Origin of the sequence: Pedobacter miscanthi (genome assembly GCF_003315595.1) — a bacterium.
Taxonomy (GTDB): domain Bacteria; phylum Bacteroidota; class Bacteroidia; order Sphingobacteriales; family Sphingobacteriaceae; genus Pedobacter; species Pedobacter miscanthi.
This window is the reverse complement of record NZ_QNQU01000006.1, coordinates 57,303-172,645: the sequence shown is the minus strand read 5'-3', so window position 1 is coordinate 172,645 and position 115,343 is coordinate 57,303. Positions and strand designations below refer to the sequence as shown.

116 protein-coding genes (2 of these 116 cut by a window edge) are annotated in these 115,343 nt (G+C 38.7%); 55 read left to right on the top strand and 61 right to left on the bottom strand.

The window, feature by feature from the left end; genetic code table 11:
* The 3 genes from DRW42_RS08960 to DRW42_RS08950 form a co-directional block, all read right to left on the bottom strand.
* A protein-coding gene (locus tag DRW42_RS08960; RefSeq protein WP_113948560.1) for an IS1096 element passenger TnpR family protein crosses the window boundary here: on the bottom strand, positions 1 to 424 show its 5' portion. Its footprint begins 224 nt before the window's first position; 424 of the gene's 648 nt are visible here — the first part of the coding sequence; its start codon is at positions 422 to 424; its stop codon lies off the left edge, out of view.
* A gap of 99 nt (positions 425 to 523) precedes the next feature.
* Positions 524 to 1,930 (bottom strand): CCA tRNA nucleotidyltransferase, encoded by a 1,407-nt coding sequence (locus tag DRW42_RS08955; RefSeq protein WP_113948494.1) that lies wholly within the window; start codon positions 1,928 to 1,930, stop codon positions 524 to 526.
* Between the two features lie 89 nt (positions 1,931 to 2,019).
* Complete coding sequence (locus DRW42_RS08950; protein WP_113948493.1) at positions 2,020 to 2,586, bottom strand: L-threonylcarbamoyladenylate synthase; 567 nt, start codon at positions 2,584 to 2,586, stop codon at positions 2,020 to 2,022.
* 95 nt (positions 2,587 to 2,681) lie between these two features.
* On the opposite strand from DRW42_RS08950, the gene DRW42_RS08945 reads away from it, so the two are divergent.
* The 3 genes from DRW42_RS08945 (at position 2,682) to DRW42_RS08935 (ending at position 4,822) form a co-directional block, all read left to right on the top strand.
* Positions 2,682 to 3,443 carry a GLPGLI family protein gene (locus DRW42_RS08945; protein WP_113948492.1) on the top strand — a complete coding sequence of 254 codons (762 nt, stop codon included), beginning with the start codon at positions 2,682 to 2,684 and terminating at the stop codon, positions 3,441 to 3,443.
* Between the two features lie 103 nt (positions 3,444 to 3,546).
* Positions 3,547 to 4,110: a DUF4136 domain-containing protein gene (locus DRW42_RS08940; RefSeq protein ID WP_113948491.1), complete on the top strand. Its 564-nt coding sequence runs from the start codon at positions 3,547 to 3,549 to the stop codon at positions 4,108 to 4,110.
* Positions 4,111 to 4,273: 163 nt separating this feature from the next.
* On the top strand, positions 4,274 to 4,822 hold the full coding sequence (locus tag DRW42_RS08935; RefSeq protein WP_113948490.1) for a DUF4136 domain-containing protein: 549 nt from the start codon (positions 4,274 to 4,276) through the stop codon (positions 4,820 to 4,822).
* A 280-nt stretch (positions 4,823 to 5,102) separates the two neighbouring features.
* Here DRW42_RS08935 and DRW42_RS08930 read toward each other — a convergent pair whose 3' ends face one another.
* Together DRW42_RS08930 and DRW42_RS08925 are read right to left on the bottom strand one after the other, a co-directional pair.
* The gene (locus tag DRW42_RS08930) at positions 5,103 to 6,302 is read right to left on the bottom strand and encodes a glycosyltransferase family 4 protein (protein WP_113948489.1); all 1,200 of its coding nucleotides are present in this window, start codon (positions 6,300 to 6,302) and stop codon (positions 5,103 to 5,105) included.
* Positions 6,303 to 6,317: 15 nt separating this feature from the next.
* Positions 6,318 to 7,136: a 2,3,4,5-tetrahydropyridine-2,6-dicarboxylate N-succinyltransferase gene (locus DRW42_RS08925; RefSeq protein WP_207908365.1), complete on the bottom strand. Its 819-nt coding sequence runs from the start codon at positions 7,134 to 7,136 to the stop codon at positions 6,318 to 6,320.
* 204 nt (positions 7,137 to 7,340) lie between these two features.
* On the opposite strand from DRW42_RS08925, the gene DRW42_RS08920 reads away from it, so the two are divergent.
* Positions 7,341 to 7,742 carry an RNA-binding S4 domain-containing protein gene (locus DRW42_RS08920; RefSeq protein WP_113948487.1) on the top strand — a complete coding sequence of 134 codons (402 nt, stop codon included), beginning with the start codon at positions 7,341 to 7,343 and terminating at the stop codon, positions 7,740 to 7,742.
* On the opposite strand, the gene DRW42_RS08915 is transcribed toward DRW42_RS08920, so the two are convergent.
* The gene (locus tag DRW42_RS08915) at positions 7,739 to 8,512 is read right to left on the bottom strand and encodes an EcsC family protein (protein WP_113948486.1); all 774 of its coding nucleotides are present in this window, start codon (positions 8,510 to 8,512) and stop codon (positions 7,739 to 7,741) included. The genes DRW42_RS08920 and DRW42_RS08915 overlap by 4 nt on opposite strands.
* A 110-nt stretch (positions 8,513 to 8,622) precedes the next feature.
* On the opposite strand from DRW42_RS08915, the gene DRW42_RS08910 reads away from it, so the two are divergent.
* On the top strand, positions 8,623 to 10,545 hold the full coding sequence (locus DRW42_RS08910) for a TlpA family protein disulfide reductase (RefSeq protein WP_113948485.1): 1,923 nt from the start codon (positions 8,623 to 8,625) through the stop codon (positions 10,543 to 10,545).
* A gap of 126 nt (positions 10,546 to 10,671) precedes the next feature.
* Here the strand turns inward: DRW42_RS08910 and DRW42_RS08905 are convergent, their stop codons facing one another.
* Positions 10,672 to 11,154, bottom strand: coding sequence for a nucleoside deaminase (locus tag DRW42_RS08905; protein ID WP_113948484.1), 483 nt, complete (start codon positions 11,152 to 11,154; stop codon positions 10,672 to 10,674).
* A gap of 101 nt (positions 11,155 to 11,255) precedes the next feature.
* Positions 11,256 to 11,855, bottom strand: coding sequence for an OmpH/Skp family outer membrane protein (locus tag DRW42_RS08900; RefSeq protein ID WP_113948483.1), 600 nt, complete (start codon positions 11,853 to 11,855; stop codon positions 11,256 to 11,258).
* 1,163 nt (positions 11,856 to 13,018) lie between these two features.
* Here DRW42_RS08900 and gyrB point away from each other — a divergent pair.
* The 4 genes from gyrB (at position 13,019) to DRW42_RS08880 (ending at position 16,929) form a co-directional block, all read left to right on the top strand.
* The gene (gene gyrB, locus DRW42_RS08895) at positions 13,019 to 14,977 is read left to right on the top strand and encodes a DNA topoisomerase (ATP-hydrolyzing) subunit B (RefSeq protein WP_113948482.1); all 1,959 of its coding nucleotides are present in this window, start codon (positions 13,019 to 13,021) and stop codon (positions 14,975 to 14,977) included.
* Between the two features lie 267 nt (positions 14,978 to 15,244).
* Entirely contained in the window at positions 15,245 to 15,583 is a 339-nt protein-coding gene (locus tag DRW42_RS08890; protein WP_113948481.1) for a PadR family transcriptional regulator, read from the top strand.
* Positions 15,584 to 16,246, top strand: coding sequence for a hypothetical protein (locus DRW42_RS08885; protein WP_113948480.1), 663 nt, complete (start codon positions 15,584 to 15,586; stop codon positions 16,244 to 16,246).
* A gap of 2 nt (positions 16,247 to 16,248) precedes the next feature.
* Positions 16,249 to 16,929, top strand: coding sequence for a hypothetical protein (locus tag DRW42_RS08880; RefSeq protein ID WP_113948479.1), 681 nt, complete (start codon positions 16,249 to 16,251; stop codon positions 16,927 to 16,929).
* A gap of 166 nt (positions 16,930 to 17,095) precedes the next feature.
* On the opposite strand, the gene DRW42_RS08875 is transcribed toward DRW42_RS08880, so the two are convergent.
* From DRW42_RS08875 to mdh, 11 genes are all read right to left on the bottom strand, one after another.
* The gene (locus DRW42_RS08875) at positions 17,096 to 18,022 is read right to left on the bottom strand and encodes a bestrophin family protein (protein ID WP_113948478.1); all 927 of its coding nucleotides are present in this window, start codon (positions 18,020 to 18,022) and stop codon (positions 17,096 to 17,098) included.
* Between the two features lie 26 nt (positions 18,023 to 18,048).
* Positions 18,049 to 18,546 carry a hypothetical protein gene (locus DRW42_RS08870; protein ID WP_113948477.1) on the bottom strand — a complete coding sequence of 166 codons (498 nt, stop codon included), beginning with the start codon at positions 18,544 to 18,546 and terminating at the stop codon, positions 18,049 to 18,051.
* A 225-nt stretch (positions 18,547 to 18,771) separates the two neighbouring features.
* On the bottom strand, positions 18,772 to 20,124 hold the full coding sequence (locus tag DRW42_RS08865) for a sensor histidine kinase (protein ID WP_113948476.1): 1,353 nt from the start codon (positions 20,122 to 20,124) through the stop codon (positions 18,772 to 18,774).
* Positions 20,125 to 20,802, bottom strand: a complete 678-nt coding sequence (locus DRW42_RS08860; protein WP_113948475.1) for a response regulator transcription factor — start codon at positions 20,800 to 20,802, stop codon at positions 20,125 to 20,127.
* 346 nt (positions 20,803 to 21,148) lie between these two features.
* The gene (locus DRW42_RS08855; protein WP_113948474.1) at positions 21,149 to 21,685 is read right to left on the bottom strand and encodes an SRPBCC family protein; all 537 of its coding nucleotides are present in this window, start codon (positions 21,683 to 21,685) and stop codon (positions 21,149 to 21,151) included.
* Positions 21,686 to 21,748: 63 nt separating this feature from the next.
* Complete coding sequence (locus DRW42_RS08850; protein ID WP_113948473.1) at positions 21,749 to 22,144, bottom strand: group III truncated hemoglobin; 396 nt, start codon at positions 22,142 to 22,144, stop codon at positions 21,749 to 21,751.
* The gene (locus DRW42_RS08845) at positions 22,134 to 22,568 is read right to left on the bottom strand and encodes a hypothetical protein (RefSeq protein ID WP_113948472.1); all 435 of its coding nucleotides are present in this window, start codon (positions 22,566 to 22,568) and stop codon (positions 22,134 to 22,136) included. Before DRW42_RS08845 ends, DRW42_RS08850 begins: the two co-directional genes overlap by 11 nt.
* 58 nt (positions 22,569 to 22,626) lie before the next feature.
* Positions 22,627 to 23,058 (bottom strand): aspartyl protease family protein, encoded by a 432-nt coding sequence (locus DRW42_RS08840; RefSeq protein ID WP_113948471.1) that lies wholly within the window; start codon positions 23,056 to 23,058, stop codon positions 22,627 to 22,629.
* Between the two features lie 58 nt (positions 23,059 to 23,116).
* Positions 23,117 to 24,922 (bottom strand): S41 family peptidase, encoded by a 1,806-nt coding sequence (locus DRW42_RS08835; protein ID WP_113948470.1) that lies wholly within the window; start codon positions 24,920 to 24,922, stop codon positions 23,117 to 23,119.
* Between the two features lie 71 nt (positions 24,923 to 24,993).
* On the bottom strand, positions 24,994 to 25,800 hold the full coding sequence (locus DRW42_RS08830) for an AraC family transcriptional regulator (protein ID WP_208643531.1): 807 nt from the start codon (positions 25,798 to 25,800) through the stop codon (positions 24,994 to 24,996).
* Positions 25,801 to 25,934: 134 nt separating this feature from the next.
* Complete coding sequence (gene mdh, locus DRW42_RS08825; protein ID WP_113948469.1) at positions 25,935 to 26,873, bottom strand: malate dehydrogenase; 939 nt, start codon at positions 26,871 to 26,873, stop codon at positions 25,935 to 25,937.
* A gap of 241 nt (positions 26,874 to 27,114) precedes the next feature.
* Here mdh and DRW42_RS08820 point away from each other — a divergent pair, with 241 nt between their 5' ends.
* Positions 27,115 to 27,372, top strand: coding sequence for an FEKKY domain-containing protein (locus tag DRW42_RS08820; RefSeq protein WP_482811914.1), 258 nt, complete (start codon positions 27,115 to 27,117; stop codon positions 27,370 to 27,372).
* A gap of 16 nt (positions 27,373 to 27,388) precedes the next feature.
* Here DRW42_RS08820 and DRW42_RS28580 read toward each other — a convergent pair whose 3' ends face one another.
* Complete coding sequence (locus DRW42_RS28580; RefSeq protein ID WP_147243698.1) at positions 27,389 to 28,222, bottom strand: ribosomal eL19 family protein; 834 nt, start codon at positions 28,220 to 28,222, stop codon at positions 27,389 to 27,391.
* Positions 28,223 to 28,437: 215 nt separating this feature from the next.
* Here DRW42_RS28580 and DRW42_RS08810 point away from each other — a divergent pair, with 215 nt between their 5' ends.
* The 4 genes from DRW42_RS08810 (at position 28,438) to DRW42_RS08795 (ending at position 36,415) form a co-directional block, all read left to right on the top strand.
* Complete coding sequence (locus tag DRW42_RS08810; RefSeq protein ID WP_113948466.1) at positions 28,438 to 28,890, top strand: lipocalin family protein; 453 nt, start codon at positions 28,438 to 28,440, stop codon at positions 28,888 to 28,890.
* A gap of 1,269 nt (positions 28,891 to 30,159) precedes the next feature.
* Positions 30,160 to 34,593, top strand: coding sequence for a DNA polymerase III subunit alpha (gene dnaE / locus DRW42_RS08805; RefSeq protein WP_113948465.1), 4,434 nt, complete (start codon positions 30,160 to 30,162; stop codon positions 34,591 to 34,593).
* A 156-nt stretch (positions 34,594 to 34,749) separates the two neighbouring features.
* A complete protein-coding gene (gene trxA, locus DRW42_RS08800; protein WP_113948464.1) occupies positions 34,750 to 35,070 on the top strand; it encodes a thioredoxin in 321 nt (106 codons plus the stop codon).
* Between the two features lie 127 nt (positions 35,071 to 35,197).
* Entirely contained in the window at positions 35,198 to 36,415 is a 1,218-nt protein-coding gene (locus tag DRW42_RS08795) for a PQQ-dependent sugar dehydrogenase (protein ID WP_167437799.1), read from the top strand.
* 264 nt (positions 36,416 to 36,679) lie between these two features.
* On the opposite strand, the gene DRW42_RS08790 is transcribed toward DRW42_RS08795, so the two are convergent.
* Positions 36,680 to 39,187, bottom strand: a complete 2,508-nt coding sequence (locus DRW42_RS08790) for a S9 family peptidase (protein ID WP_113948463.1) — start codon at positions 39,185 to 39,187, stop codon at positions 36,680 to 36,682.
* Between the two features lie 174 nt (positions 39,188 to 39,361).
* Here DRW42_RS08790 and DRW42_RS08785 point away from each other — a divergent pair, with 174 nt between their 5' ends.
* The 3 genes from DRW42_RS08785 to DRW42_RS08775 all read left to right on the top strand — a co-directional run bounded on the left by DRW42_RS08785 (position 39,362) and on the right by DRW42_RS08775 (position 42,564).
* A complete protein-coding gene (locus tag DRW42_RS08785; RefSeq protein WP_113948462.1) occupies positions 39,362 to 40,240 on the top strand; it encodes a polysaccharide deacetylase family protein in 879 nt (292 codons plus the stop codon).
* 106 nt (positions 40,241 to 40,346) lie between these two features.
* Positions 40,347 to 41,234 carry a polysaccharide deacetylase family protein gene (locus tag DRW42_RS08780; protein ID WP_113948461.1) on the top strand — a complete coding sequence of 296 codons (888 nt, stop codon included), beginning with the start codon at positions 40,347 to 40,349 and terminating at the stop codon, positions 41,232 to 41,234.
* Positions 41,235 to 41,397: 163 nt separating this feature from the next.
* Positions 41,398 to 42,564 carry a DUF3298 and DUF4163 domain-containing protein gene (locus DRW42_RS08775; protein ID WP_113948460.1) on the top strand — a complete coding sequence of 389 codons (1,167 nt, stop codon included), beginning with the start codon at positions 41,398 to 41,400 and terminating at the stop codon, positions 42,562 to 42,564.
* A gap of 171 nt (positions 42,565 to 42,735) precedes the next feature.
* Here DRW42_RS08775 and DRW42_RS08770 read toward each other — a convergent pair whose 3' ends face one another.
* From DRW42_RS08770 to DRW42_RS08760, 3 genes are all read right to left on the bottom strand, one after another.
* Positions 42,736 to 43,188, bottom strand: a complete 453-nt coding sequence (locus tag DRW42_RS08770; RefSeq protein WP_113948459.1) for a 3-oxoacyl-ACP synthase — start codon at positions 43,186 to 43,188, stop codon at positions 42,736 to 42,738.
* A 220-nt stretch (positions 43,189 to 43,408) separates the two neighbouring features.
* Positions 43,409 to 43,984, bottom strand: coding sequence for a nitroreductase family protein (locus tag DRW42_RS08765; RefSeq protein ID WP_113948458.1), 576 nt, complete (start codon positions 43,982 to 43,984; stop codon positions 43,409 to 43,411).
* A 168-nt stretch (positions 43,985 to 44,152) separates the two neighbouring features.
* Positions 44,153 to 44,713: a hypothetical protein gene (locus DRW42_RS08760; RefSeq protein ID WP_113948457.1), complete on the bottom strand. Its 561-nt coding sequence runs from the start codon at positions 44,711 to 44,713 to the stop codon at positions 44,153 to 44,155.
* 284 nt (positions 44,714 to 44,997) lie between these two features.
* On the opposite strand from DRW42_RS08760, the gene DRW42_RS08755 reads away from it, so the two are divergent.
* The 3 genes from DRW42_RS08755 to DRW42_RS08745 all read left to right on the top strand — a co-directional run bounded on the left by DRW42_RS08755 (position 44,998) and on the right by DRW42_RS08745 (position 46,973).
* A complete protein-coding gene (locus tag DRW42_RS08755; RefSeq protein WP_113948456.1) occupies positions 44,998 to 45,915 on the top strand; it encodes a DUF58 domain-containing protein in 918 nt (305 codons plus the stop codon).
* A 76-nt stretch (positions 45,916 to 45,991) separates the two neighbouring features.
* Positions 45,992 to 46,453, top strand: coding sequence for a redoxin domain-containing protein (locus tag DRW42_RS08750; protein ID WP_113948455.1), 462 nt, complete (start codon positions 45,992 to 45,994; stop codon positions 46,451 to 46,453).
* Position 46,454: 1 nt separating this feature from the next.
* Entirely contained in the window at positions 46,455 to 46,973 is a 519-nt protein-coding gene (locus tag DRW42_RS08745; RefSeq protein WP_113948454.1) for a DsbA family protein, read from the top strand.
* A 55-nt stretch (positions 46,974 to 47,028) separates the two neighbouring features.
* On the opposite strand, the gene DRW42_RS08740 is transcribed toward DRW42_RS08745, so the two are convergent.
* The gene (locus DRW42_RS08740; protein WP_113948453.1) at positions 47,029 to 47,979 is read right to left on the bottom strand and encodes a chitinase; all 951 of its coding nucleotides are present in this window, start codon (positions 47,977 to 47,979) and stop codon (positions 47,029 to 47,031) included.
* A gap of 350 nt (positions 47,980 to 48,329) precedes the next feature.
* Between DRW42_RS08740 and DRW42_RS08735 the strand changes: the two genes are divergently transcribed.
* Positions 48,330 to 50,066, top strand: a complete 1,737-nt coding sequence (locus DRW42_RS08735) for a thiamine pyrophosphate-dependent enzyme (RefSeq protein ID WP_113948452.1) — start codon at positions 48,330 to 48,332, stop codon at positions 50,064 to 50,066.
* 102 nt (positions 50,067 to 50,168) lie between these two features.
* Here the strand turns inward: DRW42_RS08735 and hppD are convergent, their stop codons facing one another.
* Together hppD and DRW42_RS08725 are read right to left on the bottom strand one after the other, a co-directional pair.
* Positions 50,169 to 51,299, bottom strand: coding sequence for a 4-hydroxyphenylpyruvate dioxygenase (gene hppD / locus DRW42_RS08730; RefSeq protein ID WP_113948451.1), 1,131 nt, complete (start codon positions 51,297 to 51,299; stop codon positions 50,169 to 50,171).
* 197 nt (positions 51,300 to 51,496) lie between these two features.
* Positions 51,497 to 52,657 (bottom strand): homogentisate 1,2-dioxygenase, encoded by a 1,161-nt coding sequence (locus DRW42_RS08725; protein WP_113948450.1) that lies wholly within the window; start codon positions 52,655 to 52,657, stop codon positions 51,497 to 51,499.
* A 281-nt stretch (positions 52,658 to 52,938) separates the two neighbouring features.
* Here DRW42_RS08725 and DRW42_RS08720 point away from each other — a divergent pair, with 281 nt between their 5' ends.
* The 4 genes from DRW42_RS08720 to DRW42_RS08705 all read left to right on the top strand — a co-directional run bounded on the left by DRW42_RS08720 (position 52,939) and on the right by DRW42_RS08705 (position 56,177).
* Complete coding sequence (locus DRW42_RS08720; protein WP_113948449.1) at positions 52,939 to 53,394, top strand: hypothetical protein; 456 nt, start codon at positions 52,939 to 52,941, stop codon at positions 53,392 to 53,394.
* A gap of 66 nt (positions 53,395 to 53,460) precedes the next feature.
* Positions 53,461 to 54,456, top strand: coding sequence for a fumarylacetoacetate hydrolase family protein (locus DRW42_RS08715; protein WP_113948448.1), 996 nt, complete (start codon positions 53,461 to 53,463; stop codon positions 54,454 to 54,456).
* 203 nt (positions 54,457 to 54,659) lie between these two features.
* Positions 54,660 to 55,547: a flavin reductase family protein gene (locus tag DRW42_RS08710; protein WP_113948447.1), complete on the top strand. Its 888-nt coding sequence runs from the start codon at positions 54,660 to 54,662 to the stop codon at positions 55,545 to 55,547.
* A gap of 24 nt (positions 55,548 to 55,571) precedes the next feature.
* Entirely contained in the window at positions 55,572 to 56,177 is a 606-nt protein-coding gene (locus DRW42_RS08705; RefSeq protein ID WP_113948446.1) for a YdeI/OmpD-associated family protein, read from the top strand.
* Here the strand turns inward: DRW42_RS08705 and DRW42_RS08700 are convergent, their stop codons facing one another.
* The 15 genes from DRW42_RS08700 to DRW42_RS08630 form a co-directional block, all read right to left on the bottom strand.
* Positions 56,178 to 56,723 carry a C40 family peptidase gene (locus DRW42_RS08700; RefSeq protein ID WP_244215228.1) on the bottom strand — a complete coding sequence of 182 codons (546 nt, stop codon included), beginning with the start codon at positions 56,721 to 56,723 and terminating at the stop codon, positions 56,178 to 56,180.
* A gap of 114 nt (positions 56,724 to 56,837) precedes the next feature.
* Complete coding sequence (locus tag DRW42_RS08695) at positions 56,838 to 57,230, bottom strand: DUF4870 domain-containing protein (RefSeq protein WP_113948444.1); 393 nt, start codon at positions 57,228 to 57,230, stop codon at positions 56,838 to 56,840.
* 53 nt (positions 57,231 to 57,283) lie between these two features.
* Positions 57,284 to 57,985, bottom strand: a complete 702-nt coding sequence (locus DRW42_RS08690) for an SDR family NAD(P)-dependent oxidoreductase (RefSeq protein WP_113948443.1) — start codon at positions 57,983 to 57,985, stop codon at positions 57,284 to 57,286.
* Between the two features lie 56 nt (positions 57,986 to 58,041).
* Positions 58,042 to 58,404: a type II toxin-antitoxin system VapC family toxin gene (locus DRW42_RS08685; RefSeq protein WP_113948442.1), complete on the bottom strand. Its 363-nt coding sequence runs from the start codon at positions 58,402 to 58,404 to the stop codon at positions 58,042 to 58,044.
* 165 nt (positions 58,405 to 58,569) lie between these two features.
* Positions 58,570 to 58,821, bottom strand: coding sequence for a hypothetical protein (locus DRW42_RS08675; protein WP_113948440.1), 252 nt, complete (start codon positions 58,819 to 58,821; stop codon positions 58,570 to 58,572).
* A 29-nt stretch (positions 58,822 to 58,850) separates the two neighbouring features.
* Entirely contained in the window at positions 58,851 to 60,632 is a 1,782-nt protein-coding gene (locus DRW42_RS08670) for an aromatic amino acid hydroxylase (RefSeq protein WP_113948439.1), read from the bottom strand.
* 77 nt (positions 60,633 to 60,709) lie between these two features.
* Positions 60,710 to 60,913 carry a hypothetical protein gene (locus tag DRW42_RS08665; protein WP_113948438.1) on the bottom strand — a complete coding sequence of 68 codons (204 nt, stop codon included), beginning with the start codon at positions 60,911 to 60,913 and terminating at the stop codon, positions 60,710 to 60,712.
* A 38-nt stretch (positions 60,914 to 60,951) separates the two neighbouring features.
* Entirely contained in the window at positions 60,952 to 61,107 is a 156-nt protein-coding gene (locus tag DRW42_RS28725; RefSeq protein ID WP_158544303.1) for a hypothetical protein, read from the bottom strand.
* 110 nt (positions 61,108 to 61,217) lie between these two features.
* Entirely contained in the window at positions 61,218 to 61,715 is a 498-nt protein-coding gene (locus tag DRW42_RS08660) for a GtrA family protein (RefSeq protein WP_113948437.1), read from the bottom strand.
* A gap of 80 nt (positions 61,716 to 61,795) precedes the next feature.
* Complete coding sequence (locus DRW42_RS08655; RefSeq protein ID WP_113948436.1) at positions 61,796 to 62,485, bottom strand: CAP domain-containing protein; 690 nt, start codon at positions 62,483 to 62,485, stop codon at positions 61,796 to 61,798.
* 413 nt (positions 62,486 to 62,898) lie between these two features.
* Positions 62,899 to 63,663, bottom strand: a complete 765-nt coding sequence (locus DRW42_RS08650; protein ID WP_113948435.1) for an SDR family NAD(P)-dependent oxidoreductase — start codon at positions 63,661 to 63,663, stop codon at positions 62,899 to 62,901.
* Between the two features lie 86 nt (positions 63,664 to 63,749).
* Positions 63,750 to 64,157: a helix-turn-helix domain-containing protein gene (locus DRW42_RS08645; protein WP_113948434.1), complete on the bottom strand. Its 408-nt coding sequence runs from the start codon at positions 64,155 to 64,157 to the stop codon at positions 63,750 to 63,752.
* 158 nt (positions 64,158 to 64,315) lie between these two features.
* On the bottom strand, positions 64,316 to 64,795 hold the full coding sequence (locus tag DRW42_RS08640; protein WP_113948433.1) for a hypothetical protein: 480 nt from the start codon (positions 64,793 to 64,795) through the stop codon (positions 64,316 to 64,318).
* Between the two features lie 18 nt (positions 64,796 to 64,813).
* Entirely contained in the window at positions 64,814 to 65,506 is a 693-nt protein-coding gene (locus DRW42_RS08635; RefSeq protein ID WP_113948432.1) for a 2'-5' RNA ligase family protein, read from the bottom strand.
* Between the two features lie 153 nt (positions 65,507 to 65,659).
* Positions 65,660 to 67,303 carry a glycine--tRNA ligase gene (locus tag DRW42_RS08630; protein ID WP_113948431.1) on the bottom strand — a complete coding sequence of 548 codons (1,644 nt, stop codon included), beginning with the start codon at positions 67,301 to 67,303 and terminating at the stop codon, positions 65,660 to 65,662.
* A 172-nt stretch (positions 67,304 to 67,475) separates the two neighbouring features.
* On the opposite strand from DRW42_RS08630, the gene DRW42_RS08625 reads away from it, so the two are divergent.
* The 13 genes from DRW42_RS08625 (at position 67,476) to DRW42_RS08565 (ending at position 78,928) form a co-directional block, all read left to right on the top strand.
* Positions 67,476 to 68,396: a glycerophosphodiester phosphodiesterase family protein gene (locus tag DRW42_RS08625; RefSeq protein WP_113948430.1), complete on the top strand. Its 921-nt coding sequence runs from the start codon at positions 67,476 to 67,478 to the stop codon at positions 68,394 to 68,396.
* Positions 68,397 to 68,458: 62 nt separating this feature from the next.
* Entirely contained in the window at positions 68,459 to 69,166 is a 708-nt protein-coding gene (locus DRW42_RS08620) for an ATP-binding cassette domain-containing protein (RefSeq protein WP_113948429.1), read from the top strand.
* Positions 69,167 to 69,168: 2 nt separating this feature from the next.
* Positions 69,169 to 69,711 carry a hypothetical protein gene (locus DRW42_RS08615; RefSeq protein ID WP_113948428.1) on the top strand — a complete coding sequence of 181 codons (543 nt, stop codon included), beginning with the start codon at positions 69,169 to 69,171 and terminating at the stop codon, positions 69,709 to 69,711.
* A 225-nt stretch (positions 69,712 to 69,936) separates the two neighbouring features.
* Positions 69,937 to 70,458 (top strand): acyloxyacyl hydrolase, encoded by a 522-nt coding sequence (locus DRW42_RS08610; protein WP_113948427.1) that lies wholly within the window; start codon positions 69,937 to 69,939, stop codon positions 70,456 to 70,458.
* A 205-nt stretch (positions 70,459 to 70,663) separates the two neighbouring features.
* On the top strand, positions 70,664 to 71,350 hold the full coding sequence (locus DRW42_RS08605; RefSeq protein WP_113948426.1) for a porin family protein: 687 nt from the start codon (positions 70,664 to 70,666) through the stop codon (positions 71,348 to 71,350).
* 189 nt (positions 71,351 to 71,539) lie between these two features.
* The gene (locus tag DRW42_RS08600; RefSeq protein WP_113948425.1) at positions 71,540 to 72,196 is read left to right on the top strand and encodes a porin family protein; all 657 of its coding nucleotides are present in this window, start codon (positions 71,540 to 71,542) and stop codon (positions 72,194 to 72,196) included.
* Between the two features lie 77 nt (positions 72,197 to 72,273).
* Positions 72,274 to 72,936 carry a porin family protein gene (locus DRW42_RS08595; protein WP_113948424.1) on the top strand — a complete coding sequence of 221 codons (663 nt, stop codon included), beginning with the start codon at positions 72,274 to 72,276 and terminating at the stop codon, positions 72,934 to 72,936.
* A 115-nt stretch (positions 72,937 to 73,051) separates the two neighbouring features.
* A complete protein-coding gene (gldF, locus tag DRW42_RS08590) occupies positions 73,052 to 73,777 on the top strand; it encodes a gliding motility-associated ABC transporter permease subunit GldF (RefSeq protein WP_113948423.1) in 726 nt (241 codons plus the stop codon).
* Positions 73,777 to 75,462: a gliding motility-associated ABC transporter substrate-binding protein GldG gene (gene gldG, locus DRW42_RS08585; RefSeq protein WP_113948422.1), complete on the top strand. Its 1,686-nt coding sequence runs from the start codon at positions 73,777 to 73,779 to the stop codon at positions 75,460 to 75,462. The genes gldF and gldG overlap by 1 nt, the downstream gene beginning before the upstream one ends.
* Before the next feature lie 33 nt (positions 75,463 to 75,495).
* Entirely contained in the window at positions 75,496 to 76,620 is a 1,125-nt protein-coding gene (gene dnaN / locus DRW42_RS08580; protein ID WP_113948421.1) for a DNA polymerase III subunit beta, read from the top strand.
* A gap of 81 nt (positions 76,621 to 76,701) precedes the next feature.
* On the top strand, positions 76,702 to 77,385 hold the full coding sequence (locus DRW42_RS08575; protein WP_147243697.1) for a DUF4397 domain-containing protein: 684 nt from the start codon (positions 76,702 to 76,704) through the stop codon (positions 77,383 to 77,385).
* A gap of 59 nt (positions 77,386 to 77,444) precedes the next feature.
* A complete protein-coding gene (locus DRW42_RS08570; protein ID WP_113948419.1) occupies positions 77,445 to 78,176 on the top strand; it encodes a DUF4397 domain-containing protein in 732 nt (243 codons plus the stop codon).
* A gap of 65 nt (positions 78,177 to 78,241) precedes the next feature.
* Entirely contained in the window at positions 78,242 to 78,928 is a 687-nt protein-coding gene (locus tag DRW42_RS08565; protein ID WP_113948418.1) for a DedA family protein, read from the top strand.
* Here DRW42_RS08565 and DRW42_RS08560 read toward each other — a convergent pair whose 3' ends face one another.
* From DRW42_RS08560 to DRW42_RS08540, 5 genes are all read right to left on the bottom strand, one after another.
* Complete coding sequence (locus DRW42_RS08560; protein WP_113948417.1) at positions 78,929 to 79,885, bottom strand: zinc dependent phospholipase C family protein; 957 nt, start codon at positions 79,883 to 79,885, stop codon at positions 78,929 to 78,931.
* Positions 79,886 to 79,939: 54 nt separating this feature from the next.
* Entirely contained in the window at positions 79,940 to 80,365 is a 426-nt protein-coding gene (locus DRW42_RS08555) for a VOC family protein (RefSeq protein ID WP_113948416.1), read from the bottom strand.
* Positions 80,366 to 80,716: 351 nt separating this feature from the next.
* Positions 80,717 to 81,946 (bottom strand): DUF3999 family protein, encoded by a 1,230-nt coding sequence (locus tag DRW42_RS08550; protein ID WP_158544302.1) that lies wholly within the window; start codon positions 81,944 to 81,946, stop codon positions 80,717 to 80,719.
* Positions 81,927 to 84,305 (bottom strand): DUF2339 domain-containing protein, encoded by a 2,379-nt coding sequence (locus DRW42_RS08545; protein ID WP_113948414.1) that lies wholly within the window; start codon positions 84,303 to 84,305, stop codon positions 81,927 to 81,929. Before DRW42_RS08545 ends, DRW42_RS08550 begins: the two co-directional genes overlap by 20 nt.
* 259 nt (positions 84,306 to 84,564) lie before the next feature.
* Positions 84,565 to 84,843 carry an endonuclease domain-containing protein gene (locus tag DRW42_RS08540; protein ID WP_208643530.1) on the bottom strand — a complete coding sequence of 93 codons (279 nt, stop codon included), beginning with the start codon at positions 84,841 to 84,843 and terminating at the stop codon, positions 84,565 to 84,567.
* A gap of 185 nt (positions 84,844 to 85,028) precedes the next feature.
* Here DRW42_RS08540 and DRW42_RS08535 point away from each other — a divergent pair, with 185 nt between their 5' ends.
* Entirely contained in the window at positions 85,029 to 85,472 is a 444-nt protein-coding gene (locus DRW42_RS08535) for a DUF4395 domain-containing protein (RefSeq protein ID WP_113948413.1), read from the top strand.
* 1 nt (position 85,473) lies between these two features.
* Here the strand turns inward: DRW42_RS08535 and DRW42_RS08530 are convergent, their stop codons facing one another.
* The 4 genes from DRW42_RS08530 to DRW42_RS08515 form a co-directional block, all read right to left on the bottom strand.
* Complete coding sequence (locus DRW42_RS08530; protein WP_113948412.1) at positions 85,474 to 86,505, bottom strand: LLM class flavin-dependent oxidoreductase; 1,032 nt, start codon at positions 86,503 to 86,505, stop codon at positions 85,474 to 85,476.
* Between the two features lie 255 nt (positions 86,506 to 86,760).
* Positions 86,761 to 87,681 (bottom strand): M28 family peptidase, encoded by a 921-nt coding sequence (locus tag DRW42_RS08525; RefSeq protein WP_113948411.1) that lies wholly within the window; start codon positions 87,679 to 87,681, stop codon positions 86,761 to 86,763.
* A gap of 910 nt (positions 87,682 to 88,591) precedes the next feature.
* Complete coding sequence (gene dnaK, locus DRW42_RS08520; RefSeq protein ID WP_113948410.1) at positions 88,592 to 90,448, bottom strand: molecular chaperone DnaK; 1,857 nt, start codon at positions 90,446 to 90,448, stop codon at positions 88,592 to 88,594.
* 676 nt (positions 90,449 to 91,124) lie between these two features.
* Positions 91,125 to 92,369, bottom strand: a complete 1,245-nt coding sequence (locus tag DRW42_RS08515; protein ID WP_113948409.1) for a glycosyltransferase — start codon at positions 92,367 to 92,369, stop codon at positions 91,125 to 91,127.
* A 95-nt stretch (positions 92,370 to 92,464) separates the two neighbouring features.
* Between DRW42_RS08515 and DRW42_RS08510 the strand changes: the two genes are divergently transcribed.
* Positions 92,465 to 93,046 carry a MiaE family protein gene (locus DRW42_RS08510; RefSeq protein WP_113948408.1) on the top strand — a complete coding sequence of 194 codons (582 nt, stop codon included), beginning with the start codon at positions 92,465 to 92,467 and terminating at the stop codon, positions 93,044 to 93,046.
* Between the two features lie 41 nt (positions 93,047 to 93,087).
* On the opposite strand, the gene DRW42_RS08505 is transcribed toward DRW42_RS08510, so the two are convergent.
* From DRW42_RS08505 to DRW42_RS08490, 4 genes are read right to left on the bottom strand one after another with little or no spacing between them, the layout of a single operon-like run.
* Entirely contained in the window at positions 93,088 to 94,179 is a 1,092-nt protein-coding gene (locus DRW42_RS08505; protein ID WP_113948407.1) for a DUF3810 domain-containing protein, read from the bottom strand.
* A 6-nt stretch (positions 94,180 to 94,185) separates the two neighbouring features.
* Entirely contained in the window at positions 94,186 to 94,443 is a 258-nt protein-coding gene (locus DRW42_RS08500) for a Txe/YoeB family addiction module toxin (RefSeq protein WP_113948557.1), read from the bottom strand.
* A 55-nt stretch (positions 94,444 to 94,498) separates the two neighbouring features.
* Positions 94,499 to 94,699: a DUF2683 family protein gene (locus DRW42_RS08495; protein WP_113948406.1), complete on the bottom strand. Its 201-nt coding sequence runs from the start codon at positions 94,697 to 94,699 to the stop codon at positions 94,499 to 94,501.
* A gap of 33 nt (positions 94,700 to 94,732) precedes the next feature.
* The gene (locus tag DRW42_RS08490) at positions 94,733 to 96,067 is read right to left on the bottom strand and encodes a dihydroorotase (protein ID WP_113948405.1); all 1,335 of its coding nucleotides are present in this window, start codon (positions 96,065 to 96,067) and stop codon (positions 94,733 to 94,735) included.
* A gap of 208 nt (positions 96,068 to 96,275) precedes the next feature.
* Here DRW42_RS08490 and DRW42_RS08485 point away from each other — a divergent pair, with 208 nt between their 5' ends.
* The 4 genes from DRW42_RS08485 to DRW42_RS08470 all read left to right on the top strand — a co-directional run bounded on the left by DRW42_RS08485 (position 96,276) and on the right by DRW42_RS08470 (position 98,872).
* Positions 96,276 to 97,622, top strand: a complete 1,347-nt coding sequence (locus tag DRW42_RS08485) for a DEAD/DEAH box helicase (protein ID WP_113948404.1) — start codon at positions 96,276 to 96,278, stop codon at positions 97,620 to 97,622.
* Entirely contained in the window at positions 97,622 to 97,894 is a 273-nt protein-coding gene (locus tag DRW42_RS08480) for a hypothetical protein (RefSeq protein ID WP_113948403.1), read from the top strand. The genes DRW42_RS08485 and DRW42_RS08480 overlap by 1 nt, the downstream gene beginning before the upstream one ends.
* A gap of 100 nt (positions 97,895 to 97,994) precedes the next feature.
* The gene (gene gldC, locus DRW42_RS08475) at positions 97,995 to 98,330 is read left to right on the top strand and encodes a gliding motility protein GldC (RefSeq protein WP_113948402.1); all 336 of its coding nucleotides are present in this window, start codon (positions 97,995 to 97,997) and stop codon (positions 98,328 to 98,330) included.
* Between the two features lie 143 nt (positions 98,331 to 98,473).
* On the top strand, positions 98,474 to 98,872 hold the full coding sequence (locus DRW42_RS08470) for a hypothetical protein (RefSeq protein ID WP_113948401.1): 399 nt from the start codon (positions 98,474 to 98,476) through the stop codon (positions 98,870 to 98,872).
* On the opposite strand, the gene DRW42_RS08465 is transcribed toward DRW42_RS08470, so the two are convergent.
* The 3 genes from DRW42_RS08465 to DRW42_RS08455 are packed head-to-tail and all read right to left on the bottom strand — an operon-like array spanning position 98,869 to position 100,323.
* The gene (locus DRW42_RS08465; RefSeq protein ID WP_113948400.1) at positions 98,869 to 99,378 is read right to left on the bottom strand and encodes a lipocalin family protein; all 510 of its coding nucleotides are present in this window, start codon (positions 99,376 to 99,378) and stop codon (positions 98,869 to 98,871) included. The two genes, DRW42_RS08470 and DRW42_RS08465, sit on opposite strands and share 4 nt — an antisense overlap.
* A gap of 57 nt (positions 99,379 to 99,435) precedes the next feature.
* Positions 99,436 to 99,822: a cupin domain-containing protein gene (locus tag DRW42_RS08460; protein ID WP_113948399.1), complete on the bottom strand. Its 387-nt coding sequence runs from the start codon at positions 99,820 to 99,822 to the stop codon at positions 99,436 to 99,438.
* Between the two features lie 21 nt (positions 99,823 to 99,843).
* Positions 99,844 to 100,323: a methylated-DNA--[protein]-cysteine S-methyltransferase gene (locus tag DRW42_RS08455; protein WP_113948398.1), complete on the bottom strand. Its 480-nt coding sequence runs from the start codon at positions 100,321 to 100,323 to the stop codon at positions 99,844 to 99,846.
* 362 nt (positions 100,324 to 100,685) lie between these two features.
* Here DRW42_RS08455 and DRW42_RS08450 point away from each other — a divergent pair, with 362 nt between their 5' ends.
* The 4 genes from DRW42_RS08450 to DRW42_RS08435 all read left to right on the top strand — a co-directional run bounded on the left by DRW42_RS08450 (position 100,686) and on the right by DRW42_RS08435 (position 104,397).
* Positions 100,686 to 101,351, top strand: a complete 666-nt coding sequence (locus DRW42_RS08450; RefSeq protein WP_113948397.1) for a heme exporter protein CcmB — start codon at positions 100,686 to 100,688, stop codon at positions 101,349 to 101,351.
* Positions 101,352 to 101,651: 300 nt separating this feature from the next.
* Complete coding sequence (ccsA, locus tag DRW42_RS08445) at positions 101,652 to 102,314, top strand: cytochrome c biogenesis protein CcsA (RefSeq protein WP_113948396.1); 663 nt, start codon at positions 101,652 to 101,654, stop codon at positions 102,312 to 102,314.
* Between the two features lies 1 nt (position 102,315).
* On the top strand, positions 102,316 to 102,534 hold the full coding sequence (locus DRW42_RS08440; RefSeq protein WP_113948395.1) for a CcmD family protein: 219 nt from the start codon (positions 102,316 to 102,318) through the stop codon (positions 102,532 to 102,534).
* A gap of 441 nt (positions 102,535 to 102,975) precedes the next feature.
* Entirely contained in the window at positions 102,976 to 104,397 is a 1,422-nt protein-coding gene (locus DRW42_RS08435) for a Glu/Leu/Phe/Val family dehydrogenase (RefSeq protein WP_113948394.1), read from the top strand.
* Positions 104,398 to 104,722: 325 nt separating this feature from the next.
* On the opposite strand, the gene DRW42_RS08430 is transcribed toward DRW42_RS08435, so the two are convergent.
* The 3 genes from DRW42_RS08430 to DRW42_RS08420 all read right to left on the bottom strand — a co-directional run bounded on the left by DRW42_RS08430 (position 104,723) and on the right by DRW42_RS08420 (position 108,994).
* Entirely contained in the window at positions 104,723 to 106,066 is a 1,344-nt protein-coding gene (locus tag DRW42_RS08430) for a hypothetical protein (protein ID WP_113948393.1), read from the bottom strand.
* A gap of 200 nt (positions 106,067 to 106,266) precedes the next feature.
* A complete protein-coding gene (locus tag DRW42_RS08425) occupies positions 106,267 to 108,285 on the bottom strand; it encodes a hypothetical protein (protein WP_113948392.1) in 2,019 nt (672 codons plus the stop codon).
* A 28-nt stretch (positions 108,286 to 108,313) separates the two neighbouring features.
* A complete protein-coding gene (locus DRW42_RS08420; protein WP_113948391.1) occupies positions 108,314 to 108,994 on the bottom strand; it encodes a hypothetical protein in 681 nt (226 codons plus the stop codon).
* Positions 108,995 to 109,249: 255 nt separating this feature from the next.
* Here DRW42_RS08420 and DRW42_RS08415 point away from each other — a divergent pair, with 255 nt between their 5' ends.
* The 7 genes from DRW42_RS08415 to DRW42_RS08385 form a co-directional block, all read left to right on the top strand.
* Positions 109,250 to 109,684 carry a cytochrome c maturation protein CcmE domain-containing protein gene (locus DRW42_RS08415; protein ID WP_113948390.1) on the top strand — a complete coding sequence of 145 codons (435 nt, stop codon included), beginning with the start codon at positions 109,250 to 109,252 and terminating at the stop codon, positions 109,682 to 109,684.
* An 8-nt stretch (positions 109,685 to 109,692) separates the two neighbouring features.
* Positions 109,693 to 112,161, top strand: coding sequence for a heme lyase CcmF/NrfE family subunit (locus DRW42_RS08410; protein ID WP_113948389.1), 2,469 nt, complete (start codon positions 109,693 to 109,695; stop codon positions 112,159 to 112,161).
* Positions 112,162 to 112,165: 4 nt separating this feature from the next.
* Positions 112,166 to 112,930 carry a Rossmann-like and DUF2520 domain-containing protein gene (locus DRW42_RS08405; RefSeq protein ID WP_113948388.1) on the top strand — a complete coding sequence of 255 codons (765 nt, stop codon included), beginning with the start codon at positions 112,166 to 112,168 and terminating at the stop codon, positions 112,928 to 112,930.
* Between the two features lie 40 nt (positions 112,931 to 112,970).
* Positions 112,971 to 113,303 carry a 2Fe-2S iron-sulfur cluster-binding protein gene (locus DRW42_RS08400; protein ID WP_025143142.1) on the top strand — a complete coding sequence of 111 codons (333 nt, stop codon included), beginning with the start codon at positions 112,971 to 112,973 and terminating at the stop codon, positions 113,301 to 113,303.
* 112 nt (positions 113,304 to 113,415) lie between these two features.
* Positions 113,416 to 113,658 (top strand): Fe-S cluster assembly protein IscX, encoded by a 243-nt coding sequence (iscX, locus tag DRW42_RS08395; protein WP_025143141.1) that lies wholly within the window; start codon positions 113,416 to 113,418, stop codon positions 113,656 to 113,658.
* Positions 113,659 to 113,725: 67 nt separating this feature from the next.
* Positions 113,726 to 114,253: a KdsC family phosphatase gene (locus DRW42_RS08390; protein WP_113948387.1), complete on the top strand. Its 528-nt coding sequence runs from the start codon at positions 113,726 to 113,728 to the stop codon at positions 114,251 to 114,253.
* A gap of 422 nt (positions 114,254 to 114,675) precedes the next feature.
* On the top strand, positions 114,676 to 115,343 hold the 5' portion of the coding sequence (locus DRW42_RS08385; RefSeq protein WP_113948386.1) for a universal stress protein. It continues 163 nt past the right edge of the window; the window shows 668 of its 831 coding nt (coding positions 1-668); its start codon is at positions 114,676 to 114,678; its stop codon lies off the right edge, out of view.

The following is a 115,343-nucleotide window of genomic DNA, read 5'->3' as shown; positions in this document are numbered from 1 at the left end:
GTGGACTGTTCTGCTCCATAATTTTTGGTGCTTCTCCACTGCTTTTAGCTAAAAATGGGTACTCTATATTAGGATCGGCATCTAAAATGATTTTTACCAGTTCTACATGAAAATCATACGGGCGGTCGAAATTATAGGTATAGTAAAATTTTTGATGCGGATCTTCGATAAAACCGCTCAATTTGGAGTTTTCCATTAAAACTACACGGTCTTTTTTACGTTCGCTGGGCAAATAAGCAATTTCATCACCTTTTAACCAATTATCGGTGCTTACGTAAAAAGACGAAGATTTTTCGGCATTATAACCTGTAGATCGGTGGATAGCCCTGTGCAGGTCTTCAAATGTTTGGTTTGATTTAATGTCGATCTCTCTCACAACATCATCAAAATCTTCGAAAGTAATTCTAAATTTATAAATAGCCATTATTGTATTTTGGAACCGTAAAAATAAAGTTAATTTATAATTACCACAAACATCAAATGCCATAAATGGTATCCTGATTTTGTGGCTGGGACAATTAAATTATTTATTAACAGGATTTAATCCCATTTGTTTTGCCTGATTGAGCATAAAATCGAATGCTTCCTGATAGTCGTTTTTGATATCACCTTCTAATATGGCTTCTCGGATGGCATTTTTAATAATGCCCACTTCTTTTCCTGCTTCAAGCCCGAAAGTTTCCATAATATTGTTACCAGTAATAGGAGGTTGCCAGTTTCTGATTTTATCGCGTTCTTCTACATCTTTGAGCTTTTGTTTTACCAGTTCAAAGTTGTTTCTGTATTTTGTTTTTTTGTACTCGTTTTTGGTGGTTACATCAGCATTACATAGTAACATCAGGCTTTCAATTTCTTCGCCGGCATCAAAAAGCAACCTTCTTACAGCCGAATCGGTTACGGTTTCCTGTGCTAAAACAATCGGACGCAGGTGAAGCTGTACCAGTTTTTGCACATACTTCATTTTTTCATTTAATGGAAGTTTTAACTGTGCAAAGATCTTCGGAACCATCCGTGCACCACGGTCTTCATGTCCGTGAAATGTCCAGCCGTGTCCTTCTTCAAAACGTTTGGTGGCCGGTTTGGCAATATCATGCAGAATGGCGGCCCAGCGCAACCATAAATCGTCGGTATCAGCACAGATATTGTCGAGCACTTCTAAAGTATGGTAAAAATTATCTTTATGACCTTTGCCTTTAATAATTTCCACACCATACAACTGAGCCATTTGAGGGAAAATGAGGTGCAATAAACCTGTATCAAAAAGATGTTTAAAACCTACTGATGGTTTTTTAGACAGGATGATTTTATTCATCTCATCGGTAATGCGTTCTTTCGAAACAATACTGATGCGCTGTTTCTGTGTTTTAATCGCATTAAGCGCTGCCGGATCGATATCAAAATTGAGCTGTGATGCAAAACGGATAGCCCGCATCATGCGCAAAGGATCATCGGAAAATGTAATTTCCGGATCGAGCGGTGTGCGGATCAGTTTATTTTCTAAATCTTTAATTCCGTCAAACGGATCTAAAAGCTCGCCAAAGTGTTCGGCATTTAAGTTAATGGCCAGTGCATTGATGGTAAAATCCCTGCGGAGCTGGTCGTCTTCCAAAGTGCCATCCTCAACAATGGGCTTGCGCGAATCAGAACGGTAAGATTCTTTTCTGGCCCCTACAAATTCGACTTCTAAATCCTGGTATTTGATATTGGCTGTCCCAAAATTCTTAAATACAGCTACTTTGGTATTTAATTTACGGGCAACAGCCTCAGCATATCCGATTCCGCTGCCTACCACAACTACATCGATATCTTTTGACGGGCGGCTTAAAAACAGATCGCGTACAAAGCCACCGATTACATAAGCTTCGGTATTACTCTTATCTGCTATTGATGATAAGGTTTTAAATATAGGGTGTTGTAGGTGTTGCTGCATGAATGGGTTACTTATGCCGTGCTATTTTAAGAAGATTAAAGAGATCCTGGTTATTTTCAGTCGACAATAATAATTACAAATTAATAAAATTATCTGCGGATAAATTCAAACTGCCCGCCGGGAGAAAGTTTCATGATTGTTGATGGTTTTCTGCTGGTCCGGTTTTCCTGCTCAAAGTCTACCACGTAGTCAACGGCATCGATAATTGCCGGATCAATATCGTCAAAGAATTTTGGAGAAGGTTGCCCGCTTAAATTAGCTGAGGTAGAAACAATCGGTTTTCTGAAACGCTGGATGAGAGGCGTGCAAAAGTCGTGTTTAACAATCCTGATCCCCACACTACCATCTGCATTAATTACGTTCGGCGCGAGATTTTTTGCATCAGAAAAAATGATTGTTAAAGGATTTTCTGCGTATTCAATCAGATCATAAGCTACATCCGGTATTTCGGTAACATAGCCCTGCAGTTTGCTGTCTACATCCAATAATACAATCAGGCTTTTTTCAGCCGGACGGTTTTTTATTTTAAGCACCTTTTCTACCGCTTCGGGATTAGTGGCATCGCAGCCTATACCCCAAATGGTGTCGGTAGGGTAGAGGATAACCCCGCCTGATTTTAATACTTCAAAAGCTTTGTTAATCTCATCTCTTAGCATCCTGCAAAGTTAATCTATTAAGAGGAAGTTAAATAATGTTAATCTCCGGTTTTTACCCTCCCAACTTCATATTTTTAAACAAACGCTAAATTAATATGAAAAAAATAATAGTTATCACGATTTTCTTTTGCCTGTCTAAAGTGGTTGTTGCCCAAAAAAAGATCATTTTTCATTATAGGAATATCGAAAACCTAAATGGAAGAACTAGTGATATAAAATTGGAGCAATACTTTTGCAATGGGAAGTCTTTAGAAATGCCAGTTGTAAATAAAAGCTTAAAGAATGATTCTTCCTATGCTGAAGATGAAACGAATACTAAAAGGGTAATAGTTGATGATCTAAAACGTATGCCATTTATCTTGAAATCAACCCATAGTACCGGTCTTATTTATGCTGAAAATATCTGGCTAAAGAATACGTTCTTGGCTTTCGATACGCTAAATAATTTTAACTGGAAAATATCAAATGAAAAGAAAAAGATCAATAATGAAATCTGTACAAAAGCTGAAACCGATTTTAGAGGGCGCAGATATATTGCTTGGTTTAAAAGAGACAATTTAACTAAAATTGGTCCATGGAAATTTGGTGGCTTGCCTGGAATTATATTTCAAGTATACGACAATGAAAATATTTACAGTTATACCTTAGAAAATATTGAATATGTTGATCAGTTTCCAGTAGAGTTAAAAATACCCGATGCTTATGCTAACGATGAAAAAATTAGCCATGGCACATTTATTTCTAAATGGAAAGCTAATAAAAGGGATTTGGAAAAAGATAATAATGTTGTCAATTATACATTAACAGGTTCAACAAATATTAAAAATATAGTTGCCCAGATAAAAGAACTATATTGATTTTACACACGTAATCTATTCTTTATCATTTATTTAATGCCAGATATGTGTTTTACTAAAATAAACTAGTATTTTAGTAATAGGTTATTAAATAAAACATAAAATGAAACACACACTGAAATGGGGTATGCTGTTTACTATTGTAATGGCATTTACCAGTTGTATTACTGTGCTTACTGCATCAGATTACGACAAAAAAATCGATTTTTCTAAGTTAAAATCCTTTGCTTATTTCGAAAAAGGAATTGACCGGTTGGAACTGAACAACCTCGATAAACCGCGAATGTTGGAAGCGGTTGAAAGCGCTGTGCTAAAAAAGGGCTTTACAAAATCGGATCGCCCCGATTTTTTAATCAATGTGGTAGTGCTGGTCAATACTAATACAAGGGCCGATTGGGGTTATAGTGGTGGCGGTTACCAATGGGATGCAACAGCTTCGTCTTATCAATGGAAAGAATCACAATTTGGACCTTTAGGTACCAATAACCAATACCAGAACGGCACCATTATTATCGATTTTTTAAATCCCGAAACAAAGGCAATTATGTGGCATGGAATAGGATCGGGATTTAATTTTGATGATTATGAAAACAGGGAACAAAGGATAAATCTGGCTGTTAAACAAATTTTACAGGAGTATCCGCCCTATGCCAGGCAGGAGATTTAATCCGATTGTAAAATATTTACGCTGAGTAACATAGCGTCAAAACATTATGAAATAGAAATCGTTGTACAGATAACAATCTGATTGTAAAAAATGTTAAATGATTTCCATTTGATTTTCGAAATCGTTATATTTATGTCAGGTTATTTATACAACAGCGCACAAAATGAGAACAGCACAAAAATTATTAATGCTTTTTACAGTGGTATTGGCATTAGCCGGATGTACAACACTCCGCACCGCATCAGATTATGATAAAAATGTTGATTTAAGCGGTTACAAAACTTACAACTTTTACGATAAAGGAATAGAGCGTGTTAAGTTAAACAACCTTGATAAGCGCAGGTTACTGGCTGCTGTTGAGGCAGAAATGAATGCCAAAGGATTTACTAAGTCGGCAAAGCCTGATTTACTGGTTAACCTGGTAGTTGTTGCAAGAGAAAAAACTGATGTTTATGGTCCTGCTTACTACGGTGGCTGGGGCTGGGGCTGGGGCGGCTGGCGAGGAGGCTGGGGCGGCGGTACCTATGTAAACCAATATATCGACGGTACAATCATTATCGACTTTCTGGATCCTGCTAAAAAGATTTTATTCTGGCACGGACAGGGATCAGGTTTTAACCTCGATAACTTTAATAAAAGAGAACAACGTTTATATACAGGCGTAAAAGAAATATTAGCACAATATCCACCAAATGTAACTGCTGCTAAATAAGTTTTAAGGTTAAGATAACAGAAAGGGCTGTTGAATTTTTAAATAAATTCCGGCCCTTTTTCTTTTTTAAAGAATCTAGGGGGTATAAATAGATGCTGAAGCTGAAAAATCTGGTTTTTAATATTTTGAAAAGCAGGGGCAGTGCTGCTGTTAATCGTTAGTCCTGCCAATGCTGCAAGTCCTCTCCCGATGAAAAATCGGGATGCGGGCTTTCCGCGAATGTCAGGTTTAAATTTGACTAGACTGTGGTAAAAACAAGAAGTTCAATAGAAGTTTTAATTTAAAGGGCTTGATAACAATCCATCAATTGCTGCGTTACAAGGGCGCTGTTAAATTTTTGAACAAATTCCAATCCTTTTTCTTTCATCTCTCTCTGGAGCTGCGGGTTTTCAATAATCTGGTTAATGGCTTTTGCCAGTCCAGTAGCGTCGGTTGGCGAAACATATAAACTATTCGGCCCGCCAGCTTCCTCCAGGCACGAACCTGTAGCTGCAACCACCGGAATGCCCGAATACAATGCTTCGATAATGGGAATGCCGAAACCTTCGTAAAATGAAGGATAAACAAAAATATTAGCCATTTGATATATACCCGGCAGATCGGCAAATGGAATGTTTTTCAAAAATATAACCCTGTTTTTAAGGCCAAGTTTTTCGATTTCTTTTTCGACGGTTTTAAAATAAGCTGTTTGTTTGCCTATCACCACTAATTTATATTCTTCATCTACCTCTTTTAAAGCCTGGACTGCCAATTTTAAATTCTTCCGCTCTTCAATAGTGCCCACATTAAGAATGTACTTATCTGGCAGTTTGTAAGTGGCCCTGATGCGACTTAAGGTTTCTGTAGCGAAAGGCGTTTTAAAACTGTCATCACAGCTCTGGTAAATCACTTCAATTTTTTCAGGACTAATTCCGTATAAATCAATAATATCTTCCTTTGTTTTTTCGCTGATGGCAATAATTTTATTGGCACGTTTACAGGCAGACTTGCTTTTCCACTCGTATAATTTCCGGTCGATAAATTTGTAGTATTGTGGGAAACGCAGGAAAATCAGGTCGTGAATGGTAACGATTGATTTAATTCTGGTGTGCTGTATGGCTAAAGGTATTTCATGGCTCAGGCCGTGATAAATCTGAACTTCATCACGAACAAGGTCTTTAAGGATATTCAGGCTTCGCCAGAGAAAACTTCCGTTTTGGGGTAACTTGAGTTCGATATTTTCTTTTTCAAAAAACGCATCGATCTGTTTGGCCGGCTTTACTTTCGGAGAATAAACCAGGTACTGATTTTGAGGAAACTGAACGGCCAGATGCTCAATTAACGACCGGCTGTAATTGCCCAGTCCGGTTAAGTTATTAGCGGCACGTTTGCCATCGTATCCTATTCTAAGCCTAAAGCTTAAAGCCGAAAGACCAAAGCTTGATCGCTCAAGTTCAGTACTTTCGGCTTTATGATTATGAGTTTCGCTTTCAGCTTTCACCTTTTTGCTTTCAGCTTAAACTGCTACATTATTTTCCCTCAACGCATCGTTAAGTGAAGTTTTTTTATCAGTACTTTCTTTACGTTTTCCGATAATTAAAGCACATGGTACCTGAAATTCGCCGGCAGGGAATTTTTTGGTATAGCTACCAGGAATTACTACCGAACGTGCAGGAACAACACCTTTGTATTCAACAGGAGTTGGGCCGGTAACATCGATAATTTTGGTCGATGCAGTTAATACCACATTAGCTCCAAGTACCGCTTCTCTTTCTACTTTTACACCTTCTACCACAATGGCTCTCGAACCTAAGAAAGCGTCATCTTCGATAATTACAGGAGCGGCCTGTACAGGTTCTAAAACACCACCAATACCCACACCACCACTTAGGTGAACGCGTTTACCAATTTGTGCACAAGAACCAACGGTAGCCCAGGTATCAACCATGGTACCTTCATCAACATAAGCGCCAATGTTTACGTACGATGGCATCATGATTACACCTTTTGCCAAAAACGAACCATAACGTGCGCTTGCCATAGGCACAACGCGAACGCCAGTTGCTTTGTAATCGGTTTTTAATTCCATTTTATCATGGTAAACAAATGGACCGCTTTTAATTTCTTTCATCTCGCGGATCGGGAAATATAAAATTACAGCCTTTTTTACCCATTCATTAATGCCCCAGGAGTTTAAAACTGGTTCGGCAACACGGATTTCGCCTTTATCCAAACCCTGAATTACGGTTTCGATGGCTTCGCAATAGTTGCTATATTGTAAAAGGGTTCTGTCTTCCCAGGCGGCTTCAATTAATTTCTTTAAATCTGAATACATGATGTTTTTAAATTTTACGCAAAATAAATCAATTTTTGTTTATTAAAAGGCTAATTGTTTAAATTGTTTTGTTCCGTGTAGTGTAAAAGATTGTTAGATTGTTGAAATTGCTGCCAGTGTAAAAACATTTTAGAGATTGTTGTAGGTAACGATTTAATAATAAAGCAATAAAACAATTTAACAATTCTTTATTTTTGCACCTTTATGACAGAGACAGAAAAACTTCGGATCGATAAATATTTATGGGCGATAAGGTTATTTAAAACCCGTAGCCTGGCTACTGATGCCTGTAAAGCCGGAAGGGTGAAACTGAAAGGGCAGAATATTAAACCTTCGGCCATTGTAAAAGTTGGTGATGTTTACCAGGTTTCGAAAGGGATTGAGAAGAAAATTATCGAGGTGGTAGAACTTTCGTATAACCGAACCGATTCGCCAACTGCCCTAACTAAATATAAGGATTTAACACCTGTTGAAGATACGCATGCCTTTAAATCGATGTTCCATGCACCGAGCTTAAAACGGGATAGGGGTACAGGCCGACCAACGAAGAAAGACCGCCGCGAAACCGATGACCTGATTGGCGGAATGTTTGAGGAAGAAGATTAGTTTCCGGTTTTCAGTTTCCGGTTTTCAGTTTCCTGCGAACTGGTAACTGCGTACTGCAAACTGAAGTGCCTCATTCTATAACTCATCATAGCGGTTTTGCCCAGTTTTTCGATCAGTTTATAATTAGCAACTGCACCAACTGCTGCGCCAACAAAAGGAAGCATCTGTGCCAGTTTTGCCAGGTCGATGTAATCACGGTACTGCTGCTGGAAGGTTAGCCAGTCGAATTCATCGATATTTGTGGGCAACTCATGTGCCTTATCATCCCAGTTTTGCATCTTGAAAAATACATTCTGGCTTTCTTCCTTGCTTGAAAAGGCCAATTGAAAAATATGTAAGATGTATAAACGCTCGCGGTAATCTTTAACATCGTATCCATAAACGGCGGCAATATCAAAAAGCATTTTCATTTTTATGCCCAATAACAATGGAAAGTCGGCAAGGCTCATTAAAAAGCCTCCTGCGCCTGTAATTCCGCCTTCGGCAGCGCCGGTTTTTTTATAATTATCAATTTTTTGTTTAACCAGGGCCTCGCGGTGCAGCAGTGTTAAGTTAATAACCGGTTTCGAAGTGGTAAAGGTTGAGCCAAAAAGTACGGCCTTTACCATTTGTTTAATGGCGGTTGTAATGGCATTATGAACCTTATCGGGGATATAGCTGTTAATTTTTTTCTGCACTTTATCCGTCACCTTACTTAAAAGAGAAGGTTTTTGTAAGGTTTTGAACTTCCAGAAATCCAGCTCACTATTTATTTTTTGCTCATAGGTCATGTTTATTCTCCTGCAATAATTATTCCTTAAAATTTAATGTAAATTTATTATGAAAATCCAATATTAAACTATATATTTAGTTCACCTAATTTAAACCTAATTCTTTCATTATGAAAACCTTGAAATTATTCTTTTTATCTGCGCTAGCTGTGGGAACGGCAAATGCACAGGGTGTGAAGTTTTCGGCCGATAAACCTGCGGCAGGAAGCAAAGTTACCTTTACTTACGACCCCAAAGGCACCAATCTCGAAAACTTAACGGACATAAAATGTACCGGCTTTACTTTTTTTTCAAGAACAAATCCTAAAAATGCCAAAATAGACCTGGTTAAAGAAGGTGCTATTTACAAGGGAGAAATTTCTACCGCTGATAGTGTAACACTTGTTGGACTAGCCTTTTCGGTTGACGATAAAAAGGATGAAGCGCCTGACGGTTATATTCTGGAATTTACAAAGGCTGGAAAAGTGCCTGCAGAGGCCTATCTGAACAAAGCTTTTTTATATGGATTGGCAGGGAATTATTATCTCGGATTAACCAGCGATCCTGAAAAAGCCATTGCCAATTACAAACAGGCATTTGCTTTAAAGCCAGAGTTGAAAAAGAAAAATTTAAACCAATATCTATCGCTTGAGTATAAAGCAGATAAAGAAAATGGCACAAAACTGATCAATGAAAATATTGCGAGGCTATCTAAAATAAAAGATCCTAAAGAAGATGATCTGAGCGGTATTGTAGGTTTATACTCGTTGTTGAAGAAAAAAGCTCAGTCTGATTCAGTAAAAACAATCCTGTTGAAAAAATATCCAACCGGTAATTATGCCTGGGGAGAAGATATGAATGCCCTTTACGGTACTAAGGATTTTGCAGCACAAGAGCAGAAAGCAACGGATATGATTCCCAAATTTAAATTCGATGCCGGAAAAAAAGCAGATGCCGATAAGTTAAATGCCATCTATGGCATATTGGCGAACGCTAGTATACAGGCAAAAAATACCGAAAAATTTGAGCTGTATGCAAATAAAGTGAGCAATAAACAAACGAGGGCAAATTTGTACAATTCTTTTGCCTGGCCATCAGCAGAGAAAAATGAAAATGTAGAGGTAGCTACAAAACTTTCAAAACAATCACTAAGCCTGATAGAAGAAGCAAAAAATGATGAGGTACCAGCCTATTTCTCTTCAAAAGAGGCTTTTATAAAATCATTGGATCAATCTTATGGCATGTATGCCGATACTTATGCTTTATTACTTTACCGTCAGGGTAATTCTAAAGATGCATTGGCAGTACAGGAAAGAGCACTAAAATCATACACTGCAATACCGCCGGATGTATCGAGCCGTTATATCACCTACCTGATTAAAGAAGGACAAAATGATAAAGCATATATCGAATCCGAAAAATTAATCAAAGATGGTAAGGCCACTGATTCGCTAAAAGCTGATTTTAAAAGGTTGTATACCACTTTAAAGAAAGAAGGAACTTACGAAAGCTATATTGCCAACTTAGAAAAAGCAGCGTTGGAAAAAGAAAGGGCAGAGTGGACAAAAAAAATGATCAATACTCCTGCACCGGCATTCTCTTTAGTTAATTTAAAGGGCGAAACGGTTAGTTTGGCCAGTTTAAAAGGAAAAATAGTGATTTTAGATTACTGGGCAACCTGGTGCGGTCCATGTGTAGCCTCTTTTCCGGGCATGCAAAAAGCGATGGCGAAATATGCTAACAATCCTAATGTGGTATTTATTTTCGTAAACACCTGGCAAACGGAAGATAACAGGGAAAAACTGGTAACTGATTTTATTGCCCAAAAGAAATATAATTTTAACGTGCTTTATGATACCAAAAATGCCAAAGATCCATCAAAATTTGATGTAGTAAGCGCTTATAAAGTTGATGGTATCCCAACAAAGTTTGTGATAGATGGTGATGGGAATATCAGGTTCAAAGCAGTAGGTTTTTCTGGCACTGATGATGGTGTGGTGAAAGAAATAGATGCCATGGTTGGCTTGTTGGCTGCTAAAGAATCAAGTAAATAAGTAATATTAACAAGAGTGATCGTCATTTCGAACGGAGTTTAACGCAGTCGAGAAATCTATAACAGATCTCTTCTTTTCACTAAGTTCCAGTTGAGATGACGGTCCTTTTATTATACTTTAAACTTCTTAATAATCAATCCGCATTGCCGAGGTTTCCCATAATTTAAAAGCCGCCAAAGCTTCATCGCGCATCAACTGAATCACCTTAAGACTTCTTTTTTCCATTGGTTTATCCAGTTCCTCGTAAATAAACTTATCGCTAAAACCAATATGTTCAGCATCAGCTTTGGTGTTCGCGTAATAAATGGTTTCAATCCTGGCCCAGTAAATGGCGCCTAAACACATGGGGCAGGGCTCGCAACTGGTATAGATTACGCAACCGCTTAAATCAAAAGTATTCAACTCGGTACATGCCAGCCTAATGGCCGAAACTTCTGCATGTGCCGTAGGATCGTTGGTTGAGGTTACTTTGTTTGCCGATTTTGCAATCAGTTTCCCGTCTTTTACCACTACTGCTCCAAATGGTCCGCCAATGCTTTCACTAACATTTTGTACCGATAAATCGATGGCCATCTGCATATATTCCTGGTGTTGTTTCTCTATGTTCATTTTGTTAAGTTTAATAGCCGGTTATTAATTTATCCAAAATTATAGCACAAAAAAAATGCCCCGATTTAGTGCGGGGCATCTTCATTTAAATATCTTTTAGCTTATTTTTTGCTGTATTCTGCGTTTAAGCCTTTAATTACTTCCGATGTTACATCTAAGCTTTCGTCGGCAAATAAAATAGCACTGTTACCTTTTGAGTAAGTTAAAACCATTTTATAACCTTTTTCCTTCGCATAACCTTTTAAATATTCGGCAACTTTATCATAAAGTTTTTCGTTTTCTGTTGCCTGCTCATTCTGCAAAGCACCACCCGCATTTTGTTGATAAGTTTGTAGTTCCTGTTGTTTACGTGCTAAACGCTCTTCAGTGCTTTTACGCTGATCGGCCGATAAAGTTGAAGCTGATTGTTGATACTGGGCAACTTCTCTTTGAAAAGCCTGACCTTTTGCCTGCATATCTGCCTGTGCATTTTTGGTCTTTCCTTCAAATTTCACTTTAAGGTCTTTGAAGTATTCATATTTTGTAAGCAACGAATCAGAGTTTACATATACAATTTTCTCGGTTGGAGAAACCGCTGCCGTAGTACTCTCTGTTTTTTTCGTTTCAGTAGTTTTAGTGTCTTTGTTCTGGCATGCCGACAAAGCAGTTATTAAAGTTGCTGTTGCAAGTAAACCAAAGGTTTTAAAGGTTCTTCTTTCCATTATTGTTTAATAAATTTTAGCAAACTTATATAAATTAGTTTTGATATGCAATTTAAAGAAAAGCGTATCGCAGTACAAAGGTGCTTTTACGTTTGGCGAATTGCGTTTGACGTTTAATTTACTCAATGCTAAGTGCCTAACACCGGAGCCCCAATCTGATACAGATGATTTGAAAAGCAAAGTTCCAATTTCAAACGGTTATTATTCCCGCTGTCCGCTTTATTTCATGCTCGCTTCCATCGGGTTTAGGTGGCACGGCCGGTGCTACTATTTGGGGTTGCGGGGTGGCAATAGCAGATTTCGAAACACCAAACGTTCCTACGGAACAAAAACGCCAATTTAACAATTGGCTACCCAGCAATCGTCCCTACGGGACCGAATCGAGAGAAAAATACCCACCTCTTGTCCTGATTTTTATGGAGATAAAAAGAGTATACACAGCTATAAAAATCCGTGTTTATTTTGTGTGCATCTGTGACCAAAAAAAACCTTAACGATTTTCACTGCAATGATAGGCAATTTGTTGATTTATAATAAAACGCTCCTACGGGACGGAATCGAGAGAGAATCACCATCGTTACACAGCTATAAAAATCCGTGTTTATCTGTGTGCATCTGTGGCCAAAAAATCCTTAACGATTTTCACTGCAATGACAGGCAATTTGTTGATTTGTAATAAAACGCCCCTTCGGGACGTAATCGAGAGAGAATTACCATCGTTTGTTCCGATCTTGAGTGGATAAGAAGGAAGCACACAGCGATAAAAATCCGTGTTTATCTGTGTGCATCTGTGGTCAAAAAAACTTAGCGATTTACTACCATGTGAGTCAAATTGTTTTATCAAACGTCCCGTTAGGGACGATTCCCCGGTAGAAAAAAAAATGCAACGTTTTTTTCGTTCCATACGAACGTTTGGTAAATAATCTATTCATATTTACCATTATTTTAGCCACCTAAACCCAAAATGAATCCCGACGTAAAGTCGGGAGTTATGTAAAGCGGCCGAAGGCTTGGATTGGAATAAAGGTTTTGCTTTTCAAACCCCTTTTAATTCAGCAGGAGTGGCTTTTGTGTCAATCTTTTAACAGGCCAAAACTTATCCACATATTAGTTTAAATGCCAAAATTTGCGTATTTTTGATACTTATTGTTTTTAATTAAAATATGAGCGAAGAACAGGATTTAAAGTCAAATTATTCGGCAGATAATATACAGGTTTTAGAAGGTTTAGAAGCGGTGCGTAAGCGCCCTTCAATGTATATAGGTGATACTGGTGTTAAAGGTTTACACCATTTGGTTTACGAGGTTGTAGATAACTCTATTGATGAGGCTTTGGCCGGTCATGCAGATACCATCGACGTTAGGATTTTAGAAGGTAACTCCATCAGGGTTGAAGATAACGGACGTGGTATTCCAACCGGGATCAATACAAAAGAAAATAAATCGGCATTGGAAATCGTTATGACGGTTTTACACGCCGGTGGTAAATTTGATAAAGATACTTACAAAGTTTCCGGCGGTTTGCACGGGGTGGGAGTAAGCTGTGTTAACGCCTTGTCTACACATTTAAAGGCAGAAGTTCACCGCGAAGGTAAGATCTGGATGCAGGAATATAAAATTGGTGTTCCGCAGTATGATGTAAAAGAAGTTGGAACTACTGATAAACGTGGTACAATTGTAACATTTACTCCGGATGAAACTATTTTCACCCAAACTACCGAATATAAATACGATACTCTGGCCGGTCGTTTACGCGAGCTGTCTTTCTTAAATAAAGGGATTAAATTAACGTTAACCGATGAACGTGAGAAACTGGAAGATGGTTCTTTCTTTTCGGAAACTTTCCACTCAGAAGGTGGTTTAAAAGAGTTTGTAGCCTTTTTGGATGATACCCGTACCTCTATTTTGGCGGAGCCGATTTATATCGAAGGCATTAAAAACGGTGTTCCGGTAGAGCTGGCATTCCAGTATAACGATAGTTATTCAGAAAATGTACACTCTTATGTAAACAACATCAATACCCACGAAGGTGGTACACATATTGCCGGTTTCCGCAGGGGTTTAACCCGTACTTTAAAAAACTATGCCGATAAGGAAGGTTTATTAAAGAACGTAAAAATGGAAATCACCGGTGACGACTTCAGGGAGGGTTTAACCGCTGTTGTTTCGGTAAAAGTACAAGAACCACAATTTGAAGGGCAAACCAAAACCAAACTGGGTAACAGTGAGGTAATGGGATCTGTTGATGTTGCCGTAGGAGAGGCTTTGGGTAACTATCTCGAAGAAAACCCTAAAGAGGCTAAAATGATTATCAATAAGGTAATCCTGGCAGCTACTGCACGTGCGGCAGCACGTAAAGCGCGCGAAATGGTCCAGCGTAAGAGCGTAATGGGCGGCTCGGGTTTACCTGGTAAACTTGCCGATTGTTCTGACAGTGATCCCGAAAGATGTGAAATTTACCTGGTAGAGGGTGACTCAGCGGGTGGTACCGCTAAACAAGGTCGCGATCGTAACATTCAGGCCATTTTACCTCTAAAAGGTAAAATTTTGAACGTGGAGAAAGCGATGGAGCACAAAATCTACGAAAACGACGAGATCAAAAACATGTTTACTGCTATTGGCGTAAGTATTGGTACACCTGAAGATAATAAAGCTTTAAATTTAACCAAACTGCGTTACCATAAAATTGTAATCATGACGGATGCGGATATCGACGGGTCGCACATTACCACGTTGATTTTAACCTTCTTCTACCGTTATATGAGAGCCTTAATCGAAGCCGGATATGTATATATTGCTTCTCCGCCACTTTATCAGGTTAAAAAAGGTAAAGAGTTCGAATATTGCTGGACGGATGTGCAGCGCGATGCAGCTGTTCAGCGTTTAAAAGGTGCAGGTAAGGAAGATAGCGTTCACATCCAGCGTTATAAAGGTTTGGGTGAGATGAACGCAGAACAATTGTGGGAAACCACTTTAAATCCGGCTACACGTACCTTATTACAGGCTACGATAGAAAGTGCTGCAGAATGTGATCATACTTTCTCCATGTTAATGGGTGATGAAGTTGCTCCACGTAGAGAATTTATTGAGCGTAATGCAAAATATGCGAAAATTGATGCTTAAATAAGCTGAAATTCCAGAGAATATGTTAAGCCTCTTCAAGTTAAATCTTGAAGGGGCTTTTTTGTATGCAGCCCGCGTCATAAATTTTGTTCCCCTAAAATTTTGTCACGTTGAGCTTGTCGAAATGCTTTAGAGCTGTTATTGCATGTCATTCGACAAACTCAAAGGTCACAACTCTAAGTTTATAATATTACCTCAAGGAAGATATTAATATAAATTTTACATACATAATTTTCCTATGTATGTAAAAATGCATATATTTGATTTATGGCAGTTAATAACGAACTATTTAAAGGTACTTTACAAACGATCATTTTAAATCTTTTATCAGAGAATGAGAAGATGTATGGTTATGAGATTACTCAAAAAGTAAAATCCATTACGCAGGGCGAGTTAATGTTAAAAGAGGGTGCATTATATCCCGCCTTGCATAAATTAGAGGCAGAAGGTTTATTGGAAACGACAACAGAGGTGGTTGATAACAGGGTGAGGAAATATTATTCCTTATCTAAAGATGGAGAAAAAGAAGTCGTAAATAAACTGCAGGAAGCTAAAGATTTTATTGCCCAGTTACAGTTATTGTTAAACTTAAAACCGGCAATTTAAATGATATTAACAAATCAGCAGCATAAGGAAATTAAGGATTATATTTTTGATGCACCAAAATATATTGAAACCTATAACGAGGTTTATGATCATATGGTAAATGCGCTCGAAGATAGAGATGAGGTTTACAGTACCGCACTGCTTGCCAAAATTATTAATGACGATTTTGGAAGTTTTAATCAAATTAAAGCGGAGGAAGAACTTTATCAAAAGCAGATCAACCAAAACCAGGCAAAACATTTTTTAAATGAACTCACCGATTCGTTCAAATGGCCGGGTTTATTGGCAAATATCGTTAATCTAATGCTTTGCGCCTGTATTTATTGGAGTAGTACAAGATCAGCTTTTAATACAAAACCAATGATGGCGGCGATTTTTTTATGTTTTATTCTCGTCAACCTTTATGTGTATACGAAAATATGGATCCGCAAAAGAAAGCATAAAAAATATTCGATCTTTGACAACGCTTTAGGCAGCTTATCTACATTCGGTTTGTTTATCAGTGTTTTTGTTTTCTATTGGTTTATTAGCAACGATAGTTTAATTAGCGTAAACCAGCATAGTAAAGTCATCATTCTCCTTACCTTATATTTCTTCTGCAGCCTTTATATAAGGTCGTTCAGGAAATTTTATAATCAAAAAATTAAAATACTTATTGCCTGAATATGAAATTGACTAAAGAACAACTTGCCCGCATCAGGTCTTTTATCCAGCAAAAAGGCTTTAATTATATTGATGTTCAGATGGAGATTTTAGATCATGTAGCATCATCGGTTGAAGAAAGGATGGAGGCTGATCAGCATCTTAAATTTGAAGATGCGATAAGCCAAACCCACGAAGCTTTTGGGCCAGATGGTTTTACTGTTATCCAAAAATCAGTGGTTAAGGGGTTAAAGAAAAAGTACAGTAAATTTTTCTGGCAGAATTTTCTGAGCTATTTTGGTTATAAATATATCCTGATGGTTTTATTCCTCGGCTTTGTTGTTTATAAACTGCAGATGATGGTAAGCAATGATAATTTTTATACGATATATATTATTGGGATGTTCGGTATTGTTGGAATTTTGCTTCTTTATAATCTAAAAGATTCTATTTATAAAAAATACATGTCATATAGGTCTGCTGTTTCTTTTTTAACTTTCCTGGGGTCTTTTCTGGTTGTTACAAATATGGCCATCAGTAAAAGTAATCAAACATCAATATTCTTTTCTTTAAACAGAAGTTTTCTTATTGTATCGGTACTCATTACTTTATTTGTTATTTACTTTATTACTGCTCTTAAAACGGCTAAAGCTGGGATGAGAGAAAGTAAACAATTGATGGATAAGTATAAACTCGTGGTTTAAAATACCCATGATAACATCTGATATAAAAAAACAAAGCCATTCGGGATTCAGAATGGCTTTTGTCTTATTATACACTTAAATCCATAGATTCTCTTTATCCAAAGAGAAAGCTGATGGCATTAACTAACCACCTCAAACTAATGAGATTTATCTTAACCATTGGCGATTACAAAATGTAATACGAACCAACAGGTGCCAGTTCTGTTTGTGGCTTATCTTCGTAAATTTTATTGTCATCGAGCATCTGGCAAAGGTCGCGCTCAATGGTTCTGCATATTGTTGTGGTTGGTGTATCCGTAGGTTTGTTTTCAAACGGATCCTGAAGATGTACAGCCATTTTTTCAACCAGTAAAAAGAATGCTGCAATGGCCACTACCAGAGGTACTTCCATATAGCCAAAGTATTCAATCAGGCCAAAAGGCAGCAAAACAATAAATAAATGGATAGACATATTAATATACTTGCTATAAGTAACCGGAAAAACGGTGTTTTTAATCCTTTCCGATCCACCCATGTGGTTACACAAAGCACTAATGGTTTTGTCGATCTCTATCTGTTGATATTTATTGATCCAGCCTTCCTGTAATGCTTTTTTCAAATCCATTCCATGTAATTCCAAAATGCTGGCCGTTACATTTTTACGTTTCTTGATAAAAGCAACTTCATCAGCTGAAAGGTATTCTTCCAGGCCTTTTCTGGCGTTGAAACCCCTTAAGGATTGACTTAGCGCATAACACCAGGCAATTTGCCTTTTGATAAAACGGGCTTTAAATTCCTCAATTTCATCTTGCCCATAAGGATTTTCTACGAACGACAATATCTGGCGGGAGAGGGACCTCGAATCGTTTACTATGGCGCCCCAGAGGATCCTTGCCTCCCACCATCTATCGTATGCCTGATTAGAGCGGAATGCCAGTAAAAGGGAAATGATAGTGCCCAGCAGTGCAGGTACTGCAACCGGGATAGATATACGTGTTACATGGAAATTTTCATATAACACCACTATTCCTACAGAGTAACCTATTACAAACAGGACTTCTTTTTTGATCTTTCCGAATATATAAGTGAGCGGAATATTATTTCGTAACAGCATGATATGAAATTTTTATAGGTTAATGATTAAGCATTTGCTTCAAGCAATTGTGCTTCCTGTATTTTAGTATCGATTAAATTTTCTTTGGTATGAACAGTTAATGCATTTAGCTGGATCACTTCGCAGCCTGCACGTTCAGTTAATATTTTAGGGTCGATACTGTATTTGTTGATCGGAGTAAAAGCGTAATTTTTTAAGTAGGCAATGCACGATACATCAAACGCTTCGATAAAGTTTTTGAACGCAGCTACTGTACTTCCGTAAAAATATTCGATACCGATGGTATTAATCTGATCTGCATATTTAGCTTTGGCATTATTGATTTCCTGATAAAATCCGTCGCTAACATTTTCGTAATCACGGCTGCGGCGGCTAAGCATCAACATGTCTGTAATTGAATCAGAAAGTTTAAAAGCATGCACAAATATGATATTTAACTTTTCGCTGTTTTGGTGCTGCACCAATGCATCGATGATTTTAATGCTTTCTAATTTAAAATCTGTTGGTATTAATACTGTTTTCATGGCGATATCTTGTTTAAATGATTTAAATATTAATTTATACAAGTTTAGCCCGATGTTATTACAGCGAAATAAGAGCGAGATTAGAATGAGATTAGAGTGTACTCTTTTTGGGAATTTTTTGGTTAACTGTTTAATTGGTTAATCGGTTAATTGTATAGTACGACATCTAAAGCAGTTAACCAATTTAAACAATTAACCGATTAACCTTTTGTACGAATGAACCAATCAACCCTTAGCAGGAAGTAAAACTTTAATCTCCGTTCCAACGCCTTCCTGCGATTTGATGGCGATGCTACCACGGTGCAGGCGGATGATATTTAACGATAGGGGTAAACCAACACCATAACCTTTAAAGTCGTTGGTATTTGATGCCCGGAAAAATGGTTCAAATATATGCTGGATATCGGTTTGCGGGATCCCGATTCCGCGATCGGTTACCGCGATAGAAAGCATGTTTGCGTTACTCTCAATGCTGATGCTCACCAGATTTTCGTTAGAGTACTTGCAGGCATTGCTTACAATATTGCTGATGGCGAGTTTGATCAGGTTTTTGTTTACCCTGATGGAGAGCAGTTCCTCATCGTCGGGAAGTTTACTGAAATCGATTTCTATTTTACTGTTTGGATGAACCTGATTTACAGATTCTTTAATTTCCCAGAGGAGCTCGTCCATGCGTACTTCTTCCCAGGGTTGGTTTTTACCGTTAAAGCCCGATTGGGCCAGGCCTAATAAACTGGTTAAAATATGTTCCAGTCTTTCAGCTTCATCTTTAATTTTCGACAAAGCTTTTTCCTGTTTCTGCTGGTCATCAACGGTTTTTAAAGCCAGTTCTACTTCGCCGCTGATAATGGTAAGAGGTGTTCTTAATTCGTGCGAAGCATTGCTGATAAAATTATTCTGTGTTTCGAAAGCAGTTTCCAAACGGTTAAGCATGTTGTTAAAGGTTTGTGCCAGTTGCGACATCTCATCGTTCCCTTTTTTTACATCCAGCCTCAGGTGCAGGTTTTCTGCCTTGATTTTTTTTACACTTTTAATGATGTTACGGAGTGGCATGAGCATGTAATTGGAAAATTTCCAGCCCACAATAAAAGATAAGATAACAGAAAGGAAAAAACCGATGATCAGGATGCGCTGCAGGTCTTTCAACTCCCGGAAACCAACAGGATCGTTAGCCGAAACCACAACAATGTATCCATTATCACCACTCTTAAAGAATTTTCCTGCATAAAAATGATTTTCAGTACGGTAACGGGCTACATAGCCTGCCTTTATGCGGTTATAAAAACTAATGGGCAACTCACGGTCTACCTTAGCAGGAGCCTCGTTGGCCAGCATGATATATTCCTGTTCTGATGGGAGGCGCTCCAGGTACCGGTTACGCATTTTAGCATAAGCTGTATTGTTGGCATCCTCATAAAGTTTAATCTGTGCCGCAATATTAACCCTTGCTTCTAAACGTTTGTAAAAGTCTTCGAAAGCAAAATCATTAGAAAAATACCATACAAAACCACTTAACAGTGAGATGATAATTGCCGATAAAATGGCAAAAAGTAAAGTAATTTTCTTGGCGATGTTCATCTATTTTTCCTTCAAGATATAACCTAGGCCTACAGCGGTATGAATGAGTTTCTGATCGGCGTTTTTATCTATTTTTTTGCGGAGGTAATTTACATAAACATCAACCACATTGGTGCCGAGGTTGAAATCGATATCCCAAACATTTTCCAGGATATCAATCCGCGATAAAATTTTCGACCGGTTTTTGGCCATATATTCCAACAGGCGGTATTCGGTTGCGGTAAGTACAATTTCCTGCTGGTTCCGTTTTACGGTTTTAGCACTTAAATTAATCTGAAGATCGGCAATGGAAATAATCTGATCCTGCGAAACTACACCATGATACCTCCTTAACAACATCCTGATGCGTGCAAAAAGCTCTGCGAATTTAAAAGGTTTAATAAGGTAATCATCTGCGCCGTTATCCAGCCCGTTAACTACATTTTCGGTAGTACCCAGCGCCGTAAGCATGATAATTGGCGTATTGGGTTTCCGCTCTTTGATGATTTTGCAGAGTTCCAAACCATTTATTCCGGGTAGCATGATGTCGAGTATAATCAGGTCGAACTGATTTTCTAAAGCCATCTGTTTTCCGATCAGGCCATCAGGGGCAATACTTACAGTAAAACCCTCATCGCTCAGGCCTCTCGAAATTACAGAAACCACATTTGGTTCATCTTCTACAAGTAATAAATTCATTTGTTGGCAAGTAATCTAAAAAATAGGGAATTACAAAATCTTAATGGATTAATAGTTGATTTTTAACGCAAAGCCGACAGAATTGTTTGGTTGTTTAGGAGCTGCCCATAAAAAAGCCTCTCAAAAAGGAGAGGCTTTTATGTTAGATTTCTCCGCTTCGGTCGAAATGACGGTTGCTGTGGCTGGAAGTACAGTAGTTCATTAGCCATTGGTTCGTTTGTAAGCATGATGCAGACCCTTCGACTCCGCTCAGGGTGACAAAATGCATAAATAGTCGAATGAACCTCTGACTTCTGACATTGGTCTTCGGACTAAATAATCCAGTTTATCCTGGAAAGAAAGTTAATTAAACCCCCTTCTCCGATTTTTCTTTCAGGAATTTTAATCCATCTTCAAAATCCTTTCCGATCATTTTATCCATGCTTACAAAAACGCACATCCATTTGCTGATCAGGTTATTTTCTCCGCTCATGGTCCAGGTTACTTTATTGCTGGCTCCATCCGGCTGGATGTCGAATTTGGTATCTGCCAGACTTTCGAAAGGTTCTATAAATTTTAATTCAATATCAACCTGTTTGTTCGGTTGTACACTTTTAATTTTCATATAACCACTTCCGGTTTCTTTACCTTTCCATTCGTATAAATGGCCAGGCGCTCCGGCAACTCCGCCAAAGGTGGTTTTTGCTGTAGGCTCCATTTTTGCCCAGGGATTCCATTTGTAAAATTCTTTAAAGTCGGCGATGTTTTTGTAAATTACTGTATCCGGTGCATTAATTACGGTTGATCTGCTCACAGTATAACTTTTTGGCAGAAAGAAACCGCCAACAATAATGATTATTGCCAGCACGACAATAATGCCTAATAAGATTTTTAGGAATTTCATAATTCAATTTAGTTTGGTTAACTAAATTTAAAAAGAAACCACTGTAAATCAAAGCAGATTTTTTTACACGATTTTTATTTTAGGTTGGGGCGAATTGATTTTAAAATGCATTAAATCAGCTATAGATTGTGCTTTTTGTTTAATCAGATTCGCATTTTCGCCTTCAAAAAGATCATCAACGGTGTTGAAGAAAATGCTTTTCCAGGTCTCAAATTCTGCTGATTGCAGCGGTGTTTTATCGTTCAATGCAAAATGAACCAACATTGGATTGCCTTTATATGTCGCTTTGCCAAAAAGGATACTTTCCCAAAAATCGTACATTTTAGGTAAGTGATGTGCCCAGTCTACCTTGGCCACACTGGTAAATATCGGTCCGATTTTGTCGTTCTGCTGTATATTTCCGTAAAAGGTATCTACCAAAAGGATAATATCGGTTCTGTTGAGGATATCATTTTTCATGGCGCAGAGATTTTAAATTTGAAAAACCGAGGATAATCAGGGCCAGAAATTTGATCACGTCGATCATGATATACAATACATGATGGTAGCTTTTTATACCGGCATGGCCAGATAAAACCTGTTTAGCCCTTTCATCAAGTATGGGTAACAGCCAGAAAGTATCTGCCATTAAAAGAATGGTAATGGTGAACAGTAAAATACTGCGGATGTGAGTTAAAGGTGCGGGCAGCGAACAGGCTAAAATGATGACGAGCAACACCATTTCTATTTTATTAAGCGCCTGGAAAACCAGCTGGCCAATGCCCAAACCTAGTGGAATGGTGATGCCGGGAGCCTGAAATTTTAATGGCGCTTCTAAAAAACTGATCCCTGCCAGCAGTCCGGCCCAGAAAATGATACAGAAAATTGCAGTCAATTTTTTCATTGGATACAAATATCAGTTAAAATAACATTTCAGAAAATGACTCAAGTCACGGCTGAAGTTATTTTTGTTTATAAAGCTTTAACCGGAGTTTTTTATAATCGATAACGGCCTTATACTGCATTAAAATATCGCCACCGATAATGCCCATAATGGGAGGGTGACCAAACTGTTGATAGGTATCGCTCACCGATTGAAGATCGAAAGCAACGGTTTCGTAATCTTTAATTTTTAAGGAACCGATTTTCACCTGTGGAATGGTAGCCTGTATGGTTGTAGTGGTAGTAAAAAGCGTCGCCGCATTAATTTCGTCTGATACCTGCAGCGTTTCTGAAAGATGTTTTTCAATTAACGATTTATCGAACACACTCCTTGATGCACCGGTATCCAGCACGGCCAGATGTTTCTCTTTAAACATAACAACTTCCATTAAAAGGTGGAAGCCGTCGTCCTGTAGGTTGATCAGCTTTAAAGGGATTGAAATGGCTTTCATAGTAAATATTTATCTGCCTAAAATAGGCTAATTACCCGAAAACCATGTCAGATGTTGGTTATTTGTTTCGGATGAGTTTTTTAACAAACTCCATTTCAGTGTCGTAGGCGCTTAAAAAATCCTCAACCTTAGGCTGAACCAAATCGTCAGGTATTAACCCATGCCCGAAAGGAATACTGTTTTCCTTTTTCTCCACGGCAAATTTAATAATCGGGATGCGGCCCGTGAGTTTTGAGTTTGGCAGGGTGTAATGGATAAAATAACCACTAGTGTTGCCGTAATATCCTCCTCCGGTTTCTTCGCCAATAAAACGTGCTTTGGTATAATTTTTTGCCAGTGCGGCAAATTCCGATCCGCCTGAAAAGGTTAAGCCACCAATTAGGATATAAACATTGCCTTTAAACCGGTTAACCTGTGGCGTATCTCCTTTATATTTTCCGGGTAGCTCCAGATAGCGGCCATCGTTGCTGCGGTAAAACTCACCCCTTAACTCTTTCTCGAAATCATCCCGCGATTGTTGGGCCTGATATTCGGTATAATCAAGAAACGAATAAGTAAAGGATGGAATTTCGGCATATTGGTATTTTGGATATTCTTTATCAATGAGGTACGATAGCAGGTGATCTTCCATGCCCTGTGCACCACCTTCATTTTTCCTGATATCGATCACAAGATGTTGTATGTTACGCCCGGCTATTTGCTCGAAACTTTTTGCCAGGAATCCCTTAAAACCATTTCTTCCATTGGTGTAATTATTTGTAGAAAATGTGTTTACTGTTAAAGTTGCGGTGCTGTTTAATGTATCGATTTTCAAAGAAGCAGGCTCTTTATAATTGTAGTTGGGGATTGCTTTTGTTTCTTTTGTTACGAATTTCCCATATTGTTTAAAATTCAACGAAGGAATTTGGCTATAGCTAATCTTTTCGCTGGTTTTGGGGTTGATCAGTTCGAGATTAAATGCGTTGGGTTGTTGTTCGAAAAAACGCAGGTAATATTTGGAAAAAGCTGTTTCTATCCAATGGTACTTACTTGTGGTATTGTAACCATCGGCAGGCTCTATGGTTAAAAACTGCGCCATAATGTTTTCAATGTTATGCCCGTTAATGGCCGATATTTGCATTCCCCTGGTTTTGAAATGATCCAGATCATTCAGGATATAAACCTTTTGATCAAAAATCTTTACTAAAAAAGGGAAATACCTGCCGTTTTGCCTGATGTAATTATTCGTTTCCTCAGAAGGCTGAATGGCGCTATGTCCTTCTTTGGTATAAGTAACCACCGGGGCAACAAGCTGGTAAAATTCCAAGGCAGTCATGTGATCTTTTATTTTGCTTTTTTGCACATTGCAAAGACTGTCGAATTGGGTATAAGTATTGTACCATAAACCAACATGTGTTTCGATAAAAGCATTTTTCAGGATATTAAAATCCTGTTCAAGGGCTTTGTAACTCAGTTGTTTTAACTTTTTGGGCGGACTTTGTACCAGAACGGAATACTTGCCTTCTTTTGCATTGGTGGTTTCGGCCAAGGGTTTAACCGTGAGGGTGAAATTAGCCGTGCTATCGGGCGAGAAAACGATTTTTTCGCTGCCGAACCTGCCATTTGGCGAATCTACCTCCTGTAAGGTTTTTCCGTGCTGATCTTTTAAAATTATGGTAACATCAATCCCTTTTTGTTCTACCGTTATCGAATAGTAAAGATCTTTCTTCAGCAGGAAGCTGAATGCGCTTTCTTCGCCCTGTTTTAAGGTTAAATCGGTAGTGATGTGATCAACTTTAAGCGGAATCAGGTTTTTACCTACCTGTGCATATACGGAAAGGCTGAAGAATAAAAAAATAAGGAGAGTGATGCTATCTTTTTTCATTTGTATTGAGTATGATAGCAAAAATAAAGCTTAAAAGCCTAAAGCTGTTGTACGATATTGCAATTGCTGGTTTAAGCCCTTTTATACTCAGAAGGTGTTACGCCGGTAAAGCGTTTAAAATGCCGCGAGAGGTGTGCAACATCGTAAAAGCCCGTTTCGATGGCAACATCCATCAAATCTGCATCTGTGGTGATAAGTTTTTTACATTTCTCTATCCTTTGTAAAAGAATGTAGTTGTTGGGTGTTAAACCAGTTTCGTGTTTAAATAAACGCAGGAATTTATATTTATCCAATCCAAAACGTTTTGCAGTATCGGTTAAAGAAAATTTTTCCATCAGGTTTTCGCTGATGAAACTTTGGAACAGCGCTGTTTTTTTATATTCAAAATGCAAGCTTATAGCATAACGCTCAACCAGTTTTTCTAAAACATTTAGCAGTTGCTTTTCCAGGTTAACCTCAGGATTATTAAAATGGATGGATAAATAATAGAAAGTGCTGAAAAGCTCCTTGTCGTAAATGATTTTATCTTCAAAAAAAACATCAAAGCCTTTATTTAAGCTTTTGAGTACATCGGGTTGGATGTAAAACGTAAAGAATGAGTTGCCCAGTTTACCATCGCAAGGGGTGGCATGTACTTCGTTTGGATTAGTAATTGATAAAGTACCAATGGGGGCCTGTAAAAATTTATCGCTGAGTTTTGTACAGAAGGTCTGATTTAAAATCAGTGTGATGTTAAAGTTGTTGTGTGTATGAAAAGGAAAATCAATAGTGTGTTTTTTAGCATTTAACAATTCCAGACCATCCAAAATGGGTATTTTATGGTAGGTGCTGATGTTGTGGATGTCAGCCGGGAGGTGATCTATACCTTTGATGTTCAATTACTGAATGGTTAAAGCTAATTATTAATAGAAAAACCGTCATCTCGACTGAAACGAAGTGGAATGGAGAGATCTATCTCGAGGTAGATTTCTCGACTTCGCTGCGCTTCGCTCGAAATGACGACCTTTTATAGTTATACCAGCTTCATCTCCGCCAGTACACTGTTCATATTTCTTACGGCATCGGCACTTTTGTTAAATGCTGCCTGCTCATCTTCTGTTAATTTGAAATCGATTATTTTTTCCCAGCCACTGCGGCCCACAATTACCGGAACACCTAAACAGATATCTTCCTGTCCGTATTCTCCTTCAAGTGAAACGCAGCAGGTAAATAGTTTTTTCTCATCGCGTAAAATGGCCTCAACCAAAGCTGCTCCGGCTGCGCCGGGTGCGTACCAGGCAGAAGTACCGATCAATCCGGTTAAAGTAGCGCCACCCACCATTGTATCGGCTGCAACTTTATCAAGTGTAGCTTTATCCAGTAAATTGCTTACCGGTAAACTTTGATAAGTAGCCAAACGGGTTAGGGGAATCATGGTGGTATCGCCATGGCCGCCAATTACAAAACCCTGCAAATCGTTAGGGTTGCAGTTTAATGCCTGCGACAGATAAAATTTGAAACGTGAGCTATCTAATGTGCCACCCATACCTATGATGCGGTTTTTAGGTAAACCCAGCGATTTTAAGGCGAGGTAGGTCATGGTATCCATCGGATTACTGATCACAATGAAGATGGCCTCCGGAGAGAATTTTAAAATATTTTCGGCAACGCCTTTTACAATACCGGCGTTAATGCCAATCAGTTCTTCACGCGTCATGCCCGGTTTACGCGGCAGGCCCGAAGTGATCACCACCACATCCGAACCGGCAGTTTTGCTGTAATCGCCTGTAACTCCAGTGATTTTGGTGTCGAAGCCCAAAAGGGTAGCGGTTTGCATCATGTCGATTGCTTTACCTTCGGCAAAACCTTCTTTAATATCCAATAAAATAAGCTCGTTCGCTAATTCTTTGCGGGCAATATTATCTGCACAAGTAGCGCCAACTGCGCCTGCACCAACAACCGTTACTTTCATATATTATATTTTTAGTGGTTTGCTCATCGTTAAATATCCATCGAAGGTAGAAATAAATATAAGGTTTAAAAATGCTTTTCAAAACTCAATTAATATTTATGGAAATAAAAACATGCCGCATCTTAATATAAAAGCCATCTATGAGAATACTTTTTCTAGTATTGTCGATTTTCAATATGTCTGATTGTAACCTAAAGAAAAAAGATATGACCGATCATCGTCACGAGCTTGTCATGCTCGTATATACGGGCTGCCTGATTTCGAAAAACAACAAGCCGAAATGGTTATCGCCAAGCAATATGGTTTTACATTTAAAACGGTGGCGGGATGCATGGTTTCTGATTGGCTTAGAGATAGTGTAGAGATTAATAACCGCATTACTGAAAATATTTTAGCAGAGCAATACGGTAATGAATGGAAATTCAGGTTTTATCATGACGTAGATAATCTTTATGCTAAACAACTGCGATTTGTTTCAAAATTCAGTCGATTTGATTGACTTATTGGCCTGTTCTTTACGTTTTAAATTCGCTATAAATCGATACTGGTGGGGTCGCAATTGATATTGGAAGGGAAGAAATTGATACTGTCGGGATCGCAATTGATATTGGAAGGGAAGAAATTGATACTGTCGGGGTCGCAATTGATATTGGAAGGGAAGAAATTGATACTGTCGGGATCGCAATTGATATTGGAAGGGAAGAAATTGATACTGTCGGGGTCGCAATTGATATTGGAAGGGAAGAAATTGATACTGTCGGGATCGCAATTGATATTGGAAGGGAAGAAATTGATACTGTCGGGGTCGCAATTGATATTGGAAGGGAAGAAATTGATACTGTCGGGATCGCAATTGATATTGGAAGGGAAGAAATTGATACTGTCGGGGTCGCAATTGATATTGGAAGGGAAGAAATTGATACTGTCGGGATCGCAATTGATATTGGAAGGGAAGAAATTGATACTGTCGGGGTCGCAATTGATATTGGAAGGGAAGAAATTGATACTGTCGGGATCGCAATTGATATTGGAAGGGAAGAAATTGATACTGTCGGGGTCGCAATTGATATTGGAAGGGAAGAAATTGATACTGTCGGGATCGCAATTGATATTGGAAGGGAAGAAATTGATACTGTCGGGGGCGCAATTGATATTGGAAGGGAAGAAATTGATGCTGTCGGGGGCGCAATTGATATTGGAAGGGAAGAAATCGATACCGGCGGGGTTGCAATTGATACTGTACGCTTAACAATTAATACTGGAATGGAAACAATTGATACTGTATGCTGACCAATTGACAGTAGAAGCAAAACAATTGATACTGTATGCTTAACAATCAATACTGGCATGGAAACATTTGATACTGTATGCTAAGCAATTGACAGTGGAAACGAAACAATTGATACTGTAAGGTTAACAATCGATATCATACGCTTAACATTTGATACAGACAGGGAAACATTGATGCTGTACACAAATCAATTGATCAGGGTAACTCAACATTTGCATGAATAGATAAAACTTTATTTCCGATCTGTTGGTTATTCAATTAAAGCCTCTTATCATGGAAAACAAACCCCTTTCAAATATTGATTATAAAGCCTTTGAAGGCAAATGGTATTCTTTATACTCTATCCCAACCCTTTTGGATAAACACTGGAAACAGACTACCGAAACTTACACCCTGGCCGATGATGATCATTTCGACGTATACACCACGTATCATAAAGATGGGAAACCGGAAGAAAAATCGATTACTTCAAAACTGTTTTTTGATGAAGAAAAAGCTGATGGCGATATGAAAGCCCAGTTTTTATGGCCTTTTAAAATCGGTTACTGGATTATCGAGCTGGCCGACGATTATAGTTATGTAGTGGTGGGGCACCCCGACGAAAAATACCTTTTTATTATGGCCCGCGAGCCTAAAATGGAAGCCGATTTACTGGTGCACATTATTGAAAGGTGCAGGCAGAAAGGTTACGAAGTGAGTGAGTTGGTGAGTCAGGAGCATTTTTAACCTTTTCTTGCAAGTTTCTTTAAACCTCGCAGGTTTTTAAAACCTGCGAGGTTTTTTCTGCCCCCATGGTTCGTGTCTTCACGAACCATTTCTAAATTGATGTACTGGCCTTGTTAAATAAACCCGATAGGAGCGGACATCCCGATTTTTTCTATCGGGATAAAGCGGATAGCGGGACTGAAGCTCGCCATGAAAAACCGAACCCTACATTTCCCAAAATCAATATCGACCACCTAAGCCATCTTAGAACATTTAAGGGTATTCGGCATGATAAACCTCGCAGGTTTTTAAAACCTGCGAGGTTTTTTCTGCACCCATGGTTCGTGTCCTCACGAACCATTTGCTTCTGTGGTATTGGCCCTGTTCAATAAACCCGATAGGAGCGGACATCCCGATTTTTCTATCGGGATAAAGCGGATAGCGGGACTGAAGCTCGCCATGAAAAACCGAACCCTACATTTCCAAAAATCAATATCGACCACCTAAGCCATCTTAGAACATTTAAGGGTATTCGGCATGATAAACCTCGCAGGTTTTTAAAACCTGCGAGGTTTTTTCTGCACCCATGGTTCGTGTCCTCACGAACCATTTGCTTCTGTGGTATTGGCCCTGTTCAATAAACCCGATAGGAGCGGACATCCCGATTTTTCTATCGGGATAAAGCGGATAGCGGGACTGAAGCTCGCCATGAAAAACCGAACCCTACATTTCCAAAAATCAATATCGACCACCTAAGCCATCTTAGAACATTTAAGGGTATTCGGCATGATAAACCTCGCAGGTTTTTAAAACCTGCGAGGTTTTTTCTGCACCCCATGGTTCGTGTCTTCACGAACCATTTCTAAATCGAAGCACTTTCCCTGTTCAATAAACCCGATAGGAGCGGACATCCCGATTTTTTCTATCGGGATAAAGCGGATAGCGGGGCTGAAGCTCGCCATGAAAAACCGAACCCGATATTTCCAAAAATCAATATCGACCACCTAAGCCATCTTAGAACATTTACGGGTATTCGGCATGATAAACCTCGCAGGTTTTTTCTGCACCCCATGGTTCGTGTCTTAATTTTAGAAACGATAAAATCGTTTAGCTATTTATGCACTCGTTAATAAACAAGCGCAAACCCGTTTTAAACCTATCAGGTTTCAAAAAGCTGATAGGTTTGTATACCATATTTTGTTGATAAAATCCTGACAACTTCAACCCTCAAATTCCTTATTTTTGAAGAACCGTTACTATTCTACAACGGCTGATTCTTTACCGCACAATATGTACTTAATTTTTGATACTGAAACCACGGGTTTGCCCCGCAATTACAACGCACCAATTACCGATACGGATAACTGGCCGCGTTGTATACAAATTGCCTGGCAATTGCACGATGAGATGGGACGATTGGTTGAACATCAGGATTATCTGGTTAAACCAGAGGGTTTTAATATCCCTTACGATGCCGAAAGAATTCACGGTATTTCTACCGAACTTGCCATGGAGCAGGGGATTGGTTTTGATGAAATGCTGGCCAGGTTTAACGAAGTTTTAAACAAGGCCAAATTTATTGTGGGACAAAATGTTGGCTTTGATGTTAACATTATGGGTTGCGAGTTTCACCGTTTTGGTGTAGCCAACCGCCTTGCAGAGATGCCGGTTTTAGATACCTGTACCGAAGTTACTGCCCAGTTGCTACAACTACCCGGCGGTAGGGGTGGTAAATTTAAACTGCCAACCTTAACCGAATTACACTCCTATTTATTTGGTGTGCCGTTTAGCGAGGCGCACAATGCAACTGCCGATGTGGAAGCCACTACCCGTTGTTTCCTTGAGCTGGTAAAAAGAGAGGTTTTCAAAAAAGAAGAATTACTGGTTGATGTAGAATATTTCCCACGTTTCAGGGAAGTAAACCCGGGCCTGATCGAAGGGGTTGGCTTACAGCACATCAACTTAAAAGCGGCATCAGACGAAATCCGCAAACGCCAGCAAAAAACTGAAGGTTCGGGAATTTCCAAACAGGAACTTGCAGGCAATAAACAGGAACTTGCAGCAGCAACTTTTGTGCACCTGCATAACCATACTCAGTTTTCGGTACTGCAGAGTACCATCAGTATCCCCGATCTGGTAAAAGCAGCAGCCGCACAGAAAATGCCTGCTGTAGCCATGACAGATCATGCCAATATGATGGGGGCCTTCCACTTTGTTAACAACGTTTTAAACCATAACAAAGCTGCCGAAGCTAAAAATGCAGCCGCGATAGAAGCTGGCGAGCGCCCAACTGAAGTGGTAATGACACCGATAGTGGGGGTAGAATTTTTTGTTTGTAACAACCATCTAGACCGTACTGCAAAGGATAACGGTTACCAGATGGTTTTGCTGGCTAAAAATAAAAAAGGCTACCATAATCTGGCAAAAATGTCGTCGATTGCCTATACCAAAGGCTTTTATTACGTTCCGCGTATAGACAGGCAGGTAATTGAACAATATAAAGAAGATATCATTGTGCTTTCCGGAAACCTTTCGGGAGAGATTTCTAATAAAATATTAAACCTTGGCGAAAACCAGGCAGAAGAAGCTTTACTTTGGTGGAAAGCCCAGTTTGGTGATGATTTTTATGTTGAGGTGATGCGCCACAACCAGGAAGATGAAGACCGTGTAAACGAAACTTTAATAGCCCTGGCCAATAAACATGCGGTTAAACTGGTGGCCACCAACAATACCTATTATGTAAATAAAAAAGATGCCAATGCGCACGATATTTTACTTTGCGTAAAAGATGGTGAAAAACAGGCAACGCCGATTGGCCGTGGCCGCGGTTACCGTTATGGTTTGCCAAACCAGGAATATTATTTCAAATCGGCCGACGAAATGAAGGCACTTTTTGCCGACCTGCCCGAAGCAATCCTCAATATTCAGGAGATTTTGGATAAAATTGAGATTTACAAACTTGCCCGTGAGGTACTTTTGCCTAAATTCGATATTCCGGAAGAGTTTTTGGTTGCCGAAGATGAAAGTGATGGTGGAAAACGTGGGGAAAACAAGTTTTTAAGGCATTTAACCTACGAAGGAGCAAAACGCCGTTATGGAACCTTAACCGATGATGTTACCGACCGTTTGGATTTTGAGCTGGCCACCATCGAGAAAACCGGTTATCCGGGCTACTTCCTGATTGTACAGGATTTTATAGCCGAAGCCCGTAACCTCGATGTATCTGTTGGACCAGGAAGGGGATCGGCGGCAGGTTCTGCCGTGGCCTATTGTTTGGGAATTACCAACATCGATCCGATTAAATATGACCTGCTTTTTGAGCGTTTCCTGAATCCCGACAGGGTTTCGATGCCCGATATTGATATCGATTTTGATGATGAAGGTCGTGGCAGGGTGATGGATTACGTGATCAATAAATATGGTGCCAACCAGGTAGCGCAGATTATTACGTATGGTACCATGGCTGCCAAATCATCCATCCGCGATACCGCCCGTGTACTGGATCTGCCTTTATTTGAGGCTGATAAAATCGCGAAGCTGATCCCGAATATGAAGCTGGCCAAAATCTTTACACTCGACGAAAAGAGTTTAAAGGATGCTTTGCGCCCCGATGAGTATGAAAAGGTAGTAGAACTTAAAAACTTAGGTGCACTTAAAGATTTAAGTGCCGAAACCATTCAGCAGGCACAGGTTTTAGAAGGATCGTTAAGAAATACCGGTATCCATGCCTGTGGGGTAATTATTACACCGAGCGATATTACCAATTTCGTTCCTGTTTCAGTTGCTAAAGATTCTGATTTATATGTTACCCAGTTTGATAACTCGGTTGTAGAAAGCGCCGGCTTATTAAAAATGGACTTCCTGGGCTTAAAAACCTTAACCCTGATTAAAGACACCGTAAAACTGGTGAAAAAAAGGCATGGTATAGACCTCAATCCGGATAATTTCCCGATTGATGATGTAATGACCTACGAGCTTTTCCAGCGTGGCGAAACCATTGGTATCTTCCAGTACGAGAGTCCGGGTATGCAGAAGTACATGAAAGAGCTTAAACCAACGGTTTTCGACGATTTAATTGCCATGAACGCATTATACCGCCCCGGGCCGATGGAGTATATTCCAAGTTTCGTCCGCCGTAAAAATGGTGAGGAAGAAATTAAATACGATTTAGATGCCTGCGAAGAATACCTGAAAGAAACTTATGGTATTACCGTTTACCAGGAGCAGGTGATGCTTTTATCGCAGAAACTGGCCGGATTTACCAAAGGTGAGGCCGACGTTTTGCGCAAGGCGATGGGTAAAAAACAGAAAGACGTTCTGGATAAAATGAAGCCTAAATTTGTAAAGCAGGCGGCCGAAAAAGGTCACGATGCCACAACTTTAGAAAAAATATGGAAAGATTGGGAAGCATTTGCATCCTACGCTTTCAATAAATCGCACTCTACCTGTTATGCCTGGATTGCTTATCAAACCGCTTATTTAAAGGCACATTACCCTGCCGAATATATGGCTGCGGTACTATCCAACAACATGAGCGATATTAAACAGGTAGCTTTCTTTATGGAAGAATGCCGCCAGATGAGTGTTAACGTACTAGGTCCCGATGTAAACGAATCCGACCTCAAATTCTCGGTTAATGCCAAAGGCGAAGTCCGTTTTGGAATGTCGGCTGTAAAAGGAGTGGGCGAAAAAGCGGTAGAAAGTATTATCGAAGAACGTACTGCTAATGGTCATTACGCCAGTGTGTACGATTTTGCAAAACGTTCCAATACCCGTATTGTAAATAAAAAAGCTTACGAGAGTTTTGTATACAGTGGTGCATTTGATGCCTTTGGCGGGCACAGGGCGCAGTATTTTTACATCGGTCCGAACGATAAGATGAATGGTATCGAGAAAATTATCAAATATGCCAACGATTTCCAGAATAACGAAAGTACATCGCAGGCTTCGCTTTTCGGCGGGTCTAAAGCCGATCTTATTTTGGAACCAACGTTACCAGTTTCGCCGGAGTGGGCCTTAATGGACAGGTTGAAATATGAAAAGGATGCCATCGGGATTTTCCTTTCCGGTCACCCGCTGGATAACTATAAACTCGAACTCGATAAATTCTGTACGCATGGTGTTAGGCAGCTCAGCATCATCAACAAGGTGCGCATGGGCGATAGCAATGAAGAGGTACTTGCCGAATTTGAAAAACTGAAAAACCGCGAGCTCTGCGTAGGCGGATTGGTAGTAACTGCATCGCAGCGGATTACCAAAACCGGTAAACCATTTGGTACTTTTGTGTTCGAGGATTACGATGATGCCAGTGAAATGGCCCTTTTTGGTGAAGATTTCCTCAAATTCAAATCATTTTTAACCGAAGGATATTTCTTGCAGATCAGGGGTAGGGTAGGCGAACGTTTCGGTAAGGCCGGCGATTGGGAATTTAAAATTACCGCAATCAACCTCATGTCCGAACTGCGTGATAAACTTGCCAAAAGTTTAACCATTCAGGTGCCTATCGAGCGGGTTAACGATCAGCTAATGAAAGAGATTGAAGCAATATTAGCAGACAATAAGGCAAACTCTGAGCAGCAGAACTGCCAGCTTAACTTCGCCGTTTTTGATAGCGAAAAACAGATTATGCTCGATTTACCTTCCAAAAATTTAAAAATAAACCCCAATAACAAGTTCTTAGAACAATTGATGGGAATGAATGTTGTAAATTATAAATTGAATTAGCGTTTAGCGCTTCGCGATAAGCGTTTTAGGTTTATCTTAGCGCTTGGCGCACTCCGCTTAACGCCGGACGCTTTTACCAAAATAATGTCAAATTGACATTACGGATGTGTTGGCATTACAATTGAATACATATATTTGAACATAAAAAAAATAATTATGGCATTAGAAATCACAGATGCAAACTTCGAGGAGCTTGTATTAAAATCAGATAAACCCGTATTAGTAGATTTTTGGGCAGAATGGTGTGGCCCTTGTCGCATGGTTGGTCCTGTAGTAGAAGAAATCGCTAAAGAATATGATGGTAAAGCGGTAGTTGGAAAAGTAAACGTTGATAACAACCCTCAAATTTCAATGCAGTTTGGTATCCGTAACATCCCTGCTTTATTATACTTTAAAGATGGTCAGGTTGTAGACAAACAAGTTGGTGCAGTTCCGAAATCAATCTTAGCAGATAAATTAAACAAGCAATTAGCTTAATTTAAGGTAAAGCCAAAAGGTGAAAGACCAAAGGCTTGTAACATATTTAAAACCCAGGTTCATTTGATGGATTTGGGTTTTTTATTGCAAACATAATTTTGTTTCTTTAATTAAAAAACTAACAATCATGTCTATTAATTTATTTAGCAATAAAACTTTAGGGGTTTTAGTGGCAGGTTTGGCCCTAAACTTGGTGAATATTTCATGCGTAGAGGCACAAAACCCTGTTGAAACCAACGAACCCTCTGCCGATTATAAACCCGCTTTTGCCGGGCAAACCAGAATAGCAGGTGTAAAAACCAAAACTCCTTTGGATATTTCGATCATTAACGAAAAGCTGGAAAATCCATGGGCAATTTCGGTACTTCCAAACGGCGGTTTCCTGATTACCCAAAAACAGGGTACTATGGTAATCCTAACTCCTGATGGGAAATTGAGTAAAAAAATTACCGGTTTACCAAAGGTTGATCCATCCGGTCAGGGTGGTTTACTCGACGTAACTTTAGATCCCAATTTTGCAAAAAACAGAATGGTTTACTGGGCTTATTCTGAGCCGCAGGATAAAGGCGTTTTATTAGCGATTGCCAAAGGTAAATTAGCCGCCAACGAAACTTCGATCGAAAACCAGACCATTATTTACCGCGCAACACCTGCTTATACCGGTAAACTTCAGTACGGATCGAGAATTGTTTTTGATAAAAACGGTAACTTATTTGTGAGTACAGGCGAACGCTCTGGTAACGATATCAGGATACAGGCTCAATATTTAAATTCTTCTTTAGGAAAAATTCTTCACCTTACTACAGATGGAAAAGCGGTTGCCAATGGACCGTTTGCGGGTAAAGCCGATGCACGACCTGAAATTTATGCCTATGGATTACGTAATCCGGATGGCCTGGCCATTAATCCTTTAACAGGTGATTTATGGGAAGCAGAATTTGGTCCTAAAGGGGGTGATGAAGTAAACATCATCAAACCGGGCAAAAATTATGGCTGGCCGATTATCACTTACGGAACAGAATACAGTGGTAAAAAAGTTGGCGATGGCATTCAGCAGAAAGAAGGCATGGAACAACCGGTTTATTACTGGAATCCAAGTATTTCACCGGGCTGTATAGCTTTTTATAACAGCAACAGCATAGCCGAGTGGAAAGGCAATTTATTTGTGGGTGGTTTAGGTGGCTCGCACATTATCCGTTTGATAATTAAAGACAATAAAGTTGTTGGCGAAGAAAGATTATTGGAAGGCAAAAGCGAACGTTTCCGCGATATGGTAGAAGGAAAAGACGGTGCGCTCTACTCAGTAACCGATAACGGACATTTGTACAGGATAGCAAAGAAATAAATTTAGACTTATAAAGTTTTTTAAAATATTAATCCCGGATTCATTTATTGAATTCGGGATTTTTTTTTGGAAACGAAAGGTCAGTTTTAATTAAATAATGACTCATGGAGACAAGAACCTTGGCCGGCAGCTGTTTTACCACGGATGCACGGTTTGCCCAGCATTCTTTGTATATATCAAAAATGGCCTATGTTTCCATAGGCCACTTTTAAAACTTATAGGTTCGTAGAGACACGAACCTTAGCATTTTTTTTCAATTCGTATTTACTTCCCGTTCTGTTCAATATCCCTGTCCATTTCAACCAGGTCTACATCGCTTGGGGTAGAGAAATCGCCGATTAAATATTTATTAAAGTGATCTGCAAGTTTCCAGAAAGCATATTCTGTCATATCACCAAAGGCATGTCGCTGACCCGGAATAATCAGGAAATCGAAACGTTTACCGGCTTTCATCAATGCGTTTGCCACACGGATGGAGTTTGCCGGATGCACATTGTTATCTACATCACCATGCATCAATAACAAATGACCTTTAAGGTTTTTAGCCAGATCAGGGTTTTTGTCAATGCTGTATTTAAATGAAGTATCGCCTTTTAACGAAATAATTTCTTTTACACCATGGTGTTTCTCACTCCACCAGCGGTTATAAATGCTATTGTCGTGGTTGCCGGCGTTAGAAACCGCAGCTTTAAAGAAATCGGGATAAACCAGCATGGCCGCTGTTGACATAAAACCACCACCCGAGTGACCGGTTATGCCTACTTTAGTTTCATCTATATAAGCATATTTAGCTGCCAGTTGCTCAATAGCTGTTTTTTTATCAGCCAAACCATAATCGCGCAGGTTACCATAACCATAAGTGTGGTACCATTTAGAACGCGACGGGTTACCACCGCGGTTACCAACCGTAATTACAATATAACCAAACTGTGCCAAACGCTCGGTACGGTCCATACTTTTACTAAAGGCTTTGTTTACCGCTTCGGTTTGCGGGCCCGGATACACATACTCGATGATCGGATATTTTTTGTTCGGATCGAAATCGAATGGTTTATACATTACACCATATAAATCGGTAATACCATCATCGGCTTTTACTTTAAACGGCTCAGGGAATTTGTATCCGGCCGCCATCAACAGCGAAAGATCGGTAGTTTCGAGATCCATTACTTTTCTGCCTGCTCCATCATATAAAGTAGCTTTTGGTGCCGTGTTTACCCTCGAATAATTATCAACAAAAAAAGTATTGTTATCGTTCATGTTGGCCAGATGATCAAAATCGCCGGCATTTAGCAATTTCATGTTCGAACCATCAAAATTGATGCTGTATAAATGCAGATAGTATGGATCTTCCTTGCCTTCGCGTCCGTTTGCGGTAAAATAAAGTATGCGTTTTTTCTCGTCGATATTTACAATACTTTCGCAGTGGAAAGCACCTTTGGTAATCTGGTTTTTCAGTTTACCATTTTCATCAAAAAGATAAAAATGCGCCCAGCCATCGCGCTCACTCCAGTGGATCAGTTCTTTACCGTCGTTTACCAAACCCGGGCGGTTTACTTCTACATAGGTATTAAAACGCTCGTCAATTATTGGTGTAACTTTACCTGTGGCAATATCAACCGTACCGATATCAATGCGTTTTAAATCGCGGCTGGTGCGCGAGAAATAAAAGCGGCTATCATTACCCAACCAAATTGACGGACGGAATTCGTTGTCACGGTCTTTATTTAACGAAGGTTTGCTCCATACCGAAACACTTTGATCTTTAAAGGCAGCAACACTTAATTTTTTATATGATTTTGCTGCAAAATCGAATAATAAAACCTCATCCTGAGGTGCCTCGGCTTCACCCGGCATCTGGTATTTATAGGTTTCTAACGTCGGGCGGCCAGGTGTAACGCTGTTAATTACCCAAAGATCCTTCACCTTACGCGAATCGGTGCGGTCCAATACAAAATACTTCGAATTTGGCGACCAAAGCACATAAGCACCACGGCGTTTTTTATTGTTTTTTTCGTTTTCTACGTTGTTTTCACCATCTCCATCACTTCCGTAAGAATAAAACTTAACACCATCTTTGGTTAACTGATGCTCTACAATGGTACTGTCGTCTTCATTTTTAACCGCTTTTTTATAATTATCCTTATCCATCCAGTAGAGGTTATAATTGCGGGAGAAGATAATGGCCGACGAATCGGGTGCTACAGAACCCCAGGCTGGTTTAGGCTTTGGTTTGCTGAAATTCGGTACTTCGGTTAATTTAGCACTGGCCAGTTCGTATTTGAAAGAATAAATTTTCTTCTGCATCGAATCGGCCGCTTTTTTGTCTTTACGGTCCTTTTTCAATTCATCTACCGTGCTTTTGATTTCGAAAGAAATGCTTTTTTCGTCTGCAGCAAATTTCAGGTTCTCCAGCGGTAAATGTTCCGCATCAAACGGGTCGCGAACGATCAAGGTAATATCGGCTGCCAGTTTAGAATTATCGAAAAGTAATTTTTTGCTTTTAGCAGCAGGATCTACCAGGTACCAGAATTTTCCTTTAGGGCTTTCGAAAGTGTACCAGAAACGATTGCTCAATTTTAACCAATGTGGATCTACAGCAGTAGAATACACCATTTTCTTTAGCTTATTTGGCGAAAAACGCGATGCAAGCTGATAATTTGCCTTAGGTTGTGGCTGAATATTTTCGGTTATGGTAAATGTTTTGGTTTGTGCCGCTACAGTTAAAGATAAAAGCTGCGCACACAGCAGGAGTTTATAAAGTTTATTCATCAAAATTTGTTTGAGCTGCTAAATTATTCAATAAAAGCATATTAAATGTACTTTAACATGTAATAAAAGCGATAGTTTTGTAATTTCCTTTAGGCAAAATAATTATTAACACAATTTATTTTGATAGCTGAATAATTGACGGATTTTATAGTTTTGTAACCATATATCCCAAAAATGAAATACAGTTTTTTAACCATCATAAGCGCAGGAGCAATTTTATTTGCCAGCTGCCAGTCTAAATCCCAGCCAGAAAGTTCGGCCGTTAAAGACTCTACCGTACAAACCGCTAAAAGCACCGAAAATACCGGTACACCGGTTGATGTATCTAAAATAAAAGTTGCCGATGCTAAAACCATTCTGGCCCGCAAACAGGTACCTATTTTATGTTACCACCAGGTAAGAAACTGGAAACCGACCGATGGAAAAGTAGGTAAAGATTATATTGTAGAAATCCAGAATTTTAAAGACCAGATGAAAATGCTGGCCGATAGCGGTTACCATACCATTTTGCCCGATCAGCTTTATGCTTACCTGAACACAGGAGCTGCCCTGCCGAGCAAACCCATTATGTTAACGTTTGATGATACCGATATGGATCAGTTTACCATTGTACGCCCAACTTTAGAGAAACTGGGGTACAAGGCGGTTTATTTTATCATGACGGTTTCGATCGGCCGCAAAGGGAAGTTTGTAGATTACATGACCAAGGAGCAGATTAAACAACTTTCCGACGAGGGCAACATCATCGGAAGCCATACTTATGATCATAAGAACTTTAAAAAATACACCGGTAAAGACTGGGAAGAACAGTTGGATAAACCAACCAAAAAACTGGAAGAAATTACAGGCAAAAAAATGACCGAATTTGCTTATCCCTTTGGTTTATGGAATGCGGAAGGAATCCCTGAACTGAAAAAACGCGGTTTCAGGATGGCTTACCAGTTATCGACCAAACGTGATGAAAAAGATCCGTTATTTACCATCCGCAGGATTATTGCAAGCGGTTACTGGTCGCCAAAAACATTAAGCAACAGCATTAAAAATAGTTTTTAAACATCAATCCCGGGAATAGTCGGGATTTTGTTTTTTATGTACTTACGAAAAAGACTTTATCCTTTCTGAAAACGCTCTATCTTTGATCAAATAAAATCACAACAAATTGAATGCACATTTAAAACCGGCCGTTCGCACGCTATTATCCATCTTATTTTTGGGATCATTTTCAATGGCATGTTCAGGTAATAAGCAAAAGGAAAAAACAGCTGTAAACAATACCACCGGGCAACAGGTTAAAACAGATACTACGAATACAAAACCTGCGGATAATAAAACCATTATGGCCCGCAGGGAGGTACCTGTATTGTGTTATCACCAGATCAGGAACAACATTGCAAGCGATAGCAAAAGGGCACACGACGATATTATTGCGCCTGATAAATTCCGCGAGCACATTAAAATGCTGGCCGATAGCGGTTACCACACCATTCAGCCTGATGACTTGTACAATTACCTGGTTTACGGTGCCAAATTACCCGAAAAACCAATCATCATCAGTTTTGATGATACCGACGAAGATCAGTTTACCGTAGGAAACGCTACACTGAAAAAATATGGTTTTAAAGGTGTTTATTTTATCATGACGGTTTCCATCGGTAGAAAAGGAAGGATTAATTACATGACCAAAGAGCAGATTAAACAATTATCAGACGAAGGAAATACCATTGCCAGCCACACCTACGATCATAAAAATTTCGCCCAGTTTACCGATGCCGACTGGACTACCCAGATTGATGAACCAACAAAAAAACTGGAACAGATTACCGGCAAAAAAGTTGAATATTTTGCCTTTCCTTATGGTGTTTCTAAATCTTCGACCCTGCACAAGTTAAAGGAACACGGATTTAAAGCCGCCTTTATCCTGTCAACCGCAAGGAATGAAAATTATCCGCTTTACACCATCAGAAGAATTATAGACCCGGGAAGATACACTGCAAAAAACCTTTATTACAGCATTAATAAGAGCTTTAATAAAACAAAAGCTAAATAAAAGGGGTTTAAATGTTGAAAGGTTTAAATGTTGGAAGGTTAATGCAACCGCCATATATAATATTCCAATCTTTAACTTTTAAACATTTGCAAAAAGGTAGAATCTTGAAATCAACTCAACGTTTCAACTTTACAACCTTGTAACATTACAACAATTAAGCCTTATGAAGTATACCTGCCTGATATGCCTTTTCGTAATAACCATATTATCTGCCTGTAACAACCCAAAAAGCACAAACAATAGCATCGGAACGACCGATAGTACTGCAAGTGCCAAAACAGAACTTGGTAATACTTTTTATAAGAGGCTGGAGGGCACCATTGCGGGCAAAAAGGTAATCATGCACCTGCAAAAGGTTAATGATGATGTAAGCGGCTCTTATTATTATGATGGTTCATGGCTTAACCTCTCAACCGATACCCTGATTGGTAAAGATAGCATTATACTTACCGAATACAGTTACTATGAATCGTACTTTACACAGGATTTTAAATCGCCGCATTTGGCCCTGAAGTGGAACGGAAATGGCTTTAATGGCAAATGGGAAAGTGGTGATAAAGCCAAAAAATTTCCAATAGTGCTTACAGAAAAATATCCTGAAGGAAGTTACCAGTTTAAAGCAGGTATTTACGAAGATTCAGTTAAAGCTTTTACTAACCAGGCCAAATCTCCAGCTGCACAGATCAGTTTTGAGTACCTCGAAAGTAAAAATACTGACGAATACAGTACCTGGTTAAATACTCAACTTAAAAAAATATTAGATCTAGGTCCACAGGTAGCCCTTTCAACCGGTTTTAAAAATATCGCTACCGATTATTTTAAAGATTACAAAATACAGGTTGCCGAACAACAGAAAAATGGTCGCGACGATGATTTCCAGGCCTGGATGAATTACACCAACAACACCCAGCAATCCATAAGCTACAATGATAATGGTTATGTAGTAATTGATTTTTTAGCCGATGCCTACACAGGCGGTGCACACGGAAATTATAGCAGTGTAATGTACTGCCTTGATGTGAAGAACAAAAAACAAATGGTTTTGAGCGATATTATTAAAGTAGATTCGAACACTTTACAGGGAATTTTAGAACGTAACCTCCGTAAAGAATATAATATTAAGGCTAAAGATGCAATAAGTACTGTACTCTTCGACGATTTCATCAAACCGAACAATAATTTCTACTTCAACAACAATGGAATTGCATTTATGTACAATCCTTACGAAGTAGCCAGTTACGCCCAGGGGCAGATTGTGGTGTTTATTCCTTATGCAGATTTAAAAACCTATTTGGTACCGGCTTTTGCGCAACGCATGGGGATTAGGTAATTTGCGAAGTTTAAAAAGATCACTATAATATATCGCCGTCATTTCGAGCGGAGCGTAACGAAGTCGAGAAATCTATCTCGAGGTAGATCTCTCCCCGCCTGTACGGGCAGGCGCTCCACTACCGATGAAGAATCGGTACAGGTCGCGTTTCGGTCGAGATGACGATTTTTTCTACAATATCTCTTTCACCAAATATTCCTTGCCGTTAAACTTAAAACTTTCACCTACCGCTTTCCCGATCAAAAATCTGCCAATAGGCGAAGCCTGCGATACAGCAAAGAATTTCTGTCCGTCGGTATTGAGTTCACCCGCGCTAATGCTAATGTAAAAGTTACCTTCGGAGCTTAGTACCACATTACCGTTTTTAACCACTTTACCTGCTTCAACATTTTCTACCTGTTGAAGAGCAATTTTTTGTTGCCCGGCTTCATATAACAGTTTATTGTTGCGGTCCATTTCCTGTTGCATCATTTCACGCGTGGTTTCGTATTTATCACCGGCACTGCTTTTAGTATCATCATTAGAAGCCTGCCTGGCCTGCTGCAGTGAATATTCGATATTTTCTATCCTGTTCTGGATAAAAGTTAAGCAAAGCTGATAGAGGTTAGATTTTAATGCAGACATATAAATGATGTAAAATGGAAGATGTTTGATGGATGATGTAAATAGTCCGAAGTCGGCAGTCCAAAGTAGAGTACTCGTGAATAATTAAAAATACCTGCTAATTAAAAACACTCACTTTTAGAGTCCATTAACTAATTTGAACAGTTAGCTTAATGAACGATTGAACAGTGAACCAATAAACCAGACTAGAGACTAAAGACTGCGGACTGTGGACTGAAAACTAATCCTCAATCCACCTTACTTTTTCTTCAATAGCAGTTCTGTTGGGTGCCCATGGTTTTTCGTTATGATAGCCCATATAAAACAAACCGATACATTTTTCATTTTCACTCAGGCTTAAAAAATCGCCCAGATAATCTATCAGTGGTGGCGAACTCCAGTAAGCACCTACCTGCAAACTTTCGGCGGTTAAGGCCATGTTTTGTACCGCGCACGCCACTGCCGCAAGCTCCTCCCACTCAGGTATTTTACCGCTTAACTGCATATTGATGGCAATAATACAATCAGACTGGCTGGTTTTCTCGGCAAAACTATCGTACTTTTTCTGCAAAAACTGTTGCGGACTAACCATGTCTTTATATAACCTGCCCAGTTCTTCACCTAATTTGCCCAAACCTGCTTTCCTGATCACCACAAAACGCCATGGCTGGGTTAGTTTATGTGTTGGCGCGTAATTGGCTGTTTCTAAAATCTGATTGATGACTTCAACCGGGATTTCTTTTTTAATATAACTGGCAGGAAAAATACTGCGACGTTCTTTTATAACTTTTGAGATGATTTCGTATGTTGTACTCATTTCGTAAAAATAGCTAAAAGCTGAAAGACTAAAGCTGAAAGGTAGTGCAAATTTGATCTCTTTTGGAAGATTTGACTTTATGCTAACCGATATAAGGTTAAAGAGCTTATAAGGCGGAAGGCAGAAGGTAAGACGGTTGAGGGTTTGAGAACTGCCAACTCAAAACCGCTAACTGCCAACTGAAAACTGTTTCCTGATCTGCCTTACCTTTGCAAAAAAGCCAACACTTTCCTTATCCACCAGAAAATCCATGGTTTGCAGCAGCTCTTCTCTTATCCAATTGTGCTTCCAATTTAAATTTGCCAGGATATTAAGGCAATGGGATTTAATAGCAACCGGAATCTTTTCATCAATAAGCCAGGCAAAAACCACTTCTACCAATGTATCGGTATCATAGTCAGAAATGATCTTTTTAACAGTTATATTAGCATTTTTCTTCGTCATAAAGGCTAGAATTTTAACATAATGCCGAAGTGCTGATAGATTATGTTGTAACGGTAGTTTTTCTAAGAAATAGTATACATGCGGCAAAAACCTTTGCTGATGCGCAGTAAATACATTTTCTAATATCCATGCAGCCCTAAAGCCGATCTGCTCATCATGATAAAAGCTTAAATCGATCAGGTCTTTAACCGAAAAGGTTTCATCAGAAGCAATGGCAGCCAGTTTTTCTACTTTACTTTTTTGAAGGGTGGTTTTAATGCTGTTGAGCAAGTGATTGTATTGCATGTAGCTAAAATAATTTTTTTGCCACACAAAACCACACTGGTTTCGAAAAACTGCGGGGCTTTTAAAGCAATAATTTTGCGATAGGGATTGTAAGGGTTCAGTTCCGGGTTTTAATTGGTATCGCAGCGCAGCCCTGAAAAGCCCGACCATTTGGCAACACCCCGATCAGTTTTCACTTGTCTGTTTATGGTTCCGGCATCCAACTGCTGAGGTTGGCCGGTGCTGTTCCTTTTGAAACTTCGGAAGTCTTGGCTTTTTAATAAATCTTTTATTAGCTTTACCATATGCAGGCGGTAAACTACGAGAACGAAACAAGCTATGGTAATTTAGAATTGCTTGCCCAGCAAGTGGTAGAAGGTTTTATTACCGGTTTGCATAAAAGTCCGTTTCATGGCTTTTCGGTAGAGTTTGCCGAGCACCGTCAATACAACAACGGCGATAATGTTAAAAATATCGACTGGAAATTATACGCCAAAACCGATAAACTTTACAGCAAACGTTTTGAGGAAGAAACCAACCTGCGCTGCCAGTTTGTGATTGATGTTTCTTCATCAATGTATTTTCCGGAACCCAAAAACAACAAGCTGATTTTCTCGATACAGGCTGCGGCATCTTTAATGTATTTGTTAAAGAAACAACGCGATGCCTTTGGATTGAGTTTATTTACGGATGAAATACTGCTCAATTCGCCGGCGAAATCGACTACAGTACACCAGAAATATTTATTTACGCAGCTGGAAGAACTGTTGCAGAAACCAAAAGTAAATGCGCAGACGAATTTAAGCGAGGCTTTACACCAGGTGGCAGAACTGATTCATAAACGCTCGTTGGTAATCATCTTCAGTGACCTGTTTAACACGCAAACCAGTACTGATAAAACAGATGAATTTTTTGATGCATTACAGCATTTAAAGTTTAACAAACATGAGGTAGTGGTTTTTAACGTCGTAGATCAATCAAAAGAAGTTGATTTTAATTTTGAAAACCGCCCGTACCAGTTTATCGATATGGAAACAGGCGAAACCATTAAGGTGCATACCAACCAGGTAAAAGATAACTATACTGCTGCGGTTTCGAGTTACCGGCAGCAAATTGCCCTGAAATGTGCCCAATATAAAATCGACCTGATTGATGCCGATATGAACCAGGGTTTTTATCCCATCCTCCAGTCTTATTTAATTAAAAGACAAAAATTAGGTTAGGCTTTTATCCCAAAACTCAAACAACAGTTAGGCTATACTGTTAATTAATAAACGATTTGAATTTAAACTCCCGGATATGTTAGAAAAAGGCGCTACAGCACCAGATTTCGAATTGAATGCTACCCCCGATCAAAAAATAAAACTTAAAGATTTTAAAGGAAAAAACGTCATCCTGGCTTTTTATCCCGCCGACTGGAGTCCCGTTTGCAGCGACCAGATGGCTCTTTACAACGAGATGCTGAAATATTTTAGCAAATACGATGCACAGATTTTTGGTGTTTCGGTTGATAGCGTTTGGTGCCATGTGGCTTTCGAAGAAAATAGGAAACTGCACTTCCCTTTATTGGCCGATTTTGAACCAAAAGGTGCTGTATCTAAAGCTTATGGTGTATATGATGAAGAAGTTGGCGAAAGTAAAAGGGCACTTTTCGTAATTGATAAAGAAGGCAAAATTGCCTGGAGTTATTTGTCTCCAATAGCCGTTAATCCTGGTGCAGATGGTATTTTGGAAGTGTTGGAAGAATTAAGCAAGAAATAAGATGAGCACATTAAAACCCGAAATAAATAGTCAGGATCATATCCAGGGAGATGATTCGGCAAGTATTACCATAGTAGAATTTGGCGATTACCAATGCCCTTTCTGTGGTGATGCTTATCCCATTATGAAAGAAATTGAGGAAACATTTGGTCATCAGATCAAATTTGTTTTCCGCCATTTTCCTTTGGCCAATGCGCACGAATATGCTTTTCCGGCGGCAATTGCAGCGGAAGCAGCGGCATTACAAGGTAAATTTTGGGAAATGCATGATGCCCTTTACGAAAATCAATACCGATTAAATGGCGAGTTATTTTATGAACTGGCCGAAACCATTGGATTGGATTTGGAGCAATTCCAGAAAGATAGTGCTTCGGAAGAGATTAAAACCATCATTGAAGATAACTTCGACAGTGGTATACGCAGTGGCGTAAACGGTACACCATCATTTTATGTAAACGGAACTAAATTTGATGGCGGAGCTACAGATTTGTACCAGATGCTTAAAGAAAGTACGGAATAGTTAAAGAAGTCAAGTTTTTAAAACTTGACTTCTTTGGCTTTAAAAACTCAACCTCTCAACCCGGATAAGGCTCCATTTTCGCACAATCGCAAGAACAGTTAGGATCTGTAACATTCAGCTTTTTCAAAAAATACTGGTAAAAACCAATGCGATCTTTCATTGCTGGCATTTCGGTTCCTTTATTACATTCTAATGCGCCATTCACAATATTAATTGTCATGCCGAAACCTGCCCTGTATCCTTTTTGCGCTTCGGCAGCGGTTGGTTTCCATTTACCTGTAATTACATTATGCGGCGATGGTTTTGCACCCTGCGGGGTCATCCAGAAATAAATTGCCGTTTCAAATGCTGTAATGGCGTTTGTGCCAACCAGGCTCGGATTTTTGAGCAAGATATTTTTATCCCCGAAAATACAGCCCGAAGCAAACCCATAATTACTATTGTAACTCAGTTGGATGGGACCACGACCATAATATTTTTTTCCGGCTACGGCAGGATAGTTTACATTGGCAATAACATAATTGGCATTGGTATCCAGTTCATGACTAAGCATTAAACCATCATTGTATTTATTGTTGATCCCGTTGCGGGTTTCGTGGGCAATATGTGCAAACAATGCGGCAAGCTCTTTCTTATTTACATTGTTATCTTTGGAAGCACCAAAATCGGCATAATCGATATTTAAAATGCTGTAGGGTTTTGCTTTTGCCCAGGTTTCGTTCCAGTCTTTATCCTGCCTGATCACGGTTTCTTTATTATTCCTTTTATCTGTTCTGGTGATTTTATAAATCCAGTCGCCACGTTTTTCAATCTTTATTTTAATAAAAGACATGGCCAGGATGGCTTTGCTGAATGAAGCGTAACTGTAAAATTTATTCCGCTGTGGAAAGAAACCATTGAACACTTTTTCTGAAAAATAGCTGGGAACCGTTGATTTTGCCTGGGCGAAACCAAAATTAAATAAGCATAGCGTTGAAATTAGAATTGTGCTCAATTTGCTTTTCATAACTTATGGGATAGGTATATTAGCTAATTTAATAAAAAAAACCTCATGTATTTTGCAATACATGAGGTATCAGATAAGGGTAACCGGAAAACTAAAAAACTAATTATGAGTTTTTAGAATTTAACAAAATTGAAATCGCTTCGTGTTTTGTTATTTCAAAGGTGCACTTCATTTATGAAGTTTTAGTGAAGAAAACTTCACCCTGCTGATATCGCTTTACTTATGTTACAATTTATAGTCTAATGTTTTGCCAAGTCATAATGGCTTCATTTATACCTTTTGTTTAAAACAATATACCCGCTTCGGCTATTTATTAGGTATATAAATCCCCCTTATTAAAAAATACTTTCATGGGTAAAAATGTTGCAGAACAACTGGTTGAAATGCTGGTTGAGGTTGGCGTAAAAAGAGTTTATGCCGTTACCGGAGACAGTTTGAATTATTTTAACGATGCCGTAAGAAGAAACGGCAAAATAAAGTGGATCCACGTACGCAATGAAGAGGTGGGTGCTTTTGCAGCTGCTGCCGAAGCCGAACTTGATGGGATTGCCTGTTGCGCGGGTAGCTGCGGACCAGGACACGTACATTTGATCAACGGACTTTACGATGCACACCGATCGCATGTTCCGGTAATTGCCATTGCCTCAACCATCCCTACAGGTGAATTTGGGATGGACTTTTTTCAGGAAACGAACACTATAAAATTATTCGACGATTGTAGTTATTATAACCAAGTAGCCACCACTGCCGAGCAGGCACCAAGGATGTTCCAAACGGCTGTTCAACATGCTATTCATAAAAAAGGTGTGGCTGTACTCGGTTTGCCCGGCGATGTGGCACAACTTGATGCGGTAGAAAGTGTAACTTCTATGCAATTGTTCAGCAATAAGCCCGTAATCCGTCCATCAGATTTTGAATTAAGTGAATTATCTTCTTTGCTGAACAGCGAAAAGAAAATTATGCTTTACTGTGGTATAGGTGCTGCTGATGCACATGATGAAGTTGTTGAACTGGCTGCCAAGTTAAAGGCACCTGTTGGATTTTCTTTCCGCGGTAAAATGGGCATCCAATATAATAACCCTTATGAAGTAGGCATGACGGGCCTTTTAGGCCAGCCATCGGGTTACCATGCCATGCATGAAGCCGATGTGGTGCTTTTACTGGGTACTGATTTCCCTTATGTAAACTTTATGCCCGTTAAGAATAAGATTGTGCAGATTGATGAAAAACCTGAACGTTTGGGCAGAAGGGCCAAATTAAGCATGGGACTATTTGGAAATATCAGCGATTCGATCAAAGCATTATTACCACGTGTTGCAGAAAAGAAAGATGATAGTTTTTTAAAGTCTCAATTGGAGTTTTATCAGAAAGTGAAAGAAACGCAGCAGGTTTATGTTAAAGATCAGGGTGAAGAGAATAAAATCCAGCCCGAATTTGTAGCCGAAACCCTGAACCGCCTAGCAGCAAATGATGCGATTTTTACGGTTGATACCGGAATGTGCTGTGTATGGGGAGCCCGTTTTATCGATGGCACAGGCCAACGTAAAATGCTGGGTTCTTTTAACCATGGCTCTATGGCCAATGCAATGCCAATGGCAATAGGGGCTGCGTTGGCTCATCCCCAGCAGCAGGTAATTGCACTTTGTGGTGATGGTGGTTTATCGATGCTTTTAGGCGATCTGGCAACCATTAAACAATATAATCTGCCGATAAAACTGATTGTTTTTAATAACAGGGCGCTTGGAATGGTGAAACTGGAAATGGAAGTTGATGGTTTGCCCGATAACGAAACGGATATGATCAATCCCGATTTTGCTTTAGTGGCCCAGGCCATGGGTTTTAAAGGAATTACAGTAGCTAAACCCGAAGAGGTGGAAACAGCGATCAGTCATGCATTAAGTGAGGAAGGACCTGTACTGTTAAACATCATGACCAATCCTAATGCTTTGGCGATGCCACCAAAAATAGAATGGGCACAGATAAAAGGCATGACCGAATCTATGGCAAAACTAATGCTTGGTGGTAAAATGAGTGAAGTTTTAGATACCATAAAATCGAATTATAAACACTTGGGGGAGGTTTTGTAAACTAAGAAGACGTCATCTCGACTGAAGCGCAGCGAAACGGAGAGATCTACCTCGAAACAGATCTCTCGACTACGCTATGCTCCGCTCGAGATGACGAATTGCTTATAAATTTCCTCGTAATTCCTGCTCGCGCTCTAAAGATTCGAAAAGTGCTTTAAAATTACCGGCACCGAAGCTCTGCGCTCCTTTACGCTGAATAATTTCGAAGAAAAGGGTAGGGCGATCTTCAACCGGTTTGGTGAAAATTTGTAAAAGATAACCTTCCTCATCACAATCAACTAAAATGCCCAGACTTTCCAACAATGATATTTCTTCGTCAATTTTACCTACACGTTCCGGCATCATATCGTAATAAGCTTCCGGCGGAGCGCTTAGAAATTCTACCCCACGTGATTTTAATTCTTTAACGGTTTTTACGATATCTTTTGTAGCCACAGCGATATGCTGTACGCCTTCGCCTTCATAATATTCGAGGTATTCTTCAATCTGCGATTTCTTTTTACCCTCGGCAGGCTCATTGATCGGGAATTTTGAATAACCGTTCCCGTTGCTCATCACCTTGCTCATTAAGGCTGAATACTCTGTGTTGATCTGTTTATCATCAAACGATAAGATGTTTACAAAACCCATTACATCTTCATACCATTGTACAGCCTCGTTCATACGGTTCCAGCCCACATTGCCCACACAATGATCGATGTATAAAAGGCCGGCATCTTGCGGTTGATAATCGCTTTCCCAAACACGGTAACCTGGCATAAATGTACCGTTATAGTTTTTGCGCTCAATAAACATGTGTACGGTTTCGCCATAAGTATAAATCCCGCTCATTTTAACTTCACCATACTCGTCTGTTAAGGTTTTAGGTTCCATGTACGGTTTCGCGCCACGTTTAGTGGTTTCTTCAAATGCACTGTAAGCATCATCTACCCAAAGGGCCAGTACTTTTACTCCATCGCCATGTTTCTTAACATGTTCCGAAATCGGGTGATCTGATTTTAATGCTGTAGTTAAAATCAACCTGATTTTTCCCTGTTGCAATACATACGAAGAACGGTCGCGCACACCGGTTTCTGGTCCGGCATAAGCCAAACTTTGAAAACCAAATGCGGTTTTATAATAGTGCGCAGCCTGTTTGGCATTGCCCACATAAAATTCGATATAATCTGTTCCGTTAATAGGCAGAAAATCTGGTGCTTTTGATATTTTTTCTGCAAATGTTTGTGTTTCCATTGTTTTGTATGTTGTAATGTTGTTGTTAATTGTTGTAAGGTTGGACGTTGAATTGTTTTAAGTTGCACTAATCTTCGGACCCCGGTCTTCCGACTTCGGACTATAGACTTCGGACTTAAGACTAAGGTATTCTTTAACCACCTAATCTTCGGACCCCGGTCTTCCCGACTTCGGACTATAGACTCAAGACTAAAAACCTATCCTTCCTGCCAGCTTTTGTGGTAATTCTCATCTTCAATATCCAACGCATCCTGAGTAAGAATTAAAGGTTTAAAAGGGTCGATCATTACCGCCAGTTCATCTGTTTTTTCTTTCCCTATTGATTTTTCTACCGTTCCGGGATGCGGTCCGTGGGGGATGCCGCCCGGGTGTAGCGTAATCTGTCCTTTAACTACGCTTTTACGACTCATAAAATCGCCATCCACATAATAAAGTACTTCATCGCTATCTACATTGCTGTGGTTATATGGTGCCGGAATCGAATCGGGGTGATAATCGTATTTGCGTGGTACGAAAGAGCAGACTACGAAATTGTGCCCTTCAAAAGTTTGGTGTACCGGGGGTGGTTGATGCAAACGGCCCGTTATCGGCTCAAAATCGTGGATCGAGAAGGCATAAGGGTAGTGGTAACCGTCCCAGCCTACGTAATCAAAAGGGTGTGTACCATAAGTATAGGGATAGATTAAGCCCTGTTTTTTGATTAATACCTTAAAATCGCCATATTCATCGTGGGTTCGCAGGTTTTCGGGTAATCTTAAATCGCGTTCGCAATAAGGCGAATGTTCCATTAGCTGACCAAACTGATTTAAGTACCGTTTTGGTGGCCTCAACGGACTAAAACTCTCTACGATGAAAAGCCTGTTCTGTTCATTGTCGAATTCCATCTGGTAAATGGTTCCCCTGGGGATGATGAGGTAATCACCATAAGCAAACTTGATTTCGCCAAAACCGGTTTTCAGTTTTCCTGAACCTTCGTGCACAAAGATCATTTCATCAGCCTGGCTGTTTTTATAGAAATAATCAGTCATTGATTTTCTTGGGGCGGCTAAAACGATGTGCAAATCACTATTTACCAGTACCGGTTTACGGCTTTTTAAAAAATCATCTTCAGGTTTAATATTGAAACCGATTAAGCTGGTGTGCTTTAAATGTTTCTCTCGTGCAATTTTAGGTTCTACGCTGTAAGCTTCGCCCAGGCTTTTAACAATGGTTGGCGGATGGCAATGGTAAACCAGCGAATATAAACTGGAAAAGCCTTCGGTTGATACCAATTCTTCGGCATAAAGATTTCCGTCGGGTTTACGGAAAACCGTGTGGCGTTTAGCTGGAATTTGCCCTAATTTGTGATAAATAGGCATAATAAAATGATGTTATGGTTAGAAAGAAAAAATCTTAATAAAATAAACAATCAAAACACAATTGCGTTTCGATTAAAAAGAAAGGGCGGGTAAATTACAGAGAATATTGCGCCATGATCAGCTTGGATAGCATCTTGTAACGGCGTGCCGCAATGGCGTCGTTAACAAGGGTAATATGTAATGCTTTTAAGATCATGGTTTTACTTCAGCCAAGGTAAGTATTTTATTTAAAAGTTGAAATTTTAATTACCTTTAATTACTTATTTATATTACTATCCCCTATGAAATTTATTTTTACATTCCTTGTATTTCTTGCATTAAGTTACACCGGTTTTGCACAGCATAAAGCCAAATATAATGTTAGGGTTGTAGACCGGAGCGGAAATGCCACCAGGGGTATTTTTTATGCCGTTTCAGATGAAGGCTTAACGGTTATCAGGAACCGGAAGGATACGGTAAAAATCAATGCCGATAACATCAGCGCGATATCCATTCACCGCAGGGGTATTGTTGCTCCGTTGGCCATTGCCGGCGGACTTACCTTTTTTATACTGGCCGCCAAAAGTGATAAACTGGTAGAATCTGTAGTGCTTATAGCTGCGGGTGTACCTGTAGGTGTATCGGGCGGATTATTGATCGGTAATTTACTCTCCAATAAAAAAAGGTACAAAAACCTGCAGCCCAAAGATTTCCCGCTCATCAAACCAAACCTTCAACAATATGCTGTGTTAAAATAATACAGTCAAGTTTGATTTTGAATAGGCTAATTGCTTAGCTTTACCGCGTATTTAACCAAATGATATATGAAACTAGTATCCTATAAAACCGAAGATAGAGAGCATCTTGGTGTGTTTGTAGATGGGCATATCTATAACTTAAATAGCTGCGATAAGCTGATTCCTGATAACATGAACGAATTTCTGCAGGGCGGTGAGGTATTGATGGAAAGGGCAAAACGTGTTGATGATCAGATTAAAGAGGGAAGCCTCAACGCGAAAGAAGAAATTTTTTATGAAATACTTGCCCCTGTTCCGCATCCTGCCAGTTGCCGTGATGGATATGCATTCCGTCAGCATGTGGCAGCGGCCCGCAGAAACAGAAAGGTTGATATGATTCCGCAGTTTGATGAATACCCGATCTTTTATTTTACCAATCATAACGCTATCCAGGGTACCGGCGAAATTGAATGCATGCCCGATCATTTTGATAAACTAGATTTCGAACTGGAGCTTGCTGTAGTTATCGGTAAAAAAGGAAGAAATATAAAGGCTGCTGAGGCTGATGGATACATTGCCGGATACATGGTAATGAACGATATGAGCGCCCGCACCTTACAAATGGAAGAAATGCTCTTAAATTTAGGCCCTGCCAAAGGAAAAGATTTTTCTACCGTAATCGGTCCGTGGCTGGTTACCCCTGATGAATTGTTGCAATATAAGGTGGCACCTAAAAAAGGACATGTGGGCAATGCTTACGATCTTAAAATGACCTGCAGGGTAAATGGTATCGAAGTTTCGAAAGGAAATGCAGCAGATATGGACTGGACTTTTGCCGAAATTATCGAACGTTGTGCCTATGGCGTGGATATTCTTCCCGGAGATGTAATCGGTTCCGGAACAGTTGGAACAGGCTGTTTCTTGGAATTAAATGGTACAGGTTTGCTTAACGATCCTGATTATAAAGTACAGTGGTTGCAGCCTGGTGATGTGGTGGAAATGGAAATTACAGGCCTGGGTGCTTTAACCAATACAATAACAAAGGCTGATACTGATTTTTCGATTTTAGCTTTGAAGAAGTAAGATAAAGTCGTTATCCTGATCCGATAGCTATCGGATTTATTTCAGGATCTCATAGAAAAGTCGTCATCTCGACCGGAACGCAGTGGAGCGGAGAGATCTATCTCAAGACAGATTTCTCGGCTCCGTTGAACTCCGCTCGAAATGACGGCCTTTATAAATTTTAGTCTCGGTTTTTAACCTTTTGCCAAACTAAACTATCACCCGTGCTAACCCTAAACACCTCCGATTTAACCCCTGTAGAACTTCAGAACTACCTGCAATACGCCATTGCGCCCAGGCCCGTTTGTTTTGCTTCAACAGTAGATGCCGAAGGGAATATCAATCTGAGTCCCTTCAGTTTCTTTAATATGTTCAGTACCAATCCGCCGATCTGCGTTTTTTCACCTTCCCGGAGGGTGCGCGATAATACCACCAAACATACTTTAGAAAATATCCATCAGATTAAAGAGTGTGTTATCAATATTGTAAATTACGATATGGTGCAGCAGATGAGCCTGGCCAGTACCGAATACGCCAAAGGTGTAAATGAGTTCGAAAAAGCCGGTTTTACCATGCTGAAATCAGATCTTGTTCGTCCGCCAAGAGTTGCAGAAGCACCAGTGCAGTTCGAATGTGTCGTAAATGATGTAATTCCGTTAGGAGACAGCCATGGAGCGGGAAACCTGATTTTGGCTGAAATCAAACTGATCCACATTAACGAGGAAATTTTGGATGAAAGCGGAAAAATTGATCAGCATAAAATAGACCTTGTGGCCCGTTTAGGTGGCGACTGGTATTGCAGGGTAACAAACGATAACCTGTTTAAAGTTGCTAAACCCCTTGCAAAATTGGGAATAGGGGTAGACCGCTTACCGCAATCGGTCCGCTTTTCGAAAGTGTTAACCGGAAATGATCTGGGGATGTTGGGCAATGTTGAACATTTACCAGGCGACGAAGAAATCGACCTGATCAGCACTCACGCTGATGTGAAAGAAGTGCTCGATGCCACTATTGGCGATAGTACAAACCGCGAAAGGGAATTGCACGAACTGGCAAAGAAATTTCTGAATAATGGCGAAGTTGAACTTGCTTTAAAGATAGTTTTGCTTTAAATTTAAGTACCCAAACTTTTAGCCATGCACACCCTCGTTCAGGTAGACCAGTATATCATCAATTCGGCCGAATTTGCCATTCCGATTTTGGACCATTTAAGAAATCTGGTACACAAAGCTGATGCACGTATCGAAGAAAAAATGAAGTGGGGTATGCCTTTTTTTGATTATAAAGGTACTGTTTGCCACATGGCTTCATTTAAAAACCATTGCGCCTTTGGTTTCTGGAAAGGTTCCCTAATAAACGATGAATACGGTATTTTTAAAGAACGCTCAGAAGCCATGGGTTTACTGGGCAAAATAACTTCTTTTGATGATCTGCCTGCGGATGAAATCCTTATTGCTTACATTCAGCAGGCCATTAAATTAAATGAAGACAATATAAAATTGCCGCCAAAACCAAAATCTACCGAAAAGAAAGAACTTATTATTCCCGGATACCTGATGGAGGCTTTGAACGAAGATCCGGAAGCTTTAGCTGTTTTTCAGAATTTTAGTCCATCCAACAAAAAAGATTATGTAATGTGGCTCGAAGAAGCCAAAACAGAAGCTACACGTTTAAAAAGACTGGAAACTACCTTAGAGTGGCTTGCAGAAGGCAAAACAAGAATGTGGAAATATAAAAAGTAATTAAAGGATACTCACAATTTTCATAAAACGGGCTTTGTAATGCCCATCAAGATCGGTAATGGTTACCTGATGTGCTTTACCCGAAGAAGCATGGATGAATTTGATCCCGTTTTCGTCAATAGAATAAACAATGCCAACATGGCCAATTCTTCTTACTCTTGAATTACTGCCGGTAAAAATCAATACATCACCTACTTTTGCATTTTCGAGGCTGGTTTCTTTACCCGCATAACTAAATTCGCGTGAAGAACGCGGAACTTTAAAGCCAAAATTACTGAACACATAACTTACAAAACCAGAGCAATCGAAACCAACTTTTGGATTGCTTGTAGCATAACGATAGGGGATACCCAACATGCTTTTGGCAAAATCAATAAGTGAAGTAGAATTGGTTTGATTGGTATTTTCGGTAATGGTTGTGTTTTTTGGCAGATTGGCAACCAGTTGCTTTACCAGTTCCTGGTATTGTGCGGGTAAGATGGTTTGGGCTTTTCCTGCCGTGGCAGACAAAATGAGAAACGAAATGGCAAATATTATTTTCTTCATATGTTGGAACCAAAGATATAAAAAATATCTAAAGTCGATTAAAATGTTGAAAATGAGTTGAAACAAAAAAGTCTGGGCAAAATGCCCAGACCATAAATAAAATATTTGGTTCTGTTAAATACTTGGGAACATGGTTTGAGCTTTATCGCCGATTAATGGAATAGGTTTCTTTTGTCCCTGAATAGCGGCAATTAATCCGATAATCCAAAATACGAAAAGTACAACCTGAATAACGCGAAGAATATAATAACTTCCTCCAAAGCCGGTTGCAAAAATTACCGGAATTAAAAATAAACTTAAGCCCCAACTTATCACTGTAGATACCAAATGGAATAGCAGCGTTTGTTTTAAATGGTAGCGGCTTAATTCTGTTTTGTTATCTTTATACATGGCGAAATAGGCAATTATCCACCCAATAAACCAAAAGTAGCTTACTATCGCCGCGTTTTTTCCATTGTCGGCAGTTTTAAAAGGAGAATTTGTTTCAAAAGGAGAATTTGTTTCCATAGATATTTTTTAGTTTTTTAGATTACAAGTGTAAATTACTAAAAATTATCATATTATGGCGTAGTAACCGCAACAGGTAAAATTTTGCCGTTAAAGAATTTGTGTCCGGTTTTTGCAAAATCGGCAACATATTTCCCCATTTCGAAAGCCATCACCGGACTTTGATATCCCGGAAAAGCAGCTTCCAGCATTTCTGTTTGCGCCGATCCTAATGCCAGGCAATTTATCTTGATCCCTGTTTCGGCCAGTTCAAATGCCAAACATTCGGTTAGTGTGTGCAGTGCTGCCTTACTTGCCGAATAAGCCGATAAGCCCGGAAATTTCACACTGCCCTGAAAACCGCCCATACTGCCAATATTGACGATATGGCTGCCGCCCTGCATTAAGGGTAAAAGATTCTGGATCATCCTGAAATGTGATATCACATTGCTCTGCAACATCTCGCCCAGATCAGCCTCTGTGGTTTCTAAAAAAGGTTTATTAATTAATGCACCCGCATTATTGATCAGGATATCGATAGTGCCCAGGCGTTCCTTTAAAAAAGGGACCAATACTGCATAATCGTCGTTTACAATATCGAATTCTACTGGTAAAAGTGTGCAGTCGGGATTAATGCCCCTTGCAATTTCAAGCAGTTTACGCAATTTATCGGCCGAGCGTGCAACGGCAACAATCTTATTCTCTTTATGTAAGCTAAACTCTAAAGCCGTTTCGAAACCGATTCCGCTACTTGCGCCTGTAATTATAATGTTCATTAAAAAATGTTAAAAATTTATGTAAAGTTAAAAGGTTAAAGTGGAAGAAATCAACTTTAAATCAGTATTAATTCAATATCTGGAATTAATTTGAAGCCTTTATCAGATGTAACTAATGGGATTTGAAGAAATTTTGATGTAGCTGCAATAATTGCATCTGGTGTTTTAATTTTAAACTTTTGTCGTATAGAAATGGCTATTCTTTTTATTTCTGAATTCAGTTCAATAATCACACAATCGCTCAAGAGAGATTCAAGAGATAATTTTTCTTCTTTTGATAATAGATGCCATCCAAGTAGTTCTATTTCGGATATTACAGATACAATGGCTGTACCATCAAGAAATGGCTCAGTTTTCTCTAATCCCTCGTGTACATCGATAAGAAAATTTGTATCAGCAACAAAACTAAATGAACTCATCCCTTAACTTTTTTTGGTAATCCACACTGTCTAAGTTTCGTTGTAGTTTTCCAAAATGTTTACGTAAGGATTTTTTAACAACTCCTGAAGAGGCCTTCTGGATTGCTTCAAGAACTTTTTCTTTAGTAACAGGTTGCTTAATTTCAATTATCATATTCAAATTAGTTAATTGATTTCCCATTCATCTCTTAAATCACTTTGCCATTTAGATGGATCCTTAATATCGTTGAACATTAAATTTCCTTCTATATTATCAATTGCTTTTTTTAATTTCTGATAAGATCCCCTTTGTTCCTCAACCATATTTGGCTGATGGGTTTTGATATCAACATCTCCTACAAAAGATAATGCCTTGAGCATCTTTTCAAGAAGCACTGCATTTTGTTCGTTATCTACTTGTACTGTGATGGTTGTCATAATGTAAAGTTAATAAAATTAAAGATAAATCAATCCTCAACAAGCAACTGGCTCACCGGATTTTTAATCACATGCAAACCATCATTAATCAGTTTTGTATGATCTAACTCTTTGCCGGCTTTAATTTCAAGATAAACCTGGATCTCCTTTTCCAGTTGGTGATAAATTTTTTTATGGTAGATGATTTCGAGGATTTCCAAAGCACAAAGCCAATCCTGACGGTGATCTGTTTTCAATTGTTTGAAAATTCCGTCAAGTTCTTCAAGATTTTCGCCACTTTCCCTAATTTCCCTAACCTTTTTGTATAAAGCATGCAATTTCAGGGTTTTATCATCGTAGGTAATTTGATGCGTTTTCTCCCCGCTGATCAGGGTAATCTCCTCGTATGCATCTTTATCTGCAGCACCGTTAAATACCGACACAATTTTTTCGCCAACTGCCATATCGTACGGGCCCCATTCGGGTTTGAAAAGGATATTCCCACTGCTTTCAGTAACCGTACAATCGTTAAAGGCAATTAAAATAACTTTATTTTCTCTGATGAGAATATCTTTAACTGTACCAACAACTTTAATTCCGCTTTCAAATAAAAGCACTGTTTCAACGCCTAAAATGATACCGGCAGACTCTAAATCTGTTGTATTGTAATCTTTAAGTGCTTTTTCTGCATCTTTTAACCGGCCAACCGGCGATGAAAAACCATCTGCATGGTAATCTTTTCCGTGCGACTCCAATTGTTTTCCATTAAAAGCCAGTGCCGATGCTCCTGTGGTTTTAATAAAGGTAACCTCATCTTTTGGGTTAATGCCCATATCGGTAAATATACCGCTTACCTGCAAACCTGAACTGTAAACTGCAGTGGCTACGTTTTTACAGGCAATGGCTTTCATAATGCTTTCCGAACCGCCTTTTCTAAAGGCCATGGTATCGGCAAATTCTTCCAGCACATCAATCAGGTTCTGGAAAGTTTCGGTAACAAAAAGCTGTGGTTGCGGTTTGGTAATATCATAAGCATAATTGATGGTATCAATATTATACCAGAGTTTCGCCACATCTACTTGCATGCAGCTTGCACTTTCGCCGATGGAAGAAAGCAATCCGGCGCCGTAAATTTTTGGATTCTCTAAAGTGCCGATCAGGCCATATTCAACTGTCCACCAGTGTAAACGGCCAAGTAAAGCCATTTCAGATGGTTCGCCCATGTTCTCGCTGATGTATCGCAATTCTTTTTCTGCTTTGGCAATCTGAAATTCATCGGCATCTACAGCTTCCTTCAAAATGGAAAGTTTCCTGATGGCTTCGTAGAGTTCAAAATCCTTTGCCGAAAACATGGCTTTTGCTCCGATTGATCCGAAATAACTGAGGTAGTTATTGTAATCGGTATCGGCAATAATTGGTGCGTGGCCGGCACTTTCGTGTATAATATCCGGTGCCGGGGTATATTCGATGTGGTTAATCTGGCGGATATCGGCCGCAATTACCAGAACGCGGTAAGCCTGATATTCCATAAAAGCTGCAGGCGGAATAAAACCATCAACAGTTACTGCGCCCCAGCCAATTTTGCCCAGGTTATCATTCATGGTTTGTAGATCGGGGATGTGCTCAATACTTAAACCAGCACGCTGTAAACCTTTTATATATGGATAATAAGCAACATTTTTAAGGTAACTGTAATTTTGGCGCATTACATAACGCCAAACCGCCTGATCGATCGGCGTATATTTTTCGTAATTCTGGGCAACAATAAATTGCATTAAATGATTGGGCAATTTAGCTACCTGCGCATTATTAAAATCATTAAAATGGCTCATGGTTTTTATGAAAATAAGTTGGTCGGCAGCTAAGTTATGATGTTGTTTTTATCTTCACAAGAAAGCAGCCGCATAAATTAACAGGTTAGGGTAATAAAGGTTTCGGTGAGTGAAAAAGATAAAGTTGATAATCTATTATTGATTTGGAAAGGTGCTGTGGTATTTCCATCGTGAAGCTCCGGTCGGGCTGTTCGCTGTATCCCCGATGTAAAATCGGGGATGCCGCTTCCATCCCGTTTACTTACAAAGGTTTGTGCTAATGAACCTGGGTTAGGCATCATGCGCCAAAGCTATTCCGTGTTAATCTGAGTCTCCGTGGCTAAAAACCCTTTTCTTTGCAATTTGCTATAAAAACAAAAATAGTAGCACCACTGTGGCCACTTAAACCCGATTGCAGCGGACATACCGATCCTTCATCGGTATAAAGCGAAAAGCGGGGCTGTAAAATCCAATTAGCACCGTAATTGCTTTCCAAAAAACGATAAATTATATGAAGCAAATGGGATAGGCATGGTGTGCAACTACTATTCCGTGTTAATCAGTGCATCCCCACCTGAATTATCGGCTAGGCGTGGCAAAAAGATATTAATCTTTTTTCCCGATTTTCTTCACGCTGAAAGTAAAGTAATGCTGGTACAAATAACTGAAAAGTGCCATCAAAACCGAAACTACAATCCGCGACAGCATCGATAAAGTGGGGTAATCGCGTAAAAGTTCCAGTAAGAACTTCAATAACACATAATTGGCCAGAATATTAATGAACTGCAGGTTTAAAAACCTGAAAAGCTGTACGCGGCCTTTTAATTCGCTGTGGGTAAATATGATATATTTATTAAGCAAAAAACTGGTTGGGATAGCCACTGCATAATCTACCAGTAACGAAGCCGTTTCCCTTTGCAGCACAATAACCCCAAAGTTTACTTCTTCTGTTTGAAAGATAAAAAAATAAGCGAAATAATAGCTTAAAATGCCGAGTAATAAAGTACCGCCACCAGTTGCCAGATATCTGAAATTATGTAAAGAAATAAATTTTTTAAACGGAGGATGAAAAAAATCTATTACGGCTAAAATGGCGTTACGCATTATTTAAAACTGTTCTGTTATTTTGGGGCGCAATTTACAATTTAATTTTTATTGACGCCCGAATAAGATTATTTAAGCTTTTATTGATTATTGGTATAATAGGCGGGTTGTGCCACAAAATCGATCACTGCACACCAGCTATAAGATGGATGTGGTTGTATGCTCACACCAACCGTATTTAGCTTATATTTTTGATCTAATAAGTTAAACCGATGACCAAGCGAAGGAACACCACAATCCAATAATAGGTGGCAAACAATATCGAGGCTGTTCGAATAGCCAAAATCGATATTTTCGCTCATGGCCCTGTTTGGAAAGTATTTGGATAAACGTTTCGAAAATTTATCGCCGTTGCTGCTTTCGTGCGTGTCGAGGTTGTTCCGGTTTAAATCCTGTGCATGACCACGACTTAACATAGTGAGTTTATCATCAGGGTAGAATACCTGCAGGTTTTTTACACCGCGCAAATGTTTCAATAAAGAGGTATAATATGAGTTATTCCGGGTAATCCGCAGTTCGTTATAGTTTCTATATTGCCTTACTTTGGCATTGTAGTTATTGATGTAATCTTCTAAAAATGTGTAATAAAACTTTTCGCCATCAATGCGGATCAGGTTCATATACATCACCACATTTTTCTCTTCGTTGGTTAAATAGGAAGCATTTGCAGCGGTATTTGCCCTGCGGAATTCGGCATCTGTCCACTTTTGGGCATTTACCTGTTTTGCAAAAAGAAAAAATAATAGGGTAGGTAGAAGTATTTTATGCATCTGATGGTTTTCATGGATAACGCCAATTGATGCGGTTTATTTTCTGCTTAGAGATTTTGTTCGGCGCTGAGTAGTTAGCGTTTGACGCAGAATAGATGAAAGATAAAAAATGACCACCAAGGCAAGAAGCCACAGAGAAATTTGCCTTCGTGTCTTGGTGCCTTCGTGTCTTGGTGCCTTCGTGTCTTGGTGCCTTCGTGGTCAAAAAACTGTTGATTTTTCTATTAGAATAACCACCAAGGCACGAAGCCAGAGAGAAAGTTGCCTTCGTGTCTTGGTGCCTTCGTGTCTTGGTGCCTTCGTGGTCAAAAAACTGTTGATATTTCTATTAGAATAACCACCAAGGCACAAAACCACAAAGATATTTAGCCTCTGTGTCTTAGTGCCTTCGTGGTAAAAAAAATGCTAAAAATCTATAAAAACATACCACCAGATGCTTCAATGCGCTGTGCGGTAATCCACCTTGCATCTTCGGTACATAAAAAGGCTACTACACCGCCAATATCATCAGGTAAACCTACACGGCCTAAAGCGGTATTGGCAGCTATGCCTGCATTAAGCTGATCGTTATCGCGTACTACGCCACCACCAAAATCGGTTTCTATAGCGCCCGGGGCAATAATGTTCGATCTGATTCCCCTTGCACCCAATTCTTTAGCCTGGTATTTTGTTAAGGTTTCCATCGCGCCTTTCATCGATGCATAAGCCGCATAACCTGGTGTAGCGAAACGTGCCAGGCCCGATGAAACATTGATAATTCCGCTGCCATCGTTTAATAAAGGCAAAGCTTTTTGCGTTAAAAAGTAAGCACCTTTATAGTGGATGTTAACCAAAGTATCAAATTGTTCTTCAGTAGTGTTAGCGAACGAGGCGTGAATACCAATTCCGGCATTATTTACTAAAAAATCGAATTTTTCTGTATTAAAAACAGATTTTAACACGGCTTTAACTTCACTGAAAAAAGCATCAAAAGTTTTAGAATCGCCAACGTTTAATTGTAGCGCAGCAGCTGCTACGCCAAGTTTTTTAATTTCATTAACGGTTTCTTCTGCTTCTTCTTTTTTAGATTGATAGGTGATGATAATACCAAGTCCTTTGGCTGCAATTTTTAAAGCAGCATTTTTTCCTAATCCGCGGCTACCGCCGGTTACCAGGGCAATTTTATTTTGTGTTTCCATTTTCTTTTTATTTGTTAAACAAAATTAGATGGAAATCGGCTGTAAAAATGGTGACAGCTTAAGTAAAAATGGTGAGAGTTTAAGTTTTATATGGTGATAATTTCCTTATTTGTTGCCAACGACTGAAAATAGGCCTCTCTGTATTGTTTTGGTGTTTGGCCTGCAAAGTGTTTAAAAAACTTGGTAAAGTTGGATGGATCATATGTTAATATCCTCGCAATTTCTGCAATGGGCATACTTACATTCTGCAACATCGATTTAGAAATTTCCATTAAACGCTCTTCAAAAAAGTAGCAGGGCGAGTGTCCGGTTGCTTCTTTAATGGTATTACTCAAATGTGTGGGGTGCACGTGGATAATTTCTGCAAAATCCCTTACCTCAAACATTTCGGTAGCGCGGCCCGATACCACATCATCCAGATGTTTATCCAGTTCCTTTAAAAAATCTGCTGCAATTTCGTGTCGGCGGGCAAAAAACTTCTGTGGGATTTTCATATCAATTGTATTTGATCTCTAAACAAATATAGCATTCGCTTAAATGAATATGAAATTAGGTAGGTGGCATCCGGCTTTTTGTGACCCAAGGATTACTGCGTGTTGAAGAGGAGGCGTGGGCCCCGTTGTTTATTGAAACTACACTTGAGCCTCGTTTATTATTTTGTTAACCGGAGATAAAAGATCCCGTCTATTGTTTTTTTTATGGCTCCGCCATAATCGGTTGCAATAAAATAGAAAGTTCCTTTAATTCTATCTTCAGTTACGCTGAGAATTTTTACGCTTCCGTCAATTAAGACATAATTTTCTTCTTTTTGGCTACCTAAGGCCTTTTTACCATAAGCGCCAACTACTTGTCTTCGATTATCACTTAAAAAGTATTCGCCAACCCCATTATAATCGTTAATGTTTATGTTAATCATGCTAACAGGACCATCGCCCACTATTCGCATCATTTTGCCGCTCGAACTGGTCATAAAGTTGCTGTTAACTACAAAATTGTAGGTAAAATTCTCTAAATTACCATCTATATTTACCGTAAAAATGTCTTTTTCAGGTACAGGTGTTTCTTTTTTGCAGGATGAAATAATTAAGAGGCATAGCAATGCCATTAAAGATAATCTGAGCGGTAATTTCACAGCGTTAGTTTGTTTGGGTTAATTAGTTTGCGAAGGTAAAGAAAACCTATACAACTTTTTAACGTGTTTTTCCCGCTGGTACCAATCATTGTACACCAGTTCAATCTGTTTCACTTCAAAAGTACCAAAATCGTAATCCCTGTATTTTTCTACCAGATCAATCAAAGCCTCTTTATTTTTAAGTTCCGACCGGAAACGGATTACTGTTGAATGAGCCGTTTGTATGGCGTAACGTTTATCAATACTTTGTTGCAGGTCTGAATTTTTAAAGGCTGCTCGCAGGTCGTCCCTGATTTCATTTAAATTATCTGTAAGAAAACCCTGAACCAGGATGCATGATGGGGATGCCGTTAAACCCTTAAACCGGATATTGAAACTTTTGTATCTGGCTAAGACCCGCTGTATAAGTGCTACATAATCCTCAACATTAATATTCTTTAAGTCAAAACCATCATAGCAGGAAATGATCGACATTAAAGTGATGTGGATATCTGCATTTTGATAATAATACTGATCGGGCTCAATTGCTTTAGCTTCGGTTAAAAATTGCTGGATGTTATTATTCGTCATCGCATCCGGCCTGATCACCAAAGTAATCCCAAAACGTTGGTCGGTATCAGAATCAATTAAATGATCAGTTTCGTAATCACCATTAGCTATTTTGGTAATCGAATTATCATAAAGTTTATTGTAGTGTTCGGCTAAATTCATTTTTTATTGTACAAAAAAGTCGCAGGGTAAAACCTGCGACTTAATAAAATCGTCTCGACTGAAACGCAGTTCCGAATATTCGGGAGAGAGGTCTATCTCGGGTTAGATCTCTCGGTCTGGTTGCTCTCCGTCCGAGATGACGGATCTATAATTTTACGCCAGCAATGCTTTCCAGCTGGTAGCTTTACCTATAATATTGGTTAAATCGGCAATGGCCACACGTTCCTGTTCCATACTGTCGCGGTGGCGGATGGTAACGGTATTATCCTCTAAACTCTGGTGATCAATGGTAATACAGAATGGCGTACCTACTGCATCCTGACGGCGGTAACGTTTACCAATTGCATCTTTCTCCTCGTAAATACAGTTGAAATCGAATTTCAGTTCATCCATAATCTCACGTGCTTTTTCCGGTAAACCATCTTTTTTGGTCAGTGGGAAAATAGCTACTTTATATGGCGCCAAGGCCGGATGCAAACGCAATAAGGTACGGCTATCCTGTTTATCTTCGGTGCTTAAATCTTGTTCTTCAAAAGCATTGATCATCGTTAACAAAAACATGCGGTCTAAACCGATTGAAGTTTCAATTACATAAGGAACATAATTGCCATAAGGTTTACCCTCTTCGTTCAAATCGTTATCGAAATACTGCATTTTTTTGCCAGAAAATTCCTGATGTTGTGTTAAATCGAAATCAGTACGGCTGTGGATCCCTTCAACTTCTTTAAAGCCAAATGGGAATTCGAATTCAATATCTGTTGCTGCATTGGCATAGTGCGCCAATTTAACGTGATCGTGGTAACGGTATTTTTCTGGAGCTGTTCCTAAAGCTTTATGCCATTTTAAACGAGCTTCTTTCCAGTATTCGAACCATTTTTTGTCTTCGCCAGGGCGTACAAAAAACTGCATTTCCATTTGCTCAAATTCGCGCATACGCATAATAAACTGACGGGCAATTACCTCATTTCTGAAAGCTTTACCAATCTGTGCAATACCGAAAGGAATTTTCATCCTTCCCGATTTTTGAACATTTAAAAAGTTTACAAAAATACCCTGAGCCGTTTCCGGACGAAGATAAACTTCATCGCTACCCTCGGCCATTGCACCAAACTGAGTGCTGAACATCAGGTTAAACTGGCGTACATCCGTCCAGTTTGAAGTTTTGGAAATCGGACAGATTATTTTATAATCAACGATTAAATCTTTTAGCTGAGCCAGGTTTTCTGATTTTAGCGCCAGGTTCATTTCTACCTCAAGCGTTAAACCTTTTTTAACAAATCTCCAGCTTGCTTCGTCAACAAATGGATATTTTGCATTATCTAAAATGGTGGCTTCATCTTTAAAAGTAGGTACCCAGCTAGCCTGACCTTCGTCGCTTAAACCCAATATTTCCTGCTGGAACTCTTCAAACTTAGCTTTGTTATCAGCACTGAAATTGGCCAGTTCCGAATATAATTCATCAATTTTATTTTCCAATAACTGGTCCGCACGGTAACGTTTTTTCGAATCTTTATTATCGATCATCGGGTCGTTAAAACCATCCACATGTCCGCTGGCTTTCCAAACCTTCGGGTGCATAAAAATTGCAGAATCAATTCCTACAATGTTTTCGTGCATCTGTACCATGGCTTTCCACCAGTAGGTTTTAATGTTGTTTTTCAACTCGGCCCCCAATTGGCCATAATCGTAAACAGCACTCAGACCATCATATATTTCGCTGCTCTGGAATACAAAACCGTATTCTTTAGCGTGTGATATTACATTTTTAAATTGTTCGTCGTTATTCTTTTGAGCCATAATGCAGCAAAGATAATAAATAAGGTAAAAGGTAAGAGGTAAAAGGTAAAAGGTTTTTGAGCGAGCCAAAAGGAGCAGGGAAAATGCATGTAGTAAACAATTCACAAGTTAGCCATATAACAACAATTCCATTTTACCTCTTCCATCTTCCATTTTTTCCTACTTTTGATCCATGAAATTCCACCACTTACTATTCCTGGTTATTGTTGCCGCGTTTAGCTCGTGCAAACAAGAGGAAAAGAGCCATCAATATATCAAATTTAATAACGTAGCAGAATTGTACCAATTTCTGAAATGGTCTCCCGAAAACCGTTTTCCTTTGATCAGTGCGCACCGTGGTGGACCAATGCCCGGTTTTCCTGAAAACTGCATCGAAACCTTTGATAATGCAACTACCTACAATCCTGTGGTTATCGAATTTGATATTGCTTACAGCAAAGATTCGGTGATGGTGATTATGCATGATGACCAGCTTGATAGAACTACCACAGGGAAAGGACCAATTGGAAATTATACTTATGAAGAGTTAAAAGCCTTTAACCTGAAAGATAACGACGGGAATGAGACCAGATTCAAGATTCCTACTTTGGATAGCGTACTAAGCTGGAGCAAAGGAAAAGTATTGTTGACCATTGATTTAAAAAAAGGTGTTTCTTGTGCCAAAGTGATTGAAAAAGTAAAGCAATACAAGGTAGAAAGCAATTCTATTATTATTACCTACAAGGCCGATCAGGCAAAAGAAGTGCATCAATTGGCACCCGATTTAATGATTTCGGCCTCTGTGCAAAAGAAAGCTGAGTTGAAAAGGTTAAACAGTTTGGGCATTCCTGATAACCGTCTTGTGGCTTTTGTGGGTGTTGCTGCACCTGAGAAAGAATTCTATCAATATTTGCATAGCAAAGGCATCACCACTATTTTGGGTACCATGGGCAACATTGATAAAAGTGCCGTTGCTACTCCAGCCAAAATGGTATATTACCACCTCGTTAACAATGGTGCCGATATTTTATCGGGCGATAATCTGCAGCAGGCTTCGGAAGAACTGGATAAATTCAGGTACAATAAAAAAATAAGTTCCACGCGTGTTAATTAACCACGGATTTTTGGCCTAAAAATCTGTGTTCATCTGTGTAAATCTGTGGCAAAAAAAATAAAATGAGTATTTCAGTTAAAAATCTTTCTAAACATTACGATAAGCAAAAAGCGGTTGATGCCATTAGTTTCGAGGCTAAACCTGGTCGTATTCTTGGTTTTCTGGGCCCGAACGGAGCAGGTAAATCAACCACCATGCGTATGCTTACGGGTTATCTGGAGCCTACATCCGGAATGGCCGAAATTTCAGGCAAAAATATTGTCTCGGAAGCTTTGGAAGCCAAAAAGCATATCGGTTATCTTCCAGAAAATACACCGCTTTATGCGGATATGTACGTAAAGGAGTTTTTAAATTTTGTTGGACAAACCTATAACACCGGCAACCTAACCGCGAGGATAGAAGAGGTGATCAAAATGGTGGGGTTAACGCCTGAGCAGCATAAAAAAATCGGTATGTTATCCAAAGGCTACCGCCAGCGTGTGGGATTGGCGCAGGCCATTATCCATAATCCCGAAGTTTTAATTTTGGATGAGCCTACATCAGGCCTCGATCCGAACCAGCTGGTTGATATCAGATCACTGATCAAAACTCTGGGTGTTGCTAAAACTGTGGTGATTTCTACACACATTATGCAGGAAGTAGAAGCGATATGCGATGATATTATCATCATCAGCAAGGGCAGAATTGTAGCAAACGATTCGCTCGAAGGACTTAAAAAAGCCCATCAACAGCAATCATTAGAAGATATATTCAGGAAACTTACCGCGTAATTATGCTTAACCCAAAATTTAAGATTGCTCTCATTACTTTTTTATTTTTAAGTCCGGTACTTTTAAAAGCCCAAAGCAGTGCCAATATCGGTATTGGCGCAGAAATAGGTTTGCCTTCAGGTAATTTTTCCAACCTGTCTGGAATAGGACTGGGTGCATCAGTAAAAGCCGATCTTCCCGTTTCCGAAGATTTTACATTAACCTTAAATGCGGGATATATGAACTTTTTTGGCAAGAAGAATCAGTTATTCAATGTTGAGGATTTATCTTATATCCCTTTAAAAGGAGGTTTTAAATATCAGTTGGGCGAAAGTTTTTATGCTGAAGGGCAGTTAGGGGCTGCAGTGCCTTTAAACAAAGATCAGAAAACTTTATTTGCCTGGTCGCCAGGTATAGGCAATCAGTTTAAACTCGCAGGAGGCAATAAACTGGATTTAGGTATCCGTTACGAGGCATGGACGGGCAAAAGCAGTACCGTTGGTTTAAATAAATCAAATACCAACGGTTTTGTAGGGATCAGGTTTGCCTATGTTTTGGGGCTCTAAACAATTTTGTTGTAGAATTGTTTCGTTTTTTCGTCAAAAATCTACAATTCCATTTCCCATCTATAACTTAATACAACGTTTTGGAATAAAATATTTGTGATGTAATGTTCAGTAAATCAGATTGTTGGGGATTTTGTTTTGCTTTATTGTTTTGATATGTAACGTTTTTGGCATAATGCTTGTCTAAAACCACGAAATAATTAACGAACAATAATTAAAAAACACATGAAAAAAGTATTATTATCTTTATTAATGGTTGCAGGCTTGGGTTATGCAGCTTCAGCTCAAACAGAAGGTGCGGTAAACAAAATTAGTGTAGGCCCGGATTTCTTATTACCTGTTGGAGATAACACCAATGGACTTAGTTTAGGTTACGGTGGTTCTGCTATGGGAGAATTTAATGTAGCAAAATCATTAAATTTAACTGTATCAGCTGGGTATATCTCTGTATCTCCTGAAAAATATTTAAAAGACCTTGGAGCAACAAATGCAGGCGTTATTCCTTTAAAAGCTGGTGCCAAATATTATTTTGGTGGTAATTTTTATGGTGCTGGTGAATTAGGTGCTGCAATTTTTACTGAAAACAATGCGGGTACAGCATTTTCATTTGCGCCTACTGTAGGTGCTTCTTTTTCTGTATCAGATAAATCTAGTATCGATTTAGGTGTACGTTATGAAGGATGGTCAAAAAATAGCACAACATTATCATTTGTTGGTATCCGTGCTGCATTTGCATTCGGTTTGTAGTAAGAACGACAATAAATTATTTAAAAGCCTCCGAGAAATTGGGGGCTTTTTTTGTGTAAGCCGTTTAATATCTTTTAGTTAAAATCAATAAATTGTTTAATATTTTTTAACTATCAAATTAGTTTTTTTATCATTGTAACGTTTTCGCTAAAACAGGCGAAAGCACGGAAACTAAAAAACAATTCTTATAACAACGCTCAAGATCATGAAAAGATTAGTATTATCTTTATTAACAGTTGCTGGTTTAGGCTTTGCAGCTTCAGCTCAAACAAATAACATTAAAATTGGCGTAAAGGCCGGTGTTACATTTCCAACTTTTGGTGTATCGGGTACCGAAAATAAGGGTTATGAACAAAAAATAAGTACCTCGTTTTATGTAGGTGGAACAGTGGATATTGCTGTTTCGGATATATTCTCGGTTCAGCCCGGTTTATCTTTAATTGGTAAAGGTGGAAAAACAGATTTTTCTTATTTTAATGCCGAAATAGGGAACAGTTATACGGTTACTGCCAATTCGAAGATTAGCACAATGTATATCGAACTTCCAGTAAATGCAGTTTTTAATTTTGATTTAGGTAGTGGCAAAATCTTTATCGGCGCAGGTCCTTATTATGCTGTTGCCATCAGCGGAAAAAACAAATCGACAGCTTCATTAAGCGGTGGTGGTAGTACGATGACCGAATCGGTAAACGAGGACATTAAATTCGGAAAAGACGGTACGATGAAAAGAGGTGATTTCGGTGTTAATTTCCTAGCTGGCTATCAATTAAGCAATGGCTTTAATATTCACGCCGGTTATGGATTAGGTTTAAGTAATCTCGACTACGCAGATAAAAATGCATCAAAGGTAACAAACCGTGTATTATCGGTTGGCGTAGGTTTTGCTTTCTAAACGAGGTTAAAAGGAAGTCCGATTATATTTCGGGCTTTTTGGTGCAAGCCATTTAATATCTTTTAGTTAAAATCAATAAATTGTTTAATATTTTTAACTATCAAATTAGTTTTTTTATCATTGTAACGTTTTCGCTAAAACAGGCGAAGCACGGAAACTAAAAACAATCTTATAACAACTCTCAAAAACATGAAAAGATTAGTATTATCTTTATTAACAGTTGCTGGCTTAGGTTTTGCAGCTTCAGCTCAAACAGAAAAACCTGTAACTTTTGGCTTAAAAGCAGGTGTCGCCTTTCCAAACATGACCATCTCTTCAGGGAGCACTTCGGTAAGTTTTGATACCAAAACCTCATTTTATGTTGGCGGTACAGTAGAATTTGCGGTATCGGATGTCATATCAATCCAACCAGGCTTAACCTTTATCAGCAAAGGAACAAAATTTAGTAGCAACAGCTTTGCTTTTGAAGATAGCGATTTTGGAAGCACAGAGAAAGTTACCTTAAACTTTAATTACCTCGAATTACCTGTAAATGTATTGGCCAATTTTAAATTGAATGGTGCGGGTAAAATATTTGTTGGTGCCGGACCATACTTTGCATACGCATTAAGTGCAAATGGCAAATACGGATCGATGAAAGAAGATATTAAATTCGGTGAAAATGATTCTGAATTTAAACGCACCGAATTTGGTTTAAACTTTTTGACTGGTTATCAACTAAATAACGGCTTTAATATCCATGCAGGTTATGGCTTAGGGTTAAGCAGTATTGCAGATGCTGATATTTCGGACGAAGTTACTTTTAAAAACAAGGTTTTTACGGTTGGCGTAGGCTTTTCTTTCTAAACCGGATATAAAAATGAAGCCCCGAATTATTCCGGGGCTTTTTTGTATAAAAACAACCTTTCATTAATCCATATCTTATGAAGAAAATATTTTTATGCTTGTTTACTTTAGCATTAGGTTTAGTGGTATCGGCACAGGAAAAACCATTACAGATTTCGGTAAAAGCAGGTGTTACATTCCCAAAAATTACCGCCAGTAAAGATGCAATAGCTTTTGATGGTGGGGCTATTAGGGAAAGTAGCGTTAATACCTCTTTTTACATCGGCGCTACAGTAGATATTCCCCTCGGAAAAAATATCGCGTTTCAACCGGGCTTTTCTATTGTTGGCAAAGGAACCGAAGCATCCTACTTTAGTAATAATACTGCGTCCGGAAAAATTAACCTCCTATATTTTGAAATCCCTGCCAATGCGGTTGCTTATATTCCGGTTGGAAAACAGAAAATATTCTTCGGTGTGGGTCCATATCTTGGTATTGCATTATCCGGAACGGCGAAATATCAATATGTAATTAATGATGATGTGGTAAAACCAGATAAACAAAATATTAAGTTCGGACCGGATAAAGATTTTAAACGGTTTGATTTTGGTGGAAATGCCTTAGTGGGATTTCAGTTTAGCAATAAATTAAACATACAGGGGGGCGTTAGTGCAAGTGCATCAAAAATTTCCAATTCAAGGGATGTTTATTTAAACGCTAAAAACCTGGTATATTCCGTAGGATTGGGTTTTACTTTTTAGAAACTGCCCGTTTATTTTTTAATTAAACCAGCTGGTAATTTTATCGCTGTCAATTTACTTTAACGACCTTTTAATTTGCAGGAATAAATGGTTAACTTCGGCGTTTTGATAGCACATGTACGCAGTTTTTAAACGCGAGTTATTCAGTTTTTTAAGTTCGATGGTGGCTTATATCACTATTGGTATTTTTCTATTGGTTTCGGGCCTCTTACTCTGGTTTTTCCCCGATACTTCGGTACTCGATTATGGTTATGCCGAGCTAAGCGGTTTTTTCAGTCTGGTGCCTTATCTTTTCATGTTCCTGATTCCGGCCATTACCATGCGGTCTTTTGCAGAAGAAAGGAGAGAGGGTACCTACGAACTTTTAATTACCCGTCCTATCCGTATATGGCAGATTATCGTAGCAAAATATTTCGCCAGTTTGGTACTGGTATTGTTTGCCTTAATCCCAACGGTGGTTTATTATTACAGCATATCAAAATTAGGTTTTCCTCAAGGAAATATTGATACGGGCTCCGTTATCGGGTCTTATATCGGTCTGTTTTTGCTAGGGGCAGCTTTTGCTGCTATCGGTATCTTTTCATCAGCCTTAACCAAAAACCAGGTTATTGCCTTTGTAATCTGTGCCGCTTTATGCGCGTTTTCTTTTCTGGGTTTCGATTATACCAGCCAGATAGCTGCTTTTCAGTCGGTAGAAACCACCATCACCAATTTAGGGATCAACCAGCATTATACATCCATCAGTCGCGGTGTTTTAGATACCAGGGATTTGCTTTATTTTATCACTTTTTCTGCTTTGTTTTTATTGTTTACTAAATTAATCATAGGAGGGAAACGATAATGAAGCTGAAAAATAAATGGATCAATTTTATTGCTGCAATTGCCATACTGATAGTTTTGAACGTATTTGGCACTTATGTTTTTCACCGTTTCGATTTTACTGCCGACAAACGTTTTACACTGAGCGAAAAAACAAAAGTTTTACTGCAAAAAAATGAAAAACCGGTAATCATTACAGTGTTTTTATCAGGAGAACTTCCGCCTGCTTTTAAACGCCTGCAGGCTGCGGTTAGTGATATTTTAGCGGATTATAAAGCCTATTCGAAAAGCGAAATAAAAATTGTTTTTGTTGATCCTCTGAATGGATTAAATCAGGCAGAGCAGGATACAGTAATCAATAATTTATACGAAAAGGGCATTGAAGCCACCAATTTAAGTGTTAAAACAGAAGAAGGCCTTACCCAGAAATTTGTTTTCCCGATGGCGATGATTGAGAGCGATGGAAAACAGTTGCCGTTAAAACTTTTTCAGAATTTAGATACCCGGGGCAGCTATGAGGATAACATTAACCGCTCTATCGAAAACCTGGAGTATATTTTTACCTCCAGTTTAAAAAAAGTGATTACAGGTACCAATCCGCGCATTGGTTTTACCGAATCGAATGGCGAATTAACGGATCTTCAATTGGCAGATGGCATCCATTCATTATCCAACAGTTACCTCGTTGGCCGCATTGATTTAAATACCATTGATAAAGCCGGACTTGACAAACTGAGCATGATGGTAATTGCCAAGCCTACAAAACCATTTACTGAAACCGAAAAATACAAGATCAATTATTTTGTAATGAAGGGTGGACGCGTACTGTGGAGTATTGATCAGGTAAGGGCAGAACTGGATAGCCTGAGGAACCGCAATGGGCAAATGGCTATTAATAATAACCTCAACCTGGATGATATGCTTTTTATGTATGGGGCGAGGATTAATTATAACATTATTGCCGACCCTGCAAACAGTGCCGAAATCCCAGTTTCTACCGGTACAGTAGGAGGTCAGGAACAGATGCAGCTGGTACCTTGGATTTATTATCCAATTTTACTGCCCGATACTGCACAGGATGTTGTGAAGAAACTGGATGGTATTAAATCTGAATTTCCCGCCACGGTTGATACTATTGGGGCCAAAGGCGTAAAAAAATCGTATATTTTAACTACATCAGCATACAACAAGGTTTTTGAAGCGCCAAAACTGTTCAGTTTGCAAATGATCAGCGAGCGGCTGGATCCAGGGGCTTTTCAAAGTAAACCGCAAAACGTAGGTGCACTGTTAGAAGGGAGCTTCCCCTCTGTTTTTGCTGGTCGCCCTTTACCTGCAGGCATTACACAGCCCTATACTTTACAAAACAGCGGCAAGCAGGCTAAAATGATCGTAATAGGTGATGGCGATATTTTTAAAAACCAGGTGTCTGAACAGAGCGGCACGCCTTTTCCGTTGGGTTTCGACCGTTATTCGCAGCGTACATTTGGTAATAAGGCATTATTGTTAAATATTGTCGATTATTTTACCGACGAAGATAACCTGATTTCGCTGCGGAATAAAGAAGTTAAGATCAGATTGCTGGATAAAGCCAAAATTAAGCTCGAAAAAACCAAATGGCAATTTATAAATGTAGTGGCACCCTTGCTATTGTTAATATTCTTTGCAATTTTTCAACATTATTACCGTAAATACAAGTACGCTAAATAATTTTTATATTTTTGAAGAAGACTAAATGATATCATGAGATTTATTGTATCCACATCAACTCTGTTAAAACACTTACAAACTGTAAATGGTGCCTCGAGCAGCAGCACGGTTTTACCTATACTAGAAAATTTTCTCTTCGAAATTAAAGATGGAAACTTAACTATCTCTGCTACCGATCTGCAAACCAGCATGACAACTGCTCTGCCTGTAGAATCAAAGGAAGAAGGTAAAGTGGCGGTTCCATCAAAAATTTTATTAGATACCTTAAAAACCTTACCAGATCAGCCTATTGCTTTTAATATTGATGACAGCACATTTGCCATAGAGATTAGTGCAGGTGACGGTAAATATAAATTAAGCGGCGAAAACGGCGACGATTTTCCGAAAATTCCGGTTGTAGAAAACGCTTCTTCGGTAAATCTACCAGCATCGGTTTTAACTGAAGCCATAACCAAAACCATTTTTGCAGTAAGTAACGATGAACTTCGTCCGGCGATGACAGGTGTATTCTGTCAGTTATCCCCTCAGCATATCACTTTTGTGGCAACCGATGCACACAAATTGGTAAGATACCGCCGTATGGATAGCAAGGCAGATAAGGCAACCTCATTTATTCTTCCTAAAAAAGCTTTAACACTTTTAAAAGCGGCATTGCCTTCTACAGATATCAATGTATCGGTAGATTATAATGCAACAAGTGCTTTTTTTAAGTTCGAAAATATCAATCTGGTATGTCGTTTAATAGACGAACGCTATCCAGATTATGAGGCAGTAATTCCAACTAATAATCCAAACAAGTTAATTATAGACAGGGGTCTGTTTTTAAATACACTTCGCAGGGTTGTAATTTTTGCCAATAAAACCACACACCAGGTAAGGTTAAAAATCAGTGGAAGCGAATTGAATATCTCTTCAGAGGATTTGGATTTCGCCAATGAAGCACATGAGCGTTTAAGCTGTCAATATGATGGTGAAGACCTCGAAATAGGCTTTAACGCCCGTTTTTTAATCGAAATGCTCAGTAATTTGAGTGGTGATGAAGTTACTTTAGAGCTTTCTACACCTAACAGGGCAGGGCTTTTAATTCCGCAAACCAATGATGAAAATGAAGATGTTTTAATGTTGGTAATGCCGGTAATGTTAAATAATAGTTACTAAAACTACTAATTATTTAGTTTTTTATAAGGAATGGCTTGATTTTTGATCAAGCCATTTTTGTTTACCAACGAAACTAACCTTATGAAAATCTATACTTATCTCTCGAAATCACTGATTTTATTCACCTCATTTGCTGCAATCGGATTATCGTCCTGTAAAAAACACGATCCTGATATAGTGGTTAAAGGTGAGGCTAAAGTTAAGGTGGTTAATGCCTCCCAAGCTGATGTACACCAGGATTTTTACCTGGATAATGAAAAACTGACTCCGGTAGCTTTGGCTTTCGGCGAAACCAGCGACTATGTAAAAATTCCTTCCGGTAACAGAAACGTTTCTTATACCGGAACCGACAATATGGCTACCACTTCGGATACTTCTTTAAACTTTACCCCGTCTATTACCTATACCACTTTTCTGGTGAGCAATAAGCAGGGCCAGCTCGAACTTGTTAGTTATGAAGATAATTTAAGCAATACCGAAAGTAGTAAAGCTAAAATAAAACTCATAAACCTTACACCAAGCTTTACAACCGGTATTAATGTAATGGTGCAGGGAGGTACGCAATTTGTTAATGGCCTGCCTTTTAAAGAAGCATCGAATTATTTTACGGTTGATGCAGGAATGAATTTAAGATACAATGTAGTAGGCTCGGGCACTATAAAAACCATCGAAGGTACGGCATTGGCTGGTGGTAAGATATACACCATCTGGTTTAGCGGTACAACAGCTGCCACGGTAGAAGCCCATATCATCACTGATAATTAATTTAACGAAATTATATCGTTTCTGTTATCTTTACGTTTTATTTGCATCAGCGATTTTATATGAAAAATACCCGTATTATATTCTCCATGTTTTTTATGGCTTTGCCCGCTCTAATGCTTTTTTCGTGCATTAAGAACGATAATTTTATTAAAGGAGATGCTAAAATCAGGTACTTTCATGCAGCAGTTACCGATACCACACAAAATTTTTATCTAAAAGGTATTCAGTCTGGTGCTTCTACAACTTACGGATCAAACAGTAATTATATTGTTGTTGCCGGCGATTCTACCTATACCATTACCTCCAGAAATATAAATACCGGTAATGATCTGGCCAGTACACCTTACAAATTCGAAATTGGCGCCAATTATTCAATTTTTTATACACATAAAACATTAACAGATCCGCCTGTACTAACGGTGTATAAGGATGATGTAAAACAGAATTTAAATGTGGCTAAATTAACTTTTTTAAATTTGGGTTATACTTTGGGATCTGATGTAATCATTAAAGATGAAGCTACTGTGCCTGCTTTTACTCAATTTACCATGAAATATGGAGATATGGTGAGCCACAGCGTTAATGTAAACAAAACGACTAAAATTTCTTTTACGCTAACAACTCCAATTTCAACGCAACCCCCATTAAATACATTAGATTCGCTTACAACAACTCCCACTAATACCAATCCATCAAAATCGTTAGCCATTACCAAAGGCCTGGTTTATACTGTTTTGCTTGATGGATCGAAAAAAGGAGAACTCCAGATGCGATTGATCTCTGCCAACTAATTATATTGCATTTTTCTAGCACTTAATCGCTTTCATATTCATACTTTTGCCCAAACTCAGATAAATTGGAATTACTACAACAACTTTTAGATTTTATTCTTCATATTGATGTTCATTTAGCCGAAATCGTAAACGAATACCGCACCTGGACATACCTTATTTTATTCCTCATTATTTTTGCCGAAACAGGTTTTGTGGTAACGCCTTTTTTGCCTGGCGACTCACTGCTTTTTGCGATGGGAGCCTTAATTGCAGGCGAACATGAAACAGGCTTAAATATCTGGGTTATGCTGCTCATACTGATAGTTGCTGCAATTTTAGGGAATACGGTGAATTATAAACTGGGCAGCGTTTTGGGTGCAGGTGTATTTAAAGAGAAAAATAAGATCCTGAAATTGAAATTTTACCATCAGTCGCATGAGTTTTTCGAAAAACATGGCGGAAAAGCGATTATGCTGAGCCGCTTTTTGCCAATTTTCAGAACCATTGCTCCTTTTGTGGCCGGTATTGCAAAAATGCCTTTTGGCCGTTTTACATACTATAATATTATTGGCGGTGTAACCTGGATTTTCGCACTGTTAATTGGTGGTTACCTGTTAGGACAAATCCCTGTAATTAAGAATAACTTCGAACTGGTTATTATCTTCATTGCTGTGGTTACTTTTGTACCTGCTATCTGGGCAGCCATTAAAAGCCGTATGAAACCTAAAAAGATTGAAGAAATCATCGAAAACGGAGATACCAAGGCATAATTAAATTTCACGTCCGATAAGCGTACCACTTTGATACTTCTTTTCGGTGTCTTTTTCCTGTTTTTGTTCATCAGGCAACAACTCGGTTTTGATCAGGTTTTTAAGCACGGGCTGACCAGCATCAACCCATGCCGAATACCAGTAGGAGCCAATGGCCAGTATAGCTGAACGCATCTGTTTTTCTACCATATTGTTCATCTGATCGTGGTAAGCTTTCGAATATTCTTTGGAGTATTGTTTAAGTACAGTGCTATTCCGTTCGGAAAAACTATATTTTTGAGTGGAAGGAAAAGATGCGTTTAAAGCTGCTTCGAAAGTTAAAACAGTATCAACCAAACGGTGTGTATGTTTAAGTATTTTCCAGGCTTCTTTTAAGGGATTTTCGATATAATTAGCCTTGCCGACCACAAAATTGTAGCGGGTAGAGAAAAGTTCGGGCAAACGGCTTTCCCAAAAGGCATGAATTCCTACCTGGTTGGTTAATTGGCCGTTATGATTAGCCGTAGTATGCAGGGGCACATGGGCATCACCAATGTAATGGCCTAAATCTGCAGAGTATTTTAATATTTTTATCGAATCGCGGGTTTTAAAAGCCCTAACCAAACTATAATAGCTACGTTGGATCTGCCAGGGCACAATCCCATCAGTATGTAGTTTCTTTAAGCTATATTTTGCCAGAGCATCGTCCCATTTTTCGGGGATGCTATCGATGTTTTTCTCGTAGTTCTCTACATCGAGGTAATGCCGCGGGGCTTCCAAGGTATCGGCATACCTTCGTTTATCGGGATCTACTGCATGTTCGGTAATGTATTTGATATTCTTTTTATAAAAACCGATCATGTTTGGGGGTAAAGTAAAAACAGCAAGGTTGTTTATCCTTTGGTGTGCAAAGAATCCCCAGGAGGTACAAAGAAATAGCGGGATGATTAACGCAGTTATTATCGTTAATCTTTTCATATCAAACAAGATACAAAACTTTTCTGATAACTCCCGGGGATTGATATTTAAAAATTAAGCATTTTCAAGTGCGGCCTTGTCAATTTTTTTCATTTGCATTACTTTATCCATAACCCTTTGTGCCCTTTCAGGTTCTGCCATCAGCTCGCCCAGGTTAGCAGGAACAATCTGCCACGAGAGGCCAAATTTATCTTTCAGCCAGCCGCAAACACTTTCTTCGCCACCATCTTTGCTTAAGGTATCCCAGTAATAATCTATCTCCTCCTGACTGTCGCAATTTACCATTAACGAAATAGCTTCGTCAAATTTAAACTGCGGACCACCGTTAAGGCCCATAAATTTATTTCCATTCAATTCGAAGGTAACAACCATAGGGGTAACCTGGGTAATTTTAGAATCTTTAAAAACTGTACAGTAATAATTAGCTGCTGCCTCGGCCTGTCCGTCGAACCAAAGGCATGTTACAAGTGGTTTTGCCATTTTATATAGGTTTTTTGTTAGTACCAAGTTAAGCAGGATATTTAAACTGCATAAGGTATGAAAAAGACGTTTTTAGGGGGTGATTTTGACAAATGATGATTCAATTTGAGATAGTAGTTCTAGAAGATTAATGTTCAAAAAACATCATCATTTCGAGCGGATTGCAGCGAAACGGAGATCCTTCGAGAGGTTTAAGATGATAACTTAACAAAAAAGATCGTCATCTCGACCGAAACGCAGTGAAGCGGAGAGATCTATCTCGAGATAGATTTAGCTTTGCTGAGCACTTACGTGGTTCTCGACTGCGTTGCACTCCGCTCGAAATGACGGTACTTGATAGGAAATAAATATCTAATTCCTCAACATTTTAAACGAAAACCAGCCCAATAATACAATAATCAACGCCATTAAAACCCAAAGCCACGCTTTGTTTTCGAACAGCGGCTTTTCTGTTTTAATGCTATAAGCGGAGTTTTTCTGTTCTTCGCCAATATTAACACTGGTTAGGTCGATTGGGATTTTACTTTCAAATTTTTCAATTTCGTAAAGCGGTGCTGTGGCTTTTTCATTGCCATAATATAAGGCATATTCACTTTTAGGTTGATCGAACCTGGCAATAATTTCATAAATATTTCCTTTCAATTCCAGACCACTCAAGCGTAAAGGCTTATTATCGTTGTTCTGGATCGTAATTTTTAACCTGGAAGCAATGGTATTGGTGAAATTAAATTCAGGTTTCTCCAGTGAGCTGATGGTGCCTACGTAAAGATTGGCGTAATTGTACTGAATGCCTTTGTCGGTCTTAAAACTATCCGTTGCATATTCAATTTTAAAGGGTCGGTAGAAATCAAAATCACTTTGTGCATTCAATTTTAAAAAAGATAAGGGAACAGGGCCGGACAGAACAACATCGATTACCGTTTCTTTTGAGGAAACATCATTTTTAAGGTTAAACGATTGGTATTTTACGTCCTGATAGGTCCCTTTTATCGTATCGGTTTTCGAAATTTTTGCTTCCAATAAATCAGGCTGTGTGGGGCTTTTTATAGCAATCCTGAAATATTGGTATTTGGCATCCTGAAAACTCAGTTTCGTGAACTGGTAATCGGTAACGTTATTTTTGATCGATAAAATCCGGTAATCTTTTAGGATAGAAAACCATGTTTGGTTGTCGTTACTTCCTTCGAGCTTTACTTTCCAGTCGAAATTTTCCTGCTTAAAGGCTAAATTGATCTGATTGATGGTATTGTTTCCCGGTGCTTGAAAAGTATAATAATAGCCATCCTTTCCGCTGCTTTGATTCAGTTGTTTAAAGGTAATATCATGGGTGCTAACCTGATCAGCACGTTGTTTTAACAGATAAGGCACCTCTACAGTATCTTTTCCATTGATTCCAAAAATCCTGAAATCATCAAAACCTGCATTTGCTTTTTTATACAAATCGTTGGGCAGGATCATTTTGTGCCAAACCGCATTTACGCCGGTAATGTTCCGTTTAAATTTATAAGAACCGGTTTGTGCGTTTACAATTGTGACGCCAAGCAAAAGAGCGGTTAAAAGTTTAATTTTTAGCTTCAACATCATCTATAATTAAATGTTTGTATTTGTTGTAAAGGAAAGAAATGATCAGCAACAACACACCCAGCGACACAAAAACAATGGTTTTTGAAATCGTACTCAACGAGTAGATATCATAAAAGAACAATTTTACCAAGGTAATGCCAAACAGTACCATGGCGCTAATACGCAGGTGTTTTTTGTTTTTGGCAAGCCCCATGCTGATCAGGAATAGTGAAAAAATGCCCCAAAGGATGCTTAATCCTAATTTGTAACTGGCTTCAGAATGAGATAACTCAAGCATATTGATCAACTCGCTGCTTATGATCCACAAGAGCGAAATATACAGCAGGTAATCGAACAGGATTTTTAAATCTTTTTTAAGCAGCCCGGAACGTTGCAATTGGTAACATTGTACAATCAGCAGGGCAAAAAATGCAATTCCAATATACCTGATGCCAATGTTAAAAGCAGTAACTGTAAAATATTTACTTTCTGGTAGTAAATAGTTATCCCTGAGTTCGCTTAAATTATAAAGTCCGAACGTGAGGAAGGTAATAATAACGAAAAGATTAATAATGAGGTTGGCAATAGCCATTTCGCCGTTTTTAAGCTTTCTGATATTCAGATAAGTTAATGCTGAGGCAAAAAACAACGTATAAATAAAGATCCAGGCAGTTTTTAGACCGTGGAGATTATAGTTATACTCATTGTGCTGATCATAGGATTTATTAGCCGGTTTAATCGTAATCTTACTTAATTCAAAGAGATTATTGAAATATTTAGAAATTTCTATTCTAAAAGTAATATAGGCAGCAAAAACCAAAATTGCAGGGATGGCGTAATTTAATATCTGCCTCATCCATATCCATTCTGAAGAAATTTCGCTTTCTTTTTTATTGATTTTAAATATCCAGAAAAAGGCCGCAATAAAGATACAAGCGGTTAAAAAGCCAACATTGAGGATTGGTGTAATGATTATCGAATTTCCGGCGTAGATGTCGTAATAGGCGATCCAATCTTCTAAAAGGCTAAAAAAAGCAAGGAATATTAATGGAAAAGATAGTTTTTCGTAAATCGCGATGTCTTTTACCCTTGCCAGATAAAATAATACAGCAGCTTCTGCCGTCCAGAAAATGGTTACCCAACCGCCATTTAACTGAACAGGTACGGCAATGGTTATAAAAGTAATGACCATGGCGAGGATCAGGTAAAACAGGTTTTTATCAGCAAGTTTTTTCTTATAGATAATCAAGGCCACAATAAAATGGACTATCGCATTGGCGAGCGTAAACAAACCCACCAGCTCTGCACTGTTTTTATTGTTCGATATGATCAGATATCCTATTCCATAGTAATTAAATGAATTGAAAAGCAGAATTACCACATCGCTAAAGCCAAAAATTTCTTTTTTACTTACTTTATAAGCAAGGTTGGTAATGTAAAAAGTGATGAAAAATAGGGAAGAAAATAATATGGCTAAAGCAAAATAATTGTACGAACTACTTAAATCGAGTCTCCAGGAAACAAAAATGAGCCATGTTAGGCCAAAAGAAGCGTAAAACAAAGGTTTCCAGTATTTTTTAAAGCTGAGAATCAAAATGCCGATATTGATAATGGCCATGTAAGTAAATAATACACCAACCTTTCCCGATCCATCGCTCAGTAAAAAAGGTACAGCATAGGCGCCAACTAAACCAATATGCGCAATTACCTGTTTATTGTATTTAATGGCAGCCACAACTGTAAATGAAGTGAAGATAACCATTAGGGCAAAGGCTAATGCCTGCGGAATGAGCGCGTAAAAATCGTATGCGGCATAGGTAATAAAATACATTATGGCAATGGCACCACTAACCAAAACGGCAGAAAAGTTTTCGTATCTGGCTTTAAGTTTTATGGCAAAACCCATTAAACCGGCACCAACCGCATAACCCAAAATAATCCTGGTTAACGGACTCACCATATCATGATCGATGGCATATTTGGCACCGATACCCACGCCGATAATTAAAATCAGGATACCAATTTTACTGATCAGGTTTTCTCCGATAAACTTTTCGAAATCGGATTTAACCATGTTTTCGCGTTTAAAACGTTCGGCAAAATTAGGTTGGGCCGGATTTGCAGGAGTTGGTACAGGAGTAGTAACGGGGCGTGGTGCTGCCTGATTTTGTACAATTGGGTTAGGTGGTGTATTTCTTGGCGGCGGTGCTATTACTGGTTCAGCAGGTATTGCAGGAGTTATATTTGCGGCACCAGGCGATTGCAGTGCCCTAACCTCGTTTCTTAGGGCCTCAATTTCGGCTTCAAATCCTTGCTGCCTAAGCAACAGGTTTTCGAGCCTGATCATTAGCAGGTTTAATTTCTCGGAATTATCCATTCTATATCTGGTAGTGCGTAAATTTTCTTACTAAAGATAAGAATGAATTTGGATTAGGGAGAATTTTGATGAAAGGATGGGTATTTGCTATTTTACAACAGAAACTATTGAGTTTTGTGCGGAGCAGCACAGGGAGAATATATTAGCTCCCCACCTTACAAGGAGGGGTGGGGGGTGGTTGTTTTTTACTTGAAATTTTTTCTAATGGTTTCGTAAACTAATTCTTCTGACTCAACAACATCTTTATTTTCAAATCTAATCACGGTAATTCCTTTACTATTAAATAATCAGTCCGTTTTTGATCGTAAAGTTGTGCTGAATCATCATCATGACAACTTCCATCAATTTCAATGGCTAGTTTTTCTGATGGGCAGTAAAAATCCAAAATGTAATTTCCAACGCTATGCTGACGCCTGAATTTTCTTCCGTCCAGTTTAGAGTTTTGAAGATATTTCCACATTGTGGCTTCTGCAGGAGTAAGATTATTTCTTAACTCTTTTCTCCACTCTTTTAAATATTTTAGATTATGGATCTTCATATTTAAATTTAACTTTTTTGGTATAATTTACCACCCCTGCCCCTCCTAAAATAGGAAGGGAGCTGGACTCATTTCATTTAACTGCATTTGAACACTAATATATGCCGCCTGTGCGGTTAAATTTGCTAATACATTACAATCCTGATGAAATAAATTCGTTAAATTTACCTTAAAAAGAATATTGAATGGAATTATCCTGTCCGGTATCGGCCGAAAGAGTAAATGAAAATGTAGTGAGGATTATCGCCTTTATAGTGGCTTTGATGGCTATTGCTAGTATGGTATTTTCTAACTATTGGGCAATTGTTTTTCTGATTTTTGATTTTGCCCTGCGTGCTTTTACCACAGGTAAATGGAGTCTGTTGAAATTTATAGCTGTAAAAATCTCTGATGGATTGGCCCTTTCGCCGAAAATGAAAGATCTGGCCCCAAAAAAGTTCGCGGCAACCCTGGGCTTTGTGTTTTGCCTGTTGATTACCGCGACATTTCTATTTGATTTTTATACATTGGCGCTCATTTTAACCTCCATTATGACTGTTTTTGCCTTGCTGGAGAGTTTATTCGCCATTTGTGTGGGTTGCCATATTTATTCTTTTTTACAGGTTTTTGCAAAAAAGAGTCAGGCTTAGTCTATTTCTTTAGAGCCTCGCGTACTTTCGGAGCAATTTTAGCCCCGAAAATCTCTATCGATTTCATTAATGCAGCATGTGATGGTCCGCCAACATCCATGTGGGCAGAAAAACGGGTTAGGCCAAAAGTTTCTTCCAAAGCTAAAATCTTATCTACCGATTCACTTGTGTCGCCAATGATTAAAGCGCCTTCTTTACCTCTCCCGGCATCAAACTGATTGCGCTGATAAGGTGCCCAGCCACGCGAACGGCCGATACGATTCATCTGTGCTGAATAAAGCGGATAGTAATAATCTGCCACTTCATCACTGTTTTCGCCGAATAAGGCATGCATGTGAACGCCAACTTCGAACTTGTTCATGTCATGGCCATAAGCCTGGTAAACCCTTTTATAATAATCGAAAAGTGGTTTAAACTGTATTGGCTGCCCACCAATAATCGCAAACATTACCGGTAAACCTAGTCTGCCGGCACGTTCTACCGATTCGGGCGTGCCACCAACGGCCACCCATATTTTTAAATTATTATTCACCGCTCTCGGCAAAACCTCCTGGTTGTTCAGTTCCGGTCTGAATTTGCCTTTCCAGCTGATTTTAGGTGTTGCATTTATTTTAAGGAGCAAGTCTAATTTTTCTTCGTAAAGCTGATCATAATCCTGAAGGTCGTATCCAAAAAGCGGAAACGATTCAATGAAACTTCCGCGACCGGCCATTAATTCGGCTCTGCCATTCGAAATAAGATCTATCGTTGCGAAATTTTGATAAAGTTTAACCGGATCGGATGAACTTAAAACCGAAACGGCACTGCTTAACTTAATGTTTTTGGTTACAGTTGAAGCAGCAGCCAATATAATTTCAGGACTGGATACTGCATAATCGGGACGGTGGTGTTCGCCGATTCCATAAAAATCCAAACCCACTTCATCCATGAGTTTTATTTCTTCTATAATTTCCTGAAGCCTTTGCTGAGCGGGCTGGATCTCGCCTTTTGCATTGATCTGCAGATCGCCAAACATTCCGATACCTAATTCCATAATGCTAAATAATTTTAACAAAGTTAATGGATGATAGGGTAGTGGTTTTTGATGTATGGTAAGAAAATGGGTGAGGTTGTTTATTAATTGAGATTAATGATAAAAAATTGACTTGCGAAGTAAGTTAAATCGTTTTCGTCATCTCGATCGAAACGCAGTGGAGCGGAGAGATCTATCTCGAGATAGATCTCTCGACTTCGTTGTACTCCGCTCGAAATTACGGCAATTTTAAAAGAGTTTATATGTAAGCTAACTTTATTTCAACGAAATCAATCCATTGTAAAGCCCATCAATTACTTTGCCCATTCTCGATATATCGAGCGTTTCCATCGTATCTGTTTTTTGATGATAATTTTTATTCCGGTAGAAGGAAGTATCGGTAATCATCAGGGCATCGTAACCGAAATTCCAATAATTTAGATGATCAGAAAAATCGATGCCCGGTAAAGAAGGTGGACTTGCGAATGTTTTAGTCAGGATACTCTTTGTGGCTTTAAAGTTTTTAGAAAACTGACTTACAAATGCTCCTGAACCAAATTTTTTAACCAGCGTAATGTAATTTCCTTTATTACCGTATTTGATCGAGAGTAAACCAATAGGGTAGGACTGCGATTTGGCTTCATCTTTAAAATAACCGATCATTTCGAGTGATATCATACCAAATACGTCGGCTTTTGACTCTTGTAGCGATTTGGCATGGATATAACTGCCCATAAGCTCCGTTCGGAAATAAGGTGGTTCTTCTAAAGTATAGGCTACCAGATCAATACGATAATTGAGTTTTTTACCTTTTAACAACCTCGAGAGCTCCAATAAACCTGTTATGCCGCTTGCATTATCATCAGCGCCTTCCTGGTCGCCACAAACATCATAATGTGCGCCAACAATAATCCGCTTTTGGTTTTCTGTACCGAACGAGCAGATGATGTTTTTATACGTTTTCTGATCAACATTGTATTCTTGTACCGAAACGCTATCAGTTGATTTTTGGAAAATATTCCTGATATAACCGGCTGTTAAGTTGAGCTGATCGATATTGCTGTGGTTCCGGAACTGGGGTGTTTTAGTTAAGGTTTTTAAATGGGATCTGATCAGTGCAGTATCCGATTGGGCAGAGGTATTGTAATAAAATGTAATGGAGAAAAGAAAGCTAATTAAGATTTTAAATTTATGCATGGGTTAAAACATCAGAATGTGTTTGATTTGATCCTTAACCGAAGATAATTATTTGTATCTGTTATTAGGTATTGCAACCTGCGTTTTTTCGGTTTGGCAGTGTTAGTTAAATCTGATTGATGCGAATTCGCTCCCGATTAAAGCATTGTTGTTTTAGAAGTAAAGCGAAAAATAGAATTGAAAAATCCAAAAGTACAGAACTGTACATTTTCAACCGAACGAAATAGGATGTTTTATCTTTTGGAAATTAAAGGCAGTATTTCATTGGTACTGTAGCCCCGCCATCCGCTTTACTTCGTTACACTACGTGTTCGCTACTGTCGGGTTTAGTAACAAAGGACCGTTCTAAATCAATCCGTTTTTATTATTATCAAGAGTAGAAGCTTGTTTTTTTTGCACTAGCCTATGTTAAATAAACCCGATTGGAGGGAAGAGCTTCCGATCCTTCAATCGGAACTCGTACCAAAAGCGGGACTATCGAATCCGATTAGCACTGATATTGCTTTCCAAAAAATAAATACGCTTGATTTTGTAGTAGGATAGATTCCGAAATAAATTCAGAATGACGGATTTCATTTGATAACTGCAAATTGTAAACTGAACCCCCATTTTTATATTTACAGATAGAAAGTTGTATGTGTTTGCACTAGCCTATGTTAAATAAACCCGATTGGAGGGAAGAGCTTCCGATCCTTCAATCGGAACTCGTACCAAAAGCGGGACTATCGAATCCGATTAGCACTGATATTGCTTTCCAAAAAATAAATACGCTTGATTTTGTGGCAGGATAGATTCTGAAATAAATTCAGAATGACGAGTCTCTGTTGAAAAACAAGTTGAGCATGAAAGATTCTGAAATAAATTCAGAATGACGGATTTCATTTGATAACTGCAAATTGTTAACTGAAAACTACTCTATCTTTTTCCCCTTCATCGCAGTAGAAATAGCGGCATCCATTACACGCTCGGCAAACGGACGGGTAAATTCGTTAAGTTCGTCTGCTTTCTTTAAAATGGTATCTTTTTCCTGACTGGCTAAAGCGGTTTTTAGCGCTTCGATATGTGTCACGGTTTCAGTTATTTCGACTTCAGTTAAATGCTCAGCATGTTTTTTGATAAAACCTTCAGCAGTATAAACAAGTTGTTCGCCTTCGCTGCGCGCTTCGATAAGCATGCGTTGTTCCACATCACTTTTCGCATGGGTAATGCTATCGATCAGCATTTTTTCTACTGTATCGTCACTTAAACCGTAGCTTGGGGTGATTTCAATTTCCTGTTTCACGCCCGAACGTAGTTCTATCGCCTGTACGGTTAAAATACCATCGGCATTCAGTAAAAAGTTGATGTCTACTTTAGGTAAACCTGCAGGCATTGCCGGAATTCCCTTTAAATCGAATTCTGCCAGTTTCCTGTTTTCTTTAACCAGATCGCGTTCGCCCTGGTAAACAGATATTTTCATATTCACTTGTCCGTCGATAGAAGTAGTGTACTGTCGGCCGGCTTTGGTAGGTACTTTGCTGTTACGTGCAATAATCACATCCATCAAACCACCCATGGTTTCAATACCCAAAGAAAGTGGGGTTACATCCAATAAAAGAATGTCGGAACGGTTTCCGGCCAGAACATCGGCCTGGATGGCTGCTCCAAGTGCTACCACTTCATCAGGATTAATGTTATCCTGTGGTTTTTTACCAAAGAAATTTTCTACTGCCTGTTTTACAAATGGCGTGCGGGTAGAACCACCCACAAGAATCACTTCGTCAATATCACCAGCCGTTAAATCGGCATCTTTTAATGCATTTTTGCATGCAGTGATGGTTTCTTCAACCTTTGATGTAATCAATTGTTCAAAGGTCTGTTTATCTAGTGTACACCAGATTTCGCCAACCTGTTCGTTATATAAATTTTGTGTTGAAAGTGCTTTTTTAGCGGCTTCGGCCTGTAAACGTAAGGTTTGCATCAAAATATTATCCTGTGCCACTACGGTTACATCAAGCTTGTTTTTCTCCAGCCAGTAATTTAAGATGGCCCGATCAAAGTCATCCCCACCTAAATAGGTATTACCATTGGTGGCCAAAACTTCGAAAATTCCGTTCTGGATCTGTAAAATAGAAACATCAAAAGTTCCCCCGCCTAAATCGTAAACGGCAATGGTTTTCTGTTGAGTAGGATCTAAACCTATTCCGTAAGCCAAACTTGCCGCGGTAGGTTCATTAACGATACGCATTACATCCAAACCGGCCAGTTTTCCGGCGTCTCTTGTGGCTTGGCGCTGACTATCGTTAAAATAAGCAGGAACAGTAATTACAGCCCGGTTAACAGGTGTTTTTAAGGCGTGTTCTGCCCTTGCTTTAAGCTCTTTTAAAATTTCTGCTGATAATTCGATTGGGGTATAAAAACGGTTGCCAGCCTGGATTTTCACTAAAGCATCGGTATCGTCGTCGATTATTTTATAAGAGAAAATGTCTTTGTGTTCGGCTACGTCTTTATAAGAACGCCCCAATAATCTTTTAACGGAAAAAATGGTATTTGAAGGATCAGTGGTTAAAAATTCTTTCGCCTCATTACCTACAATGGCTTCGTTTTGGCTGTTGAAATATACAACCGATGGTACCAATATCCCCTTGCCGGCATCGTTAATTACCTGCGGATTTTTATCTGGATTGATAAATGCCACCAAACTATTGGTGGTTCCTAAATCTATTCCAACAATAATTTCTTCCTTTTGAAATGAACCTGTAGCAAGGTTAATCGATATTTTTGCCATGGCTGCAAATTTACAATAATGTTGTAAGGTTTTAGGAGGGAAATGTTTTAATGTTGTAAAAAGACGGAGGTCGGATGTCTGAAGACGGAAGATATGGTGTTGCAGAAGATGGGAGCAGAAATACTTTAGACTGATATTCGTTTTTGATTTGGAAATGATACGGCAGCCCCACTGTCCCTACTGCCGATGGAAGGATCGGCATTCATACCATCGGGTTTATTTAACAATGTTTTGTGTTGTAAAAAGACGGAGGTCGGATGTCTGAGGACGGAAGATATGGTGTTGCAGAAGATAAGAGCCGAAAGACTTTAGACTGATATTCGTTTTTGATTTGGAAATGAATGGTTTGGTAATTCTTCGGATTCGGCAGCCCCGCTGTCCCTCCTGCCGATGAAGGATCGGCATTCGTACCATCGGGTTTATTTAACAATGTTTTGTGTTGTAAAAAATCGGAGGTCAGTGTTCGAGAGTCGTAAGATTTGGTGTTGCAGAAGATGGGAGCAGAAAGACTTTAGACTGATATTCGTTTTTGATTTGGAAATGAATGGTCTGGTAATTCTTCGGATACGGCAGCCCCGCTGTCCCTCCTGCCGATGAAGGATCGGCATTCGTACCATCGGGTTTATTTTTAGTTTAAAACATCATATCTTCGGACCTCTGACTTTCGGACTTCGAACTAAAGACCCCGAACTCCAAACTTATTTTTCTCCTCAATCCACAAACTCATGTATTTCGTGCTCTGCGCAGTGTGGTGGTTTAAAATCTGTCCGAAAAAGTTGTTTTGTCGGTGTGTGTTTAAGTCAGAAACTAATTTTTCTACTTCCTTTATAAACTCATCTTCAGAATATTTTGCAGAATATCGCCGATTGATGATTTTTACACCATTTTGTTGGGCAATTTGCCATGTATTTTTGTCTTCGTATAGTGTTACGGCTTTTTCTACAAAAAGATCTAGATCATCTTCAATAATGCCATTCCACTCTAAATCACCTTTCATGGCTTCTGCACCAATAGATGTGGTAACTGATGGGGTACCCACCTGCATGGCATCTATAAATTTGCCTTTTACCCCTGCGCCAAACTGGATGGGAGCAAGCAGGATGCGGTGTTTAGCAATCGTTTCTTTTGCATCTATTGCTCTGCCTTTGATCAGGAATTTTTCGGATTTATTGTTTAATTGCAACACCTTTTGCGATGGATAAGCACCGTAGATATTCAGGTTTGCATGCGGAAGTTTTTTTCTAAGCGTGGGCCAGATTTTGGTTTTTAAAACCTGTACCGTATTCCAGTTCGGTTCATGAAGGAAATTTCCAATAAAAACAAAGTCAGCCCGGTCTTCATAAGGAAGCCATTTTTCAATATCTTCCGGGGTGATTTCTTTTTCCAGGAAAGGTAAATAGTAAATTAATGAGGCATCAATCTTGAACCGTGTTTTCAATATGTCCATCTCCACTTCCGAAATAATCAATGATAAATCGCAGCGTAAAATCGAAGCAATTTCCCTTTTGGCCGTATCAGAAAATAAATCTAAAGCTTGTTTTTTCTTGTCGCTTTGTTGTCTTGCACTTCGCAGGCAGTGTAAATCTTCGGTATCTAAAAGCCTGAGCGCATTTGGGCATTCCTGCTGCACCCGCCAGCCATATTGTTCTTCAACCATAAAACGGTCGAAGAGGACTAAATCAGGCTTCAATTCTTTTAAAAAAGTATTAAAGCTTTCATCATTAAGTTTAATTTCCTGCTCTATAACAGTGGTGCCGCTAAAATCATAACTGAAATCACTTTTAGATGCCGCTGAGGCAAAAGTAACCTGATAGCCTTTGCCCAGAAATAAATCAACCAATTGGATCATTCTCGTACCAGCCGCTGATGAAGTTGGTTCGGGCCATACAAATCCAATAATCAATAATTTCTTTGCTGTCATGATTTAAAATTTATGCAAAATAAGGGCTTTTTAATTCACAATTTTAAAACCGCGCCGATTATTTCTAATTTTGCAGCTCAATTACAGCGCACCAGATGTTAGGATTAAAATTATTGACAGACCCACGTTGGGCAAATATTGCGGAATCGAATTTAGAAGAAATTTTATCCGACCATGCCTGGTGTGAGCAAAAAGCAGCAACAAATGCGATTACGCTGATTACCCAAAATTCTGAACATCAGGATCTGGTAGATGAATTAACGGCTATTGCCATTGAAGAAATGCAACATTTCCAGATGGTAATCGAGATTATTAAAAAGCGTGGTTATACTTTAAGTCGCGAGCGTAAAGATGATTATGTTGGCCGTTTGGTAAAATTCAGCAAGAAAGATGGGAGTCGGAATATGGCTTTTATCGACCGGCTTTTATTTGCGGCGATGATTGAAGCAAGGAGTTGCGAACGTTTCAGGGTACTTTCTTTAAATATTAAAGATCAGGAACTGGCCAAATTTTACCACGAACTGATGGTTTCAGAAGCTGGTCATTACACTACTTTCTTAAATTTTGCCCGTAAATACAGCACGGATGTTGATGTGGAAAAACGCTGGAAAGAATGGCTGGAATTTGAAGGAGAGCTGATTCAGAGTTTCGGTACTAAAGAAGCGATACACGGTTAAGTGATGTAAAATGTTTTATGGAAAATGGATGATGGAGATATTTACAGCTTGATCTTCGGACTTTCTGACCTCTGACTTTCCGACTTATAAATATTCCACAGCCAGATTACAATATCCTGATAACTGTCTGTTCCTTTTTTCTGATTATTCAGTTTTAAGAAACGATCAAAAGCGGCATCCATATAACCGAACATATCGCCGTTATATTTTCTCCAAAACTCTTTTTCGGTTTTAAAATCAGCCAGGATTTGTGGTAAAAGCTTTGCACGGAGCAATTTATAATCTTCGGGCGATTTCATCCTGATTTCGAATAAAATATAACGCAGCATTTCATAATTGGCCGAGTATTGGTAATTCACATCAGGACTATTACTCGCAGTAAGATAACCAATCAGGTTGGCTTCATCCTCGTAAGCAATCCCCAGCTGATGGCCAATTTCATGGCAGCTTACATAAGGTTTTACAAAATCGGGCAGGCTCATATTCATATTGGCTTCGCCCGAAAGTGGGGCGTAATAACCTTCAATTCCAATTTTACTGATTAACCAAGGACTTAAAACGGATTTTAAGCAAGGATTTTGATATTGAAATAGCTTATTCTTTTGTGCCATAATTGTATAAGCAGCCGCCGATTTTGATTCAAGTTCATTAATGGTATAGGCTGGTACATTAACTTGCTTCAATTTTAAGGCATTGGTTTTATCAACGAAATAATTGCCGAGCATAACCAGTTCTTTAACATTATATTTTTCATTTCCTATGCCCAGCTCTTTGCTTATACTTGGCCTGCTGTAATTTAATCCCCAAACTATTTTGAAAATGATGTAAAGAATTAAAAAGAAGTTTAAAACCTGTAAAGGAATAGTGATTCTATCCTGCTTTTTTAGTGATTTTCTTCTTTTAAAAAGCCTTACGATTTTGTAAAGTACAAAGCCAATGAGTAAAACATAAATGATATCGCCAATGGCAAAAGGAAAGATAGAGGATATAAACCTTAAGGCTGAAGATATGTAAGAGTAAAAATCTGCTGAGTAATATTTCTGAACAAGAGTGGGGAATAAGCCGAAAGTATAAATTAAGATAGCGAGGCTAACTAAAATAAGCGATTTGATTGATAATGAACGTACTATCATTAACTATTAATAATGACCTCTTAGTGAATAAATATTTAAAATATCTTCTACTACATCATAAACAATCCTATGTTTTTCATTTATCCGTCTCGACCATTTTCCAGAAAGTTCGTGTTTTAACATTTCTGGTTTACCGATTCCGTAAAAAGGATGAAGCAACATATCTGTAAAAAGCGCCTGTATCTTATTTTGAATTGCTCTATTTCCGGATTTTTCCCAAAATTGGAAGTCAGTTATGGCTTTTTCATGTAATTCTATTTGCATACCCATTTTAACTAGTTAATTTGGGACGCAATAAAATGTTGGGATTAATTATGGATTATTTCCACATATTTTGAACATCAATTTTCAAACCGGGTTTACCTGACTTTCTTGATTTTTCTCCATCTAAAATTTTTTTAACAAATTCAGGATTGTATGGACTCTTTTCAGATGTAAAATCAATTTTCAAAGCCTTTATAAAAGCTTTTAAAGCTGTAAGTTGCTCTTTGTTTTTAGGATGAACGATTAATGTTTCCATGATATTTCCTTGTAATAAACAAATATAACGAATTTATCTTGCAAAAGTTAAGCGTTTTCCGATCTGATCCGTCGTGAATTTGCCATTTTGATAGGCTAAATTTCCTGAAACAAAAGTATGTGTAATACTGGCCTGGAAGGTATCTCCATCAAAGGGGCTCCAACCGCATTTATAAAAATTATTGAGTTTGGTTACCCTCCACGGATCGTTTAAGTTAACCAGAACCAAATCTGCCCAATAGCCTTCGCGGATGAAACCACGTTTTTCGATATCAAAGCAAATAGCCAGGTTATGCGCCGTTTTTTCTGCAATGCGTTCTAAAGAAATTTTTCCCTGCAAATGCATTTCCAGCAATGCAGGCAAAGCATGCTGTACCAGCGGACCGCCAGATGGAGCCTGCGAATAGGGCTGTTGTTTTTCTGCTAAAGTATGAGGCGCATGATCGGTTGCAATGACGTCGATATAATTTTCTAGCACACCTTTAAGTACCCCATTCTGATCATCTTCAGTTTTTACTGCAGGGTTCCATTTTATAAAATTTCCTCTTGAGGCATAATCCTTATCATTAAACCAAAGGTGGTGTACGCAGGCTTCGGCGGTAATTTTTTTATCTTTTAATGGCGTAATGTTATCAAATAATGTAATTTCTTTTGCGGTAGAAATGTGTAGAATGTGTAAGCGCGTTTGGTAAGTTTTTGCCAATTCGACCGCCAATGATGATGATTTATAACAAGCCTCTGCGCTGCGGATTAAAGGATGCATCTCGATGGTAAGCTCTTCGCCATATTTAGCTTTAAATTCTGCTAAGTTATGACGGATGGTTGCTTCATCTTCGCAATGTGTTGCCACCAAAATTGGTGCTTTACTAAAAATGTTTTCTAAGGTTTTTTCATTGTCTACCAACATATTTCCGGTTGATGAGCCCATAAAAACTTTAATACCGCAAACATTTTTCGGATCGGTTTTTAAAACTTCTTCAATGTTATCATTGCTGGCCCCCATGTAGAACGAGTAATTGGCCAATGAGGTTTGCGCAGCAATTTCATACTTATCAGCCAGTAAATCCTGTGTTAAAGTATTGGGTACGGTGTTGGGCATTTCCATAAAAGAGGTTATTCCTCCTGCTACCGCCGCCATACTTTCAGTAAAAATATCGGCTTTGTGGGTTAAACCCGGCTCACGAAAATGTACCTGATCATCAATCATTCCCGGTAAAAGGTATTGTCCTTCTGCGTTTATTTCCTGCGCTCCGGTTTCGGATAAGTTTTGACCAATTTTGGCAATTAATCCATCTTTTATCAATACATCAGCAACAATTTTCTGTCCTTCATTTACAATTGTAGCAGCTTTTATCAGGTAAGTATTCATGGTTTCAAAGGTAGTAATTTAGTGTTTATTTTGCGAGTATCAAGTCGCAAGTATCAAGGTTTTGAGCTTAGAAATAATTATAAAAAAGAGTTTGCAAGTAGATTGGTCTGTATTACCGGGCTTTAATGGTCTTTAGATTTGCGATTGGCTTCAAACCTTCTGCCTTATACCTTCAAACCCTCAACCTTAATCACTATCTTTGTGCGCTATGGCAAAATCGTTCGAAGAATTTAAGTTAAACAGGCAAATTTTAAATGCAGTTGCCGACGCAGGTTATACCGTTGCCACACCGATACAGGAAAAAGCAATTGCGCCGGTATTATCTGGTCAGGATATTTTTGGTATCGCAGAAACGGGTACGGGAAAAACAGCAGCTTTTGTACTACCGATTTTAATGCAATTGAAGTATGCCCAGGGCGATATTCCAAGAGCTTTGATTTTGTCGCCAACACGCGAACTGGCCATGCAGATTGCCGAGCAAGTGAAATTATTTTCTACTTATACCGATTTACGCTCATTGGTGATTTTCGGTGGAATAGGTCCGAAAACACAAAAAGAACAGATTGCAAAAGGAGTCGATATTTTAATAGCCACGCCCGGAAGGTTCCTGGATCTATATTTGTCAGGCGATATCAATACACAAAGCTTAAAATTTTTGGTGCTTGATGAAGCTGATAAAATGATGGATATGGGTTTTATCGGCTCAATTCATCGTATTCTGGAGATTGTTCCACGTAAACGTCAGAATTTATTATTCTCGGCAACCATGAGCGATCTGGTTCAGAAAATTGCAGGCGATTTCCTGAAAAACCCGGTTGTAATAGAAGCTTCTCAGCAGGCAACCCCTGCAGCAAATGTAACGCAGGTTCTATACCATGTTCCCAATTTTAAAACTAAGATTAACCTGTTGCAGCATTTGTTGAAAAATGACGAGGCTTTTAACCGCCTTATTATTTTCTGTAAAACCAAAACCGTTGCCGATAATATTTTCAGCTTTATCGAACGCAGGTATGGTGCAGAAAATGTACGCGTAATCCATGCTAACAAGGGACAAAATACAAGAATTAACTCCATTAATAGCTTCAAAGAAGGGAATATCCGTGTTTTAGTAGCTACCGATGTGGCGAGCAGGGGGATTGATGTGAGTGATGTAAGCCACGTAATTAATTTTGATGTGCCGATTATTATTGAAGATTATGTGCACAGGATTGGCCGTACCGGAAGGGCTTTTGCCAAAGGTGATGCCATAACTTTTGCCACCGATGGCGAAAAATACTATGTCCGTAAGATTGAAAAGCTGATTCGTCAGCAGATTCCCGTTGCCGAAATTCCGGAAGGTGTTTTTATTGAAGCTACTCCTTACGAAGAACGTCAGCATATTGCAAAAGAAATAGATATGCAGAAACGTAAGGAAGATCCTGATTTTAAAGGGGCTTTCCATGAGAAAAAACATGCTGCTGCTATCGAGAAAAAAGTTAGGGATAAAGCGAAGGCAAAAGCCGGCAAAGAAGTAAAGAGTTTTAAAAAAGGTAAAAGATTCGATAAGAAAAAGTAATGAAACTTAGAATTACGCCTTTAAACATCGTTAGTGCCATTGGTTTGGGCTTGGTAACTGTAAATCTGCTTTCAGAAAAAGCGACAGCACCCCGCCAGATAAATATGAGTGGTTTTTACCTCCTTATTTTAGGTTGCCTTATTGTGGTAACTTTTATTACAGACTTAATTTTCAGGTTTACCTTAAAAGATATCAAAAGGATTTGGGTAGTTGAGTTGACATTTATTGTTATTGCTGCAATCTTGATGTTAATATTACAAAAAGTAGTATAATACAAAGGCGAAGTATTTGGTAAATTCATCATCTTTGCATCCGTAAAAATTACCGATAGAAATCTATGATATCTGTTCAATCGGTGAAATCAATATTAATATGAGAAAAGCAGAAATTAAAATAACCGTTGAGTTAGACGATAACAATATGCCGGAGAATATTCTTTGGGAAAGTACTGATGCCCAAACCACTGATAAAGTTCCGGTAAAATCCATGTTCCTGGCACTTTGGGATCACAATTACAAAAACTCAATGCGCATTGATCTTTGGACAAAAGATATGCCTGTTGACGAGATGAAACGTTTCTTCTACGAAACTCTACAAACCATGGGCGACAGCTTTTTGAAAGCCACTAACGAAACCCTTATCGTTGAAGATTTACGCGATTATTGCGCACACTTTGCCGATAAAATGGGGATTATTGAAGGACAGTAGTAATTTAGTTCATCAGTTCATTCGTTAATTAGTTATTGGTTAAGAGTTATAGGAAAGCCAAAAGTGAGCGATAGAATGATCAATTATGAACTATTAACCCCAGTTAACCAATTCAAACAATTAACCGATTAACCAAAATAAAAATGTTAGTATTAAATAAATTCAGGGCATGGTTAGGCATTTTGTTATGCGTTATTGCAGGCTTCTGTCCGATATTAAAAGTGCCGATTAAAGGTAACTGGAACTTGTACCAATCTGATGCGCGTTTATTTATGATTACTTATGCCATTATCGCCATTTCGGTATTGTTTCTGTTCATTAGAAAAGTAGGCGCGTTTAGGTTTATGAGTTTTATAATGGCAATCTGGTATATTTTAGCTGTTGTTGCTGTTTATTTTACTGCGAATAATTATACAAAATACGGTTTTGCCAATAAACTAATCGGTAAAGTAGTTCATTTCCAATGGGGATGGATTGTACTTTTGGTTGGTGTAATATTTATGCTCTTCAGCGTTAAACGCGGAGAAAAAATTACGGCTTAAACTTTTTCGTGCAATTGTGAAGTAAGTTTACCCACTTCATATCCTTTTGCCTTGCACCTGGCCACTATTTCATCATGGGTTTTCTTCGGCATCGTCTGACTGCGGCTCATGATGAACAAAAATTTGTGATCAGGGTGACCAACCACTACATAAGAATAATCATCGGCCAGTTCGATAATCCAGTAATCAACCTTTATCGGCCAGATAAACTGTGCCTGTAACTCTCCGCTATCGCCGCTTTCTGATGGGAACATTTTTGAATTTCTCGAATAAACTTTTTCATCTCCTGGCTTTTTGTAGGTGGTAAGCACATTGTAATAGCCATCTTTGTTTAAGGTGTATTTTGTTGTGGTTTCGCGGCTGCCTTTATCGAAAATTGTGGGTATAGAATATAACGAATACCACGTTCCGGCGTATTTTTTTAAATCCAGTTTAGCCACCGGAACATTTTTTTCCATAGGCAGGTAGCTTAAAAGAACAAACAGGAGGGAGCAAATCGTTTTCATAATATCTCAGGTTTTGATATTATTTACGAATTTGAGCTGATCCCGGTTTTAAGAGTGTTAGTCTATTGTAAAATAGTCGTCTGTATCTTCATCTAAAGGGATGTAAATCCTTTCCCATTCATTGCCATCTACAATTTCCCAGGTGTGGCCTTCGCCTGCGGTATCATTGGCGATCAGCACAATCCCCGGTTCAATAATAAAAGTTTCGCCATTACTTACCGTAAATTTAAGTCTGCCTTTCAGGGTAATTACATACTGTCGTCGTGGTGCAGGGTGGGGAATTTTTTCAAGGGTAGATACATCTGTTTGAGCAAAAAAGTAATTTGCATTAATGTGTTGGCGGATAGGGATTTTTCCGGTTTCGAACGAACATTTGTCCCCTTCGATATTAATTAAACGGATGGCTTTTAAATAATCTGGTGTTCCGGCTTGATCTGTATTCATCTGCAAAAAAAAAGTATAGTTTTAAAATTTTAATTCTGTTTGTCCTTGTTGGGTAACTTCGCGTTCGTGCTGCAGCAGCCATTGTTTACGCCATAATCCGCCTGCGTAGCCTACCAGTTTACCATTACTGCCAATTACCCTGTGACAAGGAACGACAATGGCAATGTTGTTTTTTCCATTAGCAGATGCTATTGCACGGATCGCTAAAGGTTTATGTGCCGAAAATTTGGCGTAAGAAGTGGTTTCGCCATAAGGTATAGCCAATAAATTCTGCCAAACTTCCTGTTGAAATTCGGTTCCTTTCTGTTTCATCGGGAAATCAAAATCGCGAAGGTTTCCGCTAAAATAATCATTTAACTGGTTGGCAACGTTTATCGTGAGTTCGTTTTCGGATAAATCTGAAATATCTTTTTCTTCAAAAGTTACAGCATGTACAAATTCATCATCAGCCAGGATGGTTATATTGCCAATTGGTGTTTCTATAACTGATGCGTAGTTCATATTATTATTGCTTTAACCACAGATTCACACAGATGAACACAGATTTGTTGTGCATGTTGTTTTCTTCGCATTTCTATGCCTCCGTGGCCAATTAAATTATATGCCGTTTATGCTATTGAAAATATCAGTGTTTATCCTTTTTATCTCCCGAAAGATCGGGACAAGTTGTGGTTAAGATTTTCTCCGTGTTTCTGTGTCTCCGTGGCTAATTAATTTTGTGCCGTATATGCCATTAAAAAATATCTGTGGTTAAGATTTTCTCCGTGTTTTCTATGTCTCCATGGCTGAAAACCGTTAACAAAATTACAACAATACAACAATAAAGCCATCCAACAATAGCGCAATTATTTATCTTTGCGGTTATGCAATTGGCCAAAGAGGTTAAATATTTAATTCACAAGGAAGTATTATTAGAGTGGCGCTCCAAATATACCATTAACGGTGTACTGCTTTACGTGGTTTCTACTATTTTTACCTGTTACCTTTCTTTTGTAAGCCTTGGCGATAAATTAACCTGGAACGCCTTGTTCTGGATTATTATGCTTTTTGCCTCCATCAATGGTGTTTCGAAGAGTTTTTTACAGGAAACCAAAGGACAACAGCTTTACAGTTACATTCTGGCTAGTCCGGCTGCGGTTCTGATTTCTAAAACGGTTTACAATACGCTCCTCATGCTGGTACTTACCACCATCGCATTGGGCTTTTATACTTTGGTTTTCGATTCTTTTACCCCGCCTGATATGGTGCTGTATTATGTAGCGGTGGTATTGGGCAGTATGAGTTTTTCTACCGTATTTACCATGGTTTCGGCTATTGCAAGCAAAGCGGGTAACGGCGGTATGTTAATGGCAATATTAAGTTTTCCCATCATTATCCCTGTACTGATCCTTTTAATTAAATTAGCGAAAAATGCAGTTGATGGCTTGCCATGGGAGAATAGTTACGATGAAATAGCGATGTTGCTGGTGGTGAATGTACTCATGGTGGCAACCTCTTTATTGTTATTTCCTTACCTTTGGAGGGATTAAATTTAATGGGAGAAGGAGTGAATGAGAGGATGATTGAATGACTGAATGAGAGATGGATTGAATGGGAAAAGGATTAAATGATTGAATTAGAAAATGATTGAATTGTAGAATGCTCATTCAAAATTCACTCATTCAAAATTAAATAATTAGAATTAAATTGAAGGATTTAATGAGGGAATGATTGAATGGGAAGGGCATTCAAAATTTAAAAAAGTAATAGCATTAAAAAGTGATTGAATGATAAAGTGGAAGGTAACATTCAAAATTCAATCATTCAAAATTCAATAATTAGATATACGTATGCATAAAACCTGGTGGAAAATTTTAGGTTCAGGTCTGGTAATTTATACTGCAATTGCAGGTTTGTTGCTGGGCGTACCTCATTTACCTATTTTAAACGAAACAATCCGCAACCTGTATTTTCATGTTCCGATGTGGTTTGCCATGATCGTACTTTTTTCAATATCTGTTTTTTACAGTGTGAAATCGCTAAGCAGTAAAAGCGAAATAGATGATATCAAAGCAGTAGAAAGTGTAAACGCAGGTATTATTTTTGGTATTTTGGGTTTAATAACCGGTGCAATCTGGGCTAAATATACCTGGGGACAATTTTGGAGTTTTGATCCTAAACAAAATTTTGCAGCCATTTCCATCTTATTGTATTTTGCTTACCTCATCCTCCGCAATGCAATAGATGAAGAACAGAAAAGGGCGAAAATTTCGGCCATTTATAATATTTTTGCTTTCCCGATGATGGTGGTGCTGCTTTTTGTGTTACCCCGTTTAAAAGATTCGTTACACCCTGGCAATGGTGGTAACCCTGGTTTTAACAGTTACGATTTAGATAGCCTTATGCGCATGGTGTTTTACCCGGCATGTTTAGGCTGGATATTAATCGGCTACTGGGTGTATACCATCCGTTTCAGAATCCGTTCAATAGAAAACAAACAACAACATAACTAAAATGAAGAAGATATTTTTCTCCCTGATATTATTGATGGCCACCATGCAGTTATTTGCACAGGATAATGGCGTAGAAATGGCTGACAGTCTTCGCAGCAGCGGAAAAATTTACGTTGTTGTAATCTGTATTGTAATTATACTGATTGGCTTGCTCGCCTATCTTTTCTCGATTGATAAGAGGTTAAAGAAAATCGAAAAAGAAAACCATATCGAAAAATAGTTTTATAAGGATCGTTCATATCATGCTCCGGATTTAATTTTCAGAAAGTGATCAAAATAGGCTTGATCACTTTTTTTGTGCCTGAGGTTTTGATGGGAAATTTACAATATTCATAATTTCGAAGCTGTTTCGGTAGTTGTTTTAATGAGTGTTGCAATAAAATGCCCTTGTGGATATTTTTTTTATAATTTTTTTTAGGTCGGGATAACTGAAATTAAACCTATAAAAATGGTCGTTTTAATCAAGCTCATAAGTCAATATATCTACGTTTAAACAGGTTTAAATATTGTTTTTAGACAACTTTATACATTCGGTATAAAAACAGCCCCAGCGCCAAAACAGGGTGGTGTGAGCTGTACACTAAGTCTTTTTGCATTTGGATATGTGCAGTTTTTTTAGGCAATTTTGTACCGAAAACTTATTCAATATAAAAAATAAATAATGGCTAATCTAGCAGACGAGAACAAGTTCTTTGCAGATGTTTGTAAGAACTTTGACAGTGCGGCTCAATTCACCAATCATCCCGAAGGTTTATTGAACCAGATTAAAACATGTAATAGTGTATATCGTTTCCAATTCCCAATCCGCCGCGGAAACGGTTTTGAAGTAATTGACGCCTGGCGTGTAGAACACTCTCACCACATGAGCCCTACCAAGGGTGGTATCCGTTACAGCGAAATGGTTAACGAAGACGAAGTGATGGCGCTTGCAGCTTTAATGACCTACAAATGCGCAATTGTTAACGTTCCATTTGGTGGTGCAAAAGGTGGTATTAAAATCAACACCAAACAATACAGTGTTGCCGAGTTAGAAACTATTACCCGTCGTTATACTACAGAATTAATTAAGAAAAACTTTATCGGTCCCGGTATTGATGTTCCTGCTCCTGATTATGGATCGGGCGAACGCGAAATGAGCTGGATTGCCGATACTTATATGACCATGAACCCGGGTCAGCTTGATGCTTTGGGTTGCGTAACCGGTAAACCAATTGCTTTGCATGGTATCCGTGGACGTAAAGAGGCTACAGGCCGTGGGGTTGCTTACGCCGTACGTGAGTGTGTTGAAGTTGCAGAAGATATGGCTAAAATTGGTTTTAAAGCTGGTTTAGGCGATAAAAGAGTAATTGTACAGGGATTGGGTAATGTAGGTTATCACTCTGCTAAATTCCTTGCCGAATTTGGTGCTACCATTGTTGGTTTATGCGAATTTGAAGGTGCCATTTACAATGCCAACGGATTAAACGTTGATGAGGTTTTTGCTCACCGTAAAAACACTGGTTCAATCTTAGATTTTCCGGGTGCTACCAGCTTCAAAAACTCGATGGAGGGTTTAGAGCAGGATTGCGATATCATTGTGCCGGCGGCTTTGGAAAATCAGTTTACTGAAGAGAATATTCGTAACATCAAAGCAAAAATTATCGCTGAAGGTGCCAACGGACCAACTACGCCAGAGGCAGAAGCTATTTTTACTGAAATGGGTGGTATTATCATCCCTGATATGTATTGTAACGCCGGTGGTGTAACAGTTTCTTATTTTGAGTGGTTGAAAAACCTTTCGCACGTGGCATTCGGACGTATGGAGAACCGTTATGCGGCTAACTCAAACGCCAACTTAATTGCTACTTTAGAAAACCTGACCGGTAAAACCATTCTTCCTGAACACCGTTTAATGATTGTTAAAGGTGCATCGGAAATGGAACTGGTAAACTCTGGTTTGGAAGATACCATGATCCATTCTTACCACGAGATCCGCGAAACATTGATGACCAAACCCGGCACGCAGACTTTAAGAACTGCTGCTTTCGTAAATTCAATTGATAAAATTGCGGTTTCTTATATGAACTTGGGCGTTTGGCCATAAGCTTATAATTTGTCATCCCGAGCTTGTCGAAGGATAACAGTTTAATTATTTAGCCCTGCAGAATTAAAAACTGCAGGGCTTTTGTTTGCTCCCGTCAATTTTGCAGATCTGTGCAGAAATTTTAGTCTGCGTAAATCATCTTAAATCAGCGGGGAATAAAATAAATCATACTACAATAATATCGTCATTTCGAGCGGAGTGAAACGAAGTCGAGAAATCTATGCTCAAGATTCCTTCTGATTTAGATCTCTCCATTCCGCGTTGCTCCAGTCGAGATGACGACGCTGTAAATGTAGCGACGGCAGTCGAGATGACTAACTTTATTTTACAAGCCCTTCAAAATCTGATACAAAGCGTTAATATCCCCGTTTTTCAGTTCTAGCTGACCAGAAATGTTAACTTTTTTATTATTGGTTAATCGGCCTTTTACCTCTAAACGTTTCAGGGTTTTAAGATAATTGCTAATTAGTGGTATTTCCAGTTGTTTGTTCAATTTTATCAGATCAACATTTAAATAAAGCAAATCTGATGATTCAATCTTTTTGATTGGGATATTTTGCTTTTTAATTGTCGAGAAATTTAAGTTCTCCTGATCGCTGTTCACAAACACTTTGTAAAGCGGGAAAGAATTTTTATTTACGGTATTGCTATCTAAGTTGATCAATCCCTGTCCGGCGAGGTAATTTTTCAAGTCATTGCCTTTCGAACCAATATTGACTGAAATGGAAGGGATATTGCGTTTTCGTAAACTTACCTTTTCAACCTTTTCAAAATCATCATTGTATTCGTAGGTAATAACAGAATCCGTTTGTGTAATGGAATTGGTCCATTCGAAATCTAAATTGCCGTTATAATATTTCAATAAGCTATCCTGCTCGAAACTAAAATTATTGAACTGGTATATTTTGTGATTACCTGGTTTGAGGTTTGCATTTAACCAAAAAGAAATGGTACTGCCAAAACTTAATTGATTATGTAAAGACTTATTCGGAGGTAAAATATCTCCAGAGCGCAACTCATCACTAAAATTAACTGCGCCATTTTCAAAATCGATTGATCCCTGATGATGAGCGGTTTCAAAAGTTAAATGCGAGAGTGATTTTGCAGAATATTTGAATTTGCTATCCTTTACTTTTATAAAGTTTTTCTGGTTTAATATGTCCATTAAAATACCATCCACATTTTCTACTTTAACCGATAAAGAAATTGCAGCACTTTTACTGTTGTAATAAACAGCCACATTGCCCTGTTTCGATTTGGCAATATTTGTACCTTCGGTTCTTTTTGTAATTTCCAGATGCATTAAATCTCTCAAAGCATTTTCAAAATCGTTTATATCTTTTATTTCGAAGCGTGAAAAATAAATCTGGGATTTACCTTCAATAGTATAAAAATAGATGCTTGCAGGTACTTTAATACCATTGTTAAATTTATCACGTGTACTGCTGCTATCTTTTTTAAAATCTGATTTAAAATAATATCCTGGGTTGCCCAACATATTGGAGGCGATGGTTCTGTAAAGCTCATCCACATTGATTTTAATAATTGCGGCAGCATTCCGCGGAATCAATGTTTGTTCTGCCTGGTATCTCCGGTATTTTAAAACACCTGCAAAAAAAATAAGCAGCGATATTACTATCACTGCCGTTATTTTTAAGAATTTCTTCATGAGAATGGTTAACTGTATAAATTGGTTAATCGGTTAACTGTGGCATAGCCAACTGGAAATTATTAACTGCTAACTGAAAACTGCCAACTGGCCCACTGGTCATTCGTTTATTGGTCATTGAAAATTGATTATTGGTCATTGATTATTGGTCATTGCAATATTCCAATCTTTCAACATTAAAACATTTTAACCCCTTAAGTCTATTTAGCTGCATTTTCAATTAACGAAAACAGGTATTTCAACGCATTTTCATGTCCGTTAGGGATTTCTGCACTGATATCAGCCGAAACCAATCTGCCTTTTATCGGGTTCGATTTCATGTACACATTGCCCATTTTCTCTAAGGTGCTGTTAAACTTTTTAGCTGTTTCTTCGCCGCCTATTTCCGAATCCGGAACTTTGCCAACCAGGTTTTTTGCGTTGAATAAAAAGCTAAAGTTGTTTTTGCTCAAGAGGTCTTTATGTAGTTTACTGATTTTGTTATTTTGCTGATTGGTACTGATGCTTTGCATCTCGCTAAGCGAATTGCCAAAAAACACAATGCCATCTTTGATCATGAAATAAATATCAACCGGACTTTTCTTTTCCTGGATTTTATAGATATTATCCTGAACGGTTACCATGCTTTTATGGATGCCATATTTAATCAATTTGTTGATCAAGCGGGTATCTTCAGAAGAAAACATGAAAAGGAAATCGGGTAGGGTTTCATTTTTGGTTTTTGTTACCTCTTTCTGGTTGTAATCATCATCGTACTCGTAGGTGGTATAGGTAACTTCCTTGCTTTTTAATCCATTGATTACGAATAAGGCATCACCCTTAATTACCTTGCTCACTGCTTCCTCATCTAATAAAAGGGAAAGCAGATCGGTTCCAAGTTCAATTTCCTCATCCATTTTGGCCCCTAAAAAAGAACCATAAGTTTGTTTCAATAATTTAGGGAATTCTTCTAAATAGGCTTTGCTATCAATAGAATAACTCATAAAGCCAAGCGCTTTTTCGCTATTTACATATTTCAAGAAGTTTTTGTTCAACTTTCTGTTCATGATTTTTTTGTAAGCATCGGCTTGATTCTGTGCCAGTTCCAGACCTGTAGAAATACGGAAACTTTTGTTATCCATAAAAAGTTTGGCGTTTAAACTGCCATAACCTTTCATAAGTCCGGCTTTACCATAAGTGCCAAATTCGGGTGCAATTGAATTATAAACATCCTGTAAGCTCGATACCCAAAGTTCTGCAATGGCTTTGTTATCCAAACTTGCGCTGTAAGATTTATTGCTTTCTATGGATTCGTAAGTGCCGTTAAAAATCTGATCGGCCTGTGCCGTCATCCAGGTAAAAGCCAGCCTTTTTTTCTTTAAATCCTGTTCTGCCCTTTCTTGTTGGTAAGCATCATATTGTTCATCAACCACACCATGAACGGGAGTCATCCCTGTACTATCACTTGCAGCTTCGGGGTAAATAATCTCATATTCCTGATTCTTTGCTTTTTTAGATTTTTTAGCCGGTTTCTTTTTGCCTGATTTTTTCGTTGCAACAATTTTTTTAGTATTCTTTTTTGCGGTCGGTTTTTTCTGAACTTTTGCCTTTGCAATTACCGGGGCAGCAACTTCTTCAATCATAGGCTCGGCTGTAACTGCAACGGCAGAATCTGCCAATACAGCTGTGCTATCAACAGCCAGTGCATCTTCGCCCTGGAACCTGATATCTTTTATACCGTAGCGCGCAGATTTGGCTGAATCGGCAAAAAATGAACCCCTGATGCTTCCGGTTACAAAATAAAGCATGTTGTTGTTCCATTTAATGATGCCGGTGCTATCAGGCAATACCATGGTGCGGATATCGCCCTGCTGCGTAAATTTTTTTTCTTTGTTATTAATCAGGCTTTCAAATTTCTTGGCATCTTTTATCGGAATCAAAAAGCAGTTGTACGTAATACTATCGCTCAACTGGTTAAAGTAATACATGTTTTTCTCCAGGTTGATGCCAAAGTCTTCGATACTGGTGAAGTTCTTATCCATCGATTTAGAAGTTTCGGTCAAGAGTTTTTTGCCAACAAAAGATTCGTTAAAATCTTTCACAAACATGAGTTTAAAAATATTGTCGCCTTTAATGGTGGCCACCGTGAAAGCATTAGAGGGAATCTTTTTAACTAAATCCTGTGCCTGCGCCAGGTTAAACGATAAAAAGAGGGAGATGGCAATTAGAATTTTTTTCATTTAGATAGATTTTCTGGTAGTGATGATGTTATTTAGATAGTTGTATAGTGTTTGATACATTAATTTTTCCGTTGATTAAATCCATAATACTGCTTTTTAACATCACTGCTTTTTTGGATTTCGACACATTTGATGCCGGATTGGTACTACTTGTTACAAGAGATTCGAAGCGATAGATGCTGGTGTAGGTTGCGCCGTTAAAAACAGCCTTATCTTTTGCCTTTAATTTGTTGAATTCGGTTTTTGCGGTAACAATTGCCTGATATTTCCGGCTAAAGGTTTTTGTGGCCTTATTATAAGTGTAAGAAGAGGTATTGGTTGCTTTTATTTTCTGTTGTGCCAGGATATTTTTGGTGATGTTATTAATATTCGAAACATCTTTAAAAGAAAAGCTGATGGTAGCGATATAATTGTTAAAATCGGAAGTACTTTTTACATTCGATATGCCTTCTGATTTTTTAAGATAAGCCACTGCCTCATTCAGTTCCTGCTGGATTTTCTGCTTACTAGGTACTTTATAACCCTGCACGCTATCCAAAAGCATTACGGAGGCAACCTTGGTTTTACTCTGGCTTAAGTTGATTGTTAGTACCACATCGCCGGTACCATCGTTTTTCATCGAAATTTCTTCAACTACCTCAAAACAGGAGCTTAAAACCGGGATCAATAAAATAAATAACAGCAGCTTATAAAGTTGTTTCAGGTTCATGTTGATAGGGTTAATCGTTTTACAAAGATGTAAAAAAAGGAATGGTGATCTGACAGGTCAAACTTAATAATTTCAGTCCGCACTTTTAAGCCGTTTAAGATATTCGTAATAATGATTGATGAATTTTGTCATTCTTCCAAAAAATGTACCTCAAAAATCAGGTAATTGTCAATATAAAGACAAGAAAAATGTAAAAGAATGCTTGCTAAGCCTATTTTTCTATCTTTGTTGCCAGCTTTTACAATATACACAAACATGAAAAAAAGTGCAATCATTGGGTTAATTACCATTGCTATTTCGGTGGGGATTTTATTTAGCTTAAACGCAAATACCGACACCTATTCTAACTTCAAACAGGCCACATTATCGGGCAAAGAAGAACATGTAATGGGTTACTGGGTAAAATCAATGGGTACTTATTATGATGCTGTAAAAGATGCCAATCATTTTTCGTTCCACATGAAGGATGAAAAAGGTGAAGTGCGGGAGGTAATCTACGCAGGTACAAAGCCACAGGATTTTGAAAAATCAGAAAAACTGGTCCTAATCGGTAAGATGGATCAGGATAAGTTCTACGCATCTAAAATTTTAATGAAATGCCCTTCTAAATATAACGATAACCTGGTAGAGGTTAACAAGGATGGCAAAGTAGAAGAAGTAAATAAGGACGGCGGGAAAAAATATAACTAATTTATTTAATGGATATTCAATTTGTAGGCGAACACCTGCTGCCGGGTAAAATCGGACAGTTTTTTATTGTACTGGCATTTAGTGCATCATTATTTTCAACCATATCGTATTTTTTTGCCAGCCGAGATAAAAATTTAGAAGAAAAATCCTGGAGAAACCTCGGCCGGATTGGATTCCTCATCAACTTTGCCAGTATTATTGGTATTGGTGCAATATTATTCTACCTTGTACTTGGGCATTTTTACGAATATAATTACGTTTATAATCACTCCTCAAAATCATTACCCGTTTATTATATCATTTCGGCCTTTTGGGAAGGTCAGGAAGGTAGTTTCTGGTTATGGGCTTTCTGGCAATCGTTTTTGGGTACCCTGTTAATCTGGAAAGCTAAAACCTGGGAAAGCCCGGTAATGGCGGTTATTGCATTTTCGCAAGTTTTTTTAACTTCAATGCTATTAGGTGTGCAGATTTTTGGCGAACGCATCGGCAGCTCACCATTTATCCTGTTAAGAGATGTGTCTGACCTCAAAGCAGCCGCACCTGTTATTTTTGCTGATCCAGAGAACTTTAAAAACTACCTTAAATTTATAACCGACGGTAAGGGCTTAAATCCATTATTACAGAACTATTGGATGGTAATTCACCCGCCAACCCTGTTTTTGGGTTTTGCCAGTATGGTAGTGCCTTTTGCGTATGGAATTGCCGCTTTATGGCAAAAAAGATATAAAGAATGGATTAAACCAGCTATGCCATGGACGCTTTTTGCGGTAATGGTTTTAGGAACGGGTATTATTATGGGCTCTTTCTGGGCTTACGAAGCACTTAACTTTGGTGGTTTCTGGGCATGGGACCCGGTTGAGAACGCATCATTAATTCCGTGGTTAACCTTAATTGGTGCCGTACACGTAATGATTGCCTATAAAAATACCGGTCATGCTTATTTTACTGCAATTGCCCTGGTGTTTTTAAGTTTCTTATTGGTGCTTTATGCATCTTTCTTAACCCGTAGCGGTATTTTAGGCGATACCTCGGTACACTCGTTTACCGATATGGGCATGTTTGGGCATTTGGTATTGTACAATGTGGTATTTGCAGTTTTGGCTGTTGCCTTAATTGTAAAGAGGTGGAAAGAACTGCCGATTACAACTAAAGATGAAGAAACCTATTCGCGCGAATTTTGGATGTTTATCGGTGCTTTGGTGGTTACCATAGCCTGTATCCAGGTAATTTTCTCTACTTCCGTTCCCGTGTTTAACAAAGCTTTCGGAACTAAATTTACGCCACCGATTGATGCTGTTAAATATTATAACCAATGGCAGGCACCATTTGCGGTGTTAATAACGCTGATTTCAGGATTCTCCCAGTATTTAAAATATAAAAGGACTGATCCACGTAAATTTTATAGCAGTTTAGTATCTGCAATCATCTTTTCAATGGTGTTAACTGCTGGTTTGGCATACGTTGCTGAAATTTATACCAATACCATGTACATCCTGATTACCTTCAGTTGTTTGTTCGCGGTACTTTCTAACGCTGCAATACTGTATCAGGCTTTCGGTGGAAAAGCAAAACTGGCCGGCTCGGCGATTGCGCACATTGGTTTTGCATTTTTAATTTTAGGGGCCTTAATTTCAGCCGCTACCAATAAACCTATGTCTATTAATGCCAATAAGTTTATTCCGGTAAAGGATTTTGAGAAAAGAGAAAAACCTGGCGAAAACATCATGTTATACAAAAACGAGCCTAAGAAAATGGGTAAGTATACAGTAACTTATGTAAAAGATACCACTGTGGCGCCAAATACTACTTATGAGTTAAATTTTAAAGTAATTGACGAACAAACAGGAAAAGTTAAGGAAGATTTTAACCTGCATCCTTTTGCACAGGATAACGAAAAAATGGGTTTAATTTCTTCTCCTGATACCAAGCACTATTTAACTTACGATGTTTACACCGTAATTACCAGTGCGGCGATTAAAAAAGAATCGCATGATGATCACGATGGTCATTCTGATGATGAAAATTATAAAGAACCACGTATCGTAAAAGTTTCTGTGGGCGATACCATCCATACCACCAGCGGGGTCATAACCGTTAAAGATTTAGACAGAAAACCTGTGGCTAAAGATTTAGCTTTGGCACAGGGCGATTATGCTGTGGGTCTACCTTTAGAAATTAATGCGGCTGGTAAAATCTACAACACTGAACCTATTTTCCTGATAAAGGGCAATAATACTTTCGATTTTGCTCGTAAAGTGGATGAACTGGATCTTAAGTTCCGTTTTTCAAGAGTTTTACCTGATGAGAAAAAAGTTGAGCTTCAGATTTTTGAGAAACCTCAGCAGGCTAAAGACTGGGTGGTTTTCAAGGCGATAGAATTTCCTTTCATCAATTTATACTGGGCTGGTACAATTGTAATGGTTGTAGGTTTCTTACTGTCAATATTTAGAAGAAGAAAAGAGGCCAAAGTCGCATAAAATCATGAAAATTGTTTTATTAGGTTCTGGAAATGTTGCCACACACTTAGCTAAAGCTTTAAAAAGTAAAGGCGAAGATCTGGTGCAGGTATACAGTCAGAACCTGGATAATGCAGTTTCATTGGCCCAATTAATTGGTGCCCGTGCCATAGATGATTTAACTGATGTTGAACAGCACGCTGCTTTATACATTATTTCGGTAAAAGATGATGCTATAGGAACTGTGGCTGCATCTTTAAAGAACGTAAGTGGTTTGGTGGTTCATACTTCCGGTACTACCGATATCAATGTGTTGGCTTCGCAGGTGAAAAAAGCTGGGGTTTTTTATCCTTTGCAAACTTTTTCGAAAAGCAAAGATGTTTCGTTTGATAATATCCCGCTTTGTATCGAAGCAAATGAAAGCGATCAGCTGACAGTTTTGAACGGTTTGGCTACAAAATTAAGTAACCAGGTTTATGAGTTGGATGGGGAGAAAAGAAAAGTATTGCACCTTGCTGCCGTATTTGCCTGTAATTTCCCTAACCATCTGTATGCTTTGGCCAATAAAATTTTGAATCAGAACGGTTTGGATTTTGAAATCATCAGGCCTTTGATAGCCGAAACCGCTGATAAGGTAATGGGTAATTTACCCGAAAACGTGCAGACAGGTCCGGCAGTACGGGGCGACGAAAGCACTTTAAATAAGCATTTGAGTATGTTGAACGATATGCCCGAATTGCATAACATTTATCAAATATTAAGTAATAGCATAAAATTAATGCAGAAATAGCATAATTACGGCTTTTGCTTGTTACTTTTGCAAAATAATTATGAGCATTTTTAAACTAAAAATAAATTTTGAAGAAGCAGATCACGAATCTATTGAATTACCAATAGCTGCCGGAGAATCTGTTTTAGATGTTTGTCTGGATAACGGAATCGAATTACAGCATAACTGCGGTGGCGTTTGCGGTTGCAGTACCTGCCATGTGTACGTAACCAAGGGTATGGATAATATCGAAGAGATTTCTGATAAAGAAGAAGATTTCATTGACAGGGCCGTACGTCCGAAAATTACTTCCCGTTTAGGCTGCCAGTGTGTAGTGATTAATGGTGATATCGAAGTAACCATTCCGGATCAGTCTGGCTTTATGGGGCACTAGTTAGTCCTGAGTCTTTAGTCCTGAGTCTTGAGTCGAGTGACGCATCTTAACAATTAACCGATTAACCAATTTAAACAGTTAACCGTTTCAACCTTACAACAACAAACAAAACATGAACAACGATAAATTTGCCTTACCTTTTTACTGGAACGATTATGAAGATATCGCAATGTCTTTATATGAGAAATTTGGCGATGATTTTACTGAAGCCAAAATCTACCGTATCCGCTTTACCGAACTTTTAGAATGGGTATTGTCTTTACCAAATTTTAAAGGTACCCGCGAAGAAAGCAGCGAAGGCCATTTAGAGCAAATTCAATCTGCCTGGGTATACGAGTGGAGAGATAATCAGTAACTAGTTTTAAGTTCGGAATGCTTATTTTGAGCTGATTCCAAACGCTCACCGCCAATCTCCAAACCAAATGTTTTTACAGAAATTAAAAGAAATTACCACTTTCATTTTTGATGTAGACGGTGTGCTTACCGACGGATCCGTTCAAGTTACGGATAACGGTCAGTCTTTGCGTACCTTTAACATTAAAGATGGTTATGCCATGCAATTGGCCGTTAAAAGAGGATATAATATCTGTATCATTTCAGGCGGCGATGGCATTGCCATGGGTAAACGTTTCTTTAATCTGGGGGTAACCGATGTTTTTTTGGGAACAGGGGATAAGGTGGCCATTTTCAATCAGTATCTTCAGGATAAAAACATTACAGCAGGCGAGGTACTTTATATGGGAGATGATATCCCTGACCTCAAAGTAATGAAACTTGTTGGTCTTCCAACTTGCCCGGCCGATGCTGTAGTAGAAATAAAGGCCATTTCTACATTTATATCTCCTTACAATGGGGGTAAAACCGCTGTGCGTGATATTATCGAAAAGGTAATGAAAGTACAGGGCAAGTGGCATGATGAAAACCCGAACGCCGCTGATTCGGGGAAGTAATTAGTTCACTGGTTCATTTGTCATTGGTTTACTGGGCGAACGCCAATTTCACATTCGTTCATTAGTAATTACTATTTCCTCGCGATTGTCATCCTGAGCAGAGTCGAAGGATCTGCTACACTCATTTATTATTCTGTCTTTTTACCATTACGTTGTCTCGAAATAGAGCTCTCCATTACACTACGGATGAAAGATCGGTACAGGTCGCGTTCCAGTCGAGATGACGCTACTTTTTTTACTCTGTCAATGGTAGTGTAGTCGAAAGATCCTAAACCATTTCTTCTCAAAGCAGAATGACGTTCCCGTTATAAATCTCCCTTCCTAAAATTTGCAATAAATCCAATTATATGCGAAATTTACATTAATAAATTAATCAATCGATTGATTAATTTATCAGTTTAAACAACATTAATTTCAATAATATGAGCACATACCTTGTACCCGTTGATTTTTCCAAAACGGCTGATCATGCCGCCAGATATGCCGCCAGGCTGAGTTTTGCGATGGAGAATGCCAAAATTATCCTGCTTAATGCATATTATGTTTCCGAATACGAAAGTATCCTCCCCACGCCGGATATGGTAATTACGACTGATGAACACATCGCTGATGAAATTACAAAGAGGATGGAAGCATTGGAAAAATTAAAGGCTAAAATGCTGGAGATTAATCCCCAGGCCGAAATAGAAGTATATTTAACAAGAGAAACATTGCTAAGATCCATCATCGATCGGGTAAACAGAGAAGAGATAGAACTGATTATTATCGGTAGTAATGGTAAGAAAGCTAAAGATGAAAGCGATATCGGTTCAAATGCCATTAAGATTTCCAAATCAAGTCCGGTGCCGGTTTTGGTTGTGCCGCCTAAAGCCGATTACCAGTCAATCAGAAAAGCCATTTTGGCCTGCGATTTTAAAAAGGTGAAAGAAGTAATCCCGATGCATGCTTTAAAAAATATTTTAAGCAAACACCGTCTGGAGCTTTTGGTACTCAATATCAACTCTGGTCATACCATCGATTCGGAAGAAGAACATTTTCTCCACGAAATGCTTCAAGATTTTTCTCCGGCCTACCATTATTCCGATCACCC

What these genes read in the sequence shown, in the direction of transcription:
- DRW42_RS08560 (WP_113948417.1), bottom strand. Translation starts at nt 79,885, where the DNA reads ATGAAAAGATTAACGATAATAACTGCGTTAATCATCCCGCTATTTCTT.
- DRW42_RS08600 (WP_113948425.1), top strand. Translation starts at nt 71,540, where the DNA reads ATGAAAAGATTAGTATTATCTTTATTAACAGTTGCTGGCTTAGGTTTT.
- DRW42_RS08910 (WP_113948485.1), top strand. Translation starts at nt 8,623, where the DNA reads ATGAAAACCTTGAAATTATTCTTTTTATCTGCGCTAGCTGTGGGAACG.
- DRW42_RS08880 (WP_113948479.1), top strand. Translation starts at nt 16,249, where the DNA reads ATGAAATTGACTAAAGAACAACTTGCCCGCATCAGGTCTTTTATCCAG.
- DRW42_RS08810 (WP_113948466.1), top strand. Translation starts at nt 28,438, where the DNA reads ATGGAAAACAAACCCCTTTCAAATATTGATTATAAAGCCTTTGAAGGC.
- DRW42_RS08540 (WP_208643530.1), bottom strand. Translation starts at nt 84,843, where the DNA reads ATGAAGATCCATAATCTAAAATATTTAAAAGAGTGGAGAAAAGAGTTA.
- hppD (WP_113948451.1), bottom strand. Translation starts at nt 51,299, where the DNA reads ATGGAAACACAAACATTTGCAGAAAAAATATCAAAAGCACCAGATTTT.
- DRW42_RS08685 (WP_113948442.1), bottom strand. Translation starts at nt 58,404, where the DNA reads ATGAGTTCATTTAGTTTTGTTGCTGATACAAATTTTCTTATCGATGTA.
- DRW42_RS08890 (WP_113948481.1), top strand. Translation starts at nt 15,245, where the DNA reads ATGGCAGTTAATAACGAACTATTTAAAGGTACTTTACAAACGATCATT.
- DRW42_RS08855 (WP_113948474.1), bottom strand. Translation starts at nt 21,685, where the DNA reads ATGAAATTCCTAAAAATCTTATTAGGCATTATTGTCGTGCTGGCAATA.
- DRW42_RS08905 (WP_113948484.1), bottom strand. Translation starts at nt 11,154, where the DNA reads ATGAACATAGAGAAACAACACCAGGAATATATGCAGATGGCCATCGAT.
- DRW42_RS08755 (WP_113948456.1), top strand. Translation starts at nt 44,998, where the DNA reads ATGCAGGCGGTAAACTACGAGAACGAAACAAGCTATGGTAATTTAGAA.
- DRW42_RS08435 (WP_113948394.1), top strand. Translation starts at nt 102,976, where the DNA reads ATGGCTAATCTAGCAGACGAGAACAAGTTCTTTGCAGATGTTTGTAAG.
- DRW42_RS08765 (WP_113948458.1), bottom strand. Translation starts at nt 43,984, where the DNA reads ATGAGTACAACATACGAAATCATCTCAAAAGTTATAAAAGAACGTCGC.
- DRW42_RS08920 (WP_113948487.1), top strand. Translation starts at nt 7,341, where the DNA reads ATGACAGAGACAGAAAAACTTCGGATCGATAAATATTTATGGGCGATA.
- DRW42_RS08400 (WP_025143142.1), top strand. Translation starts at nt 112,971, where the DNA reads ATGAGCATTTTTAAACTAAAAATAAATTTTGAAGAAGCAGATCACGAA.
- DRW42_RS08950 (WP_113948493.1), bottom strand. Translation starts at nt 2,586, where the DNA reads ATGCTAAGAGATGAGATTAACAAAGCTTTTGAAGTATTAAAATCAGGC.
- dnaK (WP_113948410.1), bottom strand. Translation starts at nt 90,448, where the DNA reads ATGGCAAAAATATCGATTAACCTTGCTACAGGTTCATTTCAAAAGGAA.
- DRW42_RS08575 (WP_147243697.1), top strand. Translation starts at nt 76,702, where the DNA reads ATGAAAATCTATACTTATCTCTCGAAATCACTGATTTTATTCACCTCA.
- DRW42_RS08545 (WP_113948414.1), bottom strand. Translation starts at nt 84,305, where the DNA reads ATGGATAATTCCGAGAAATTAAACCTGCTAATGATCAGGCTCGAAAAC.
- DRW42_RS08455 (WP_113948398.1), bottom strand. Translation starts at nt 100,323, where the DNA reads ATGAACTACGCATCAGTTATAGAAACACCAATTGGCAATATAACCATC.
- DRW42_RS08465 (WP_113948400.1), bottom strand. Translation starts at nt 99,378, where the DNA reads ATGAAAACGATTTGCTCCCTCCTGTTTGTTCTTTTAAGCTACCTGCCT.
- dnaN (WP_113948421.1), top strand. Translation starts at nt 75,496, where the DNA reads ATGAGATTTATTGTATCCACATCAACTCTGTTAAAACACTTACAAACT.
- DRW42_RS08870 (WP_113948477.1), bottom strand. Translation starts at nt 18,546, where the DNA reads ATGAAAACAGTATTAATACCAACAGATTTTAAATTAGAAAGCATTAAA.
- DRW42_RS08615 (WP_113948428.1), top strand. Translation starts at nt 69,169, where the DNA reads ATGCTTAACCCAAAATTTAAGATTGCTCTCATTACTTTTTTATTTTTA.
- DRW42_RS08700 (WP_244215228.1), bottom strand. Translation starts at nt 56,723, where the DNA reads ATGAAGAAAATAATATTTGCCATTTCGTTTCTCATTTTGTCTGCCACG.
- DRW42_RS08420 (WP_113948391.1), bottom strand. Translation starts at nt 108,994, where the DNA reads ATGAACCTGAAACAACTTTATAAGCTGCTGTTATTTATTTTATTGATC.
- DRW42_RS08770 (WP_113948459.1), bottom strand. Translation starts at nt 43,188, where the DNA reads ATGTCTGCATTAAAATCTAACCTCTATCAGCTTTGCTTAACTTTTATC.
- DRW42_RS08410 (WP_113948389.1), top strand. Translation starts at nt 109,693, where the DNA reads ATGGATATTCAATTTGTAGGCGAACACCTGCTGCCGGGTAAAATCGGA.
- DRW42_RS08405 (WP_113948388.1), top strand. Translation starts at nt 112,166, where the DNA reads ATGAAAATTGTTTTATTAGGTTCTGGAAATGTTGCCACACACTTAGCT.
- DRW42_RS08635 (WP_113948432.1), bottom strand. Translation starts at nt 65,506, where the DNA reads ATGAATTTAGCCGAACACTACAATAAACTTTATGATAATTCGATTACC.
- DRW42_RS08620 (WP_113948429.1), top strand. Translation starts at nt 68,459, where the DNA reads ATGAGTATTTCAGTTAAAAATCTTTCTAAACATTACGATAAGCAAAAA.
- DRW42_RS08750 (WP_113948455.1), top strand. Translation starts at nt 45,992, where the DNA reads ATGTTAGAAAAAGGCGCTACAGCACCAGATTTCGAATTGAATGCTACC.
- DRW42_RS08595 (WP_113948424.1), top strand. Translation starts at nt 72,274, where the DNA reads ATGAAGAAAATATTTTTATGCTTGTTTACTTTAGCATTAGGTTTAGTG.
- trxA (WP_113948464.1), top strand. Translation starts at nt 34,750, where the DNA reads ATGGCATTAGAAATCACAGATGCAAACTTCGAGGAGCTTGTATTAAAA.
- DRW42_RS08925 (WP_207908365.1), bottom strand. Translation starts at nt 7,136, where the DNA reads ATGTATTCAGATTTAAAGAAATTAATTGAAGCCGCCTGGGAAGACAGA.
- DRW42_RS08610 (WP_113948427.1), top strand. Translation starts at nt 69,937, where the DNA reads ATGAAAAAAGTATTATTATCTTTATTAATGGTTGCAGGCTTGGGTTAT.
- DRW42_RS08485 (WP_113948404.1), top strand. Translation starts at nt 96,276, where the DNA reads ATGGCAAAATCGTTCGAAGAATTTAAGTTAAACAGGCAAATTTTAAAT.
- DRW42_RS08835 (WP_113948470.1), bottom strand. Translation starts at nt 24,922, where the DNA reads ATGAAAAAAGATAGCATCACTCTCCTTATTTTTTTATTCTTCAGCCTT.
- DRW42_RS08865 (WP_113948476.1), bottom strand. Translation starts at nt 20,124, where the DNA reads ATGAACATCGCCAAGAAAATTACTTTACTTTTTGCCATTTTATCGGCA.
- DRW42_RS08850 (WP_113948473.1), bottom strand. Translation starts at nt 22,144, where the DNA reads ATGAAAAATGATATCCTCAACAGAACCGATATTATCCTTTTGGTAGAT.
- DRW42_RS08785 (WP_113948462.1), top strand. Translation starts at nt 39,362, where the DNA reads ATGAAATACAGTTTTTTAACCATCATAAGCGCAGGAGCAATTTTATTT.
- DRW42_RS08505 (WP_113948407.1), bottom strand. Translation starts at nt 94,179, where the DNA reads ATGATAGTACGTTCATTATCAATCAAATCGCTTATTTTAGTTAGCCTC.
- DRW42_RS08510 (WP_113948408.1), top strand. Translation starts at nt 92,465, where the DNA reads ATGTTAGGATTAAAATTATTGACAGACCCACGTTGGGCAAATATTGCG.
- DRW42_RS08630 (WP_113948431.1), bottom strand. Translation starts at nt 67,303, where the DNA reads ATGGCTCAAAAGAATAACGACGAACAATTTAAAAATGTAATATCACAC.
- DRW42_RS08645 (WP_113948434.1), bottom strand. Translation starts at nt 64,157, where the DNA reads ATGAAAATCCCACAGAAGTTTTTTGCCCGCCGACACGAAATTGCAGCA.
- DRW42_RS08550 (WP_158544302.1), bottom strand. Translation starts at nt 81,946, where the DNA reads ATGTTGAAGCTAAAAATTAAACTTTTAACCGCTCTTTTGCTTGGCGTC.
- DRW42_RS08745 (WP_113948454.1), top strand. Translation starts at nt 46,455, where the DNA reads ATGAGCACATTAAAACCCGAAATAAATAGTCAGGATCATATCCAGGGA.
- DRW42_RS08945 (WP_113948492.1), top strand. Translation starts at nt 2,682, where the DNA reads ATGAAAAAAATAATAGTTATCACGATTTTCTTTTGCCTGTCTAAAGTG.
- DRW42_RS08655 (WP_113948436.1), bottom strand. Translation starts at nt 62,485, where the DNA reads ATGCATAAAATACTTCTACCTACCCTATTATTTTTTCTTTTTGCAAAA.
- DRW42_RS08440 (WP_113948395.1), top strand. Translation starts at nt 102,316, where the DNA reads ATGAAGAAGATATTTTTCTCCCTGATATTATTGATGGCCACCATGCAG.
- DRW42_RS28580 (WP_147243698.1), bottom strand. Translation starts at nt 28,222, where the DNA reads ATGCCAGTATTGATTGTTAAGCATACAGTATCAATTGTTTTGCTTCTA.
- DRW42_RS08515 (WP_113948409.1), bottom strand. Translation starts at nt 92,369, where the DNA reads ATGACAGCAAAGAAATTATTGATTATTGGATTTGTATGGCCCGAACCA.
- DRW42_RS08720 (WP_113948449.1), top strand. Translation starts at nt 52,939, where the DNA reads ATGAAATTTATTTTTACATTCCTTGTATTTCTTGCATTAAGTTACACC.
- DRW42_RS08845 (WP_113948472.1), bottom strand. Translation starts at nt 22,568, where the DNA reads ATGAAAAAATTGACTGCAATTTTCTGTATCATTTTCTGGGCCGGACTG.
- gldG (WP_113948422.1), top strand. Translation starts at nt 73,777, where the DNA reads ATGAAGCTGAAAAATAAATGGATCAATTTTATTGCTGCAATTGCCATA.
- DRW42_RS08935 (WP_113948490.1), top strand. Translation starts at nt 4,274, where the DNA reads ATGAGAACAGCACAAAAATTATTAATGCTTTTTACAGTGGTATTGGCA.
- DRW42_RS08735 (WP_113948452.1), top strand. Translation starts at nt 48,330, where the DNA reads ATGGGTAAAAATGTTGCAGAACAACTGGTTGAAATGCTGGTTGAGGTT.
- DRW42_RS08425 (WP_113948392.1), bottom strand. Translation starts at nt 108,285, where the DNA reads ATGAAAAAAATTCTAATTGCCATCTCCCTCTTTTTATCGTTTAACCTG.
- DRW42_RS08480 (WP_113948403.1), top strand. Translation starts at nt 97,622, where the DNA reads ATGAAACTTAGAATTACGCCTTTAAACATCGTTAGTGCCATTGGTTTG.
- DRW42_RS08555 (WP_113948416.1), bottom strand. Translation starts at nt 80,365, where the DNA reads ATGGCAAAACCACTTGTAACATGCCTTTGGTTCGACGGACAGGCCGAG.
- DRW42_RS08525 (WP_113948411.1), bottom strand. Translation starts at nt 87,681, where the DNA reads ATGCATAAATTTAAAATCTTAATTAGCTTTCTTTTCTCCATTACATTT.
- gyrB (WP_113948482.1), top strand. Translation starts at nt 13,019, where the DNA reads ATGAGCGAAGAACAGGATTTAAAGTCAAATTATTCGGCAGATAATATA.
- dnaE (WP_113948465.1), top strand. Translation starts at nt 30,160, where the DNA reads ATGTACTTAATTTTTGATACTGAAACCACGGGTTTGCCCCGCAATTAC.
- iscX (WP_025143141.1), top strand. Translation starts at nt 113,416, where the DNA reads ATGAACAACGATAAATTTGCCTTACCTTTTTACTGGAACGATTATGAA.
- DRW42_RS08530 (WP_113948412.1), bottom strand. Translation starts at nt 86,505, where the DNA reads ATGGAATTAGGTATCGGAATGTTTGGCGATCTGCAGATCAATGCAAAA.
- DRW42_RS08605 (WP_113948426.1), top strand. Translation starts at nt 70,664, where the DNA reads ATGAAAAGATTAGTATTATCTTTATTAACAGTTGCTGGTTTAGGCTTT.
- DRW42_RS08695 (WP_113948444.1), bottom strand. Translation starts at nt 57,230, where the DNA reads ATGGAAACAAATTCTCCTTTTGAAACAAATTCTCCTTTTAAAACTGCC.
- DRW42_RS08675 (WP_113948440.1), bottom strand. Translation starts at nt 58,821, where the DNA reads ATGACAACCATCACAGTACAAGTAGATAACGAACAAAATGCAGTGCTT.
- DRW42_RS08885 (WP_113948480.1), top strand. Translation starts at nt 15,584, where the DNA reads ATGATATTAACAAATCAGCAGCATAAGGAAATTAAGGATTATATTTTT.
- DRW42_RS08940 (WP_113948491.1), top strand. Translation starts at nt 3,547, where the DNA reads ATGAAACACACACTGAAATGGGGTATGCTGTTTACTATTGTAATGGCA.
- DRW42_RS08390 (WP_113948387.1), top strand. Translation starts at nt 113,726, where the DNA reads ATGTTTTTACAGAAATTAAAAGAAATTACCACTTTCATTTTTGATGTA.
- DRW42_RS08790 (WP_113948463.1), bottom strand. Translation starts at nt 39,187, where the DNA reads ATGAATAAACTTTATAAACTCCTGCTGTGTGCGCAGCTTTTATCTTTA.
- DRW42_RS08670 (WP_113948439.1), bottom strand. Translation starts at nt 60,632, where the DNA reads ATGAGCCATTTTAATGATTTTAATAATGCGCAGGTAGCTAAATTGCCC.
- DRW42_RS08875 (WP_113948478.1), bottom strand. Translation starts at nt 18,022, where the DNA reads ATGCTGTTACGAAATAATATTCCGCTCACTTATATATTCGGAAAGATC.
- DRW42_RS08650 (WP_113948435.1), bottom strand. Translation starts at nt 63,663, where the DNA reads ATGGAAACACAAAATAAAATTGCCCTGGTAACCGGCGGTAGCCGCGGA.
- DRW42_RS08490 (WP_113948405.1), bottom strand. Translation starts at nt 96,067, where the DNA reads ATGAATACTTACCTGATAAAAGCTGCTACAATTGTAAATGAAGGACAG.
- DRW42_RS08860 (WP_113948475.1), bottom strand. Translation starts at nt 20,802, where the DNA reads ATGAATTTATTACTTGTAGAAGATGAACCAAATGTGGTTTCTGTAATT.
- DRW42_RS08450 (WP_113948397.1), top strand. Translation starts at nt 100,686, where the DNA reads ATGCAATTGGCCAAAGAGGTTAAATATTTAATTCACAAGGAAGTATTA.
- DRW42_RS08415 (WP_113948390.1), top strand. Translation starts at nt 109,250, where the DNA reads ATGAAAAAAAGTGCAATCATTGGGTTAATTACCATTGCTATTTCGGTG.
- DRW42_RS08900 (WP_113948483.1), bottom strand. Translation starts at nt 11,855, where the DNA reads ATGGAAAGAAGAACCTTTAAAACCTTTGGTTTACTTGCAACAGCAACT.
- ccsA (WP_113948396.1), top strand. Translation starts at nt 101,652, where the DNA reads ATGCATAAAACCTGGTGGAAAATTTTAGGTTCAGGTCTGGTAATTTAT.
- DRW42_RS08535 (WP_113948413.1), top strand. Translation starts at nt 85,029, where the DNA reads ATGGAATTATCCTGTCCGGTATCGGCCGAAAGAGTAAATGAAAATGTA.
- DRW42_RS08570 (WP_113948419.1), top strand. Translation starts at nt 77,445, where the DNA reads ATGAAAAATACCCGTATTATATTCTCCATGTTTTTTATGGCTTTGCCC.
- DRW42_RS08660 (WP_113948437.1), bottom strand. Translation starts at nt 61,715, where the DNA reads ATGCGTAACGCCATTTTAGCCGTAATAGATTTTTTTCATCCTCCGTTT.
- DRW42_RS08715 (WP_113948448.1), top strand. Translation starts at nt 53,461, where the DNA reads ATGAAACTAGTATCCTATAAAACCGAAGATAGAGAGCATCTTGGTGTG.
- gldF (WP_113948423.1), top strand. Translation starts at nt 73,052, where the DNA reads ATGTACGCAGTTTTTAAACGCGAGTTATTCAGTTTTTTAAGTTCGATG.
- DRW42_RS08500 (WP_113948557.1), bottom strand. Translation starts at nt 94,443, where the DNA reads ATGCAAATAGAATTACATGAAAAAGCCATAACTGACTTCCAATTTTGG.
- DRW42_RS08470 (WP_113948401.1), top strand. Translation starts at nt 98,474, where the DNA reads ATGTTAGTATTAAATAAATTCAGGGCATGGTTAGGCATTTTGTTATGC.
- DRW42_RS08625 (WP_113948430.1), top strand. Translation starts at nt 67,476, where the DNA reads ATGAAATTCCACCACTTACTATTCCTGGTTATTGTTGCCGCGTTTAGC.
- DRW42_RS08840 (WP_113948471.1), bottom strand. Translation starts at nt 23,058, where the DNA reads ATGAAAGCCATTTCAATCCCTTTAAAGCTGATCAACCTACAGGACGAC.
- gldC (WP_113948402.1), top strand. Translation starts at nt 97,995, where the DNA reads ATGAGAAAAGCAGAAATTAAAATAACCGTTGAGTTAGACGATAACAAT.
- DRW42_RS08955 (WP_113948494.1), bottom strand. Translation starts at nt 1,930, where the DNA reads ATGCAGCAACACCTACAACACCCTATATTTAAAACCTTATCATCAATA.
- DRW42_RS08705 (WP_113948446.1), top strand. Translation starts at nt 55,572, where the DNA reads ATGCACACCCTCGTTCAGGTAGACCAGTATATCATCAATTCGGCCGAA.
- DRW42_RS08915 (WP_113948486.1), bottom strand. Translation starts at nt 8,512, where the DNA reads ATGACCTATGAGCAAAAAATAAATAGTGAGCTGGATTTCTGGAAGTTC.
- DRW42_RS08725 (WP_113948450.1), bottom strand. Translation starts at nt 52,657, where the DNA reads ATGCCTATTTATCACAAATTAGGGCAAATTCCAGCTAAACGCCACACG.
- DRW42_RS08795 (WP_167437799.1), top strand. Translation starts at nt 35,198, where the DNA reads ATGTCTATTAATTTATTTAGCAATAAAACTTTAGGGGTTTTAGTGGCA.
- mdh (WP_113948469.1), bottom strand. Translation starts at nt 26,873, where the DNA reads ATGAAAGTAACGGTTGTTGGTGCAGGCGCAGTTGGCGCTACTTGTGCA.
- DRW42_RS08460 (WP_113948399.1), bottom strand. Translation starts at nt 99,822, where the DNA reads ATGAATACAGATCAAGCCGGAACACCAGATTATTTAAAAGCCATCCGT.
- DRW42_RS08495 (WP_113948406.1), bottom strand. Translation starts at nt 94,699, where the DNA reads ATGGAAACATTAATCGTTCATCCTAAAAACAAAGAGCAACTTACAGCT.
- DRW42_RS08665 (WP_113948438.1), bottom strand. Translation starts at nt 60,913, where the DNA reads ATGATGCCTAACCCAGGTTCATTAGCACAAACCTTTGTAAGTAAACGG.
- DRW42_RS08740 (WP_113948453.1), bottom strand. Translation starts at nt 47,979, where the DNA reads ATGAAAAGCAAATTGAGCACAATTCTAATTTCAACGCTATGCTTATTT.
- DRW42_RS08775 (WP_113948460.1), top strand. Translation starts at nt 41,398, where the DNA reads ATGAAGTATACCTGCCTGATATGCCTTTTCGTAATAACCATATTATCT.
- DRW42_RS08430 (WP_113948393.1), bottom strand. Translation starts at nt 106,066, where the DNA reads ATGAAGAAATTCTTAAAAATAACGGCAGTGATAGTAATATCGCTGCTT.
- DRW42_RS08760 (WP_113948457.1), bottom strand. Translation starts at nt 44,713, where the DNA reads ATGCAATACAATCACTTGCTCAACAGCATTAAAACCACCCTTCAAAAA.
- DRW42_RS08690 (WP_113948443.1), bottom strand. Translation starts at nt 57,985, where the DNA reads ATGAACATTATAATTACAGGCGCAAGTAGCGGAATCGGTTTCGAAACG.